Raw genomic sequence first — 112,281 nt, forward strand, 5'->3', positions numbered from 1 at the left:
GAGAGCCGCCGCCTCGATCTTCGCCATGCGTGCCTCACGGGCGAATTCCTCGGTCATGGCTGACATGCCTCGCACCGCCGGAAGTACCGTGACCGCCCCGGCCGCGTCCTCGATGCGGCGCGTCGCCGCCAGCATCACCGCCACGTCGGACAGCGCGGTGGTGTCTACGCCGGCCGGTCTTCGCGCCACCGTCGTCAGCCGCTCCAGGTCCGCGCCTAGCACCCTCTCGTAGGCGGCGGAGACACCGGCAGGTACCGGACGCCGACCGGTCTCGATCAGCGACAAGTAAGCCTTGCTGTAGTAGCTCCGCTCGGCCATCGCGCGCAGCGAGATACCCGCTGCCTCGCGTGCGGCACGCAGGAGCGCACCCGGTTCCATAACTCCAGCCTAAGGGTTCGCCGAGGGCTGTGGACGCCTGTGAACAGCGAAATCGTATGCGGCTCAGCTGTTGTCTCATACTGTCGATCGCAGCCCCGCTGCCGAGCGGACAGTTTCCTCGGCGGCCGGAGCTCAGCAACGACAGGGGACGAGGGGCAGGGGAATGCACGCACTGGGCTGGATTGATCCGACATCGCCGACACCGGAATGGGACCTCGCGCAGGTGCGCCGCTTGGCGCGCCGGTTGGGATACGAGCTGTGCTTGGCCGACCCTGGTTCAGAGCTCGGTCTTGTCGGACAGGCTGAGTCTTCGGGGGTCGAAGTGGTATTGCTACCGTCGTCGGCGCGTGTGGATGCCGTGGTGCTGGACCGCTTGATGGCGATCGCCGACGTCGAATGCGCGACGCCGCGAGCGTCGTTCGGGCGCTGGGCACCGGTGGGTGGGGTGCGCCGGTGAGCGCGGCTCGAGTGGGCCTCATCTACTGTCGGCATGCCGCTCGCGGTCGTCGTCGCATTGATCCTCTGGCCGTCCGACTATGACGACCGGTGACCGTCAGTGGTTGCGTCCTCGGTAGTCGAGGCAGGCGCGGCCGTCGGTGGGTGGGGTAGTGGGGGTCATGGCTTCGGTGTAGGCGCGCAAGCCTTCGGCGAGCTTGCCTGCCATGTTCTCCAGGTGTTCGGGGCGCAGGTGCTTCCCGAAGGCGGCGGCATCGAGCAGTTGTCTGCGTACGGCGTTGATCTGCGAGTAGGCGAACTGGGTGGGCTCGAGGTCCGGCATGCTCCGGCACCCTACCTCGAGTCGAACATGTTTTCGATACATGCGGGGTCTGGGGGCGTCGGACTTTCCGGCCGGGCATAGCGCTCTCGAAATCGGCGGGTTCCGCCTCGCACCGCCCGACTAACGTCCGGCGAGCTGGGCGACGATCGGAGCGAACCTGTCGGCGAAGTCGGCGCCGAAGACGAAGTAGGAGAAGCCGATCTCCTCCCGTCGCCGCTGGATTTCCTCGGCGGCGGCCGCCGGATCGTCCGGAAGTACGGTCACCGAGTCTGCCGCGCGAAGTGCCGCGGGGTCGGTGTCGGGAGGCGCCATGAACGGCGCGACAGTGTCACCGATAACCGGTACGGCGAGAGCGAGCTCAGCCTTCCCGTCGGTGCGGAAGTCGCGTGCCAGCCGCTCGACTTCGCTCCGAGGCTGATCCCCCAGCGGGAAGGTGACCGTGTCGGCGACCTCGGCCGCCAGCGCCCGGGCCTTCGGACCGTAGACGGCCATCGCCACGGGCGTGTGACGGTCGGGTCCGTCGAGATCTCGCAGCCTCGTGACTGTCTCACGTACATGTGCCAGCCGCTCGTTCGGCGGTGGTACGGCGGGCAGTCCCTTGTCGCGCAGCTCGTCCTCGATTCCCGGTCTGCCGGTGCCGATGCCCATCTCGAAGCGGCCGTCGGTCAGCAGCGACAGCGAGTGCGCTTCCCATGCCGTCAGCCAGGCCGGGCGTAGCGGAGAGGCGTACACCCACGTGCCCACGCGCAGGTCGGTCAGGGCCGCGACGGTGGCCAGCATGGGGCCGGGCGCCGGTTGCAGCTGCGGGAAGTCGGGCACCAGCAGCGTCGAGTAGCCGCTGTCGGCGATGCGGCGCACGCGATCTCGCCACGTCGGCAGGTCGGTTCTGAGCGGGGCAACGACCCCGAATCGAAACGGTCTCGTCATGTCCGGACTCCTGTCATTCGGTCTCTCCAGAGGAATCGACGACGGATCCATCCGAAATTCATCGGTGCAGCCGGAATCACGCTCCTGCGAACGCCCTGAACTCGGCATTACCGAGCGGTCGCGAGTGACAGCCGTGTGACCAGGAAGATCTTGCCAGACCAGTTGACGCAAGACGGCGGTACACAGGTGTCCGCTCGGCCGACATTCCCGCTGTGACCAGGGGTAACACCGTGTCAGTGGACGTGTCAGGCCGGTATCAGGCCCGTGTCAGCCATCCTGGCGACAGTTGTCCACATGAACAGCACAGCGATCGCGGCTTCCGGGCTGCGGAAGGCATACGGGGACAGGACGATCCTCGATGGCATCGATTTGGATATCGGTGCAGGGACGATTTTCTCGCTGCTCGGTCCGAATGGGGCGGGTAAGACGACGACGGTGAACGTGCTGACCACGCTGCTGAAGGCCGATGGCGGCACGGCGCGGGTAGCCGGGCACGATATCGCGACCGAGCCCAAAGCGGTGCGCGCGGCGATCGGGGTCACGGGTCAGTTCGCGGCGGTGGACGACCTGCTGACGGGGGAGGAGAACCTCTGGCTGATGGCGGATCTGCATCATCTGCGGGCCGCCGAGGGCAAGCGGGTGGTCGCCGAATTACTGGAACGGTTCGATCTGGTGGAATCGGCGCGAAAGCCGGCGTCGACCTATTCCGGCGGTATGCGCCGGAAATTGGACCTGGCGATGACGCTGGTCACCAAGCCCGCCATCGTTTTCCTGGACGAGCCGACGACCGGATTGGATCCGCGCAGCCGTCGCACCATGTGGGAAATCGTCCGGGAGTTGACGGCCGGCGGTGTCACGATCTTCCTCACCACCCAGTACCTCGAGGAAGCCGATCAGCTGGCCGACCGGATCGCGGTGCTCGACCAGGGCCGCATCGTCGGCGAAGGCACCCCCGAGGAACTCAAGCGCCGCGTGCCCGGCAGCCACATCCGGCTCCGGTTCGCCGACGTCACGGCGCTCGACGCGGCGGCGCGGACCGTGCCCGGCGCCACCCGCGACGACGAGGCCCTGACCTTGCGGATCCCAGGTGACGGCGGCACGAAATCACTGCGGGACCTGCTGGACCGGCTCGCCGAACACTCGATCGACGCCGACGAGGTCTCCGTCCACACCCCCGACCTCGACGACGTTTTCCTTTCCCTGACCGGTCACGCCACCGCGGAGGCTGTCGCACAATGAGCACCATTACCGCACCGCTGGCCGATTCGTCGATCATGTTGCGTCGCAACTTCAAGCACATCGCCCGGAGCCCGGTCACCATATTCAACGCGGCTTTCATGCCGGTCGTGATGATGCTGATCTTCGTGTACGTGTTCGGCAACGCGTTCGATGTCGGCGAACAGTACATCAACTACGCGACACCGGGCATGATCCTGCTGGCCATCAGTTACGGGTTGTCGGGCACCGCGGTATCGGTGAGTTCCGATATGGCGAAGGGCATCATCAACCGTTTCAAGGTCATGGACGTCTCTCGCAGCGCCGTGCTGACCGGCCATGTCGCGGCCACCATTCTGACCAATGTGATAGCCATCGCGGCCGTGCTCGGCGTGGCATTCCTGCTGGGCTTCCGGTCGTCGGCGACCGCACTCCACTGGCTCGGCGCGATCGGCATCATCGCGGCCACATCGTTCGCGGCCTCCTGGCTCACGGTCGCACTGGGCATGGCCGCGAAGACTCCGGAATCCGCGGGCATGACCGTGGTGCCGCTGATCATGCTGCCGTTCGTGAGCAGCGCGATCGTACCCGCCGACCAGATGGGACAGGGTATCCGGCAGTTCGCCCGGTATCAGCCCTTCACGCCGATCATCGAAGCCTTGCGTGGGTTTCTCGGCGGCCATCCTTCCGGCGGCTACACGGCGGCCGCGCTCGCCTGGTGCGCCGGGTTCGCCCTGGTCGGATACCTGTGGTCGCGGGCCACGTTCAACAAGCGCGCGTAGTCGCCACCCATCTCACACACCGAACAATTTTGAGGAGACAGCCATGCCCACGTTCGAGACACCGAAGCCGATCGTCGTCACTGTCGACGTGCTCTCCGGCAACGTCACTGTGATCGCCTCCGACCGTACCGACACCGTCGTCGAGGTCCGGCCGGCCGATGGGTCCAGAAAGGGTGACGTGCGCGCCGCCGAGCAGACCGAGGTCGCTTTCGCCGCAGGCACATTGACCGTGAAGACGCCGAAAGACTGGCGGACCTACACCCCGTTCGGCGGCAACCCGTCGATCGAGGTGACCATCGAGGTACCGAACGGCTCCCGGCTGAAGGGCACGGCCGCTGTGGGCCGATTGCAGGGCACCGGCGAACTCGGCGAGTGCGACCTGGAGATATCCGCAGGCGACATCACCGTCGAGCGCCCGGGCGGTTCGGTGACCGCGAAAACCGCCAAAGGCGATATCCGCATCGGCGAAGCCTCGCGCGGGGTGCTCCGGTTGGAGACATCCATGGGCGAGCTGGAGGTGGGTATCAGCCCGGGCAGCGCGGCGCGGCTGGAAGCAAACGCCCTCTCCGGCGCCGTGCAGAACCTGATGCGACCGGTCGACCGGCCGCAAGGCAAGGAGGACACTGTGGAGGTGTACGCACGTAACTCGTACGGCAACATCATCATTCGGCACGCCACCGCCGCCTAGCTCATCCAGCTCAGCAGGCCGGTCCTCTCCACAGACACCTTCACCCCACGTCAGCGTGGTTGAACACCGCACCCCGGTGCGCGACTCCATGTCGGGTCGTGCACCGGGGTGCGGCCGTTTTCCGCCATGCTCAACACGCGAGCGTCGTCGCGACCAGCTCACTCCAATTCGCCTGCGCACCTTCCCTCGTCGCCTCGGTGAACCCTGCTTCCCCGAGGCGATGCCGTGCTGCCTGCTCGATCCGAGCCACGTCCGGTTGAGAACGATCAGGCAGTCCGCGTACTGCGGCACTCGCCGCGAGCAGCCGCACGGCCTGTTCGTCCTGGCCGTCGCGCAGCGCCAGATCCGCGACACCGACGAGGATTTGGGCGATGAGGGGCGCGTAGCCCGCAGCGGACGCCGCCTCGAAGGCCGCGGCACGTTGTTCGCGGGCTTCGTCGAGACCGTCCGCGAGGTAACCGAGCAGGTCGTGTGTCACCGCCTTGACGTAAACCTGCTCCGCGTCGCTGCCCAGCATGGTCGTCGCGAGGTCGATCTCCCGGCGCGCCTGCGCGGTGTCGCCGTTCCAACGGGCCAGTTGCGCTTTCGCGAAGGCGAGTTCGGCCAGTGCGTTCTGCCAGGCGGACCGGTCGGCGTACCGCTGCCCCTCGGCGATGGCGGCCGCGCTCGCCTCCGCATCACCCAGCAGCCAGTACAGCTGAGCCTGCCTGGCCCGCATCAGGAAAACGTCCTCGATCGCGCCGACCTCGGTGACCACCGCGATCGCCTGGTCGAGGTGTTCGCACGCGGCGGCGAACTCGCCGCGCATGGCGATTCGATTCGCCAGTTCGGTCAGCGCGAACGACATTCCCCAGCGCTCGCCGATGGCCCGGAACTCGGCGAGCGCCGTCTCGAGATAGGTGTCCGCCTCCCGGCCCTCCTGGCCGAGCGCGATCCGCGCCTTGCCCAGTTGGAGCCGCGCCAGCGCCCGCACCCAGGGATCGTCGTCGGCGAGCAGCGGTTCGAACGCGGGCAGCAGCGCGTCGGGCCCCTCCAACATGCGTTCCATCGCGGCGACGAACCCCAGCAATGGGTATCGGCTCTTGCTGCGCCGGCTGAATCGGTATGCCTGGTGGATCCATTCCTCCACTTGGTGCTCGTCGGTCGGCCCGGAGTTCATGAAATGGACGACCAGTCCGTACACCCTGGCGCGGATCTCGTCCTCCACCTCGCCGGGCAGCTCGGCGGCCGCGGTGATCAGCTCCATGCCTTCGGCCTTGTGCCCGCTGAGCCACCAGTACCAGCCCGTGGCCGCTGCGAGCCGCATCGCCTCGGCCGCGTCGCCCGCCGCGAGCGCGCCACGCATCGCGACGGCGATGTTGTCGTGCTCAATTTCCAGCGTGGCGAGCCACTCCAACTGCTCGGCGCGGCGCAGGTGCGGCTCCGCGCTGTCGGCGAGTCCGGTGAAGTACGCGAGATGGGCCCGGCGCACCGCGTCCGATTCCCCCGCCTCCACGAGCCGTTCGAGGGCGTACTGCTTGATCGTGTCGAGCATCCGATAGCGCGGTCCGCCGTCCCCGGCGGTGAGCAGCGATTTCTCGGTCAGCGCGGTCAGCAGCTCGAGCATCTCCCATTGCTCGACCACCACGTTCTTCGTGCCCGCCTGCCCTTCGGGGCCGCCCTCCGTGCCCGCGCAAACCTGCTCGGCCGCTTCCAGGCTCGCGCCGCCGGAGAACACCGCGAGCCTGCGCAGGACCATTCGTTCGGCGTCGGTGAGCAGCTCCCAGCTCCAGTCGACCACCGCGCGCAATGTCCGATGCTGCGGAAGCGCGGTACGGCTGCCGCCGGTCAGCAGGCGGAACCGATCGTCGAGGCGGGTGGCGAGCTGATCGAGGGACATGGTGCGCAGCCTGGCCGCGGCCAGTTCGATCGCCAGCGGTATTCCGTCGAGCGCCCGGCAGACGCGCGCCATGGTCGACAATGCGCGGGCATCGGCCGCGAGATCCTTGCGCACCGCACCGGCCCGGTCGCGCAACAGCGCAACGGCCGGGGAGGACTCGATCTCGTCCGGGCCCGCGTTCTCTGTGGGCAACGCCAGCGGCTCGACCTGCCATATCGCCTCACCCGTGATGCCGAGCGGTTCTCTGCTCGTCGCGAGGATCCGCAGCCGGTGACACTCGCCGAGCAGCCGGTGCGCGAACGCCGCCGCGGACTCGATCACGTGCTCACAGTTGTCCAGGATCAACAGCGTTTCGCGCTCGCGGATCGCGGCGACGAGCCGGTCCATCGGCTCCGCGTTCGGTGCGCCGCCGAGCAGTGCGTCTCGCAGCCCGAGCGCGGCGAGCGCCGACTGCGACACGTCACCACTCGCGCCGACCGACGCCAGCTCCACCAGCCACGCCCCGTCCGGTAGGTCGTCGAGCATGGTCCGCGCGGTTTCCAGGGCCAGCCTGGTCTTGCCGGAACCGCCGGGCCCGGTCAACGTGGTGAGCCGATGGTCGGCGATGAGTTCGCGCACGACGGCGACGTCGGCGTATTTGCCGACGAACTTGGTCAATTCGGCCCGCAGGTTCGTCTTGCGGTCGGTTTCCCGCGCGCCCACTTCGCCGCGCAGCAGCGCGACGTGCAGTGCGGAGAGTTCCGGTGAGGGGTCAACGCCCAACTCGTCGGCGAGTGCCTCCCGGGCCTGCTGGTAGACGACCAGTGCCTCGTTGCCGCGACCCGCGGCGCCGAGCGCGCGCATCAGCGCGGCGACGAGCCGTTCCCGCACCGGGTGCCGAGCCACCAGTTCGGTCAGTTCGGCCACCATTTCCTGACCCCGGCCGAGGCGGATCTCCGCTTCGTACAGATCCTCCATGGAGGCCAGGCGCAGCCCCTCGAGCCGGGTGACCACCGCATCGAAAGCTTCGCTGTCCTGGATACCGATGTCCTGCATCGGCGCACCCCGCCACAGGTCGACGGCCTCGCGCAGCAGCCCGGCCTGTCGCGCGTCCGCACCGCCGCGTGCCTGGTCGAGAAGCTGTTCGAAGCGCACGGCATCGACAGCGCCGGGTTCCACCGTCAGCCGGTAGCCGCCCGCTTGCGCGTCGAGCAACCCGTCCGGCAGCACCCTGCGCAGCCGGGAGACCAGCGCCTGCAAGGCATTCGCGGCGTCGGAGGGCGGCTGTGCACCCCAGATCCAGTCGACCAGCGTTGTTTTGCCGACCACGCGACCGGGTTCGAGCGCGAGGGCGATCAACAGGGCCCGCAACCGAGCACCCGGCACCTCGATCGATCCGCCGTCGTCTAGTCGGATCTCGAGCGGTCCAAGCATCCCGATCTGCACCGGCCCATTCTGCCGTGGACGATCGGCGGTCAGCGGGCCGCCCGTCCCTGGGGTGATAACCGGTCCGATGGTATCGACCGACAACGACCAGGACAGTTCTCCCGACCGTCGAACGCCCTGTCAGCGGACGTGTCAGGTCGGTGTCAGGGCGGTATCAGCCGGACTGGCGACAGTATCCCCTGTGAATAGTTCAGCGATTGCAGGCGGCGGCATGCGCTCCCTGCCCCTCACCCGGGGTTACCAGTGGAACTGAGCGTGGATCGTGAGCGCTGCATCAGCGCAGGCATGTGCGCACTGACTGCCCCCGAAGTGTTCGACCAGGACACCGAGGACGGCCGGGTGGTGCTGCTGAACCGCGCGCCCGCGCCCGGCCAGGGCTCTGCGGTCCGCGAGGCCGCACAGGTGTGCCCGTCCGGCGCGATCACCCTCGTCTCCGGCGACTAGTCCACAGCTCCGGCACAACAACCGCAACAAAGGAAACCTGATGACTCGAGCAGTTCCCATCCCGAACGGCCTCCCCATGGAGCGCGACGCCAGCCCCTTCGACCCGCCCCGCGAAATCACCCGGCTGCGCGAGACCCGCCCGGTCTGCCCCTTGATCTTCCCGGACGGTCACGAGGGCTGGCTCGTCACCGGCTACGACGCGGTCCGCAGGCTCATGGCCGACACCCGGTTCAGCTCGCGCCAGGACATCGGCATTCTCCACGTGCCGTTCCCGACCCCCGGCATGCCCGCCGCTACCGAACCGTCCCCGCAGGTGCCGGGCTTGTTCGTCGCCATGGACCCGCCGGACCACACCCGGCTGCGGCGCAAGCTGACCGGCGCCTTCACCGTCAGACGCATGAAGCAGCTCGAAGAGCGCATCATCGAGATCACCGAACGGCAACTGGACGAGATGGCGCGGCTGACCCCGCCGGTCGACCTGGTCGAGGCGTTCGCGCTGCCGGTGCCCTCGCTGGTGATCTGCGAGCTGCTCGGCGTCCCCTACGCCGATCGGGAGACCTTCCAGGTCAACTCCGCCAAATTCCTGGTCAAGGAACAGCCGCTGGAAGAGAAGATGGCCGCCTACGGTGCGATGACCACGTACCTGGCCGGACTGGTCACCCGCAAACGCGCCGAACCCGGCGAGGACATCCTGTCCGATCTGGCCCGCCACGACGACCTCACCATCGAGGAGCTGACCGGCGTCGCCTTCCTGCTGCTGCTCGCGGGCCACGAGACCACCGCCAACATGCTGGCCCTGGGCACCTTCGCGCTCCTGGAGCACCCCGAACAGCTGGCGCAACTGCGCGCCGACCCGGATCTGGTGCCCGGCGCCGTCGAGGAATTGCTGCGCTACCTGTCCGTCGCCGACATCTTCTACCGCTACGCCACCGACGACATCGAACTCGGCGGCGAGACGATCGGCAAGGGCTCGACGGTCGTCGTCTCGTTGCTGGCCGCCAACCACGACCCCCAGCGCTTCGACAACCCCGACACCCTGGACATCCACCGCACGACCCGCGGGCATTTGTCCTTCGGTCACGGCATCCATCAGTGCCTGGGCCAGCAATTGGCCCGCATCGAGATGCGCGCCGGTTTCGCCGGTCTGCTGCGCCGCTTCCCGACCCTCGAGCTGGCCGTCCCCGCGGGCGAAGTGAAACTCAGGACCGACATGAATATCTACGGCGTCCACGCACTGCCGGTCACCTGGACGGAAACGGCCCGGTAAAACGGAAGAACCTCGGGCGGGGATTCGGTGGATCCCCGCCCCGAGGACCGGTCAAGACAGTCGCGCCTCGAGTCAAGGATTTCTCCTGGACGCGCCGGCGTCGCCACCCGCGGATCCTACTTTGATACTCGCCGGTAACTGTTATAACTCCCAATAGCTCGCAAGTAGCTGACTACTTATTTTCAACGCTGGGGAGCTTCTGACATCGGCATTAGCGCTTAGCCGGTGATTGCGGGCCGAGGACGTATTGACGAATGCGAACCGCCACGGGCAGAATCGGCCGGGTCGGAACAGGGGGTGGAGGAGTTATGCGCGTTAAAACGGATATATATTTCGACGTCGCTGTCGAACCCGCCCAGGTCTTCGATGCCCTCGCGGCCATCGAAATGCTCCCCGAATGGTCGGCGTATTCGGATGCGCGCGTGGCCACCCGCGGCGAATCCGGTCGGCCACAACGGGTTTACGTGACCGCCGATACTCTGCTCGGCAGGTCCGATCTCCAGGTGCTGGAATACGAGTGGACCGATGACCGGGTGTCGTGGCAGGTCGTGGACAGCTGTGTCGGCCTCGGCGGAGGCGGATGGTTCGAAGTGTCCGAGGACCGTGCGGGAGCGCAGGTCTGGTATCACACCGAGTTGCAGTCCTCGCTGCTGTTGCCGGGGCTCCTCCTCAAACGCAGCGTGCGCCGGGAGAGTGAAACCGTCGCGCGCAACTTCATCCAATTCGCGGAGGGATTCGCCGTGCCTCCGCAATCGCGCGCGGTATAGCTGTCACGCAACGAACCGGTCCGGGCTCACCACTGGATGTCCGCGACCGAGTTCAACGGGGCTTCCACTTCCTCCGGCGCCAACTGGAGATCCGCGTCCCGCAGCGCTTGCGGGAAGTGGAAGCCGGCGCGCTGCTCGATCTCGTTCAACGGGACCTGGAAGACGCGGAACTCGTCGAGGTCGAGGGCCTCGAGCTGGTCGAGGCTCTGGCTCAACAGGAAGCCACGGGCCTTCAGTTCACCGTGTTCCTCGAACGCGATGACCTTCCAGAACTCGCGGGGAATCTTGACCTGCCGGAATTCGCGGTCGTCCGCAGTGAAAACCGGGCCGCCGAACGCGCTGACCTTGAGATCGTCGACGGTGGCGTCGGCGAAGACGGCGTCCTCGAGTCGCCCCCACACCCCGTCGCGCATGCTCTGGTTGAAGTCGTCCATCTGCGGGGTGATGTTGGTGTAGAAGAACGAGTCCTTGTTGGCTTTCGCCGCTTCGGGCAGGCTGCCCCACAGCAGATCCGCGCGTCGCGCGAGATGGCCGCGATCGAGCCGGTTGTCGCGGTACAACTCGTTGCCGACCTGCGCGTCCGCGTCGAGTCGCGGATCCTTGACGAAGTCGATCTTCTTGCGCGAGAGCTTCTTGATCGAGGCGCCGTCGATGTTCCAGGCCACCCAGATGGCGAAGCGGCGTGAGCGGCGCATCGCGAGGGAGAAGTGCGTGTAGTGCAGGACGTCGGCGCCGTCGAGGGCGGTCGCCACGTCGGGGCGCAGCTGCGCGTCCACCTCGGGCAGCGGTATCGGCGATGCGAGGAACCGCGGATCGTATCCGGCCACCGCCGCGACTTCCTCCGCGGGCGGCGGGGTCAAGCTGATGCCGAGCTTCTCGAACACCGATCGCGGCAGGCAGGCCAGCGCGTGCTCGTCGGTGTCGGCGCCCGTCTCACCCGCGAAATGCAATCCGGCCAGTACGGTGCTGGTCTGGCCGTCGGCCGATTCGAACAGCCACGCCGACCCGGAGTCGCCGCCGCTGCTGATCTCGCCGTCGGCCGCGGGATGGGCCGGATCCGGTCCGATCTCGAAGCCGCCGATGCTCTTCGGGCCGACCCCGCGGTAATCGATCCGGGCGATCACGTCGACGCGCCGCACGATGCCGTGGGTGACCGCGGTGGTCCGGCCGCTCTTGATCACCTTGTCGCCCAGCTCGGGTTCGCCGAGACGGTCCGGAACGACGTCCAGCCCGGTGATCTCGGCGCTGAACCGCCGGTCCTCGATGGCGGCGACGGCGCAGTCGCCCGCCGTGCCGAGATGAGACCGGACGAGCTTGCCGAGCCGATTGCGGTCGATTCGATTGTCGTCGCGCGGGCCGGGCTGCACGATCACGTCGCCGAGTGCGCCCGCCGCGGTGTGCAGGACGTGCCAATTGCTCAGGACGTACGGCGTCCCGTCGTCTCGGTCGTAGACGACGCAACCGATCGTTCCGGCCGTGGTGGCGGGATGGCCGACGCTGATGCCGGGAACGATCGGATCCTGGCGCGTCTTGCGCTGCGGCGCCACCGCTTCGGTGACCAGCCGGAAGGCGGGCTCGAACTTGCGCTGCAGGACATCGGTGGGCACCTCGAACCCGTCGACGGTGACCGTCTCCGGAATCGTCGACGTGCCGAGCGCTTCGAGCTCCTCCGGCTCGGACACCTTCTCGTTCACCGTGAACTGCACCGCGATCTCGTCGGTCGGTTTTCCGTCGACTTGCTTGTAGCCGACGCCGATCGAGGAGATATTGGGGTCTTCAAGGAAGCTTTCCCCTTTGCTGCGGATGAATGTGCGCAGCGCGGAGAGCAGATCGTCGTTTTCGGCGTGGGACCGGTGGGAAACTGAGTTCTTTTTCGCAGGCATCGGGGACTCCGTGTTCGAGGTGAGCGGGGTGACGACGTCGTCGTCGCACCGGCTGTTGCCATCGTCGGGTCGCGGTGCCCGCAGCACACGAGTAGCGAACTACCCGGAACGCCCGGTCGTAATGCTGGGTAAAAGTTTCTTCGGGTAACCGATACAGCGAAAATCGCTGTCGGCTTTACCGACGTTCGGCCAAAGCTGTCGCCGTGGCGGTCACCAGGGCGATCAATCGGGTTCGATCGATATCGGGAAGCCTTCGGGTCAGTTCTCGCTCCAGATCCGCACGGAACTTCTCGCGCACCGCCGAGCCTTGGTCGGTCGGAACGGCGCGAGTCACGCGGCGGTCGCTGGGATCGGTTTTTCTGGCGAGCAATCCGCGCCGCTCGAGTCGGTCCACCATGCCGGTCACGTTGGTCTTGTCGCAACCGAGCATGGCGGCCAGTTCACCGAAGGACGGTGGCCGGTCGGCACCTAGCAGACACAGCAATTCGGCTTGCTGACTCGTCAGCTCGAAACGCCGCGCGATCAGGCTGTAGAGAGTGCTCATCTCGCGGTGCAACTGCGCGAAGGCGGGCGCCAGTCCCGGGGCGCCGGTCGGCATGTGAAAAGCGGGATCGGGTCGATGCAGCAGATCGTCCAGTCGATCCCGCTCGGCCGCCTCGGCGAACCCGACGACATCGCCGACGTGGTCGCCTTCCTGGCGTCGGACGCGGCCCGCTGGATCACCGGGGCGAGTGTGCCCGCCGGTGGGGGAGCGTTCTGATCCCGCGGCCAGGCGCGCTGGGCGCCGTCGCACGGCGTCTCAGGATTGCCCCGCCGCCCACCGTAGCTGATCCTCCGCTTCACCGGATGGCGTGCCGGCGGGGATTACGAGCAGCGTCGCCTCGGCGCCGTTCGTCCCGATCAGGTGCATGATGCCGGGCGGCTGACCAGTGTCGGGTCCGTGTACTTCGATGCCGTCCTGGCGGTCGATGCGGCGTTGGGTGATGCTGACGGCGTTCCATTCGAAGCTGACCCGTTCGGTGGGACCGAGCCGGGGAGTGAGGGCGCTGATCAGGTCGTGCAGCTCGGCGGTGAGGTTGTCCGTCCACGGCCACCAGCCGCCGTCGACCTGCTCGGGGCCGGCGCTGGATTCGCGCAGGAGCAGCCGCGGGGTGCGGGTGGGAGTTCGGAAGGGTTGCCGCCCCGGCTGGGGCGGGCCGGTGCCGGCGGTCATGTCGAAGTGGTTCGTGATCGGGCGGCGGGTATTGATCTTGGTCATGGTCTGTTCCTCTGGTCAGCCGGTGAGGCTCGCGGATTCGGGTGTGACGGCCGCCATCAGGGCCGTATGGGCGATGTCCTCGTCGGTGTCCGACGGGATGACGCGCAGCACGATCAGGTCGTTGTCGCGGCCGAAGACGTACATCGTGTTCCACAGTTCGAAGGCATAGGAGTCGAGCCGGACGGTGTGACCACCGTGGATGGTGGTCTGCCGGGGCGCGGCCGCCCAGCACGTGGGGTCGTAGACGACGCGCCAGATGGGGCCGAGCCGCACGGTGAGAACTGCGAGCAGATCGGGCAGTTCCGCGGTGAGGTCACCGGAGCGGGGCCACCACGCGCCATCGATGTAATCGCCGCGGTCCGCTTTCGGCTTCAACCTCAGCCGCGGGGTGTAGTCGGGTGGAACGTCGTGCCGCGCGTAGGGCAACCGTTCGGATGTCGTGCTGGTAGCGATGCGGTGGAGTCGCATGTCGTGTCCTCTCGCGGGAGCGTCGCGTCGCCCGGCCGATGATGGCGCGATGGCTTCTGAATGCCGGGCGGTGCGGACGCTGGTCCGACGGCTTCGTAGACGGCCGGCGGTTCGACTCGGGGCGCGTGCCGGGAAGCGGCCGCGTGGGCGGTGGTCGTGATCTCCGGGAGCGGGATCGACGAAAGCGACCGGGCTCGAATGCCGTGTTCCTCCAGTACACGCCGAATATGTCCCAATGTCAACACTGTAGGTCTACACTTCACAGTGGGTTCCAAGCATGTTGGAGGCATCGAGATGGCCGAACCGGTCGATCGCACGGATGTGCGTCCGGTAGATCGCCGTTCCCGGCGTCCGACCGGCCGGGTCACGAGGGCGGTCGTGCTGACCGCGGCGCTCGAGATCATCGATCGCGACGGCGTCGAGGGGTTGTCGATGCGTCGGTTGGCCGAGGCGGTAGGGCGGGATCCGATGGTGATCTATCGGCACGTACCGAACAAGGCGGCCTTGCTCGACGGCGTGGCCGAACTCGTGTTCGCGCAGCTGTCGATCGATGCCACCGATCCGGATTGGGCGGCGCAACTGCGGGCGGTCGCCCAGGATTTCCGCCGGTTGGCGCTGGCGCATCCGCGGGTGGTGCCGTTGCTGGTGACCCGGCCGTTGGCCACGCCGTTGGGGTTGCGTCCGCCTGCGGTGATCCGCCCCCTGGAAGACATCCTTCAGTTGCTCACCCGTGCCGGATTCTCGGGCGCCGACGCGCTGCATGTCTACCGCGCGGTGTTCGGCTTCCTGTACGGGCACGTTCTCAACGAGCTGCAAGAGATCGTGGAACGTCCCGACGAGACCGACGAGGTGCTGCGACTCGGGCTGTACCGCCTCCCGCTGGCGGAGTTCCCACTGCTCCGCCAACTCGCGCCCGTCCTCGCCGCCTACGACGGCGAAGCCGAACTCGAACGCGGCATCGACATCCTGCTCGCCGGGTTGAGCGTCACACTGCTCCAGCCCGGTCGGAAGTGAGTTGTCAACGATGTACATCTACGTTGTAGACCGGAGTCGGTATGAACCGTAGGCTGGTGACAACCGGTTCGCGCATCCGCTGTCGGCCGATCGGACGAGTCCGTCGCCGCGGAATCGGAAGAGGGAACCTTCGATGACCATCAAGAACAAAATCGCGCACCAGGTTCGGTCGGGCCGCTCGCGTCTACGGATGCTGCTGGCCAGGACCGACGAAGACAGCCGTCGCAGGACGGACGTCGGAGGCAGACGTCCCGGCGGCACCATCGCACTGGCCGGGCGCAAGCTGAAGCAGGCGTTCACCCACTGATTCCGAACTCGACCGTCCGGAGATGGCGGCTCTCGTCGCGGCGAAGTGCTCCAGAGACGAGGTACTGACCGATGGCAATCACGCAGGTCGCGGCTTACGCGCATCTGAGCGAGGCGGATATCGAAGCGATGGGGCGGGAGTTCGATGCGATTCGCCGTGACATCCTCGAACGACGCGGCGCCCGGGACGCCGCCTATATCCGCCGGACGATCGCGTTCCAGCGAATACTGGACGCTGCGTCCCGGCTGGTGATCGCCGGCACGCGAACGAAAGCCGGCTGGCTGCTGGGTACGACGGCGCTGGCGGTGGCAAAGAGCATCGAGAATATGGAGATCGGCCACAATGTGGGCCACGGCCAATGGGATTGGATGAACGACCCGGAAATTCATTCCACGACCTGGGAATGGGATATGGCCGGTCTGTCGTCCCAATGGCGCTATGCGCACAACTATCGCCATCACGTGTACACCAATGTGCTCGGCATGGACGACGATATCGGCTTCGGCGTGATGCGGGTGACCCGCGATCAGCGGTGGCGGCCGCGGCTGCTGTTGCAACCGTTGCAGAACCTGTTCCTGGCGATGACGTTCGAATGGGGCATCGCCCTGCACGACTTGGACTCCGAGCGTGCCCGCGCGCCTGGGCCTGCGGAGGAGGCCGACCAGGGCAGGGCACTGATCCGGAAGATAGTGCGGCAGGCGGGCAAGGACTATGTGCTCTTTCCGGCGCTGAGCGGGCGGCGCTGGCGACGCACGCTCGCTGCGAACACCACTGCCAATCTTCTGCGTAACCTCTGGGCATATGTGGTGATCTTCTGTGGTCATTTCCCGGACGGCGCGGAGAAATTCACCGCGGCCGTGGTGGAGCACGAGACGAAGGCCGAGTGGTATCTGCGGCAGATGCTCGGCAGCGCGAACTTCGAGGCCGGACCGGTCCTGGCGTTCATGAGCGGGAATCTGTGCCACCAGATCGAGCACCACCTGTTTCCGGACCTGCCCAGCAACCGGTACGCCGAGATAGCCGTGCGGGTGCGCGGGATATGTGACAAATACGATCTGCCCTATACCACCGGGCCGCTGATCCGGCAGTACCTGCTGACCTTGCGCACCATCCACAAGCTGGCCCTCCCGGACAGCTTGCTGACCGCGACCTCCGACGACGCGCCCGAGACCGCCTCGGAACGCAAGTTCGACGCCCACGCGGCGTCCGGATCCGGCGCGTTTCCCCGGCGCGGCCTGCGCACCGCGCTCCTGCGCACCGGTCGGCTGCGGTCCTGAGCGTCCGAGGCCCGCTGGGAGACGACGCCGCGGCCGAGTGTTCAGATCTCGATGTGCGCGCCCATGATGACGGTGCGTTCGCGCGGCAGGCCGAACTGCTCGGCGGCGTCGGCGGTGATGTAGGAGGTGGCGATGAACAGGTGTTTGCGCCACGCGGCCATCGTCGGCTCGGAGCCGGCGCGCAGCTCGATCTTCGACAGGAAGTAGGACGCCTGGTCCAGCTGCAAGGGCCCCTCGGTGACGGCGGGGTCGAGCAGCGCCAGCGCGCCGGGCACGTCCTGGGGTTCCATGTAGCCAAACCGGGCGCGGACGTGGATGATCCCGTCCTCGGTATAGCCCAGGGAGTCGACGCTGATCCGCTGATCGGCCGGAACGCGGGGCACGGGCTCGGTCTCGATCGACATGATCACGACGTGCGCGTGGCGTACGTGATTGTGTTCGGCGTTGGCCCGCATGGCCAGCGGCGCGGTTCGCTTGCCGCGGTTGAGGAAGACGGCCGTGCCGGGGACCTGGCGTATCGACGGGTCGTCGCCCGCGTGCAGGTGATCGATGAATTCGCGCAGCGACCCTTCCCGTCGTTCGCGTTCGGCGCTGACGATCTCGCGTCCACGCTGCCAGGTGGTCATGACGGTGAACGCGGTCAGCGCGATCAGCAGTGGCAGCCACGCACCGTGCACGAGCTTGGTCAGATTCGCCGCGACGAACAGCAGGTCTACCGACACCAAGGGGACGGCGCCCAAGGCGAGCAGCCACAGCGGGATGTTCCATCTGCGGCGGGCGATGTAGAAGAACAGCAGGGTGGTGATGGTGATCGTGCCGGTCACCGCCATGCCGAACGCGTAGGCCAGCGCCGCCGAACTGCGGAAGGCGAACACCAGGGTGAGTACCGAGACCATCAGCAGCCAGTTGATCCACGGGACGTAGATCTGGCCGACGGTGGCCTCGGAGGTGTGCGCGATCCGCAGCCGGGGCAGGTAGCCGAGCCGGGCGGCTTGGGAGGCCACCGAGTACGCGCCGGTGATCACCGCCTGGGAGGCGATCACCGTCGCCGCGGTGGCCAGCAGCACCAGCGGCAGCCGGCCCCATGCGGGCATGAGCAGGAAGAACGGGCTGCTGACGTGGCGGGAATCGCCGAGGATCAACGCGCCCTGGCCGAAGTAGCTGAGGATGCACGCCGGGAAAACCATGATCAGCCAGGCCCGGGTGATCGAGCGGCGGCCGAAGTGACCCATGTCGGCGAACAGTGCCTCCGCTCCGGTCACCGCGAGGACGATCGCGGCCAAGGCGAAGAAGGCGGTGCCGAAATGACCGAACAGGAAACCCAGCGCGTAGGTCGGTGACAGGGCCCGCAGGATCTGCGGATGAGCGGCGATGCCCGCCACCCCGCACGCGCCGATGGTCAGGAACCACACGATCATCACCGGTCCGAACACCCGGCCCACCGCCGCGGTGCCCCGGCGCTGCACCAGGAACAGCGTCACGATGATCACCGCGGTGATCGGCACGACGAATTCCCGCAGCGACGGCTCCACGACCTCGATTCCCTCGACGGCGGACAGCACCGAGATCGCCGGAGTGATCATGCTGTCGCCGAAGAACAGCGAAGCGCCGAAGATGCCCACCGCCGCCAGCACCGCGGTCTGGCGCCGCCCGCGTTGCGAGCCCCACCGGCGCAGCTGCGTGATCAGCGCCATGATGCCGCCCTCACCGTCGTTGTCGGCGCGCAGGGCCAGCAGGATGTAGGTGACGGTGACGATGATGGTCACCGACCAGAAGATCAGCGAGACCACGCCGTACACGTTGTCCGTGGTGACGGGCACCGGATGCGGGTCGCGCGGGTTGAACACGGTCTGGATGGTGTAGATCGGGCTGGTCCCGATGTCGCCGAACACCACGCCCAGTGCGGCGATCACCACACTCAGCCGCGCGGTGTCGTGCGCGTTCGGCCCGGCGGACGCCGGGGATCGTGCCTCGTCGGATGTGGTCGTGTACTGCTGATCGGTCACGGAGATTCTCCTCGCGCGGGTTCCTCGGCCGCTTCCGGCGCTCGACTCAATACGACACGCGCGTCATGCGGATCTCGGAGATCGACATGCCCCGACGGCGGCGGAACAATCCGCGCAGGGTTCCGGCGTTGAGATAGCCCACCTTGGCGGCCACCGCGTCCACCGTGAGCGCTGTGGTGCGCAGCAGGTGCACGGCCCGTTCGAGGCGGATGTCGTGCACGAACTCCGTGGGGGACATGCCGAGTTCGGCGTGCGTGGCGCGTTGCAGGCTGCGTTCGGTGACACCGATGGCGCGGGCGGCGTGGGCGATCCGGAAATTCTCGCCGAGATGTTCGCGGACCCAGCGTTCGAAGGCGGCGGTGACGGAATCGCCCCTGGCGATGACCTCGGGAACGATGAACTCGCGTTGTGGTCGTCCCGCGCCGACCGCGAGATAGCGCATCGCGCGCTCGGCCAGCGCCGGGCTTCTCGAGGCGATCAGCGACAGCGCCAGGTCCATGTGCGACAGCGCCGCGCCCGCGGTGGTGACGCCTTGGCCGCGGCACAGCGTCCGGCCCTCGTCCAGTTCGACGCGCGGATAACGGCGCCGGAAGCTGGGGCCGAGCCACCAGCTCGTGGTCGCCGCGGAACCGTCCAGCACGCCCGCCTCGGCCAGGAAGAACGTTCCGGTGCAGGCCGCGGCCAGATGAGCGCCCCGATCCCGTGCGGCGACGAGCCGGTCGAGCACGGGGCGGCTGGCCGGTGCGGAGATGAGCTCGATAAGCGCCGCGGCCTCCAGCACGTTCACCGCGGGCACGATCATCAGCTCGAATTCGTCGCCGAGTTCGTCGAGCGGGATCGTCGGCACGGTGTTGCCGTTGCCCGACCGCACCGTGGCGCCGAACGACGCGCTGCGGATCCGCCACGGCTGCGGCGGGTCGGCAAGTTCGGTGCGCACGGCGTTGGCGGTGTTGAAGGTCTCCAGCAAGGCGGCGTATCCGAAATCGGCTACCCCGTCCACCACGAAGACGACGACGTCCATGTCGGAAACGGTACCGAAGATGTCGTTCACGACACTCCGTTCCGCGGAAGTTCTGTCCTACTGTCATCGCGAGACGGCTCGCCGCCGGCGGAGTCGTTCCAGCCCGCAGTACCTCGACGCTTGGGAGTTCGCGTGACCATGATCGATACCACCGGTACGCACCACATCCGGTTGACGGTGACCGATATCGAGCGGTCCCGCGCTTTCTACCGAGATGTGCTCGGCTTCCCGATCGCCGCCGAATCCTCTGGCAGCCCGGATGATCCTGCGGTGCGCGCGGACCCGATGCGCCTGTTCGGCGGGGTGGTGTTCCAGGCCAACGGGATGTTGCTCGGCCTGCGCCCGGTGGCCGCCGCGACGGATCGATTCGATTCCGAGCGTGTGGGATTGGACCACCTCAGCTTCGCCGTCCCCGCGCGGGACGATCTGGTGGCCGCGGCCGCGCGCCTGTCCGAGGCAGGCATCGAACACGGGAAGATCACGGAAATGGCCGATTTCGGCATCGCGATCCTGTCGTTCTCCGATCCCGACGGCATACATCTCGAACTCACTGCGCCACTGTGAGTTTGCATGCGCCCAGCGCGGGCATGCCCGATCCGGAATGAACGCTGTCCCGATGAAGGCTTCGACGACCGGCCGCGGCATCGGTGTGGTCGTGCCGAGGAGGTAGCCGATGCTGGTCCAGCGTGCGCGACCACGAAAGCCGTCCGAGAGTTCGGCGTTGCCGAGCCCCAGCGCACTGCTGTGCGCGCTGGGCGGTCAGCACGTGCAGGGGCCGGTGAGCCGGTGGGCACGCGAGCTGACCGAACTGCACCGGCAGCGGCGTGAGCAGGCGCGGGACCTGGCCGAGCTGGAGCGGCGCCGTGCCGAGTTCGTCGACCGGATCGACACGTGGGCGACGTTGCAGCTGCCGTCCGCCGCGCCGGGTGTGCGGCTGCACGACGTCAGCCTGGGCGTGATGATCGACCGGATGGCCGCCGTGGCGGAAGAGGCGTTCCATCTGCTGATGAACGACGATCCGGGTGGCGAGCGCATGCACGCGGCATGGACCCGGCTGGCGGAATTGGAGATCGCCTACACCGATCTGGTGCGTGCGGTCGGTGACGGACGTCGTCGTCTTCCGCCGAAACGGGTAGGGCCGTTGCCTGCCCCGGGAACCGAATGATCCGGGCGGGAGCGATCGAGCGCCGGACTCGAGGGGCCGGAGTCTGCCACCCCGGGGGGAAAGTGCAGGTCATCCGCATTGTCCACGGGGGTGGGGAGCCGGCGCGGACCGTCGTGACGTGTCGCCGCGGGCGAGGACGCACGCGTTGTGCCGTGGCCGATCGAAGCGAGTGGACGAGAGGGCGTAGGCTGAGCGCTCCGACGGACGGCGCGACTTTCTGGGAGCGGTGCATGAGCAAGGGTGAGGGGACTCCTCCCGCTACTACGCGGACCGGCACGATCAGTGTGCGGGTGCCCGCGGTCTCCGAACAGCTGGCGATGCTGCGTGCCTTGGCCGAGACCGTCATGCTCATGGCCGATTTCGGCATCGATGAGGTGACCGATATCCGGCTGGCCCTCGACGAGGTGGCCAGCGCGCTCGTGCTGGACGCGGTGGACGGGGCGGAGCTCGAGTGCGGGTTCGGCTTCGAGGACGACGCGGTGGAGGTGCGCGTGTCCACCGTCACGGTGTCGGACACCAGCCCGGACGAGTCCGGCTTCGGCTGGCACATCGTCGCGACGCTGACGGATTCGGTCTCGGCCACGCGAGGCGCACACGACTCCGCCGCGGGCGGCTACCCGACTGTCGTCGACTTCCGTTGGGTCCGCGGCGGCTCGAATAATGAGTAGCGAGTCGAATCCGGCCGGTGCCAAGCGCAAATCGCGGGGAGACAGCTACGACAATATCGAGCCGCTCTTCGCCGAACTGGCCGCGCTGGCCCCGGACGATCCGCGCCGGGAGGCCGTGCGCGCCGAGCTGATCGAGCGCTGCCTGCCGCTGGCCGAACACATCGCCCGCAAGTTCAGCGGGCGCGGCGAGAGCTTCGAGGACCTGCTGCAGATCGCCCGGGTGGGCATGCTCGCCGCCGTCGACCGCTTCGATCCGGGACACGGCGCGACCTTCCTGTCGTTCGCGGTGCCGACGATCATGGGCGAAGTGCGCAGGCATTTCCGCGACTACGCCTGGTCGGTGCGAGTGCCGCGACGGCTCAAGGAGATCCAGTCCACGATCGGTCCCACGGTGGAGATCCTGTCGCAGCGGCTGGGCCGGATGCCGCGAGCGCGGGAGATCGCCGAGGAACTGGGCGCCGACCTGAACGAGGTGACCCAGGCGCTCATCGCCCGCAACGCCTACCAGACCTCTTCGATCGATGCCGCCTCCGACACCGACGACTCGGAATCCGGCGGCCCCTCGCTGCTGGACTCACTCGGCGCCGAGGACCCGGACTTCGGCACCGTGGAGAACTACCTGGCGGTGAAGCCGCTGCTGGCCGCGTTGCCGGAGCGCGAGAAGCAGGTGCTGGTGATGCGCTTCTTCGACTCGATGTCCCAGGAGCAGATCGCCCAGCGGATCGGTTGTTCGCAGATGCAGGTCTCGCGGATTCTGTCGAAGACGTTGAAATCGCTGCGCGAGCAGGCTCTGCGGGACTGACGCACGCGCGCGGCGTTCACTCGCCGGTCAGCTCGTCGTGGTACTCGCGCATCGCCTGGACCACGGCGACCAGGACGCGGTGGGCGCCGGCCAGGTCCGCGTCGGGCAGTTCGGCCATCGCGGCGCGGGTCTGCCGCCCGAGCGGGGTGAAGAAGCCGCGTGCCACGTCCATGCCGTGCTCGTCGTAGTGCAGGATGACCCGCCTGCGGTCGGTCGGGTCGGCGGCGCGGCGCAGGTGACCGGAGTCGATCATGCGCTCGACCAGGTAGGTCACCGCCGATGAGGAGATTCCCATCAGCTTGCCGAGCCCGCCCGCGGTGAGCGGCGCGCCCTCGATCTCGGCGGTCGCGACGTGCATCAGCGCGCGAAAGTCGTTGGCGCGCAGTTGGTGTGTTCGCGCGAAGACCTGGCCGATCTGCTCGGAGATCGCGGTGAGGGCGCGGATGTCGGCGGCGATACCGGCTTCCAATCCATCACGGTCCGTCCGGTCCGCGTTCGGTTCAGGGGTCAACGGCGCATCCTTTTCCACACGGGGGTCAGCGTAGTTCAGCCGGTGTCTCGATTGCTTAATATTTCAGTTTCTGAGAGAGTTGCCGGGTGAGCGCTTGGGATCGCTATGCGTCGGTGGTGACCGCCCGGACCTCGTGGGTGCTGCTGGTGGTGCTCGCCGCCGCCTCGGTCGGCCTGATCGGTGCGGTGGGTGAGAACGAGTCCGCCGGGCAGGCTCCGACCGCGCTACCGTCCTCGGCGGAATCGGCACACGTCGAACAGGCGCTGGAGGAGTTCCCGGACGCCGGGACGGCCGCCGCCATCGTCGTCGTCACCCGTGCCGACGACGGCGAGCTGACCGACGACGACCGGAACGCCACCGCCGCGGCGGTTTCCCGCGCGTCGGGACGCCCGCCCGGTCCGGGCGACCTGCTCGCCGCGCCGGACCGGAAGGCGGCGATCGGGCAGGTTCCGGTGAACGCCGACCTGAGCGGATTCGCGCTGACCGACCGCATCGACGAGATCCGTTCCGCCGCGCGGGACGGCTTGCCCGACGGGCTCGTCCTCCAGGTCACCGGTGGTCCGGCCTTCGGCGCCGACATCGCCGACTCGTTCTCCGGCGCCAACGTCACGCTGCTGGCGGTGACCGCGGTGGTCGTCGCGGTGCTGCTGATCGCGACGTATCGCTCACCCGTGCTGTGGCTGGTGCCGCTCGCGGTGGTCGGCGCGGCCGACCGGGTGGCGACCGGCGCGGGAACCGCGCTGGCGCGCCTGACCGACCTGACCTTCGACGGTTCGACCTCCGGTGTGACGAGCGTGCTGGTGTTCGGCGCGGGCACCAACTACGCGCTGTTGCTGGTATCGCGCTATCGCGACGAACTGCACCGGGAATCCGACCACCGCGCGGCGCTGCGGCAGGCGGTGCGGCGCGCCGGACCCGCGGTCCTGGCCAGCAATGTGACGGTGGTCGCCGCGCTGCTCGTGCTGCTGCTCGCCTCGGTGCCGAGCACACGCAGTCTCGGTGTGATGGCCGCGCTCGGATTGCTGGTGGCGGTGGTGTTCGTCCTGCTCGCGCTGCCCGCCGTGCTCGCGTTGTGCGGGCGCAAGGTGTTCTGGCCCTTCGTGCCGCAGGCAGACGACCGCGACACGGCGGAGGAGGGCGTCTGGCACGCCATCGCCGCGCGGGTGGTGCGCAGGCCCGCGCTGGTCGCGGGCAGTGCGATCGTGGTGCTCGCGGTCTGCGCGACCGGATTGCTGTCGACGCAGGTGGGACTCTCGCAGACCGAGCAGTTCCGGGTCCGCGCGGAGTCGGTGGAGGGATTCGACGCCCTCGCGCGGCATTTCCCCTCCGGGGCTTCCGATCCCGCGCTCGTCGTCGCGCGCAGCGACGCGGCGGCGGGGATCGATGAGGCGTTGCGCCGCACTGATGGCGTGGTGCTGACGTCGCAGACGGGAACCTCGCCGACCGGACTGACCCGGTGGTCGGTGGTGATCGACGCGCCACCGTCTTCCGCACGCGCCTTCGACACGATCGAGGCGCTGCGCGCGTCGGTCGCGCGGGTGCCCGGAGCCGACGCGATGGTCGGCGGCACCGACGCTCAGGCGCTGGACGTGCAGACCGCCGCGAGCCGGGACCGCAAGGTGGTCATCCCGCTCATCCTCGTCGTCGTGCTCGTGGTGCTGCTCGCGCTGCTGCGCGCGGTGCCCGCCGCGCTGCTGCTGGTCGCGGTCACCGTGCTGAGCGCGCTGGCCGCGCTGGGGCTGGGCAGCTGGATGAGCGAGCACGTGTTCGGATTCCCGGCGCTGGACATCAGCGTGCCGCTGTTCGCGTTCCTGTTCCTGGTCGCCCTCGGCGTCGACTACACGATCTTCCTGGTGACCAGGGCGCGCGAGGAGACGCCACGGTACGGCACCACGCGCGGCATGGTGCGGGCGGTGTCGGTGACCGGCGCGGTGATCACCAGTGCGGGCATCGTGCTGGCCGCGGTGTTCTGCGTGCTCGGCGTGCTCCCGCTGATCACCCTCACCCAGGTCGGCATCGTGGTGGGCCTGGGCATTCTGCTCGACACCTTCGTCGTGCGCACGGTGGTGATCCCGGCGCTGTTCAGCCTGATCGGGCGCAAGCTCTGGTGGCCGAGCGAGCTACGGCTCGTCGAGGGGGACGACGCCGCCGAATCGGCGCGGCGCGCGGACGGCACAGAGAAAAGCGGATGACCGCTCGTGCGGCCATCCGCTCGGGAAGGCGTATCTCTGTCATCGCTCCGGCCATGCGCGGCGCCGGGGACCACCTCCCGCGGCGCCGTTCGACGGTGGTCAGTGCTTGAAGGCGTCCTTCACCTTCTCGCCTGCGTCCTTCAGGTCCGACTTGACCTTGTCGGTGCGGCCTTCGTCGCGCTTCCCCCGGTCGCCCGTGGCCTCGCCGACCTTCTCTTTGGCCTGACCAGCAACTTTATCGGCCTTGTTCTTCGCCTTGTCGACTGTGCTCATGTCACAACCTCCTTGTGAAGAGACCGGCCGACCATCTTCAGCCGGTCTACTTCGCGATAGCCCGTTATCGAGAAGCCAAACGTCCGGCCTTTCCGCGCAAAGCGGAAGACCCGGTCGGAACCGGGTCTTCGCGAAATTCGGGCGTATCGAAACGACGAGCTCGCGCGGCGAGTGCGCCGGAAAGCGAATTACGAGGCGGGCACCGTGGGCGGCGTGAGAAGCCCCTGGAGCACACCGACACCCGCGCCGACAGCCGCGCCGACGGCGATGGCCGGGGACGCGACGAACCCGTAACCGATGGCGGCGCCGAACGCCATGACGGCCACCGTCCCGGTCGGGAACATCGGCAGGCCCGCGATGGCTCCGCAGACGGCGCCGATGACCGCGCCGATCGAGGCGACCGGCGAGGCCACCATGCTGCCCACCGAGGCGCCCATCGCGGTGGAACCGAGGATGTTGGCGGCGATGGCGTCGGAGCGCGACGGCTCGAAGCCCGCCGAATCCAACGTCTGCGCGATGCCGGCTTCGGGGCCCGCGACCGCGTCGTTGAACATCTTGCCTTGCTCGGGAGTGAGGAAGTCCGGCCTGCCGATCACCACCGAACCGACGCGCAGGGTGCCGGGAGGCGCCTCGATGGGCGCGACCGAGGGTGCCGGGGCGGCGGGGTTGGGCAGGTGCAGCCGCTGCGGGACGATCGGGGCGAGCACGTTCGGATCCGGCATCGGCCGGTTGACGCTCAGGTCGTTGCGGCCCGCCGAAACCGGGGGCGCGGGCGGAACGGCTTCGGGCGGAAGGGCTCCCGGATCCGCGGGATCGGCCGCCGGGGTGATGGCGCCGACGGCGGGCGCCGGAGCGAACGGGAGCTGGACGGAGATCTCCGGCAGCAGCGGATCAGCGGTGGCGGTCGCCGCGCCGACCACGGACAACGGGATGGCGCCCGCGACGACCAGCGTGGCGGCGCGGCGTAAGAAGGGGTGTGCTGAAGTTTCGGGTACTGCTATGCCCATGGACTTACCCACCTCATTCTGAAGAGGACATATACCTACCTTTCTAGTTCGATTCAGAAAGCCATACGGATGCGCGAAAGTTGGATTTCTTTTCCGATAGCGAGGAACCGCGCACGCGCCGAATCGAATCCGTGCGACGGTATCGAATATCGGTGGCGCCGTACGGCAACCGTTGACGTTCGCGATTGCGGTCCGATTACTGACGGAAATCAGGAAAACCGGCGGGGAAACGGGTTCGCGCCCCGCTGCAAGGCTTCCGGTCCGCATCGCGGACAGCCGGAGTGCCCCGGGGGGCGATCGCTCCGGGGCAACGAGACTGCGGCCGGTCCGTGGCGCGCTTGTCCCCTAGTCTGTCGGAATGGCAACTCCGAGTGTGTGGACCGTAACGACCACTACCCCCACTGAAGACGCTGCCCAATCCATCGCTCGCGCCGCGGTGACGGAGAAGCTGGCGGCGGGTGCGTTCATCACCGGCCCGGTCAAGTCGGTGTTCTGGCACCTCGGCGAATCCGGTGAAGGCCAGGAATGGCGCGTCGAGCTGCGAACCTCCGACACCACCCGGGACAAGCTCGCCGCCAGGATCAAGGAACTGCACCCTTGGGACAACCCGGAGCTGACCGGTCAGCCCATCGCATGGTGCCCCGATGAGTACGCGGACTGGGTGGACCGCTCTACAGTGGCATAGCCGCATCTGCCTGTACGGTGGCCGTGTCCCGAATCCGCATCCCGTCGGGGCGCACTGTGCGGAGGAGGGGTCATGTTCGCGCTCGTCGTGAGGTTCGACCTGCAAGACGCCGGGAAGGCGGCCGAGTTCGACAAGTTGGTGGCGGAAACCGTTCGAGCGATAACGGACTTCGAACCCGGGACGCTGGTGTACGCCACGCATACCGTCGAGGGGGAGCCGCTGTCGCGGATCTTCTACGAGGTGTACCGCGATCGCTCGGCCTTCGAGGAGCACGAGCGGCAACCGCACACGCGCCACTTCCTCAGCCGGCGGGAGAACTACGTCGCTTCGTTCCGGGTGGAGTTCCTGTCGCCCGCCGATACGAAGGGCCTGCCCGCGGCGGGCTGACCGGATCACAAGCGCGCGGCAATCCCGCACCATACGGCAAAGCCGTGGACGGTATCGACGCTGCGTGCTTCCGCACGAGCCAGCGCCCGCACCGTCTCGTGCACCATTGGATTCCACCGAGTCTGCGCCGGCGCAATCGCTTTCGCGGTAAGCAGCGCATCCAAGGCGCGTGCGCGGTCCCCATGCAGGAGGTATGCGCGCGCCAGGTCGATGTAGTGATGACCCGCGCGCTCCTTCGGGGTGCCATCGGGGATGACCAGCGACTGCGCCCGGTTGAGTGCTTCGGTGCCGTCCATGCTCTCCACGGCAAGCGCCACTGACCAGATTTCGACGTTTGTCGGCCCGAACGACAGAATGACGTCGCGATCATCACCGAGGCGCAGCGCGGTCTCCCGGGCCTCGGCCAAGTGCTTGTCGGCAAGGTCGCGATTGCCGCAGCGCGACGCGGCGAGCCCGGATTGCAGGTGCAGGCCCCCCCAGGCGATGAGGTCGTCGCGGTGTCCGGCGCTGAGGCGGGGTTCGATGCTGGACCGGCAGCGCTCCAAGAATCCGAGGGCGGCGGTCCAGTCACCGCCGGAGCTGAGTAGCGCCGCGCGGTGAAATTGACTGGTGGCGATCCACAATTCGCTGCCGGATTCGGTGGCCCCCCACGCGAGCCGATCGACGGCCAGTGCGGCGAGGTCCCCATACCCGAGTTTGTGGGCGATGCTGTGCGCGGAGTAGTACAGCTCGCACAACAGGAGGAGCGCATGGTTCCGCTCCCGGCCGCTGCTGCGGTGCACCGCAGCGCGTACCTCGCCGAGCAGCGGTGGCAGAGATCGGCCCAGTTTGTGGAACGAGGACGGGCGGCTCGGCCCGCATGTCCGAAACATGCCCGGCCCGTGCACATGGGTGGGAGCGACGGTTGTGGATGACCGCCACGACATATCCCTCCGGTACCTGATCAACCTCGCTCCGGTGACCGGGATAGACCGGAGACGGTGGCTCGGTGATCGCGATGGATAGGCCGACAACGGTTTTCGCGGACGCACCCACGACAATCCTGGAGACGCCGGTGGCACGGTGTCGCTTCTACCGAAACGTCTGCGGGCTACCGGCGCGCATCGATCCCGAGCTGGGCCGAATCTTCGTACCGGCGGGCAGTGTCGGCGCGATCACCGTGCCTGCGCAATTGGGGGCGATGGTGAAGATACGAATGCAGAAACTCGGTAGCCCTGCCGGACCGATCATTTCGCACCCGCGTTCGAAGCGGTGGACCTTCTTGGTGGCCCCGGATATCCCGCATGACATGCCGCTGTTCTCCGAGTTGTTCCGGCTGAACGCGACCCTCGCACCGATCGGTGCGCAGATCGCGTTGCCGTCACCCGCTGATGGTGTCGGTGATCGGTTCCGGGTATGGGCGCAGGCTCCGAGCGACTCTTACCGGCCGTCCGCGCTGGCGGTGATAGGTGCAATCCGGGATTGCGTGCGGCCCGGATACGGAGGTAGCGCGGGTGGGCGAGCAGCGCGCAACGGAAGACACGACTAGACGATCGACACACGCTTTCGAGAACCCGGACACCGCCGGAACGGGAGGAACCATGACCATTGCTGTCGCGATCCGCGTCACCGTGCTCACCAGCGCGTGGGTGCTCGGCACGGCCACCATCGCCGATGCCGAACCCGTACGCGCCGCGAACGACGAGATCGTGTGCTTCGTCCACGCCATCGAGCCGTGGAAGACCGATCACGGGTCGATGGCCCCGATCAACTACGGGTTCAAGGTGCACTGCACCGGTCCGGCCCGCGATGCGCAGCGTCACCACGAAGCTGTGGCGTTACGATGCTGCCGACGGGAAGTGGTACAAGCACGCCGAACGCATCGACACCAGCACTGACCCCGACGTGCAGGCGTTGTACTCCGCGTCGTGCTCGTCGGCGGGAATTTTCTACGGGTTCCATACCCAGGTGGAGGTGACCGCGATCGCCGGTACGTGGGACGACGGCGGCGACAACAGCGCCACCATTTCCGCGATCTGCTGACACGAAAGGGAAGGGCACCGCCGATGGGCACACTGGACCACCCAGCGGTCAGCGTAGCGCTCGATGCCCTTGCGGCCGTTGACTCGAGCCTCGCCCCGATCAACGTCGTCCTCCGGGAGGAGATCGTCGCAGTCCTTGTAGACGGCGACCGGGGCCGCTATATCGTGTTCGTCCACCCCGACGGTGACCAGTGGAAGACGCGCGGAACGATGTTCGGCGCACCCCGTCCTTCCGGTCCTCGGCACGAACACACCCCGGCCTGGGAGGCGCTGCAACGACTCGGCACCCGGTTCCGGTCGGCCACCGCCGACCGGTTCGGTGATGGCTGGTACGCGGTCATCGGCCGAGCCGCCCACGACGCGGTGTCCCTCTCGGTTACGTCCTCGTTGGAGGAATGCGTCGTGCCGATCGGCGCGGACGGTCTCGCGTTCGCGGTCATCCGCGCGACCGGCAGCGAGACACCGCGGGTTACCGTGACCACTCGCGACGGGCGAGCGATCACGGTCGGGCCGCTGGCAGCCTGACCGGAACTCACCCGACGCCCCGGGGCCGATCACCCCGGGGCGCACCGTGTCAGGAGGCTGCGGCGAATCCGGCGCGCAGGTCGGCGAGGATGTCGTCGATTCCCTCGATGCCGACGGCGAGGCGGACCAGGCCGGGGGTGACGCCCGCGGCCAGCTGCTCTTCGGGTGTGAGTTGTGAGTGGGTGGTGGAGGCGGGGTGGATCACCAGTGAGCGCACGTCACCGATGTTGGCGACGTGGCTGTGCAGCCGCAGTGCCTCGACGAATCGTTTGCCCGCGTCTACGCCGCCGGCCAGTTCGAAGCCGATCACCGCGCCGGTGCCCTTTGGCGCGAGGGCGCGGCCGCGCTCGTACCACGGGGAGGACGGCAGGCCCGCGTAGGACACCGAGGTGACTTCTGAACGGCCGGTGAGGAATTCGGCCACCGCCTGCGCGTTCTGCACGTGCCGTTCGATCCGCAGGCTCAGCGTCTCCAGGCCCTGGCTGATCAGGAACGCGTTGAACGGCGAGACCGCCGCGCCGAGGTCGCGCAGCAGTTGCACGCGCGCCTTGAGCGCGTAGGCGGGCGCGCCCAGCTCGGCGTACACGACACCGTGGTAGCTCGGGTCGGGTTCGGTGAAGCCGGGGAACCGGCCACCGGTCCAGTCGAACTTGCCGCCGTCCACGATCACGCCCGCGATGGCCGCGCCGTGTCCGCCGAGGTACTTCGTGGCCGAATGCACGACGATGTCGGCGCCGTGGGCCAGCGGCTGGATCAGGTACGGCGTGGCGACGGTGTTGTCCACGATCAGCGGGACGCCGTTGTCGTGGGCGACGCCCGCGATCCCCGGGATGTCGAGGATGTGATTCTGCGGGTTGGAGATCGTTTCGCCGTAGAGCGCCTTGGTGTTCGGGCGGATGGCGGCCTTCCACTGCTCGAGGTCGTCGGGATCGTCGACGAAGGAGACCTCGATGCCGAGCTTGGGCAGCGAGTAGTGGAAGAGGTTGTAGGTGCCGCCGTAGAGCCGGGGACTGGAGACGATGTGGTCGCCCGCTCCGGCGATGTTGAGGATCGCGAAGGTCTCCGCGGCCTGCCCGGAGGCCAGCAGCAGGGCGGCGACGCCGCCTTCCAGTGCGGCGATGCGCTGCTCCACCGCGTCCTGGGTGGGGTTCATGATCCGGGTGTAGATGTTGCCGGGCTCGGCCAGACCGAACAGCGCCGCCGCGTGCGCGGTGTCGCGGAAGGTGTATGAGGTCGTCTGGTAGATCGGCAGCGCGCGGGCGTTGGTCGTGCCGTCCGGAATCTGTCCGACGTGGATCTGCTTCGTCTCGAAGCTCCAGTTCTGGGACAGGTCGGGTTCGGTCATCGGGGAGGTCCTCCTTCTGGTGGGTGAGCGATCGGGGTGGGGCGGCGGCTAATCGGTGATCAGGGTGGTGTCGACCGGGGTGCGCCCGGTGGTGAGATCCAGCACAGGGCAGTGCGCGTCGACGGCCTGCCGGAGTTCGGCATAGCGCTGCTCGGTGTCGGGTCCACTGATGCGAACGGTCACCCGCACCGCTTGGAACCCGGCGCGGATGTTGTCATCCAAGCCGAAGAATCCGCGTACGTCGAGATCGCCTTCGGCGCTCACCGACAAATCATCGATCGTGATGCCGAGGCGCTGCGCCCAGAACCGGTAGGTCACTACTTGACACGAGATGAGCGACGCCAGATACACCTCGACCGGATTGGGCGCGGTGTCCGCGCCGCCGAGCGCGGGCGGTTCATCCACGCGCACGGTGTACTTGCCGAGGGTGATCGCGCTGCCCACCGTCCCCTCCGTGGTTCCGGAGGCACGGAACACCACCAGCGCGGTCGCCGCGTCTTCCGCGACGGCCCTGGCCGTCGCGTCGGCGATGTCGTTGAGCGGGGTGCTCACATCAGTTGTCATGTCCACTGACGCTAGGAACCGCGGCGGGCGACGGCGAGAGTTACATTCGGACTGAGTGCAACGATGGCCTTCCCCGCCACGCGGTCAGTCCGCGGTCTCGCTCTCCGGCTCCGGCGGCGGCGCGGTGGCCGCGTCGATCTGCTCGCCGACGTACCGCAGGACGACCGCGGCCATCGCGACCACGGGGACGGCCAGGAACGCGCCGACGATCCCGTACAGCGAGCCGCCCGCGGTGACCGCGAGCAGCACGATGACCGCGTGCAGCTGCATGCTGCGGCTTTGCAGCACCGGTTGCAGCACGTTGCCTTCCAGCTGCTGCACGGCGATGACGATGCCGAGCACGATCAGCGCGGTCACGAAACCGTTGCCCACCAACGCGACCAGCACCGCCAGCGCACCCGCGACGAACGCGCCGACCATCGGGACGAATCCGCCGAGGAAGGTGATCACCGCGAGAACCAGTGCCAGCGGCACACCGAGGATGACCAGCCCGGCGCCGATACACACCGCGTCGACCAGGCTGACCAGCGCCTGTGTGCGGATGAACCCGCCGAGCACGACCCAGATCCGGCCGAGCACCTCCTCCAGGTGCTTGCCGCCGCGGCTGCCGGAAACGCCGTGCAACCAAGGCAGGAAACGCGGTCCGTCCTTGACGAAGAAGAACACCAGCACCAGCACCAGGAACAGGGTGACCAGCACCGACGTCGCGGTGCTCACGCCGCTGAACACGCCGCTGGCGATCTGCTCCGAACTCGACTTGAGCCGGGAGACGATCGCGTCCACGGCCGAATCCAGTTGCTCGTCACGGATTCTCAGTGGCGGGCCTTGTAGCCAGTCGCGCACCTGTTCGACACCGGCGCTCGACTTGTCGGCCAGTTCCGGCGCCTGATCCACGACCGACGGCACGATCAGCGCGATGATGCCGGCCAGCACGCCGATGAAACCGAGCACCGCGATCGAGGCGGCCGCGGCGGGCGGCAGGCCGCGTGCGGTGAGCCAGCGGACGGGCGGCCACAGCACGGTGGCGACGACGATCGCCAGCGCGACCGGCAGGATCACCACCCACAGCCGGGCGACCAGGAATCCGAGCACCCACGCGCCCGCCGCGATGGCGACGATGCACAGCGCCCACTTGGCCAGCCACACCAGGCCCGCACCGATGACGTCGCCGCGATCGCGCGGTGCGGGCTTGTCCGGTCCGTGGCTTTTGCTACGTTCGCTCACCGGCCCAGTCTGGCACGTGAGGACCCGATCGATCAGGGCTCGCGGCCGCCCACCCGAGCCGTACAGCCTGTTTGACCCGGCAGCCCGGGGTCATCACCTGAGCAGATCATCGGAAGGGTGGTTGCCGTGCGGTGTGTGGTGTTCGGTGCGACCGGCTACATCGGCGGCCGCTTGGTGCCCGAGCTGCTGCGCGCTGGGCACACGGTGCGGGTGCTGGCTCGCACACCGGGCAAGCTCGCCGACGCGCCCTGGCGCGATCGCGTCGAGGTGGTGGCCGGTGACGTGACCGCCGCCGCCGACGTGCGCGCCGCACTGGACGGCCAGGACGTGCTGTACTACCTGATCCACTCGCTGACCCGGGCCGACTTCGACACCGTGGACCGGGAGGCCGCCACCCTGGTCGCGGCCGAGGCGGCGGACGCGGGGCTGACCAGGATCGTCTACCTGGGTGGCATCGTGCCGGACGCGCAGCGGTTGTCGCGGCACCTGGCCTCCCGCGCCGAAGTCGGCGAGATCCTGCGGGCGGGCTCGGTGCCCGCCCTGGTGTTGCGGGCCGCGGTGATCATCGGTTCCGGCTCGGCCAGCTTCGAGATGCTGCGCTACCTGACCGAGCGCCTGCCGATGATGGTCACCCCGCGCTGGGTGCGCAACCGGATCCAGCCGATCGCGGTGCGCGACGTGCTGTATTACCTGACCGAGGCGGCGGCGCTGCCCGAAGGCGCCGGCGGCGCGTTCGACATCGGCGGTCCGGACGTGCTGACCTATGTGCAGATGATGCGCGGCTACGCCGAAGTGGCTCAGCTGCCGCGACGACTGATCGTGCCGGTGCCGGTGCTGACGCCGTGGTTGTCGGCGCAGTGGGTGAATCTGGTGACCCCGGTGCCCCGCGCGATCGCCGTTCCGTTGATGGAATCCCTGATCAACGATGTGGTCTGTCACGACCGCGCGATCGCCGACCTCATTCCCGACCCGCCGGAAGGACCGACCGGTTATCGGCGGGCGGTGACGCTGGCGTTGCAGAAGATTCGCGATCTGGACGTGCCGACCAGGTGGTCGGATGCCCGTTCGCCGGGCGCGCCGTCGGATCCACTGCCCACCGACCCGGAGTGGTCGGGCGGTTCGCTCTACCGGGATGTGCGCGAACGGCACACCGACGCCGACCCGGCGACGCTGTGGCGGGTGATCGAGGCGATCGGGGGAGAACACGGCTGGTATTCGTTCCCGCTGGCCTGGTCGCTGCGCGGATGGATAGACCGGCTGGCGGGCGGCGTCGGTCTGGGCCGTGGCCGCCGCGACCCGCACCGGTTGCACGAGGGCGAGGCGCTGGATTGGTGGCGGGTGGAGCGGCTGGAGCGACCGCGGATGCTGCGTTTGCGCGCCGAGATGCGGGTGCCGGGCCGCGCGTGGCTCGAGCTCACGGTCGAACCGGACGGCCCGGGCGCCACCTATCACCAGTGCGCGTTGTTCGAACCGCACGGGCTGGCCGGGCACCTGTACTGGAAATCCATCGCGCCGTTCCACGCGGTCATCTTCGGCGGGATGGCGCGCAACATCACCGGCGCCGCGGAATCCTCCCGCACGTGATGACCCGTTAACCGGGAGCGGGGGAGTCCTCGATCGCCAGCGCCGCGGCGATCACCGGCCAGGAGTTGTGCAGGTCCTGCTGCCAGTAGCCCCAGGAGTGCGTGCCGAAGGGGCGGAAGTCGAAGGTGGCGGGTATGGCCAGTTCGCCCAACCGCTTGCTCAGGTCGTGGGCGCACCGGTTGATGACCGCCTCCAGAAATCCGCCGGTGACGAGCTGGCTGATCAATTTCTCGCCGTTGCCGTCGATGCCCGGCCCGTCGAAGGTGTCGAACGGGCCGGGTATGCCGGTGCCGGTGGAGACGTAGATGGCGGTGCCGCGCAGTTGTTCGGCGTGCAGGTAAGGGTCGTTGGCGGCCCATCGCGGGTCGGTGGGCGGTCCCCACATGTTGAGTGTGTTGCCGCGCCAGCGGGTGACGACGGCGGTGACCATGGCCTGGCCTTGCGGGTCGCTGGTGCGCACACACCCGCTGAAGGAGCCCAAGGCGCGGTAGAGCCCCGGTGCTGCCAGCGCGAGCTGGAATACCGAGGTGGCCGCCATGGAGATTCCGGCGACGGCGTTGGCGCCGTTGCCCGCGAAGGTGGCGTCGATCAGGGGCGGCAGTTCCCTGGTGAGAAATGTCGTCCAGCGTTGCCGGCCGAGCACCGGGTCGTCCACCCGCCAATCCGCGAAATAACTCCCCTCCCCGCCCATGGGCACGACGACGTTCACTTGTTTGTCGCGGAAGAAATCCTCGATATCGGTCTGCTTCGGCCAGTTGCTTCCTCCGGTGCCGCCGCTGGCTCCGTTGAGCAGATACAGCACGGGCGCCGGTCGCGAAATATCCGGCGCGCGGATTACTTTCACCGGGACCGTCGTGCCCATCGCGGCGGAATAGACCCGCACGTCGGTCAGGCGGCCGGTGTCCTGGCCTACTCCGAGCACCCGCGATCCGTCGGAGGGCACCGGCTCGGACGGATCCGTCTGCGCTGTCGCCGCAGGCCAGTTGGGTAATAATGTCGTGGTGGCGAGCGCGAGCGCCACGGCGAACGAAGTGACGATCGCGCCCGGCCTGCTTGTCGTCCGAGCCCGCACGCGAGACCTCCGAATTGGGTTCGTGCACTGTAATGCTGGCGAACGTAGGGCGCGATCACGCTGTCCGGCAAGCGCGGACGCGCATTCTTGGGAAACTCGACGAGGCGCCGGAGCGGGAGTCTGGTGGTGGTCACAAAATTCGGCGGCAGCCATGGTAATCCGATGATTTTTGTCGTTACCTTTCAAGGGGTCGGTCGAGGATTCTCCTCACCCGCACGAATCGAGAACACCTGTGGTCAATTTCGGTTTCATCGACGAATGGCATCCCACGGCGGGAGAGCTCACCAGTTGGCGGGCGGCACCGGAATCGCTCGCCGCGGCGCGCCGCGCCCCGGTGCATCCGGCGCCACCGTCCCATCAGCAGGAGGAGTATCTGCGCACCACGCACCGCAATGCGAACGCGGGCTTGCGCGTTTCGCGAGTGTGCATGATCGCGTTCACGATTCCCGGTGCGCCGGACCACGCCGCGATGACACGCACGGTCGAGGCCTTCCTGCGCAGGCACGACACGTTCTGGAGCTGGTTCGCCATCACCGCGGCGGATCGGGTGCAGCGCCGTGTTCTCGACCCCGGCGACATCCGGATGGTGCCCACCCAGCACGGTGTCTACGCCGACAGCGACGCCATCCGGGCGCACGTCCTCGCCGAGACGCCCGGTCCGCTGGACTGGGACTGCTTCGGTTTCGGAATCATCGAACACGCGGAGTCGTTCACGATGTACGCGGCGGTGGATCACTTGCATACCGATGGCGTGGCACAGGCGCTGTCGTGTGTGGACCTGTTGACGCTCTACGGCAGCGAATTGTCCGGCGGCAGCTCGACTCCCGCACCGGTGACCGGTCACATCGCCTACTGCGAGCGGGAACGCCGCCGCAGCGCCGAGCTGACCGCCGAGTCACCGCAGATCGCGGTCTGGCTGGAATTGTTGCGGCGCAACGGCGGTGACGTTCCCGGCTTCCCGGTGGACCTGTGGGTCGACGCCGACGAGCACGTGCGGGGTGCGCAGGTGACCACCGTCCTGATCGATGAACCGGGTGCGCTGCGTTTCGAGGAGGTCTGCCGGGCACATGACGGCCGGTTCACCGGCGGGCTGTTCGCCGCGGCCGCGCTCGCGGAGGTCGAACTGGCGGGCGGTGACTGGTATTTCGGTCTCACACCGGTGAACACGCGCCGCACCGATGCGGAGGCCGCCTCGGTCGGGTGGTACACGAATCTGATCCCGGTGGCTTTTCCGGTGGGCGCCGGTCAGTCGTTCACACACGTGGTCGCCGCGGCCCAGGCGGCCTACGACCAGGGCAAGGAACTGACCGACGTCTCCCTGCACCGCGCGTTGCAACTCGCGCCGCCCGGACTCGGGATCCGCACCCGGCCCGGGTGGTCCGCCCGCATGCTGTCGTACCTGGATATCCGCAAGATGGCGGGTGTCGAGATGTTCGACAAGATCGACGGCGGTATGTTCGCCAACCGCGGCAGTTCGCGCGAGGTCTACATCTGGGTCAACCGGTTCAACGATGTCACCACGCTCAGTCTGCTGTTCCCCGATACCCCGCAGGCGCACGAGGTGATCGGTCGCTACGTCACCGCCATGCGGACGATCGTCGCCGACGTCGTGGCGAACGGCGACCGCGCGGTGCGGGTCGGCGCCCTTCCATGAGCACGGGGGCGCGCATCGTCACCGGCCCGGTACCTCCCGCACGGCTCGAGCTGGCGCATGGCGCCCGGCGCGGTGCCCGCGGCCGACCGGCCGCCGATGGCCACGCTGACCGCTACCGGTATTCGATGACGCGGCGAACGCCCCGCATCCTTCCGGTGCTGGACTTACGCTGATCCCGGTGGCGATTTCGGAGCGACGACGGCTGGGAGTCTCGGTGGGCGCGGCATTGGTCAAAGGTCAGAACGGGGCATTGGATGTGGCGCGCGTGCTGGTGTCGGTGCGCACCGAGGCCGCGGTCGACGTGTCGGCGCTGCTGGTGACCGAAGCGGGGCGGGTGCGCTCGGACGCGGATTTCGTGTTCTTCAATCAGCCGAGCGCACCGGGCGTGTCGCTGGGGCAGGGAACGCCCGGCGCGCTGTCGGTTTCGCTGAGCGACCTGCCGGTGGACATCGCGCAAGTACGCGCGGTGCTCACTCTCGACGATCCGGCGCAGACCTTCGGCGGGTTCGCGCCTCCGGTCGCCACGGTCGCCGACGCGGCGGGAAACGTGCTCTACGAGTACCGCATCGAGGGCTTGGGCAGCGAATCCGTGGTGATCGCGCTCGAACTGTATCGCCGCCAGGGCGGATGGAAGGTGCGAGCGGTCGGGCAAGGTTATGCGGGCGGATTCGCCGCGCTGGTCACCGATCACGGCGTGAGCGTGGACGACGCCCCGGCGGTAGCGGCCTCGTCCGCGAATCGAGCCGAGCCCGGCCCGGCGGCAGGGCCCACCCCGGCGACGGACGTATTCACCGTCCCCGGCGAGGCGCAGCTCTCCTTCGAGAAGCGGGCGAAGCTGGACCTGCGCAAGCGGGAGGTCGCGAAAGTCCTCATCGACAAGAACGCTTTCGGCATCCGCGCGCGCGTCGTTCTGGTCGTCGACAAGACCGGCAGCATGAACCGCCAGTATCGCGACCAGGTGGTGCATCGCGTCGTGCAGCGGATGATTCCGGTGGCCACCCAGCTCGACGACGACGGCACCCTGGAGGCGTACCTCTACGCCCGCTCCTTCGCCAAGCTGCCCGACATCACGGTCGAGCACGGTGAGGAGTGGGCGCGAACCTATCTGCACCTCACCGGCACCCACGGCGGCATCGACTACGACGCGCTCGGCGCCCGCAACGAGGAGCTGCCGATCATGCGCGACATCATCGACTCGTTGCGCCCCGGCGGTCGCCCCACCCTCGTGCTGTTCTTCACCGACGGCGGCTTCGCCAAGAAGCGCGAGATCGCCGCGCTCATGCGGGAGGCCTCGCTGCTGCCCGCGTTCTGGCAGTTCGTCGGACTCGGGCGCGCCAACTACGGTCTGCTGCGCGCCCTGGACGAATTGTCCGACCGGGCGGTCGACAACGCGGGGTTCTTCGCACTCGACGACATCGATCAGGTCGACGACGCGCAGCTCTACGCCCGCTTGCTCGGCGAGTTCCCCGACTGGCTGCGCGCCGCGCGAAACGCGAACATCCTGCGCTGATCGCGCGTGGGCGTCATCGCCACAACGAGGCCGCGGCTGCCCTGCCCATGGAGCATCGCCCGCCTGTCATAGCGAGAAGCTATGACAGGCGGTGATCGCTCCGCTGCGGCTCAGCCGATGACGGCGTTCATGATGGTGCCGGCGCTGGTGGCGATCACCCCGCCGATCATGGCTCCCGCCACCATCTTCGGCGACTCGAGCCCGCCGCCGGTCCACTTCTCCCAGGCGAAGCGCCCACCGGCGTAGATGATGCCGCAGATGCCCGACAGGAGTACGAACCACGTCAGGTAGCGGACCAGTTGGAGGAACTTGTCGGAGATCGGCGGCGCTTCTGGGGTGGGATTGCCGATCTGCGCCAAGGTGTCGAAAGCGGCGGCCATGATCATCGTCGTTCGCTCATTCTGGATTCGGGACAGGGGCAAGTGAATCGCTGAGAAGATCGTATCCGTTCGCTCGCCCCGATGCAGTCAGGTCGGTGCAGCGCAGGGAAGTTCGTGTTTCCCCCGCCCGCACCCGGGTAGCCGAACCCGTGTCCGGCCGCGGAGGATTCGCACCGTGCGCACACCGCGGCGGGCCGCGTGCCCGTATCCTGGGCGTGGCCGAATTCATCGGTGGTCGAACAGTTTTCGCATAGCGGCTGGTCGACGCAGGGTTGCATTCGAGCGTAGAGGGAGTAGACGGTGAGCATCATTCTGGCGTCGGTCGGCGATTCGTTCACGACGTTGGCGCAGATCGGCAATCCGACCCCGGAGGCTCCGCCCCTGGCGGACAAGCTCTTACAGTTCGTGCGGTATCTGACCTGGTTCGCGCTCGCGTCCGGCATCGTCAGCATCATCTACGCGGGCGGCAGATTCGCCTGGGAGAAGTGGAGCGGCGGCGGGTTGCAGTCGCCGAAGATGATCGCGGGGGCGATGCTCGGCGGGGTGGTCGCCACCAGCGCGGGCACCATCATGAACACCGTTCTGGAGTTCTGACCGCAGGCGGTCGCGGCGATCCGCGCGGGATCGCCGCCCGTGGCACTCGCCGGTGACTCCGCCGAACTCGGCTCCCCCTGCGATTGCCCCGCTGACCTGCGATTTTCGCTGCGGAGGGCGGTTATACTCCGGTGCGGATCTCGCGGTGCCCGATAGGATCGGAGGCGGAGCAGGATCATGGACGACTGGACCGAGGGCGAGCTCACGGTGTCGCGGCGCACGGCGCTGGGCATCGCGGCGACATCGGTGGCCGCGTTCGGATTGGCGGCATGCGGCGAGCCCGAGCACAGGAATCCCGTCCCCCGGGACGCCGCCACGATCGCCAAGGACGCCTACGAATTCGGGTACCCGCTGGTGCTGATGGACGTCACCCGGATGGCGGCGGAGGCGTCCACGCCCGTCAACCGGTTCGAGCACGCGTCGTCGTTGCCCACCCCGGCGCAGCGCGAGGTGGTGCGGCTGGACCGGGACACCTTGCGGTCGACCGCGTGGCTCGATCTGACGAACGAGCCCATGGTGCTGAGCGTCCCCGCGATGGACCGGGGCCGGTTCTGGCTGGCGCAGGTGCTGGACGCCTGGACGAACAATGTGCACAACCCCAGCGGTCGCCGTCCACAGGCGCGATCGGTGTTGCCGCCGTACACCTACGCGGTGACCGGCCCGGGCTGGTCGGGTGACCTGCCCGCCGGGCTGACCCCGTTGCCGATGCCGACGCCGACGGTGTGGCTGATCGTCCGGATCCAGGTCGACGGCGAGAGCGATCTGCCCGCTGTGCGCTCTTTGCAGCAGCGGTTGCGGCTGGCTCCGTTGAGCGCGTGGGTGGCGGGCACCGAGCCGCCTGCCGCGCCACCCAGGGAGGGGATCGCGCAGCCACCACCGGAGTGGGTCGACGAGATGGACCCGAAGGTGTTCTTCGATCGGATGTGCGCGTTGATGGCGGTCGATCCGCCCGCGCCGGCGGACGAGCCCGCCATGCGGCGCTTCGAGACGATCGGCATCCGGCCGGGAGGCGCGGTCGAAGGCCTCTCGGACGTCGAACTCGCCGCCGCGGTGGACACCGCCCAGCAGCAGATCCCGGTCTATCTGGGCGCACGGACGGTCAACGAGAACGGCTGGCTCATCGACCCCGATGTCGGCCGGTTCGGCACCAACTACCTGCTCCGCGCCGCCATCGCGAGGGTGGCTCTGGGCGCCAGTGCGGCGGAGAACGCCTTCTATCCGACGCTGTTCGCCTCGACCGGCAGCGGTGATGGCGGCACCGGCCGATTCCGGCTGCACTTCGCACCGGGTCAGCTACCGCCCGTCGACAACTTCTGGTCGCTGACCGCCTACGACGCCGACAGCTACCTGGTGCCCAACCCCGCGGAGATCTACGCGGTGGGCCATCCGGAGCCGGTGACGCTCAATCCCGACGGGTCCACCGACATCGCGTTGCAGTACACCGATCCCGGCCCTTCCGTTCCCGCCGGGAACTGGCTGCCCATCCCCGAAGCCGGTCAATTCTCACTGACCCTGCGGATGTACGCGCCGAAGGAGGAGGCCATCCACGGCCGTTGGCGTCCGCCGCCGCTGGTGCCGGTGCCCTGACCCGCACCGCCGCACGTTCCCGGCGGCTCGCCGGTGCTCGGCGCGCTGCGGCGCGAGCACCGCTCAGCGCGCTGACCAGCCATTTTCCCGCCGGAGGTGGCTATACTCCGGAACGGACCCGGCTCGGCGACCGATCGGATCGGAGACGGAACAGGATCATGGACGACCGGACCTACCGTGAATCCGCGCTGTCGCGGCGCACCGTGCTGGGGATGGCGGCGTCGGTGGCCGCGCTCGGCGCGGCGTCGTGCGGCGGATCGGACGAGGACGACTCGGCCCACCCGACGGTGACCAGCGAGGCCGGAGCGATCGCCAAGGACGCCTATGTGTTCGGCTTTCCGCTGGTGCTGATGGACGTCGCCCGGATCGCGGCGGGGGCGTCCACGCCCGTCAACCGGTTCGAGCACGAGACCTCGTTGCCGACCCACGCACAGCGGAACGTGGCGCGGCCGGACCCCGACACGCTGCACTCGACCGCGTGGCTCGACGTGACGAACGAGCCGATGGTGCTGAGCGTCCCCGCGATCGAAGGGGGCCGGTTCTGGCTGGCGCAGGTGCTGGACGCCTGGACGAACAACGTGCACAACCCGAGCAGTGTCCGGCCGCAGGCGCGGTCGGCATCGGCGCCGTTCACCTACGTGGTGACCGGCCCGGGCTGGTCGGGTGCCCTGCCCGAAGGTCTCACGCCCTTGCCGATGCCCACGCCGACGGTGTGGCTGATCGTGCGTATCCAGGTCGACGGCGAGAAGGACCTCTCGGTCGTGCACTCGGTGCAGGAGAGGTTGCGGCTGGTTCCGTTGAGTGCGTGGAGGGCGGGCGCCGAGCCGCCCGCGAGCGCGCCCAGCGGGCAACCGGAGACGCGACGCCCGGTCGATCAGGTCATGGAGATGAACGCGCGCGATTTCTTCGATCGGATGTGCGCGGTGCTTGCGGTCGATCCGCCCGCTCCCGAGGACGAGCCCGCCATGCGCCGCTTCGCGACGATCGGCATCCGGCCCGGCGGCGCGGTCGAAGGCATCTCCGACGGTGAACTGACCGCCGCGGCCGACACCGTGAAGCAGCAGCTCCCGGTGACGATGGGCACGAATACGGTCAACGACAACGGCTGGGTCTCCGACCTCGGGGCGGGCCGGTACGGCACCGACTATCTGCTGCGAGCGGTCACCGCGTACGGCGCGCTCGGCATCCCGCTGCCCGAGGACGCGCATTACCTCTTCACGGCGGTCCCCGGCGGCTCCGGTCCGTTCCGGCTGCACTTCGCCTCGGGCGAGCTGCCGCCGGTGGACGCGTTCTGGTCGCTGGTCGTCTACGATGCCGCCGATTACCTGGTGTCCAATCCGGCCGGGATCTACTCGATCGGTCACCATGTGCCCGTGGTGCTCAACCCGGACGGCTCCCTCGACCTCACACTCCAGCACGATGATCCGGGTTCGGGCATCCCCGACGGCAACTGGCTGCCCGTCCCGAAATCGGACCCATTCTCGGTGACCCTGGCGTTGTTCGCACCGAAAGCGGCCGTCTTGCAGCGGCGTTGGCAGCCACCGCCGCTGATCACGCTCTGACGAGCCGGTCTGCGTTCACCCCGGCGAGGCGATGCGGGGCCGGGCGCGCCGAAAAAAGTAAACAGGTTTTACTAAACGCTGTTCACGAACCCTGGTTCTGTGGTTGCATCTCCTTGACCGTGTCCCCTGCATCGTTGTCAGGTCTGCGCCCAGACCGCCGTAGGAGTTAGCCGTGACCGTGACCACGCCCTCGATCCCCACGGGATTCGACTTCACCGACCCCGACCTGCTGGCCACCCGCCTGCCCATCGGAGAGTTCGCCGAACTGCGCCGCACCGCCCCGGTGTGGTGGTGCGCGCAGCCCGATCGGGCCAGCGGGTTCGACGACGGTGGCTACTGGGTCGTCTCCAAGCTCGCGCACATCAAGGAGATCTCGAAGAATCCCGAGGTGTTCTCCTCGCACGAGAACACCGCCATCATCCGGTTCAACGAGGAGACCACGCGCGAGCAGATCGACATGCTCGGCGACATGCTGCTGCTCAACCTCGATCCGCCCAAGCACACCAAGACCCGCCGCATCATCTCCAAGGGCTTCACCCCGCGCGCGGTGGAGAGCCTGCGCGCCGCGCTGACCGAACGCGCCGCGCGGATCGTGCACGAGGCGAAGAAGTCCGGCAGCGGCGACTTCGTCGAACAGGTCGCCTGCGAACTGCCGTTGCAGGCCATCGCCGAGCTGCTCGGCATCCCGCAGGAGGACCGGAAGAAGATCTTCGACTGGTCCAACCAGATGATCTCCTACGACGACCCGGAGTTCGACGGCGATCACCACGCCGCCACCGCCGAGGTGATGGGCTACGCCTGGAACATGGCCGAGCAGCGGCGCGCCTGCCCGGCCGAGGACATCGTCACCCAGCTGGTCAACGCCGACATCGACGGCGAGCACCTCGGCTCGGACGAGTTCGCGTTCTTCGTCATCCTGCTGTCGGTCGCGGGCAACGAGACCACGCGCAATTCGATCACCCACGGCATGAAAGCGTTCGTGGACCACCCCGAGCAGTGGGAGATCTACCGGCAGCAGCGCCCGCGCACCGCCCCCGACGAGATCGTCCGGTGGGCCACACCGGTCACCGCGTTCCAGCGCACCGCGACCCAGGACACCGTGCTCGGCGGCCAGGAGATCGAGAAGGGGCAGCGGCTCGGATTGTTCTACAGCTCGGCCAATTTCGACGAGGAGGCCTTCGCGGATCCGTTCACCTTCGACGTGCTGCGCGATCCCAATCCGCACGTGGGTTTCGGCGGCACCGGCACGCACTACTGCGTCGGCGCGAACCTGGCCAGGCTGCAGATCGATCTGATGTTCAACGCCATCGCCGACGTGATGCCCAACCTGCGGCAGGTCGCCGAGCCGGTGCGGCTGCGGTCGGGCTGGCTGAACGGAATCAAGCGCTGGGAAGTCGAATACGCTTGAATCGATCGGTGCAACAGTCCAGACCACGGGGTCGCGCGCCGGTGGTGACCGACACCGATATCCGGCGGGTGGCCAGCGCGCTGCTGGTCGAACGCGGGCCCGATGCGGTCACCCTGCGCGCCATCGCGCGCGAACTCGGAGTCACCGCGCCCGCGCTGTACCGGTACTACAACTCGCTGGAAGACCTGCTGGAGCGGCTGCGGCTGGACTTCTGCGCCGACCTGGCGGCGGAACTGACCGCCGAGATCGCCACCCTGCCCGACGACGGCGCCGTGCAGTTCTTCGCCATCTGCCGTGGCTTCCGGCGCTGGGCGCTGACGCACACCAGGGAGTTCACCCTGGTGTTCGCCTCGCCCGGCGCCGGGCAGGCCCGCGCGCTGCGCCGCTTCGACGAGCCCTTCGGCCGGGTCTTCCTGGCCGCGGCGGGCAGGCTGCTGGCCACCTACGACATCGTCACGCCGTCCACCGACGTCATTCCGCCGGAGCTGCGCGAGGACCTGGTGCACTTCCAGACCGAGCTGCTGGCCGCGCTGTCGGAGTCGAGCCAGAAATTCCCCGCCGAGAAACTGGATCTCGGGGTGACCTATCTGATGATCCAGATCTGGGCGCGGCTCTACGGGCACGTCACACTCGAGGTCTTCGGGAACTACCCGATCCCGCTGGACAATCCGGAGATCCTGTTCGACGCGATGCTCGCCGATCTGGGCCGCACGGCGGGCTTGCTCACCGAGTGAGACCGGGCTAGATGCGGGCGCCCTTGGCCCGGTTGCACGCGCGGCACAGGATCTGGAGGTTCGCCGCGCTGGTCGCGCCACCGCGGCTGAGCGGAATGATGTGGTCGAACTCCAGGTAGTGCCCGTCGCCGCATTCGACGCATCGACCGCCGTCGCGCTGCCACACCTGCGCCTTCACCTCCTGCGAAATGCTGCGGGTATCACGCTGGCCCGGAGTGAGGACGAGACGTTTGGCCACGCGCAGCGCGCCTTCCAGCGCGGCCGACACGTAGTCCGGATCGTCGACGGCGAACGTCGCGCCGCCGCGCGCCGAGGTGGCCGCGATCACCACCGCGCCTTGCTCCGCTCGCACGGAAACCACCCGTGACCAAGGCATCTCGATACCGGTGTCGGCGCCGACGAAACGCAGCTTCTTGTTGCTGCCGATCAGCCTGCCCTCGGTGAGCTTCGGGCCGCGCGCGAGCTGACGGACGTGCGTCGCGGGCAGGTCCAGATGCACCTTCTCCTCGGGGTCCAGGTGCAGCCCGGGCGTGCGCACCACCGGCAGGTCGCCCGTGCGCAACCGATAGAGGGTGTTGCCGCGATGCATCCGTCTGCGCAGGTCATCGATCAGCGGTCCGCCGAGGCCGAGTTCGGTGACCGCCTGCTCGAACAGTTCCAGTTCCGCGTGCCTGACCTCGCCGTCGGCGAAGGCGAAGGTGACCAGCCGCTCCACATAGCTGAGCGCCGCGTCGCGCAACGCCGCGCGTCCGGCTTCGGCGTCGATCCGCTGATAACGCAACGACGCCCACAGCGCCGCCCACTCGGGGCCACGCGGACCGTGGCCGGTGAGCACCCGCCAGGCCCGGGTGTGCCAATGGACGAGGTATTCCTCGATCTCCTCGGCACACCTCTGGCACGGGGCGAACCCGCCGAAGAACTTGCGGCGCAGCGGGCTTGCGCAGCGAGCGCAGTGGCGGTCGCCGCGCGGAGGGGGCAGATACCGGTCCTCGGTCCATCCTGCGCCGTCCCACCAGCGCATGCGCTGCGGGTTCTCCGGATCCGGGTGCCAGTCCGCGCGTTCGGGGTCCGGGGGCGGTGGGGGAGGTGCGCTTTCGGGGGTGTAGCGGTTGAGATCGACCGGACGAGGAGTGCGTGGGAGGGGAGCGGTGTCGGCGCGGCCGAGCACTTCGGTGCGTGGCCATGCGGGGGTGCCGGGGCGTGGCGCTTCGGGCCCTTCGGATCGCCCAGGTGGGTTCTCGGCTCGGTGGTCGTGCTCGCGGACGCGTTGCACCGGAGCGTGTTCGGCGGCGACGTTCGATGCGTCCGTTCGCTCGGCCGCGGCGGATTCCCCGTTCCTGCGTGACTGGCCGGAGGAGAACGACCCGTGCGGGAGGTGCCGGGACTGGGCGAAGTCGTGGCGATCGGCCGAGCCGAGGCCGGAGTCGGCGGCGGCCTGGAGTCGTTCGCGAGCCGGTGTCGCCGATCGGTGCACCCGGAACGGATTGGTGGGATGGGTGGTGCGGGCGGGCGCCGACGGGTCGTCGACCTGCACGCCGAACTCGCCGACCAACCCGGCCAGCCCGCTGGACCAGCCCTGTCCGATCGCCCGGAACCGCCACTGCCCGTCGCGGCGGTAGAACTCGCCGAACATCAGCGCCGAGACCGCGTCCGCGTCATCGATCTCGAACGCCGCGACCACCCCGTCGACCGAGTGCACGGCGACGGTCAGCTCCCGGATGTCGCCGAAGGTGCTTCCCTCCACCGATCCGGAGACGACGATGCGCTCGACGTCCGCTTCGGTGCGCGGCAGCGAGACGCTCAGCCGCGCGGTGCCCGGCGCGGGTTCCTGATCGAGCGTGACCGCCTGCGAGACGTGCCGCGGCGCGTTGTAGAACACCAGGTCCCGATCCGAGCGGACCGTGCCGTTCGCGTCCAGCAGCAAGGCGTGCGCGTCCACCGCGTGCTCCGATCGCCATGAAACAACCACGGCTAGAAGGGATGTCGGTACCGCTGCGTTCGCGCCCTTGCTGAGTTTCATTGTGCTCGAACTATGCCACGCCCCTCCGACACGCCGAACGCGCGAGGGGAGGTCCTTCGGCGGGGCGTGCGGCACAGTGTTCCCCATGACGAACCCGAAACGCCCGGGTCGTAAGCCGCCGACCCCGAGACTGCCCAGCGGGCGCGTGCCCGGCCCCGCCGACGTCCTCGCCGCCGCCCAGGCGGCGGTCGAAGCGGCGCAGACGGCCGCGGGCCAAGCACTGGAAGCCGCCCAGCTCACCGCGACCTCGGCGTTCGACACGGCAGTCCGGCTGCCGCCCGCGTCCGCGCAGCTGGCCGCCCAACTGCCCGGCCTCATCGAGAGCCTCTCGACCGCGATCGAGCGGCTCAACTCGACCATCGATCGGCTCGACCGCACCCTGGCCCTGGCCGACCCGGCCTTCGCTGCCTACGACCGGCTGCTGCCCCGGCTGGAGGCGATGATCTCGCTCGGTGAGGACGTGTTCGGGCGTCTGGCGAGACTGCCCGGAATCGCTTTGCTCGGCAAGCTGACCGGCCTGAGCGCGGCCGAAGAACAACCCGCTGAGCAGCCCCCCCGGCGAAAGCCGGCGAAGCGGCGCAAATAGTCGAGAAGGACGCTCGCGTTCAGCGGTGCGCGTGGTCGGCGGCCGCGCGCAACGTGGCGGCCGCCTTGAGCAGGACCTCGTGGTACTCGTCGGCGGGGTCGGAGTCGAGCACGATGGCGCCGCCAGCCCCGATCCGCCAGTGTCCGCCGTAGCGCACGGCGGTGCGGATCACGATGTTGAGGTCCGCGGTGCCACCGAGCCCGAGGAAACCGATCGTGCCCGAATAGACCCCGCGCGCTTCGGTTTCCAGCGCATCGATGATCTCCATGGTGCGCAGCTTCGGCGCGCCGGTCATCGAGCCGCCGGGAAAACAGGCGCGCAGGCAATCGACCACGCCGACCTCCGGGCGCAGCCTGCCGCGCACCGTCGAGACCAGTTGGTGCACGGTCGCGTACTGCTCGGTGGCCATCAGCTTCGGGACATACACACTGCCGATCTCGCAGACCCGGCCCAGATCGTTGCGCAGCAGATCGACGATCATGAGATTCTCCGCCCTGGTCTTCGGGCTGTCGGCCAGCTCCCGGCGCAGGCGCTCGTCCTGCTCGGGTGTCGCGCCGCGCGGCGCGGTCCCCTTGATCGGCTTGCTCTCCACGATGCGGCGGCGGTCGACCTTCAAGAAGCGCTCCGGCGACGAGCAGGCGATGTCCAGGTCGTCGAAGCGCAGGTAGGCGGCGTACGGGGCGGGGTTGCACCGGCGCAGCGTGCGGTAGAAATCGAGGCCGTCGGCCGCGGTGGCGGGGATCGTGGCGCTGTCGGTCAAGTTGATCTCGTAGGACTCGCCGGCGTGCAACCGCTCCTGGCAGACCGCGATGTCGGCGAGATAGCGCTCCCGGCCGCGGGTGAGCAGGGGCTCGACGGCGTCATCGTCCGGCGGCACCTCGAGCGGCGGCGGATTCGTCCAGGTCGGGAGGGTGTTCAGGGTTTCGCGGGTGTCGCGCAGCCAGTCGGCGGCGGATCGGGCGGTCTCCACGTCGTCGCTCAGCGCCAGCAGGTGCGTGCGCCCGCCGACGTGGTCGACCACCACCATCCGGTCGGCGAAGATCCACTGGGCGTCCGGGGTCGGCGCGCGGTGAACCGCGTTCCCACCGCAGTCGGCTTTCACCTCGTAACCGAGATAACCGACGTAGCCGCCGACGAAATCGAAGGGCAGGTCGGGCAATTCGAGCCGGCGCGCGCGCAGTTCGGCGGCCAGGAAATCGAGGATGCCGCCCGGGGCGGTGCGCCGATGCCCGTCGGAGGACTCGACGGTCACCTCGCCGTCGCCCACGCGATAGCGCAGCACCTCGGCCAGTGGACCGCTCGCGTCGCCCAGGAAGGAGAACCGGTCGGCTCCGGGCTCCACATGCTCGCTGTCGAGCCAGAACGCCGTCGGGGAGTTGCCGTACAACTGCACGAACGCGCGCTCGGTATCGATCGGCCGTTCGAGCACGGCCCGCTGGAGCCGGTAGGTCCGCGGTACGGAACGCATCGGGCCCGTGCGCCCAGCGGATGACGCGCGATCGAGCTCGACGGCCGCGGCGGGGAACTGCTCGGCCGCGAGCGGCACGGGCGAGGCCGCGTCGGGAGGGGGGAATCGTGCCGGGACCGGCTCCGCCACGCGATCACGCGCCGGGATGATCGACGGGTTCCCCACCGTGGAGGCACGCCTGCTCCGATGCGCGGCGGTGAGCTTGGCGAAGTTGCGCAGCAGCGCCGCGCCGAACTCGCTCGCGATTGATTCCGGATGGAACTGCACGCCCCACTGCGGGCGCGCGCGGTGCCGAACGCCCATCACGACGCCGTCACCGGACAGCGCGGTGATCTCCAGATCGTCCGGCAGCGGTCGCAGCGCGCACAGCGAGTGATAGCGCACCGCGGTGAAGCCCTGCGGAATCCCAGCGAACAGGTCGCGGTCGTCGTGCTGGATGCGATCGAGATACCCGTGCCTGGCGGCGGGCGCCTCGGCGACCACGCCGCCCGCCGCGACCACGATGCCTTGGTGGCCCAGGCACACCCCGAGCAACGGCAGGTCGCTCTCGCCGATCACCGCCGTGGAGATTCCCATGTCGCGTGCCACGCCCGGCCGTCCCGGTCCGGGCGAGACCACGACGTTGTCGAAGCGTCCCAGATCGAGTTCGGCGACCGTGCGCGCCTCGTCGTTGCGCACGACCGCCGGCTCGACGCCGTTCACCTCGCTGATCAGCTGGTACAGGTTGTAGGTGAACGAGTCGTAGTTGTCGATCAACAGCGTGTGCATGGTTCTGGAAACCCTACGCCGCACCGGTCGGAGCTAACTGTTGTCGTCTGCCTTCAGTTCGGGTCGGCGGGTGGTGCACAATGTGGTGCATGTCTGTTGCGCAACCGGTCGATGTGGATCCCGCCGTCGTCGACTTCACCGTCGTCGGAAAGTGGATGGATGAGCAGGGTCTGTCCGGGGGTGCGTTCGAGGATGTGATCGCGCTCGGTGGCGGAACGCAGAACATCATGCTCCGCTTCACGCGCGGCGGCCGCACGTACGTGCTGCGCCGCGGCCCGAAGCACCTGCGCGCCAAGAGCAACGACGTGATCCGGCGCGAGGCCAGGCTGCTCGGCGCGCTGGGCGGCACCGAGGTCCGCGCGCCGAGGGTGATCGCGGCCTGCGCCGACGAGTCGGTGCTCGGCGCGGTCTTCTACCTGATGGAGCCGATCCACGGTTTCAATCCGCAGAACGAACTGCCCGAATTGCACGCGGGCGATCCGGAAGTTCGCAGGCAGATGGGCCTGTCGGCGGTCGAAGCCATCGCGCGGCTCGGTGCGCTGGACTACCAGGCGCTCGGCTTGGCCGACTACGGCAAGCCGGAGGGCTTTCTGGAGCGCCAGGTGCCGCGCTGGCTCGGCGAGCTGGAGTCGTACTCGGCCAACGAGGGCTACCCCGGTCCGGAGATTCCCGGCGTGGCGGCGGTGGGCGAGTGGCTGGACCGCAATCGCCCCGCGCAGTGGACTCCCGGCATCCTGCACGGTGACTGCCATCTGGCGAACATGATGTTCGAGTTCGACGGCCCGCAGGTGGCGGCGATGGTCGACTGGGAGATGTCCACCATCGGCGACCCGCTGCTGGACCTGGGCTGGCAGATCGCCACCCGCCCGGAGCCCGGCACCACCGGCGCCGCGCTGGTCGGCAAGCTCGGCGCGGTCGGCGGTCTGCCGACGGCCGAGGAGATGATCGCGCACTACGGGCAGTTCTCCGATCGCGACCTCAGCGCGATGCCCTGGTACACCGTGCTGGCCTGCTTCAAGCTCGGCATCGTCCTGGAGGGCACGCACGCCCGCGCCTTCGCGGGCAAGGCCCCCAAGCAGGTCGGCGACTTCCTGCACGCGATCACACTGGAACTCTTCGAGCGGGCGCGGCGGCTGATGGAGTGACTGTCGGGATGTGCCCGATAGTTGACCGGATATCGGTGGAAGGCGCTGTCCGGCCGCGCCTAGGTTGAGCGCATGCCGATCGTTCCCGATGTCAAGGACTGGACCTGGGTGCTGAGCCGCCCCTGTCCCGAATGCGGTTTCGACGCCGCCGCGACCGCCTACGAAGCCGTGCCCGCGCTGATCCGGGAGACGGCCGTCCGTTTCGCCGCGGTGCTCGACCGCCCCGGCATGCGCGCGCGGCCGGACGAATCGACTTGGTCGGCGCTGGAGTACGGCGCTCACGTGCGCGACGTGTGCCGCATGTCCGGCACTCGCCTCGGCCTGATGCTGACCGATGACTCCGACGGGGAGCCGCCGCGTTTCCCGAACTGGGATCAGGACGCGGCCGCGGCCACCGACCGCTACAACGAGCAGGAGCCGGCCGTGGTGGCCGGGGAACTGGCCGAGGCCGCCGATCGCGCGGCGCTGGCTTTCGAATCGGTGCCACCCGAACGCCGCGGTCTGCGCGGTGCGCGCAGTGACGGAGCGGAGTTCACGGTGGAGTCGTTCGCCCGGTACATCCTCCATGATCTCCTGCACCATGTGCACGACGTTCGCGGGTGAACGCATCGCCGAACTGTAACGCGTTCGGCGTCAACGTCACGCTTTGCCGACGAATTTTCCGACCGGTACTAGAACGCGTTACATTTTTCTCGTACTGTGGGTGCAGTCACATGAAAGCACGTGCATGCGAGAGGGTCGACAGGAATGAAGACGAAGGGCGCGATCCTGTGGGGGATCGACCAGCCGTGGTCGGTGGAGGAGATCGAGGTCGGTGACCCGGTCGCCGGCGAGGTGCAGATCCGGATGGAAACCGCCGGTATGTGCCACTCCGATCACCACATCGTGACCGGCGCGACCCCGATGCCGTCCTTCCCCGTCATGGGCGGGCACGAGGGCGCGGGCGTGATCACCGAGCTCGGCCCGAACTGCCCGGCCGACCTCCAGGTCGGCGACCATGTGATCCTGTCGTTCATCCCCGCCTGCGGCCGCTGTCCGGCCTGCGTGGCAGGACACATGGCGCTGTGCGACCTGGGCGCAGGCCTGCTGATGGGGCAGGCGATCAGCGACGGCACCTACCGCATCCAGGCCCGCGGCGAGAACGTCATCCCGATGTGCCTGCTGGGCACCTTCGCGCCGTACATGACGGTGCACCACACCTCCGTGGTGAAGATCGATCCGAGCATTCCGTTCGAGGTGGCCTGCCTGGTCGGCTGTGGCGTCCCCACCGGTTTCGGCTCCTCCACCCACGTGGCGCAGGTGGCGCCGGGCGAGACCGTGGTGATCGCGGGCATCGGCGGCGTCGGCATGAGCGCGTTGCAGGGCGCGGTGCTGTCGGGCGCGTCGAAGGTGGTGGCCATCGACCCGAACCCGTGGAAGCGCGAGCAGGCGCAGAAGTTCGGCGCCACGCACACCTACGAGAGCATGGCCGCCGCGATCATGCCGCTGTTGGAGGCCACCGAGGGTCGAATGGCCGAGAAGGTCATCCTGACCATGGGCGAGATGCACGGCGAGTACATCGAGGAGGGCCTGATCCTCACCTCGAAGGCGGGCACCCTGGTGGTCACCTCGATGGGCCGGATGGACGAGAACGACGTCAAGCTCAACAGCTTCCTGCTGTCGATGTTGCAGAAGACGGTGAAGGGCTGCATCTTCGGCGGTGGCAACGCCCGCCAGGACGCGCCGCGCCTGCTGTCGCTGTACAAGGCCGGCCAGCTCAACCTGGACGACATGGTCACCCGCAGCTACTCCCTGGAAGAGATCAACCAGGGCTACCAGGACATGCTGGACGGCAAGAACATTCGCGGGATCATCAAGTACACCGAGGCCGACTGGTAGAGAGCCCTCACCGCCGCTCGGCGAGCGCGGTGACAATCCGTGCGATCAGGTCGTACGGCACCGGTTCGCCGAGCCGGAACCGCAGCGTTCCCTTGCCCGCCCGGTACGGCTCGAGCTCGCGTGCCAACGCGGGATCGCCGTCCGGGATCGGGTAGAGGCTGACGTGCTGCTTCCACCCCGCGAAGTGCACGACGTTGCGGCCGTGCAACCGGAAGGTGGGTATGTCGTAGCTGATCACCTCGGTGGCCTCCGGCAGGGCGTCCTGGATGGTGCGCCGGATCGCGTCGAGGATGCCGCGCGCGTCGTCGGGGAACGCCGCGAGATACGCGTCCACGGTGGCCGGTCGGTCTGCCACGAGCTTCCTCGATTCCACGGTCGGTAGCTGGTCGGCGAGTGCCTCCCGAGTGTAGGCAGCCGGTACGCCGGACAGCGGTTCGCGAGAGGCCCGGCGCGGCGCCGGAGTTCAGATCCGGCAGCGCAGCAGGGCTTCGCGCAGGTTGCGGCTGCGGATGTCGTCGAGGACGGCAAGGCCCAGCCGGTTCATCGTGTAACCGAAGCCAAGGCCGGTGGCCGGGTCGGCGAAGCCGAACGAACCGCCGAGGCCCGTGGTGCCGTAGGCGCGTTTGTCGGAGCCGAAGCGGAAGCTACCGCGCGACTTGCGGAAGCCGAGGTGGTAGCGGCTCTTGGTGTGCAGCACCAAGTCCTCGGCGGGGACGTCGTCGGCGGTGCGGCCGGTGGCGAGCCGGTCCAGCAGCGCGTCGTCGATCGGGAGCGCGCCGGTGCGACCGGCGGCCGCGCCGTAGACCTCGGCCAGCGCGCGGGCGTTGCCCACCCCGTTGGACCCGGGCATTCCACCTCGAGGAACTCGCGCCGGGTCGCCCGCGCCGGAGCCCCGCAGCGCGGGTTGGTCAGCGCCGCGTGCGACAGCCCGCGTCCGGCGTAGATCTCCGCACCGATCCGCAGCGGGATATCGCGCTCGTAGCGCAACACGTCCAGGCCGCGGGTGGCCGACATCGCGGCGACGCGGTCCATGCTCTGCTCGGCGGGCAGACCGATGTGGAAATCGACACCGAGCGGTGCGGCGATGTCCTCGGCGAAGATCCGCCCGAGCGTGCGGTGGTGCGGGTCGACGCGGCGCAGCAACTCGCCCTGGTACAGGCCGAGGGTGATCGCGTGATAACCGTGCCTGGTGCCGGGCCGCCAAGCCGGTTTCTGCGCCGCGAGAATGTGTGCGAGGCCGTCCAGGTCGGCGATCTGGGGCAGCCGCACGATCTCGCTGAGGCCGGACAGCCCGGCCTGGTGGTCGATCAGCTGGCGCACCGTGATCGCCTCCTTGCCGTGGGCGGCGAACTCCGGCCAGTACTTCGCCACCGGCTGCTCGTAGTCGAGCAGACCCTTGGTTACCGCGGTGGCGACGGTGAACGCCGCCATGCCCTTGGTCGAGGAGAACACCGGAACGATCGTGTCCCGCTCCCAGGGCAGCGTGCGCCGGCGATCACGGAAGCCGGCCCACAGGTCGACCACGGGGCGTTCACCGGCGTAGACCGCTACGGCGGCGCCGATTTCGCCGTGGCGCTCGAAGTTGCGGCGGAAGGCGTCGGCGACCGGTTCGAAACCAGATGCGACCTCGCCGTGAACAGTGGGCTTTTCACTCATGGCGAGTCGATGGTAGCTACCCGGTTCTCGTAGGCTCGCAGGGTGCGTTCACTCGAGCAGATTCGGGAATGGCCGGTTCGGCACGCGGCGGCCGCGGTGGTCACCGCCGACGGCGGCGTCGCGAGCGAAGGCGATGTCGAGCGGGTGTTCCCGCTCGCGTCGGTGACCAAGCCGCTGGTCGCCTACGCCGTGCTCGTCGCGGTGGAGGAGGGCGCGGTCGACCTCGACCAGCCCGCCGGACCGCCCGGCGCCACGGTGCGTCATCTGCTGGCGCACGCCTCGGGACTAGCGTTCGACACCACCGACATCCAGGCGTCGCCCGGCTCCCGGCGGATCTACTCCAGCGCGGGTTTCGAAGTGCTCGCCGAATTCCTCACCGCGCAGACCGGGATCGCGTTCGACGAGTACCTGCGCGACGCCGTGTTCGAGCCGCTGGGCATGACCGCTTCGGTCCTGGCCGGTCCGGCCGGGCATGCGGGCCGGTCCAGCGCGGCGGACCTGGCCCGCTTCGCCGCCGAATTGCTGAACCCCCGGTTGATCTCGGCGCAGACGCACGCGGAGGCCACCTCCGTCCAGTTCCCCGGCCTGAACGGCGTGCTGCCCGGCTACGGTTCGCAGCGCCCCAACGACTGGGGACTCGGCTTCGAAATCCGCGACGGCAAGTCTCCGCACTGGACCGGTGGCACGAATTCGCCACAAACCTATGGACATTTCGGCCAATCCGGGACATTTTTATGGGTTGACCCGAAATCGGGGTTGGCGTGTCTCGCCTTGAGCGACGAGAATTTCGGCGACTGGGCGCGGGCGGCCTGGCCACCACTGAGCGACGCCGTGATCGCGGAGGCGACAGCCGGTCGCAACACGGTCGCGAAGTAACACGCGTAACTTCGGGCACTCCAGTACACTCAGGCAACGCCAGTCCGACGAATCGTTGGGGAAGACGGTCCTCGTCGAAGCTGGAGGTATTGGTGGTGCGCGCATCGAGTCAGTTCGCGGACGCGACGGCGGGTGTGGTCTACATCCACTCGTCGCCTGCCGCGCTGTGCCCGCATGTCGAGTGGGCACTCACCTCGGCCCTGGGGGCCCCGGCGAAGCTGCGCTGGACCGCCCAACCGGCCGACGGCCAACTGCGCGCCACCAGTGAGTGGATCGGTCCGGTCGGCACCGCCTCGAAGATCGCCCAATCGTTGCGCTCCTGGCCCGTTCTGCGCTTCGAGGTGACCGAGGACCCCAGCGACGGCGTGGACGGCGAACGCTACAGTTTCGTCCCCGGCCTCGGTCTGTGGCACGGGTCCACGAGCGCCAACGGCGACGTCATGGTCGGCGAGATGCGCCTGCGCGCCATGCTCCAGGCCACCCGCGAACTCGGCAAGTACTCCGCCTACGACTTGGCCGCCGAAATCGACCGCGCCCTCGGCACCGCCTGGGACGAGGACCTCGAAATCTACCGCTACGGAACGGAAACCGGCGCCGAGGTCACTTGGTTGCGCCGGGACGTGGGGTAGGTGTCACCGCTGTAGCCACCGGAATTGGCGTCTGCCCCGGTTTCGCCGACGGGGATAGGGTCGTGACACGGTCGGGGCCGAGCACGAGGAGTCGACCATGAAGCATGCCGGTATGCGCATCATCGCCGCCGCAACGATCGCCCTGACGGCCGCGACCGCCGCACCTGCGACGGCAACCGCCGAACCGGTCGGGTCGGTTGTGGAAGTGCCCCCGGCCGTCGTCGACGCGGTACGAGGCGCGATCGCGAGCGTCCTGTTCTTCGGCATCGTCGGCCTGTGCGTGGTGCGCGTCCTGCCGCCCGACCAGTGCCATTTGTTCTGAGGAGAGCAAAGGCGGCACCGCTACCGGCTGAGGACGAGTGGCTCATTCAGTGCGCTGCGATGCCGACTCGGTCGCACAGAGCTCGAACGTCCTCGCCCATTCCGGACGGCGGTCGCTTCCGTAGCGCGTGCAGCATGTCGCGCGCGTAGCCGTTGTACCGGATCGTCTCGGGTGCCGTGCGTTCGGACTTGTCGAGCATCGCAAAGGCGGCTGCGAATTCGTCACGCTGGTAGTGGGCGCGGGCCACCTCGATGAAATGACGGCTGCGGCGTGGGACGGAAGCTATCCGGTCGGCGTCCAGCGCGTGGGCCGCACGGAGCCCTTCACCCGCTCGTCGCAGTTCGACTCCGAGTGTCGTTGCGTGCGCTTGTATCACCGGGATGGAGAACGATGTCTGGATGTGCCGGTAGGTAGGCCCGAGTCGCTGGGCGATCCGATCGGCCGATTCCCAGTACGCCCACGCTTCGCCGTAGCGGCCGCGACGGGCATGTACATAGGCGATTTCGGCCTGCAGAGCCCCCGCGATCCCGTGCCAGTCGTCCGACGTGCCCTCCCGGTCCAGGTACGGCTCCAGCTGCGCGATAGCCGTGCGGGCCAGAGCGATTCCCTCCTCCCAGCGGCCGGAGTCCCGAAGCGCCTGAACCATCGACCACGCGCCGCTCGCGATCAGGTACGGGTCGTCTGCCTCATACCCCTCGTTCAGAGCGCGATCAGCGACGAGCCAGACGAGTTCCGGAGCAGGCTGGTAGGCCACGAAGAAATCCGCGAGCTGGTACACCCCGGCCAGAACACGCCGGGCCGCCCGGCGATCATCGCCGCGAAGGCGCACGGCGTTCTGCGCGTCCCTGATCAGTCCAGGTAGTAGCGAACCGAGTTGCGTCCGGTGATCGGGGCTCGCGTGTCGCACCTGCCACGCCTGCGCCAGACGCAAAGCCAAGTGCTCGGTGCCCGCCGAGTCGTCCGCAGCCGCCAGGCGATAGTCCGTCAGCGCCGACTGCACATCGGTCAGGGCCGCATGGCGTTCGCCGGCGAATACCGCGACCGGAACCGCATGTCCATCTCCGGTCAACTCGGCCAGATCGTCCAGTTCCAAGGCACGGGCGATCCGAAGCAACATCGGCAGGCGCGGACTCTGCAGTCGACCGTTCTCCACGGCCTTCAACCACTCGGCGGAACGGCCGACCAATCCCGCGAGAACCGGGCGCGACATACCGGCCCGCTCACGGTGCCGCCGAATCCGCGCGCCCACCGGGGCATCATCAGAGCTGTACACGGCTGTCCCCTCTCGCCGCTGGTTCGATGAATCAAGCGTAGCCGGACGATCTCGGCCGCAGAGGGATGAATCCGATGTCCACTGGACAGTATCGGGTACGAACCGTACCCGGCGACACCTCCGTGGCTACCTAGCGTGCTGCGCAGCCCACCGTCAGGTCCGATGCTCTTCATGCGTCCCTGGCGGCTGGTGCCCACCGATAGGTCGATCAGGGGAGTTCAGGGGATGTATGGAGAGAACTGCTGTGGCACAGAGTCTCTGGGGCCGAACGCGCTGGGCTTCATTCGGCGCGAGGTTTCCGGTGCGGACGAGCAACCCGATGAGTGGCTGATCCGCCAACTAGCCGCTGCGCGTGGGTATTTCGTGGTGGAGCTGATCGTCTTCGCTACGGCGGCGCGGACGACGGCTCTGCTGGCGGTCGAGCATATCCGGGTGGCGGATGCGGTCGCGGTGATCGTGCCGGGGCTGGCTCATGTCGAGCCGTTCGCCCGGGCGGTCACCGAACTATGCGACCTGATCACTCCCGAGCAGACGTATCCGCGCGGGTATCGGTGGCCGTCGCTGCTGCCCATCGATCACCCGTACCGGAGGTTGCCGTGACCGGGTGGCAACTGGTGGCGGTCGCGATCGGTGCGTTGCTGCTCACCTCGCTGGTCGGCATGACCTTATGGCTGTGGCCTGTTCGGTTGCCGGAGGGGCGCAGCGTGGACGAGATCACCCGGCGAGTGGAACGAGAGCGCGGAGACATGGACACGCCGGATTGGCCGATGGGTTTCCCGCATGACGCTCCCGATCACGCGATGGGGGTGGGGGAAGCGCAGATGACCATGCAGCGGCACCGTACTTGTCGCGTGGGGGAGTGTCCGCGTAAGACGGCTGCGTGGCGGGTCCTCGTGGAGGCCGGGCGTATCCGGCCGGATGCGGGGCGGCAACGGTGATTGCCGGGCGGCTCAATCTCCTCGGTGGCCGAGCACGGCGAACATGGTGACCGAGAGGTGGTAGTCGCCTTTGGCGATGCCTGCCTCCATGGTGGCGGCCAAGTCGTCGCGTTCCTGCTCGGTGATCACGCCGTCGGCGCGGGCGCGCTCGGTCATCTGGGCGAAGAGAGGGCGGATGGTCTGTGGGTCCCAGATCACCGCTTCCGATCCGATGTCGTCGATCGCGAAACCGGCGGCGGTGAGCAGGCCGCGCAGGCTTCGGCCCGACTTCGGATTCGGGGTGGTCGCGAGCAGCGACGTGGACAGGCGGGCCATCACATCGTCGTCGCCGGGATGCGCGATGGCCGTGTGCCAGTCGCTGTCGATGAGCAGCACGCGCCCGCCCGGCCGCAGGACCCGCGCGATCTCGGCGGTGGCGGCGGCCGGGTCGTCGAGGTGCTGGTAGACGCGCTCGCAGCGCACCGCATCGAAGGAATCGTCCGGGAACGGCAGATGGTAGGCGGTGCCTTCGACGAAACGGGCCCGAGAGTCCGCCGTCTCGGCGCGCCCACGAGCGATCGCGAGCATCGCGGGATTCGGGTCGACGCCGACCGCTTCGCCGCCCGGCCCGACTCGACGGGCCAGTTCGATCACCTCGCTACCTGTTCCGGCGCCGATATCCAGCGCGCGCTCGCCGGGTTGGACGGCCAAAACCTCGTGCGCCCACGCGCGCATACGCCGAATACCCGGCAGCGCCGCCTGGAGATCCAGGATGCCGACAAGCGCCGCCATCGGGTCGTCGGTAGTAGGGCGCGAAGCGTCGGGAATCGCGTTCACGTGGAATGAGGGGATGGAGGGCGCGGGCTCGCTCGGCATATCCCGACAGTAATCCCGGCACCCCGGCAGGTGGCAACACGTCCTTCACGTCGCCCGGCGGCTGCCGTGGCCTCGACCGGGCCGGATAGCTTCCAACGGGCCGAACGAACTCTGCCGACAGCGACTCGACGGGCAGTAGCTGACCTGTCGCGGCAGGTGGCTCCGTTTGTTGCGACCTTTACCGGGTAACACTCGCTCGGCTCACGGTTTCGATGAGCCGCGCTGACTCGTGAGAACGCACTCGCCCACCGTCAGCGAGAGCGATCGTGGCAGGCGCGCAAGATTCCGATAACCATTTCGGCAGCGTTCACGAGCCCGACTACAGAGGAGCGTCAGATGACCGAATCCGGCTCCGCTGATCTCAAGCGGCGGCATCGCGCGATGTGGGCACTGGGCGACTATTCGTCCATCGCCACCGAAGTCATCCCCGGGCTGGGCCGTCGTCTCGTGGAGGTCTGCCGTATCGGCCCGGGTCAACGGGTGCTGGACGTCGCGGCCGGGTCCGGGAACGCCGCGATCCCGGCTGCCGAGGCCGGTGCGAATGTGGTGGCGAGCGACCTCACACCGGAATTGTTCGAGGCGGGTCGGCGCATCGCCGCCGAACGGGGCGTCGACCTCCAGTGGCAGGAAGCCGATGCCGAGGCATTGCCTTTCTCCGATGCCGAGTTCGACGCGGTGATCTCCTGCGTCGGTGTCATGTTCGCGCCGTTCCACCAGGCGGCCGCGGATGAACTGGTGCGTGTGGCCAAACCGGGCGGCACGATCGGGCTGATCAACTGGACGCCCTCCGGATTCATCGGGCAGATGTTCGCCACGATGAAACCGTTCGCTCCGCCGCCCCCGCCCGGCGCGCAGCCGCCCCCGCTGTGGGGCGACGAAGCGCATGTCCGGTCGCTGCTCGGCGATCGCGTCACCGACCTGGAGCTACGCCGGGAGAACGCGGCCATCGACCGTTTCGCCGACGCCGCCGAATTCCGCGACTTCTTCAAGACGTACTACGGACCGACGGTCGCGGTGTACAAGGCCATCGCGGGGCAATCCGACAAGATCGCGCAGTTGGACCGGGCTCTCGCGGAACTCGCGGCCGAGCACGACCTGGGCGACGGGCGGATGGAGTGGGAGTACCTGTTGGTCACCGGACGCCGAGCGGGCTGACTGCGCCACGGGCTATTCGTTCGGCGTCCGCGCCCGGAACGCTGAGGTCTACCCGAGCGTCGGCGCGATGCGCCGACCGCCGGTGTCTGGCGGCCTGGCGAAACCTTTGAGCAGCCGAACCGGCGCGTCCGTCATGCACGGGGGTGGGCCGGGTGATGGCGCGTCGGATCGTATTGTTCGAAATAGGACTCGCCCACGGCGAACATTCCGCGTTGCGGCAGCCAGAAGTCACCGAGTTTGGCCTGCTCGACCAGCGGTCCCGGAGGACCGATATCTATTCCATCGATCCGGGCAGTGCTGTTTTCGACGGTCCACAGCATCCGGGGGTTGGCCCGGAACAATTGACCGTTCGGCGAAGTACCGCTGAGCTGTACCCGCCCCACGCCCAGCGCCGGTCCCGCAGCCCGCGACATCAGCGACAAGACGGCAGGACGTCGCCACAGAGCGGCGGGCATCATGCGGCCGAGACCCGTCATCGCGGCTGTCGCCAGCGATCGTCCCAGCTGGAGATCCCACACGATCTTGTCGTCCACCCGCACGGTGAAGGTGGCGGGGCCGGTCCAATCGACCGAGATGTCTTCGGTTCGCGCGTCTTCGAGTGCTGCTCCGAAATAGCGGGCGCAGCTGGTGGCCGGGGAGACACTGCTGTGGATCACCCATTTGCCGTCGGGGTCACGATGCCACACCGCGTCGTACCCCGCGCCGACCGAGCTCGCAGGGAAGTGCCGCAGCGCCAGGTAGTGACCGCTGGCGAACGGCATGCCCATCACCCCGTAGCCGGAGAATCGCTCCTCATCCGTACCCGAAGGGAGCGCCTTGTCGGTCGCGGCAATCGATCGTGGGCTGTCGGTCATCGCCGACCTCCTCGAGGAGTGGACTCGTGCCGACTATTTTACGACCGCAGCAGGGAGGGCTGGAAAATTTCGACCCGGCCGAGGGGTGTTCCTCACAGCCCCGGTGTGGCCGTTGTCTGTTGTCCATGGCGGGCGGCCCTCTGGTCACGAGCGCCGATATCGACCCAATAACGCCGTGCCGGACCGAGTTGGGTATCCACGATGCGCTCGAGAACGCCGCCTCGGCGCTCGATGGTCTTCGCCGAGGCGATGTTGTCGGCCGCGCAGACGATCAACACGCGATCCATGCCGAGTCTCCGCGCCTCGTCGAGCATCCGGCCCAGAGCCCAGGTGGCCAGCCCGCGCCGCCGCGCGGACGGCCGGATGCCGTAGCCGATGTGACCGGCCCACCGCACGAAGTCGTCGAAGCCATGCCGCAGAGCGATCCCGCCGAGCACTCGGTCACCCTCGACGATCCATCGGTAGGTGCACCGCGCCCGGCCCGTCTCGTCCACCGCCCGACCGGATTCGTGGTCCAGCCGAGCCACCCAGGCCGCGAAACCCGTCGGCGATTTCACCTCGTCGGACGGCCGCAATCCGAAACCGTCCTCATGCGGGCCGGGCCCCCACTCCTCGTGCGCCTCGAGCCAGGCCGTATGCAGACGTGCCGTCGGAGCGATCAACGCGGGCATATCGCGACGATACCGACCCCGCTGCCTGCGATCATGGCAATGAACGCGCCGAACGAGCCGCGAACGCGCGGCGCGCCTGTTCCGCATCGCCGCCTGCCTTTGGAAGTATTCGGTTCGTGTCGGGCTGGGTGGAAGTGCTCCTCGATCGTGGGTCGCTGAACGCCGGCGACGACGCGCTCCCGCACGGCCAACGCTGGATGTTCCCGGCCACGTCCACGATCTCCGACCTGGTGGTCTGGATCGCTTCGCACTATGTGCCGCGGCTGCCCGGCGTTCACCACTGGGAGCTCTTCATCGATTCGGACGACACCCACGCCGGCTGGATATCGGCAGGTACCGAGGGTTGGCCGCACTGGGGGTGCCCGCTCGGCATCCTGTACACCCATACCCACGACGTGGGGCCCGTCGAAGAGTTGCAAGACCGGGTCGCTCTCTACTTTCCGGGACATCGGCAGTTGGGTGGGCTTGCCCGCTCCTCGCGCCTGAAAGTGACCGCCGGGCATACCTATGGAGATCCCGCGAAGCCGATCAGGATCGGCGAAATCCACTACGGCTCGTCCTTCGAGGGCGGCAGCCCCATCAGAGTGGACTGAGACGGCGCCGGGCGCACCCGCCGATCCTGCCGCACGGTGGTCTCGCGAGGCCGGGTGAGCCGAGAAACGCCGTCACATGCCGCGGTGGCGGCCCGGGGCGGCGGGCGCCGGATATCTTGTGCGGCTGTACCGCTTCAAACCGAACCGCACCGGGAGGTCTGCGAGTGGCGAACAGGATTCAGGGCGGGGCGATCGCCGTGGTCGCGGCTGCGGTGGTCACCGGCCCGGCGGCGGCATCGGCGGCCGCCGAGGTGATCGAGTTGACCGCGTTCGAGACGAGTTCCTCGTTTTTTCGACCGGGATGGCGACAAGCGACTCGGACCGGGCGATCAGGTGACTCACATCGACGACCTCCGGCGCGACGACGCCGGGTTCGGCCGCGGCTCGGGGGTTTGTACGGTCGTGTCCATCGCCGAAAACGCTTCGGTGCAGATGCGGTGTGACGGCGCGTTGTCCCTCCCCGAGGGCCGGATCACCACCAAGGGCACGGTGACCGATCCCCGCACGCCCGGCGCGCGCGCCTACGACATCGCGATCACCGGGGGCACCGGCAAGTACACGGCGGCCCGGGGTTACATCCATGTCGAGGTCTTCGCGGCGGACCGAACCCAACTGACCCTCCACCTCACCTGACATCGACCGGATCCCGGCCTCGAATTGTCCGGCTGATCCGTGGGTTGCCCGGCCAGGGGCAGTCGCTGTACTGGGTCGACCGCAGGCCGATGGTCGCTGCGATCAGCTGGTCAACGTCGGCCCGGTCGAGGGCGGTGGTTACGGCCGCGTCTACGAGCTGCTCGCCTACATCCCGCCCGCCGGGTAATCCGACCAACCGACAGAAGCCCGGCCGAAGTCTCGGCCGGGCTTTTCGTGTCCAAGGGGGCTGGGGACATCCACGCGAGAAGTCACGCTATGGCCGAGGGGATCGCCGCCGATCTGGCCCGGCTCAGCGCGGACGCGCCACGTTCTGAGGGAACTGCCCCTCCACGTTGCCGGGTGGGTTGTAGAGAGCGACGACGACAGTGTAGCCGTTCTGCGAGGCGTACCCGATACCGAGTCGGGTGCTGGCCTTCCACACCAACTGCGTGAAATGGCCCGTTGACATGCTGAACCCGGGATTGTTGAAGTCGTAATTCTTGATCTCGTCGTACCACATCTGCGTGCCCATCTGGACAAAGGAGACACCGTCCCAGCTGCCCGCTCCCCCGACAAGGTTCTCCCCGGCGCCGTTCTTGTAGGGGCAGCTGTGATCGATCGTGTTCTTTTGGGCGTAGTACTTCGCGCATTGGTCGGCCAGGTTGTTCAGGTTCTGGGTCAAGGTCATGGCCGGGGAACCGTGCTTGGCCCGGTACTTGTTGTGCAGGGTGAGCCCGGTCTGCGCGTAATCGCTCTGTCCGGCGGCGGGGCCTCCGCCGACGACGAGCGCGGCGAGCATCACCGCGGCAACAACCGATATCAAACGACCAAAGCGCACGACAACCTCCCGAGGCAGAGCAGGACACAACAGAAGCGAACCACGCAAACCCTGGAACCCCCACAGGCCGTGGGTGTTTCGGGATACGGCGAGCTTACCGGGTCGCTGTGGGCGTGATTTCTAGTGGATGTTTCCGGACCCCCGTCTACAGCCGGTCTACAACTCGGCTGTCCATCCCCTAACCGTTCCCCTGGCCCTTCGTCCGCAGGCACGCCTATCCTGGGGCGGCAATCGATCTCAACGGGGGTGCGCATCTGAGGTGGTATTCCGATGTGCTGGGGCGGGTTTTGGCTGGGGAGGCCGGGGTGAGTGGGACCGAATGGGAGATGTTCTGCTCGGAGGTGTTTGCCATCGCCGAGCGTTACGCCATCCAGACCTTTTCGAATCCCGGCGCCCTGGTGCTCTCCAGCGGCTCCTCGTCCACGGAAGCCGAAGCGCGCGGGGTCAATCCACACATCAAACTGGTGGATATGGGCGATGCCGCGGTGCGCATCGAAACGGGCTGGTGCGTCCGCGCCATCGCCGACTACGAAATCCAATTCGAGGACAAGCCGTCCCAGGCGGCCGCGGCGGTCGAGGCGATCATTCTCGGGGGCGCCGAGGAGTATGTGATCACCGATGACGACGACCTGTGGGTGGCGTTCGGGTGGTGTATTCGGGGCAAGGATTCCCTGATGTCGCAACCCCCGCACATCACCTCGGGCCGAAAGGCGGTTCGTCGGCTCCTGCCGTGGCGGTCGGCGTGACCGTGCGGCCAGAAGTTCGACCCAAGCCGACCCAGCTGCCGTCGGTGCAGCGTGCCCAGCCGTGGAGTCGGCCGGGCACGGTGCCCGTCAACGCCTGACCTGCCGTTTATTCGGCACGTCAACCGCTGCCCTTCAAACGCGGCGCTGGGTGAGGGTGGCTTCAACCTCAGCTACCCGCTGTTTCAGCCGCACCGAGCCCAGCGCGGCCGCATCGGCCCGCACGCGGTCCAACGTCCGGCGCGCGGCATCGTCTTGCCCGTTGCGGGCGTACGCCTCGGCCAGCCACGACCGGTACAGCGCCGCCTCTCGCTGTCTGTCGGCGGGGTACCGCTCGATCACGGGCGACAACAGCGTCTCGGCCTCGGCGATGTCGCCGAGTTGCACGGCACAGCGGGCGCGCATCACGTCGATTTCGTCGCGGTCGAGCCAATATGTCCAGTCCGGCTCACAGTCCCCAGGTCGCCGACGGTCGTAGTCGTCGTCCACTGCATCGAGCGCGCGACGCGCGTTGTCGGCGTCCCCGGCCTTCGCTGACGCCCACGCGACGCGCTCACCGAGTAACGCCCGCACGATGGGCGGCGCATCGGTGGCACCGCGCAGCGCCGTGCGGGCGAGCAGGGCGGCGTCGTTCGGGGCGCCGACGTTGGCGAGTTGGTAGCTCAGCGTCGAAAGCAGTTGCCCTGCAAGTGGTCTGTCTCCGGCCTCGGTCGCTGCCGTCACACCGTCCAGGTAAACGCGTTGCGCCTGCCGGTAATGCCCGGCGTCGGCGTAGACCCACCCGCCCAGCTGTGACAGCTCACCGACCACCCGCAACAACCGGCGCCGCGTGTTGGGTGCGTGTGAGCCGTCGCGCACCACGACCCGCGCGGCGTCCAGATCGCACCGCACGACCGGGTGCAATGTCGTCCCGCCCACCACGTCGTCCAGTCGGCGCAGCTTCACCACGCGCCGCTCCATCTCGTCCGCCAAGCCCGACCCGACCCGCCTCCCAGACGCCATGTGCTCAACCGGGGGCGGGTCGCTCAACAGCCACTCATGCGCGATGCGCAACGGATCACCTGGCAGCGGCATCAAAGCCTCGGGGTCGGTGCCCAGCGCCGCCGCGTACGCCTGCCGTATCTCGTCGCTAAGCGGTCGTAGCCCGCGCTCGATTTGGCTCAGGTAGGCGGCGCTCCAGTGTGTTCGCCGGGCGAATTCCCGCAGCCCGACGCCCGCCGCCTCTCGAGCAGCGCGCAGCGCCGGACCCAGTACGGGCGCGTCGTTCATCCTGCACACCTTTCCTGACCGTGGCGACCGATTGCGCATTGCGAACACCTTGCAGACACCCTGCAACCACCGTAAACGCTCCAGCACCCAAAATGCCTGCCTAACGTCCATTTTCACGCCCCGCCGCCGGGTCGACTCGGTCCCCGGCGGCGGGTGCGCACCATCCACCGGAGCAGCAGGGGAGGCATTGTGTTGGACGCGATCGGCTGGATAGATCCGTGTTCGCCGACACCGGAATGGGACGCGGCCCAGGTGCGGCGCCTGGCGCGGCGATTGGGCTACACACTGCACTGGGCCGACACCGGTTCGCTACTGGGACTGGTCGAACAGGTCACGGCCTGCGGTACCGACGTGGTGTTGCTGCCGTCTTCGGCGCACGTCGACGCGGTGACCTTGGATCGGCTCATGGCCGTGGTCGATGTCGAATGCGCCGCGCCCCGTGCATCCTTCGGCCGGTGGGCGGTCGTCGGCGGGGTGCGCCGATGAGCTGGGCTCAGATCGGCCTGGTGTTTGTGATCGCCGTCCCCTTGGCGGTGGTGTTCGTCATGATCTTCTGGCCATCCGACTACGACGACTAACTGCCTGCGGTGGTCGACGTGGATGGCGCGCCGGTCAGCGACGTTGTGGAGGTTTTGATGAAAGCCAATCAGGCCGGACTCGCCGCCGACACGATCGCGCGGTATCTCCTTGCCACCCGCACCGTATAAGCGGAGATTGACACGTCGGGGTGGGTCGGCTGCAACGGAAGGTTCCGCCGAGAGCGCCATAGCTGTTGACTGATGGACAAGGACCCGCCCCACACTTGTATGTGTCTGACCCACGTTTGCCCCACGAAACCGGTGTGGGGCAAATCGAAGGCCGGCCAACAGCCCATCTAAGTGGGCTGATTTGTGGGCGCAGAGGGGATCGAACCCCCGACCGCTGGTGTGTAAAACCAGTGCTCTACCGCTGAGCTATACGCCCGGACCGTTACCGGCGGCTTATGAATCTAGCGCGGCGAGCGCTTTCTCCCAAGCCGCCTGGTCACGGGGCTCCCCGGGGCCGTTCATCTCGGCGAAGCGGATGAAGCCCTCGCGGTCGACGACGAACGTGCCGCGGTTGGGGTAGCCGGACTTCTCGTTGAAGACGCCGTAGGCCTGGGCCACCGCGCCGTGCGGCCAGAAATCCGACAGCAGCGGGAAGGTGTAGCCCTGTTCGGCGGCCCAGATCTTGTGCGTGGGCGGCGGGCCGACCGAGATCGCCACGATCTCGGCGTTGTCGTTCTGGAACTTGGGCAGCTCGTCGCGGACCTTGCACAACTCGCCCTGGCAGATCCCGGTGAAGGCGAGCGGGTAGAAGACGATGAGGACGTTCTTCTTCCCGCGGAAGTCCGACAGGCTGACTTCTTGGTTGTTCTGGTCCTTCAGCGTGAAGTCCGGCGCGACAGTGCCAACCTCGAGCGGCATAGCGAATCCTCCATCGTGTCGGGTCTCCACCGGGCGGGCGTGCGACACCGCCCTGGTGGAAACCATAGCGCGGTGGCTCAGCGCTGCTTCGAGGGCGCCTTGGGCTGTACCAGCCTGCTACCCGTCCATGAGCCGAGGCTGATCGCCGAGGTCTGGGTCAGACCTGCGGTCGGTGCGGATTCGGCGATTTCGCTCGGCTCGACGTGGCCCGGCTGTCCGGTCTTGGGGGTGAGCACCCACACGAAACCCTCGTCGGCGAGGGGGCGATGGCGTCCATCAAGGCGTCGACCAGATCCCCGTCCCCGTCGCGCCACCACAGCAGCACGACGTCGATCACCTCGTCGGAGTCCTCGTCGACGAGTTCGCCGCCGATCGCTTCCTCGACGTCGGCTCTCAGGTCGTCGTCGACGTCCTCGTCCCAGCCCAATTCCTGGACAACCAAGCCGTGTGTAATGCCAAGCTTCTGAGCGTAGTTCTGCGCGTCCGCCGCGGCGACCACGGTGGTGTCCTCCTCAACTCCCGACAATGGATAGTTGCAAGCGAACATGGTTATGGGCTTCAGCGCAAGCCGATCCGGCGAAATAGCTGCCGAATGTCGCGTTGCGAGGGTGTGTCAAGGGCTTTCTCAGCGCTTCGGACACGAGTCGCGGACGGCGTTGCGCGCGTCGTTGACCCGCCTGCTGGCGTCGTTGAGTGCCGCGACGGGGGCGGTGTAGGTCATCTTGCGCGTCTCGGCGGCCAGCGCGCGTGCCGCGTTCACGTACTCGGTCAGCAGGCCGGCCAAGTCCACGGGCAGCGCGTCCCTGGCGGAGTTCACGCCGCTTTCCACCTTGTTGGCGGCGTCCTCCAGGGTCTGCACCGCCGAGTCGCGCTTGGCGTCGTAGTCGGGCGCGTTCGCATCGTGCGCGTCGACGAAGTCGTTGTACTTGCTTACGCCCGCTCCGGTGGTGGTGGGGAACTGACCGCAGTTGTCGGCGATGGCCTTGCCCTGGGCCGCCGCGCGCCGGGAGGATGTCGCCGCCGCCGACGAGGACGCCGCCTCGGTCTTGTACGCCGCCAGATCGCTCGCGTTCGGACCGGCCACGCCGTCCACCCGGTTGGCGCATCCCGCGACGACCACCCCGATAGCGACCGCGCCCGTGGCGCACACCATTCCGAACCCGCGTGGGTTCAGCAGCTTCATCGTCCTCCCGCTCCTCAGGGCTGCCACGCTCTCATGCTCACCTTGCCTGTCGAACGGTACTGGATTTCCGGCTGACATGATGATTTGGGACGCGCCATCGGCAAGGATGGATGGTGCGCCCGAACCTTTCGTAAACGGGCGGTCCGCCAACCAGCGAACCCGCCCGGGGATACCGACGCCATCAGCATGTCCACCCCTGTACGAGGAGCAGATTTGACCGACCTGATCCACTCTTCCGCACCGGCGAAATCCGCCGGAAACAGCTCCGCCCCCGCGCCCGCCGCGAGCGGCGATCCCAACGGGTCGCACGCGCCGCAGCCGGGCGGCCGGGTGCGGGTGATCCGCGAAGGGGTGGCGTCCTACCTACCGGACATCGACCCGGAGGAAACCAGCGAATGGCTCGAGTCGTTCGATGAGATGCTCGACCGGGAGGGCCCCGGCCGGGCGCGTTACCTCATGCTCCGCTTGCTGGAGCGGGCCGGTGAACGTCGTGTCGCCATCCCGTCGTTGACCTCCACCGACTACGTCAACACCATTCCCACCGAGAACGAGCCGTGGTTCCCCGGCGACGAGGAGGTGGAGCGGCGCTTCCGCGCCTGGATCCGCTGGAACGCCGCGATCATGGTGCATCGCGCCCAGCGCCCCGGCATCGGCGTGGGCGGCCACATCTCGACCTACGCGTCCTCGGCGGCGCTCTACGAGGTCGGCTTCAACCACTTCTTCCGCGGCAAGGACCATCCCAGCGGTGGTGACTCGATCTTCATCCAGGGTCACGCCTCGCCGGGCATCTACGCCCGCGCGTTCCTGGAGGGCAGGCTGTCGGCCGATCAGCTCGACGGGTTCCGGCAGGAGTACAGCCACGGCGGTCCCGGCCACGGGCTGCCGTCCTATCCGCACCCGCGGCTGCTCAACAACTTCTGGGAGTTCCCGACGGTGTCCATGGGCCTGGGCCCGATGAACGCCATCTACCAGGCGCGCTTCAATCACTACCTGAACGATCGCGGGATCAAGGACACCTCCGACCAGCACGTATGGGCGTTCCTCGGCGACGGCGAGATGGACGAGCCGGAGTCGCGCGGTCTCGCGCACGTCGCGGCCATGGAGGGTCTGGACAACCTGACCTTCGTCGTCAACTGCAACCTGCAGCGCCTGGACGGGCCGGTGCGCGGCAACGGCAAGATCATCCAGGAGCTGGAGTCGTTCTTCCGCGGCGCGGGCTGGAACGTCATCAAGGTGATCTGGGGCCGCGAGTGGGACGCGCTGCTCGGCGCCGACCGCGACGGGGCGCTGGTGAACCTGATGAACAGCACCCCCGACGGCGACTACCAGACCTACAAGGCCAACGACGGCGCCTACGTGCGCGACCACTTCTTCGGCCGCGACCCGCGCACGAAGGCGCTGGTGCAGGACCTGTCCGACCAGGAGATCTGGAACCTCAAGCGCGGTGGCCACGACTACCGCAAGGTGTACGCGGCCTACGCGGCGGCGATGGCGCACAAGGGCCAGCCGACGGTGATCCTGGCCAAGACCATCAAGGGTTACACCCTCGGCAAGCACTTCGAGGGCCGCAACGCCACGCACCAGATGAAGAAGCTGACCCTGCAGGACCTCAAGGACTTCCGCGACCTGCAGCGAATCCCGATCAGCGATGCCGAGCTGGAGAAGGATCCGTACCTGCCCCCGTACTACCACCCCGGTATGGAGGCTCGCGAGGTCCAGTACATGCTCGACCGGCGCAAGGCGCTCGGCGGGTTCCTGCCCGAGCGGCGCGCCGCGGCCAAGCCGCTGAAGCTGCCCGGTGACGAGGCCTACCGCTCGGTGCGCAAGGGTTCGGGCAAGCAGAACGTCGCCACCACGATGGCCCTGGTGCGGCTGATGAAGGAGCTGCTGCGGGACAAGGAGATCGGCAAGCGGATCGTGCCGATCATCCCCGACGAGGCCAGGACCTTCGGGATGGACTCGTGGTTCCCTTCGTTGAAGATCTACAACCGCAACGGCCAGTTGTACACATCGGTCGACGCGGAATTGATGCTTGCCTACAAAGAGAGCACCGTCGGGCAGATCCTGCACGAGGGCATCAACGAGGCGGGGTCGACGGCCTCGTTCACCGCGGCGGGCACCTCGTACGCCACGCACGGCGAGCCGATGATCCCGCTGTACATCTTCTACTCGATGTTCGGCTTCCAGCGCACCGGCGACGGCCTGTGGGCGGCGGCCGACCAGCTCGCCCGCGGCTTCGTGCTCGGGGCGACCGCCGGGCGCACCACGCTGACCGGTGAGGGCCTCCAGCACAACGACGGGCACTCGCTGCTGCTCGCCTCGACCAACCCGGCCGTGGTGACCTACGACCCGGCGTTCGCGTTCGAGATCGCCCACATCGTGCGCGACGGCCTGCGCCGGATGTACGGCGGTGGCGCGGCGCCGAAGGGTGCCGCGCCGCTGCCCGGCACCCATCCGCACGGCAGCGCGGGCGAGTTCGGCGGCGAGGACATCTTCTACTACATCACCCTCTACAACGAGCCGTACCCGCAGCCTGCCGAGCCGGAAGGCCTCGACGTCGAAGGTCTGCTCAAGGGCGTCTACCTGTACAAGCGCGGAGGCGAGGGCCAGGTGCGCGCCCAGATCCTGGTCTCCGGCGTCACCGTGCCGGACGGCTTGCGCGCGCAGGCGCTGCTCGCGCAGGAGTGGGGCGTGCAGGCGGACGTATGGTCGGTGACCTCCTGGGGCGAACTCCGCAAGGATGCGCTCGACAAGGAGATCGCCGCACTGCGCGATCCGGGCAGCGATCCCGGCCTCCCGTACGTCACCGAGGCGCTCTCGCGCGCCGAGGGCCCGTACGTCGCGGCCACCGACTGGATGCGCGCGGTGCCCGATCAGGTTCGCAAGTGGGTGCCCGGCGACTTCACCACGCTCGGCACGGACGGGTTCGGCTTCTCCGACACCCGCCCGGCCGCGCGACGGGTGTTCAACGTCGACGCGCAGTCCATCGTGGTCGCGGCGCTGGCCGGGCTCGGCCGCACCGGCAAGCTCGACCCGGCCAAGGCCGTGGAAGCGGCGGCGAAGTACGGGATCGCCGACGTGGACGCCGCGCCGAAGGCAGTGGTGAGTTCGGACGAAGACCTCGCGTAGCGGAATATTGGATGGTGGACCGTAAACCGCCGCGGCCGCGACGGATCTCCGAAGGCTCTTCCGAGCACGAGGTGTATCTGCCGACGGGCGCGCTCTCCCCGAACCGGCAGACCCGCGACCCCCTTCCGGACACGCTGCTCAAACGCGTGAAGCAGTTCTCCGGCCGCCTCTCCACCGAGGCGGTGGGGTCGATGCAGGATCGGTTGCCGTTCTTCGCCGATCTGGACGCCGCGCAGCGGGCCGGCGTGCAGATGCTGGTGCAGACCGCGGTGGTGAACTTCCTGGAATGGCTCCAGGACCCGGACAGCGACATCCGGTTCAGCCTGGACGCCTTCCAGGTCATTCCGCAGGATCTCGCGCGGCGGTTGACGCTGCGCCAGACCGTGGACATGGTGCGCGTCGCCATGGAGTTCTTCGAGCAGTGGCTGCCCGCGCTCGCGCGCAACGACCGGCAGCTGGTCGCCTTGACCGAGGCGGTGCTGCGGTACGGGCGCGAGCTCGGGTTCGCCGCCGCCTCGGTGTACGCCAGCGCCGCCGAGTCGCGCGGCGCGTGGGACACCCGGCTGGAGGCGCTCGTCGTCGACGCCGTGGTGCGCGGTGACACCGGTCCGGACATGCTCTCCCGGGCCGCCACGCTGAACTGGGACGCCACCGCACCGGCGACGGTGCTGGTGGGCACCCCGCCCGGCGAGCAGGGCGTGTCGTCGGTGGGGGCGGTGCATTCCATCGCGGCGCGGCACGGGCGGGCCGCGCTCGCGGTGGTGCAGGGCGCGCGGCTGGTGATGGTCGTCTCCGGGCACCTGGGGGAGACCTCGCATGTCTCCCCGTTCCTGGCCGATCTGCTCGCCGAGGTGTTCTCCGACGGCCCGGTGGTGATCGGACCGACCACCCGCACGTTGGGTGCGGCGCACGCCAGTGCGGTGGAAGCGCTGGCCGGGATGGAGGCCGTGGTGGGCTGGCGCGGGGCTCCTCGTCCGGTGCACGCGGCGGAATTGCTGCCGGAACGCGCTTTGTTGGGTGATCGAGCTGCGATCGACGCGCTGAACGAGTACCTTGTCCTACCGTTGGCCGCGGCGGGGTCGTCGCTGGCGGACACTCTCGACGCCTATCTGGATTGCGGCGGTGCGGTCGAGACGTGTGCGCGTCAGCTGTACGTCCATCCAAATACGGTCCGGTATCGCCTCAAGCGCATCGGCGAGATCACGGGCCGTGATCCGCTGAATCCGAGAGACGCGTATGTGCTCCGGATCGCCGCCACAGTAGGTCGTTTGACACGAACCCGTAACGAATCATCGTCTCCTGCCCCAGAGGTAACTCCGGTCGCGTTCAGCCCCGAGGGCTTGTAACGCATCCGCGGAATCGGTCGATTCGGACAGCCCACGTGGTCTTTTGTGGAACCCCCACAAAAGCGCTTCCGAACCTTCATCCGCGTCGACATCTCGTGCGGCCCGCCTCACAGTGTTTTCTTAGAGACGTGATCGCGTTGTTCGCCCCTGGACAGGGCTCTCAGACACCCGGCATGCTCGCGCCTTGGCTCGACCTCCCCGGCGCGGCTGAGCGCCTGACACTATGGTCCAAGGCCTCCGGCCTGGACTTGGTCCGTCTCGGTACCACCGCGACGGCCGAAGAGATCACCGACACGGCCGTTACCCAGCCGCTGGTGGTCGCCGCGGCGCTGCTCGCGTTCACGGAGATCTCGCCCGACGAGCTGCCCGCCACTACCATCGTGGCCGGGCACTCGGTCGGTGAACTCGCCGCCGCCGCGGTCGCCGGAGTCATCTCCGCCGACGACGCGGTCCGGCTGGCCGCCATCCGCGGAGCGGAGATGGCCAAGGCGTGCGCACTGGAGCCGACCGGGATGTCCGCGGTGCTCGGCGGCGACGAAGCCGCCGTGCTGGAACGGCTCACCGAACTCGACCTCGTCCCGGCCAACCGCAACGCGGTGGGTCAGATCGTGGCCGCGGGTCGGTTGGACGCTCTCGCCGAGCTCGCCGCGAACCCCCCGGAGAAGGCCAGGGTTCGCGCGCTGCCCGTCGCGGGCGCGTTCCACACGGCGTTCATGGCCTCGGCGCAGGATGCTGTGACCGATGCCATAACGAAGATCACGCCGAACGAGCCGATCAGGACCTTGCTCTCGAATTTCGACGGCAAGCCTGTCGCCTCCGGACGTGACGCGATAGATAAGCTCGCCGCGCAGGTCACTCGGCCAGTTCGCTGGGACCTGTGCACCGAGACCGTCCGGCAAGCCGGCGTCTCGGCAGTAGCGGAGCTGCCGCCGGCGGGCACCCTCGTCGGCATCGCGAAACGGGAGCTGAAGGGCACGCCCACGCTGGCCCTGAAGACCCCGCAAGACCTCCCCGCGTTGGCTGAGCTGACCGTATCCGGCTAGCTTTCCTCCGCGACCATGCATTCAGATGCGAGGTCGTGACCGAGAGGCGGTAACCATTTCCGCGCTCGATCCGAAAAAAACCAGTAGAGCCCTACAAAGTATCAAGAAGGGAGCCACGAAGTGGCCGCTCTGACCCAGGAACAAATCGTCGAGGAACTCGGCAAGATCATCGAAGAGGTGACCGGCATCGAGCCCTCCGAGGTGACGGTCGAGAAGTCCTTCGTCGATGACCTGGACATCGACTCGCTGTCCATGGTCGAGATCGCGGTGCAGACCGAGGACAAGTACGGCGTCAAGATCCCCGACGAGGATCTCGCCAGCCTGAAGACGGTCGGCGACGCCGTCGCCTACATCCAGAAGCTCGAGGCCGAGAACGCTGACGCGGCGGCCGAGCTCAAGGCCAAGTTCGACGCCGAGTAGGGCCGAAACAGTGACCACTCCTTCCACCTTGAACGGGAATTTCCCCAACGTCGTCGTAACCAGCCTTGCGGCGACCACGTCGATCGCGGGTGACGTCGATGCGACGTGGAAGGGACTCCTCAACGGCGAGAGCGGCATCGACGTTCTCGAGGATTCCTTCGTCGAGGAATACGATCTTCCGGTCCGCATCGGCGGCCACCTGAAGGTCCGGCCCGACACCCTGCTGTCTCGTGTCGAATGCCGGCGCATGGCCTATGTCGAGCAGCTCGCGACCGTGCTCGGTCGCGAGGTCTGGCGGAACGCGGGCAGCCCGGAAGTCGACCCGGAGCGGCTGGGTGTGGCCATCGGCACCGGATTGGGAGGCGGCGACGCCCTCATCGATTCGGTGGACAAGCTGAAGAACGGCGGCTATCGCAAGATCTCGCCGTTGGCTGTGCAGATGGTCATGCCGAACGGCCCTTCGGCCGTTGTCGGTCTCGAATTGAAGGCCAGGGCAGGAGTGGTCACTCCGGTCTCGGCATGCTCGTCCGGCTCCGAGGCCATCGCCAACGCCTGGCGCATGATCGTCATGGGTGACGCGGACATCGTCGTCACCGGTGGCGTCGAAGGCTTCATCGACGCGGTGCCGATCGCGGCGTTCACCATGATGCGCGCCATGAGTACCCGCAACGACGATCCGAAGGGCGCGTCGCGTCCCTTCGACAAGGATCGCGACGGCTTCGTCTTCGGCGAGGCGGGCGCGCTGATGGTCATCGAGACCGAAGAGCACGCGAAGGCCCGTGGCGCGACCATCCACGCGCGCCTGCTCGGCGCGGGCATCACCTCCGACGGCTTCCACCTCGTCGCCCCCGATCCCACGGGTGACGGCGCCGCGCGGGCGATGACCAGGGCGATGCAGTCCGCGGGTTTGACCAAGAAGGACATCACGCACATCAACGCGCACGCGACCGCGACGCCGATCGGCGACACCGCCGAGGCGAACGCGATCACCAAGGCCGTGGGTAGCCACGCCTCGGTGTACGCGCCCAAGTCGGCGCTCGGCCACTCGATCGGCGCCGTCGGCGCGCTCGAGTCGGTGCTGACGGTGATGAGTATCCGCGACGGCATCGTTCCGCCGACGCTGAACCTGGAGAACCAGGATCCGGAGATCGACCTCGATGTGGTGAGGGGCGAAGCCCGTCGTCAGGAGATCGAGTACGCGATCAACAACTCCTTCGGATTCGGTGGGCACAATGTGGCGCTCGCCTTCGGTCGGGCATAGCCGCGCGATCGACTGCACAACGATCCCGGCGGGGTCGGCCAGCTGAACTGGCCCGGCCCCGCCGTGGTTCGACATACGCAGCCGCAGCAGCGGCACACTCATCGAGGTGAGGAGACCACGCGATGACAATCATCGCTCCCGCGTTGCATCAAGAGACTGCGACCGACCCGCGTGATCCGCTCGGTCGACTCCAGCGCTTCTTCGATCCCGGCACCATTCTTCCGCTCCACCCGCGCGACAAGTCCGGCGTGCTCGCCGCCATCGGCGAGGTGGACGGCGTCCGCACCGTGGCCTACTGCTCCGACGCGACCGTCATGGGCGGCGCGATGGGCGTGGAGGGTTGCAAGCACATCGTCGACGCCATCGACACCGCCATCGACTCCGGTGTCCCCGTAGTCGGTCTGTGGCACTCCGGCGGCGCTCGCCTGGCCGAGGGCGTCGAGGCGCTGCACGCGGTCGGCCTGGTCTTCGAGGCCATGGTCCGCGCGTCCGGCCTGGTTCCGCAGATCTCCGTGGTGCTCGGCTTCGCCGCCGGTGGCGCCGCCTACGGTCCGGCGCTGACCGACATCGTGATCATGGCTCCGGAAGGCCGCGTCTTCGTGACCGGCCCGGACGTGGTGCGCAGCGTGACCGGCGAGCAGGTGGACATGGCCACCCTGGGCGGCCCGGAGACGCACGGCAAGAAGTCCGGCGTCACCCACATCGTGGCCGACGACGAGTCCGACGCGCTGCACCGCGCGCGCCGCCTGGTGTCGATGTTCGCCGAGCAGGGCGAGTTCGACCTGGTCGCGGCCGAGCACGGCGACGTGGACCTGAAGGCGATGCTGCCGGAATCGGCCAAGCGCGCCTACGACGTGAAGCCGATCATCCACGAGCTGCTCGACAACGTCGACGGCGAGTCGTCGTTCGAGGAGTTGCAGGGGCTGTACGCCCGCAGCATCGTCACCGGCATCGGTCGTCTCGGCGGACGCACCGTCGGCGTGCTGGCGAACAACCCGATCCGCCTCGGCGGCTGCCTGAACTCCGAAAGCGCGGAGAAGGCGGCGCGTTTCGTGCGGCTGTGCGACGCGTTCGGCATCCCGCTGATCGTGGTCACCGACGTTCCGGGTTACCTGCCCGGTGTCGGCCAGGAATGGGAAGGCGTCGTGCGGCGCGGGGCGAAGCTGCTGCACGCGTTCGCCGAGGCGCGCGTTCCGCGGGTCACCCTGGTCACCCGCAAGATCTACGGCGGCGCCTACATCGCGATGAACGCCCGTTCGCTCGGCGCGACGGCGGTCTACGCGTGGCCCGGTTCCGAGGTGGCCGTCATGGGCGCCAAGGCCGCGGTCGGCATCCTGCACAAGAAGGCCCTGGCGGCCGCGCCGGAGGAGGAGCGCGAAGCGCTGCACGAGCGGCTCACCGCCGAACACGAGCGCATCGCGGGCGGCGTGGAGCGCGCCATCGCGATCGGTGTGGTCGACCAGGTCATCGACCCGGCGAAGACCCGCAGCGTCATCGCCGCGGCTCTCGCGGCGGCCCCGGCCCGCGCCAGCCACCACAAGAACATCCCGCTCTGATCCACCCACCGAAGCGGGCCCCGGCACTCCCGGGGCCCGCTTCGCGTTTCCCGGCCGCGCGTAATGGGCCGGCGAACCAGCGGTGGCGTGTGCCGATTCGGTGGCTTGGTGGGGGTATGTGTGCGGGCAGGCGGAGGTCGTGAAGTTTCACGGGGCGAGGGTGGCTCGGTGGTCGGTAGCATCGGGAGGTGCGCTACGAAGAACTGGCCGACGTGCCGTGCTCGATCACGCGCCCGCTCGTGATCTTCGGTGATCGCTGGACTCTGCTGATCCTCAAGTCCTGCTTCTCCGGTATCCGGCGGTTCAACGCTTTCCAGAGCGCACTGGGGATCTCGCGCAGCAGGCTGCAGGATCGGCTGGACCGGTTGATCGACAACGGCATCCTCGTCAAACAGAAGGCCGCCGTGGGCGCGCACGAGGAATACCGCCTCACCCCCAAAGGCCACGACATCTACCCGATTCTGCTGGCCATCCGCGATTGGGGCGATACCCACATGGCGCCCGAAGGGCCTCCGGTGCGCTACGCCCATCGCGATTGCGCGGGAGAGGCGCACGTCAAGCTCGAATGCGATTCGTGTGGAACCGAACTCACCGCACGGGAGGTCACCCCGGAACCGGGACCCGGTTTGCTGGGCGTCACCGGTAGCGAGGCCGCCGCGGGTCACGCGCGCTAGCGAAAGCGCGGTGACCGACGGCGGGCGCAGCTGCATACTCCGTCGGCGCGACCTCGCCGGGTGAGGCCGCGTACGGCGGCATCAGTCGGCGAACCAGGTGGCGACTTCGCCGGGCTCGGCCCGGGTGGTGCGGAAGCCGTTGACGGGATGGTCGAGGTCGGGGTAGCCGAACGAGATTCCGGCGACGACCTTGCGCTGCTCCGGGATACCGAAGTACTCCCGGATGAAGGGGGAGTAGGTGGCCAGCGCGGCCTGCGGCGCCGCGCCGAGGCCGAGGCTCTGGGCGCCCAAGAGGAAACTGCCGATGTAGAGACCGCAGTCCACCGCTCCGTATATGCCCAGATCGGCTTCGCTGGTCACGATCGCCACATGCGGCGCGTCGAAGAGTTCGAAATTCCGCACGGCCTGGCGCATGGTCTTCTCGTGATCGCCTTTGGCGATGCCGACGCTTTCGTAGAGTTGCTTTCCGCATTCCCGCCTGCGGTCCCGGTACGCCCCGGTGTATTGCGCCGGGAACTCGAAATCCGGTGCGGGCGTGGCGGTCGCGATGTGCTCGACGAGTTCCTTCCGGAAACGGTCCGTGCCGGCCCCCTCCGTCACCACGACCTGCCAGGGTTGGGTGTTGCACCACGACGGCGTCCGCTGGGCCAGCCGCAACAGGGCATGGATGGTGTCGCGCTCGACCGGCTGCGGATGGAATTGCCTGCAGGTCCACCGTTCGTCGAGCACCCGGCTCAGCGCCGTGAAGTCCTCTGTCGCCACTGTCATTCCCCCACCTCCTTTATCAGTCTTAATTCGAGACCAGACGCTAGCATCGAACACTCCGCCGCGAAAGCCGGGCGGTCACCCGGGACGGGCGAGTCGGCCGCGACGCGCGCGGTCCCGCGATCGCGTTGTCCGAGTTACGGCGATCGGCACGGCGCGACGAGGCAGAATCCCGATATGGCGTCCGAAGCTCCCGCCGCGCGGGACCGCAAACGGCACGGCAGGCATTACACGCCCCCTGTGCTGGCCCGGTTCCTGGCGCAACGGCTGCTACGCCATGTCGAGTTCTCGGACGCGGGCGTCCTGCGGGTGCTCGATCCGGCCTGCGGCGACGGCGAATTGCTGTTCGCCGTGCACCACGAGGTCGCGACCCGATTTCCCGGCCTCCGCCTGGTGCTGGTCGGCTACGACCTGGATGCCCGAGCACTCGCGGTCGCCCGCGAGCGCGCACGGGCGGCGGGGATCGCCGCGCAATGGCGCAGGGCCGACTTCCTCGCGGTGGAGGCCCAGCTCGCGGACGGCTCGTTCGACGCGGTGATCACCAACCCGCCGTATGTGCGCACCCAGCAGCTGGGCGGATCGACGGCGCAGTTGCTGAGCAAGCGGTTCGGCCTGCGCGGGCGGATCGACCTCACTCATCCGTTCGTCGCGACGCTGCCGCGGCTGCTGGCCGCGGGAGGCGTGCTCGGCCTGTTGTGCGCCAACCGGTTCCTGACCACCAAGGCAGGCGCGAACATCCGGCGGCTGCTGGTGACCGACCTGGTTCCGGTCGAGCTGTACGACCTGGGGGACACCAAACTGTTCACCGCCGCCGTGCTCCCCGCGATCGCCATCGCGCGCCGCGCCGCGCACGGCGACAGCTGCCGCTACGTCTCCGCCTACGAGGCCACCGGCGAAACACCCGGTGCGAAGACGCTGTTCGAGGCGCTGATCGACCCGGGCGGCTCGATCGTCGAGTACAACGGCCGGACCTTCGTCATCGAGGTCGGTGAGCTGGCGACCGAGCCCCGGGAGTCGACGTCCCCGGACACCGCCGGAGCCGATCGCGGACGCGACGGTGTCTCGACCGGCGCGGAGACGGGCGACGGGCCATCGGAGTTCGCGGCGGAACGAAGGAACCGCCGGGGTGTGGCGCGGGAACCGGAGGTCGCGTGGCGGATGTCGCACGACGGGATCGATTCCTGGCTGGCGCGGATAGCGGAGACCACTTGGCGCAGTTTCGGCGATGTGGCGCGCATCCGAGTCGGCATCAAGACGACCGCCGACCGCGTGTTCATCTCCGACCGCTGGGATCAGGCCGAGCCGTGTCCGGAGTCCGAATTGCTGCTCGACCTGATCACCCACCACGATCTCGCGCCGTGGCGGACCACCCGCGCCCGCGAGGTTCGCGTGCTGTATCCCTACGACCTGGCCAGTGCACGCCGCACGCCGATCGATCTCGACGAATATCCCGCAGCGGCCGCGTATCTGCGGTCCCATCGGGAGACGCTGGCCGGTCGCCGCTACGTCACCGAGAGCGGTCGCGCCTGGTACGAGATCTGGGTCCCGCAGCGGCCGCACCTATGGCGCGAGCCGAAGCTGGTCTTCCCCGACATCAGCGACCGGCCGCGTTTCGCGCTGGACGGCTCGGGCGCGGTGGTCAACGGCGACTGTTACTGGATCTCGCTGCCCGATCTGGCCGATCTGCCCGCCGAGGCGACGCGCTTGGCGTATCTGCTGATGGGGGTGGCCAATTCGGCGCTCGGGTTGCGGTTCTACGACGTGGTCTGCGGCAATCGGCTGTACTCGGGCAGGCGTCGGTGGATCACCCAGTACGTGTCGCGGCTGCCGGTGCCCGACCCGGCGGCCACCCGGTCGGCGGGTGTGATCGATCTGGTCCGTGAGTTCGTGGAGGGCCGGGTGCCGGATCTCGCGGCGCAGGCAGAGCTGGACGAGCGGGTGGCCGCCGCGTTCGGCGTCGGACTACGCGCTGACCTGGACGCCGACCATCGGCAGCAGGGTGCGGCGGGCGAATTCGCGCGCCGCGCCGCGATCGCTGACCGGGATCAGGCCGTCGGGGGTGAGAGCGAGCGACAGCGCCAGCCGGGCCATGATCTCGGCCACCAGCTCGGCGTCGAAGTCGTGCGTGCCACCGGCATCCCGTAGCTCGCGCAGCTTCTCGGCCAGGTAGTCGCGGCCGACGGCGAGGATCGGTCCCGCCTCGGTGGTGAGCCGGGGCAGGATCAGGTCGGGCTCGGTCCGCAGCAGCCTGCGCAGCAGTTCGTTGCCCGCGATGGCGCCGATGAACGCCACGAAGATCTCCACCAGCTGATCGTCGTTGCCCGAGACGGTGCGCACCTGCTTCTCGATCGAGGCGACGAAGCGCTGCGCCTCCCGCACGCTGACCGCCTCGACCAGATCGTTCTTGGACTCGTAGCGCCGGTACAGCGTGGCCGGGCTGATCCCCGCGCGGCGGGCGATCTCGCCCATGCTGGTCCGCTTGATGCCGAAATCCAGGAACGCCGAGAGCGCGCTTTCCAGGAGCTTCTCGCCGTCGGCGACCGGTTTCTCGAGGATGCGTTGCAGCATGGGCGAGATGGTTGGCATCGGATCTCCAGTGGGTTCGGCGCGGCGGCCGGGCCGTGGCCGGTGGGCGCGGCGTCGCGACGGTGCGGACGGGAACGTCCATTATTTCACCGAGTGAGCGAAGCGTGAGCGGGCATCGCCGGACGGGGCGGTCGCGCCGAGTAGGTCGCGTGTCCATGTGCGACTGGCTAGCCTGTGGTCGGCGTCCGGCCCGGACCCTCGGCCGGCGCGGAAAGGGGTTGAGCCATGGGGTATTTCGCGGATCGAGTCGTGGCGATCACCGGCGCGGGCTCCGGTATCGGCCGGGAATTGGCGGTGGCATTGGCCGGTGCGGGGGCATGGCTGGCGCTGTCGGACAAGTCGGCGGAGGCTGTTGCCGAGACGGGGGCGTTGTGCGCGGCCACCGGACGGGAGCCGGAGGTGAGCACGGTGGACGTCACCGACCGCGCGGCCGTGCTCGCGTACGCGGAGCGGACCGTCGCGCGCTTCGGCCGGGTGGAGGCGCTGTTCAACAACGCGGGCATCCTGCACGTCGGCAGCGTGCTCGAGTCGCCGTTCAGCGACTTCGAACAAGTGATGGCCGTCGACTTCTGGGGTGTGGTCAACGGGACCAAGGCCTTCCTGCCGCATCTGCTGGCCGCCGATCGCGCGCATGTCGTCAACATGTCCTCGGCCTTCGGGTTGGTGGCCGTGGCGCGGCACGCGCCGTACAACGCGGCGAAGTTCGCCGTGCGCGGTTTCACCGACTCGCTGCGCCAGGACATGCGGGCGGCGGGCGGTTCGGTGCGGGTTACCGGGGTGTACCCCGGTGGCGTGCTCACCGGGATCGCCCGGTCGGCGAGCGTCGCGCCGGGGATCGACGCGCAGGAGGTGGTGCGCCGATTCGAAGGGCACGTGGCGCGGACCAGTCCCGCCGCAGCGGCGCGGACGATCCTGCGTGGCACCGCGCGGGGCGAGGCCAAGATTCTGGTCGGACTGGACGCCATCGCTGTGGACCTGGTCACAAGAATCGCCGGGTCGTACCACGAGAAGGTGCTGGACATGGTATTCCGTTCCTGATCGCGGTCAGGATGGGGATTGACGAAATGACAACCAGCCGAACATGTTTCACTCTACGGGGTAAGCCGGACGGGTCGCGCGGCGGTAGGGCGCGGGGATCCGAGTGGTGACGAAATGGGTTCTCGTCGAATGTTTCTCGGGTTCTCCGGGACGAGTGATCGCGGTGGGGTCCGCGCCGAAGTCGTTCGTGCCGCTGACCAACATCGTGCGCAATCCGCTGTCGCTGGCCGACGCGGCGACGGCACTCGGGCGGGCATGCGCGACCGGTGTGCCGGTGGCGGAAATCTCCGCCGACGGGCGGCGCACGGTGCTGGCCGAGCCGCTGCTCATCGCGCCGCGGCGGGCGCATGCCGTCCGGCTGTGGGTGGGCCCGCGGCGGGAGCCGGTCACGGCCGCCGACCCGATGGGGGCGTGGCACTTCGATCTCACGACCAACCGCTCGGTGCGCAGTACCGACCTGCTGGATCTGTACGGCGTCGCGCCGGAGAACCGTGCAGCCGAGGTGGCCATCGCGGGCGCGTTCACCCGGTTGGTGACCAACCGCGACGAGAGCGAAGCGCTGGCCAAGATCGTCAACTCCGCGCCGGGCACCGAGCACCAGGCGGTATGGACCGTCCGGCGCGACGACGAGACGCTGCGCGCCGCGCATTTCGCCTGCCGGATCGTCGCCGAGCCCGATGACCGCGGCGAGTGTCACGTGCTGCTGCGCGGCGTGACCCAGGACATCGGCGCGGCCACCGCGGTTTCCGCGGCGCCGCCGCCCGCGATCCTGGAGTACACGCTGCTGGAAGCCGCCACCGAACCCGGCGAGTACCGCGCGATCGTCAATCTGCGCTCGTTGCGGCTGATCCGGTGGATCGGCGCGCCCATGCCGGACATCGCCTGGGAGGACCGGCCGGGGCAGCCGAGGCCGCAGATCCATCCGGACGATCTGACGACCGCGAAGACCATGTCACGGGACCTGGCGCGGTATCGCACCGAGGGAACGGTGCGTCTGCGCAGGCTCGACGGTGGTTGGCAACCGGTACGGATACGGGCCGCGTTGATGGCACTGGATCAGCACACCACGGCCGGACTGGCCACGGTCACCGCGGAATCGTGAACCGCGGTGACCGTGGTAACGGAGTCATCGGCACGGCAGGTCCAGCTCGGCCATCTCCTTCTCGATCGCGTTCGCGGCGAAATCCACACCGCGGGAACGCAATTCATGAACCCGGCGCTGGAGTGCCTCGACTCCGCCGGGTTGGGCCGCGATGTCGGCGACGCTGATCCGGCCCTTGGGCCCGTGCACACCCGACTGCACGTACGACACCGTGATACCTCCTGCCTCACGCTCGCCCACCCACCGACCCGGGTGGGTTCACCACTGCGCTACAAGTCGCACGACAACCGTGTCGACAGGAGAGCCCGGGTCGCCGGGCACGCTGGCTGAATGCTATCAGCGATCTTGACTGGACACTTGATCAATGTGTCCTGTTTCACACCTGATTTCCCGTGCGATGTTGAGCTGTATTTGCTAGGTAGACAGTCGCATTCAGGCGAATGCGATCTTGCTCCTCGGCGCCGAGCTCCCGGCGCACCTTGCCGGGCACTCCCGCCACGAGGGAACCGGGCGGAATCCGCGCCCCTTCCGGGATCAGCGCGTTGGCCGCGATCAGGCTGCCGGGCCCGACGACGGCGCCGTTGAGGATGGTTGCGCCCATGCCGACCAGCACGTCGTCGCCGATGGTGCAGCCGTGCAGGATCGCGTTGTGGCCCACCGAGACCCCCGCGCCGACGGTGAGCGGGAAGCCGGGGTCGGCGTGCAGCACGCAGCCGTCCTGGATATTGCTGCGCGCGCCGACCTCGATCGTCTCCAGGTCGCCGCGCAGCACCGCGCTGTACCAGACGCTCACCTCGGCGCCGAGCCGCACACGGCCGATCACGGTGGCGTTCGGCGCGATCCACGCGCTCTCCTCGATCTCCGGCGCATGCTCGCCCAGCTGAATCCGCATGGTCACGAACTTAGTGCAACCGCTCGGCTCTGCCCTTGGAAGCTGGTGCGGTGAGCGGCGGGGCTGGTGCCGAGGATGCGGTGGAAGTGGTGGCGCAGACTCACTGCCGTGCCGAAGCCGGTGTCGACGGCGATGCGTTCCACGGTATCGGTGGTGGACTCGAGCAGCAGCCGCGCCCGGTCGGTGCGCTGGAGCAGCAGCCACTGCTGCGGGCTGGTGCCGGTGCGGTCGCGGAAGCGGCGGGTGAAGGTGCGCCGCGACATGAGCGCGACGCGGGCCCAGCTGTCCAGGTCGACCGGATCGCCGAGATGGGTTCGCGCCCAGATCATGGCGCGCTCGATCGGATCGTCGTCGGCGGCGTCGGGGACCGCGACCGGGATGTACTGCGCCTGGGAGCCGCTGCGGTGCGGAGCGGTGACCAGCGCTCTGGCCAGTTCGGTGGCCGCTTTGCTGCCGAGATCACCGCGCACCAGGTGCAGGCAGCAGTCCAGCGCCGCGGCCACGCCCGCTGAGGTGACGACATCGCCCAGATCCGACCACAGCGTGTCGGCGCGGACCCGGACGGCCGGAAACGCCCGGGCCAGTTCGGCGGCGGAGGCCCAGTGCGTGGTCACTTCCCGTCCGTCGGCCAGTCCGCTGGCGGCCACCGCCCACGAGCCGAGGCACAACCCGACGATCCTGGCGCCGCCCGCGTGGGCGGTGCGCAGGGCGGCGCTCAGTTCGCCGGACAGCGGTTCGCCTGCTCGCCAGCTCGGGATGACGATGGTGTCGGCGCGCGTCAGCGTGTCGAGGCCGTGCTGGACACGGATGTCGAATCCGGCCGGGGTGGCCAGGCTTCCGGGCCGCTCGGCGCACACGTCCACCCGATAGGGCGGGGGTCCTTCGATGCCGACCCGGCCGAAGACGAGGCTGGGCACCGACAGGTGAAACGGGCTGATTCCGTCGAACGCCAAGACGGCCACCGTACGCATGGCCCGATCTTAACGATAAGCGGCTCACGGGCCACTGGTTACCGGTACGTGGGCAGGACAAGATCAACGGCATGAGCGACACGATCGAACGCACCGGGGTAGAAGTCCTGCACATCGGCGGGCCGACACTGCGGTTCCGCTACGCGGGCCGCACCTGGCTGACCGACCCCACCTTCGACGAGCCGGGCGACTACCCGGGCGTCGTCACCTTGCACAAACTCACCGGCCCGGCGGTGTCGGCCGAGGAGGTGGGTCCCGTGGACGTGGTGCTGCTCTCGCACGACGAACACGCCGACAATCTGGACGACTCCGGCCGGAAACTACTGACCACGGTGCCGGTCGTGCTGTCCACGCCCGGCGCCGCGACCCGGATCGATGGGGTGCGCGGGCTGGAGAACTGGGAGACCGTGACGGTGCACGGCGTCCAGGTGACCGGCGTGCCCGCCCTGCACGGTCCCGAGGGGTGCGAGCCGTTCAGCGGGATCGTCACCGGCTTCGTACTGCGCGCCGAGGGCGAGCCGACCGTATACGTCTCCGGTGACAACGCCTCCGTCGACGTGGTGCGCGAGATCGTCGAGCGGATCGGCCGCATCGACATCGCCGTACTCAACATCGGCGCCGCCAACATCGGCCGTTTCGGCGACGCCGACGTCACCTTGAACGCGCGCACCGCGCTGCGGGCGGCCGAGGTACTCGGCGACGCGGTGATCGTGCCGGTGCATGCCGAAGGCTGGGCGCACTTCAGCGAGAACCTCGACTACCTGGGCCACGTCTTCCGTTACGGCGGCCGCGCCGAGCAGTTGCGGATACCGCCGCTGGGTCGCGCCGCGATCGTGTGAGCAGTCCGGTACGCGCTCAGCTGGGCAACGTGCCGAGAAACTCGCCCGCCGCGCGGGCGCCGGGTGGTCGCCGTGCGCGTTCGGCGCGTCGGTCGTGGCGCGGGCCCGGTGGCGGGGCGACGATGACGGTATGAGGATCGGAGTACCACGGGAGGTCAAGGACCAAGAGTTCCGGGTAGCCCTGACTCCGGCGGGCGCCGGGGAACTGACCGGGCACGGACACGAGGTGCTGGTACAGGCCGGCGCGGGCGTCGGATCGGGATTTCCCGATGCCGGATACGCCGCGGTGGGGGCCCGCCTGGTTCCGGACGCCGACCAGGTGTGGCGGGAAGCCGAGCTGGTGCTGAAGGTGAAGGAACCGATCGCGCCGGAGTATCCGCGGATGCGCCGCGGGCAGGTGCTGTTCACCTTTCTGCACCTGGCCGCGTCGCGCGAGTGCACCGACGCCGTGCTGCGTTCGGGCGTCACCGCGATCGCCTACGAGATGGTCCGCGCCGCCGACGGCTCGCTGCCGCTGCTGGCTCCGATGAGCGAGATCGCGGGCAAGCTCGGCGCCCAGGTGGGCGCGTATCACCTGATGGCCCCGCTCGGCGGTGCGGGGCTGCTGCCCGGCGGCGTCCCCGGCGTGCGCCCCGCGGAAGTCGTCGTGCTCGGCGGCGGCGTGGCGGGATCGAACGCGGCCGCAGTCGCCATGGGCATGGGCGCGCGCGTCAGCGTGCTGGATACCAACCTGCACCGGTTGCGCGAACTCGACGCCCGCTTCGACGGGCGGATCACCACCGTCGCGTCGAACGCCACGGAGATCCGGCGGGCGGTGCTGTCGGCCGATCTGGTGATCGGCGCGGTGCTGGTCCCCGGCGCGCGTGCGCCGGAACTCGTCTCCGACGACCTCGTCGCCGGGATGCGCCCCGGCGCGGTGCTGGTGGACATCTCGATCGACCAGGGTGGCTGCTTCGCCTCCGCGCACCCGACGACGCACGCGGATCCCACCTTCCGGGTGGCGGATTCGCTGTTCTACTGCGTCGCCAACATGCCGGGCGCGGTGCCGCACACCTCCACGATCGCGCTCACCAACGCGACCCTGCCCTACGTACGGGCGATCGCCGACCTCGGCTGGCAGGAGGCATGCGCCACCCACCCCGATCTGGCCCACGGGCTCACCGCGGACGCCGGGCGGCTGCTGTCGGCGGAAGTCGCCGCCGCGCACGGGTATTCGCGACCGCTCGGCGTCGCGGGCTGACTACTCCTGCCCGGCGAGGCCCTCGCCCAGGTACCAGTCCGGCTCGCCGCTGGTAGGTAGGTCACGCAGCTTGTCCGGGTTGCGGACCACGTCGATCGACACGATGCGACCGTCGTCGACCGTGAAGGCGAAGACGCCCGTGTGGGTGCCGTCGAAGACCACCAGCCCGGGCCGGCCGTTGACCAGCACCGCGCGGCCCCAGGCGCCCGTCGCGGACGGCGCGTGGTACCAGCCGAGCAGCAGCTTGGCCACGATCTCGGCGCCGTGCACGGGCTGCCGGATCGCGGGCACCTTGCCGCCACCGTCGGCGGTGAGGCTGACGTTCGCGTCGAGCACACCGAGCAGAGCGCTCAGATCGCCGGACCGCCAGGCCAGGGCGAAGGCCGACACCACCTTCTGCTGCTCGTCCGGAGAGGCCGGGAAGCGCGGCGTGCCCTGCTCGACGTGCTTGCGAGCCCGGGAGGCGAGCTGGCGGACGGCGGCCGGGGTGCGGCCGACCACCTCGGCGACCTCCGGGCCGGTCATGCCGAACACGTCCTGGAGTACGAACGCGGTGCGCTCGGCGGGCGACAGGGACTCGAGCACGACCAGCAGCGCGGTGGTGACCCGCTCGTCCTGGGTGATCCGGTCGGCGGGATCCTCCCAGCTGGTCACCTCCGGCTCCGGCAGCCATTCGCCGACGTACTGTTCGCGGCGCACGCGGGCGGAGCCGAGGTGGTCGAGGGCGAGCCGGCCGGTCACGGTGGACAGCCACGCGCGCAGGTTGTCGATCTCGCCCGCGGCGCCCGCCTCGTACTGGCGCTGCAACCGCAGCCACGCCTCCTGCACGACGTCGTCGGCGTCGCTGAGACTGCCCAGCGTGCTGTAGGCGAGCCTGCGCAGATACCCGCGGTGCTCCTCGAACTGCCGGGCCAGCTCGGCTTGGTCGAGGGGCTCACGCTGTTCGGAAGTCACTTGGTCGCCTGTTCGTCGTTCGGCCCCTGCCGGGGCGAGTCTATGGTGCGTCACCACATCGACGACGTAGGGGAACAGAGTGTGACATCGCTTCGAGAGGCGAGCCGTCTGCGCGGGGCCGGTCACCCGACCGATAGCCTCACCGGGTGCAGAAGGGGACCTCCACCGCGATCGGGTTGCTGCTCGGATTTGCGCTCGACCGGGCGTTCGGCGATCCGCGGCGGTGGCATCCGGTGGCCGGATTCGGCTCGGCGGTGGCGGCTCTGGAATCGGTGACCTATGCCGACCGGCGCGCGGCGGGGCTGGTGCACGAGGCGCTGGCCGTCGGCACGGTGGTCGGGCTCGGCATGGCCGTGCGGCGCGGTGGGGTGGCGTCGACCGCGATCGCGACCTGGACCGTCCTGGGTGGACGCAGCCTGGCCCGGGCCGGGCACGCGATGGCCGATCGACTGGAGGGTGGCGACCTCGAGGGGGCTCGCGCGCTGCTGCCCTCGCTGTGCGGCCGCGATCCGCAGGCGCTCGACGCGGACGGGCTCGCCCGCGCGGCCCTGGAGTCCATCGCCGAGAACACCTCCGACGCGGCCGTGGCCCCGGTGGTCTGGGGCGCGGTCGCGGGCGTCCCGGGTCTGCTCGGGTACCGCGCGATCAACACGCTCGACGCGATGATCGGCTATCGCAACCAGCGCTACCGGCGCTTCGGCTGGGCCGCCGCGCGCGTCGACGACGCGGCCAATCTGATCCCGGCGCGGGTCACCGGTGTGCTCACCGCCGCGCTCGCCCCCTTGATCGGCGGGCGGCCCGCTGCCGCCCTGGCTGCATGGCGGCGTGACGCGGCCGGGCATCCGAGCCCCAACGCGGGAGTCGTGGAAGCGTCGATGGCCGGGGCGCTCGGCGTCCGGCTGGGCGGCCGTACCGAGTACCCGCACGGTGTGGAGCTGCGCCCGGTGCTCGGCGACGGCCCGGCTCCCACCGTGCACGACCTGCGCCGCGCCGTTCGCCTTTCCGAGGCCGTGCAACTCACCGCCACTCTGCTCGCCGCCGCCGTCGCCGCGACCAGGCGCTGAGTGATTCATCGCGGGGAACCGCTGGGATCTGCTCGGGCCACATCAGGCCTGATACGAACACGGACGGCGTCGTGCCGAATGGCCGCCGGCCGGGATCAACCGCGGCCGCGGCCGTAGCGGTCGGCCAGACGGGCTTCCGTAGTCGGCGCGGCCGGAGCGGGCGAGGGAATCGACCCGGACCGGGCCGGCTCGGTGGGCGACGCCGGGCGGGGTGGCTCGGCGTAGGCCTTCTCTTTCCTTCTTTCCCGGATCTCGGCGTAGACGAAGTAGCCGAGGCCGAGGGGAGCCATGATGCCGAAGGCCAGCCATTGCAGGCCGTAGGACAGATACGGGCCCGCGTCGAGTTGGGGAAGCGGGGTGGGGGTGAACGCGCCCGGTTGGTTCTCGCCCAGCTGGAGGTAACCGCCGCGCTCGCCGCCGGTGGGCACGGGGGTGAGGGACTGCTGGAGGACCGTCGATTCCTGCGTGGTGTCGATGGAGTACACCTGGCGATAGCCGTCCTGGACGCTCGGATCCTTACCCGGCGTGACGCCCTCGGACATCCGGACCCTGGCCTCGATGCGCTGCGGCCCGGCGGGCGGTGCGGGGATCTGCGGCGGGCGCGTCCCGTCGACAGCCGAAACCAGCCCGCGGTCGACGAGCAGCAGGGGGCCGTCGGCCAGACGGAACGTCGCGAGCACCGCGTACCCCGGAGCGCCGTCGAGGTGGCGCAGCCGCACCAGCACCGTCGAGTCGGGCACGTAACTGCCGGTGGCGGTGACCCGCCGCCATTCGGTGGGCGCGCCGTTCCCGGTGTCGGAGAGCACGGTGGTGACGTCCACGGGATCGGCTCGCACCGAGTCGGCGATCAGCTGGTTGCGGTGCGAAGTGGCCGTGTTCTTGCCGAGTTGCCACGGCGCGAGCACGGTGAAGCACAGATAGGCGAACGCGGCGACCAGCACGGCCAGGATCAGCCAGCTGGGGCGCAACAGGAACGCGAGCCTGCGCATCAGCGTCGCTCGTCGGGAACGGGTCGCAGGTCGGGCGGTTCGGCGGCCAGTTCGGCGCGCACCCAGTCGAGCAGGCCGGGGACGGCGGCCTCGATCTGGGCGCGCACGAGTTCGAAGTCCGCCGCGTCGCCGTAGTAGGGGTCGGCCACGTCGTGGTCGTCGGCGTCGGGGTCGAAGGCGCGCAGCAACCGCAGCCGCTCGGCCGGGATGCCGAGGCGGACCAGGTCACGCTGATGGGAGCGGTCCAGGGCGACCACCAGGTCGGCGTCGCTGTGCTCGGCGCCGAACACGGCGGCGACGTGCCCGGTCGGGTATCCGTATTTGCGCAGGGTGGCGCTGGTGCGGGGGTCCGCGTCGGCGCCCACGTGCCAGGAACCGGTGCCCGCGCTGCTCACCCGGACCCGGTTGGCCAACCCGGCCCGGTACAGGTGCGAGGCGAAGATCTTCTCCGCCATCGGAGAGCGGCAGATGTTGCCGGTACAGACGAACGAGACGTGCAGCTGACCCACGCCTGCCATTCTGGCCGGTTCTGCTCCGGGACCGCCACGTAGGGTGTGCTCTCGTGGCCGAGGACACCGTCGATCGCGCGAAACTGCGTCACCACGGCGACGTGGACGCGCGTGCGGGCATGCTCGATTTCGCGGTCAACGTCCAAGGCCTCGCGCCACCGGAGTGGCTGCGGCGGCGTCTGGCCGAGCGGTTGTCCGATCTGGGCCGCTATCCGAGCGCCGAGGACGCCGACGCCGCCCGTCGCGCGGTCGCGGCCCGGCACGGCCGCGGTCCCGGCGAGGTGTTGCTGCTGGCAGGCGCGGCGGAAGGGTTCGCGCTGCTGCCCCGCCTGGCGCCGCGCTCGGCCGCGGTGCTGCACCCGTCGTTCACCGAGCCGGAACTCGCGTTGCGGGAGGCGGGCGTCCCGGTCACCAGGGTGGTACTGGAAGCGCCCTACCGGCTGGATCCCGCCGCGGTGCCCGCCGACGCCGACCTGGTGGTGCTCGGCAACCCGACCAACCCGACCTCGGTGCTGCATCCCGCCGCCACCATCCGCGCCCTGCGCAGGCCGGGCCGCGTCATCGTGGTCGACGAAGCCTTCGCCGACGCGGTGGCGGGCGAGCCGCAATCCCTCGCCGCCGACTCCGCACCCGACCTGCTCGTGCTGCGCAGCCTCACCAAGACGTGGGCGCTGGCGGGGCTGCGCTGCGGCTATTTCCTCGGCGCACCGGAAGTGCTCGCGCGCCTCGACCACGGGCGGGCGCACTGGCCGCTGGGCACTTTGCAGCTGGAGGCGATCACCGCCACCGCGAGCCCGTCCGCCGTGGCCGAGTCCGAGCGCTGCGCGCGGGCGCTGGCCGCGCACCGTGCGGCGATGATCGAGCGTCTGAGCGGTCTCGGCATCGCCGTCCACACTCCGGCCGAGGGCCCGTTCCTGTTACTGCGTGTCGGAGACGGTGAACTGCTGCGCAAACACTTGGCGGAAGAAGGGATCGCGGTCCGGCGCGCGGACACCTTTCCCGGTCTCGGCCCCGATCATCTGCGCGTCGCGGTTCGCGGTGCGGCGGAGGTCGATCGGCTGGTCGCGGCGATCCGGTCGGCGGATGCCGGGTGAGCGCACGGCTCCGGCCGCGCAGTGCAGGGGAGCCGGAGAGCGGTCGAAGGACCCCGGCCCGCCCGGAAAGAACCCAGTGAAGCAGTGCAGGACGGAAGCGAAGGAAGGTGGACGATGACCACGCTCGCGGATCTCATCGGGGTGCTCGACGCGGCGTACCCGCCCGCGCTGGCCGAGCCGTGGGACTCGGTCGGCCTGGTCTGCGGTGACCCGGCCGAGGAACTGACCCGGGTGCTGTTCGCGGTCGACGCCACCGCGGCGGTCGTCGACGAGGCGATCGACTGGCGCGCGCAGGCCCTGGTGGTGCACCATCCGCTGCTGCTGCGCGGCGTCGACACCGTCGCGGCGAGCACGCCGAAAGGCGCGCTGCTGCACCGGCTGATCCGCTCCGGTTGCGCGCTGTTCACCGCGCACACCAACGCCGACTCCGCCGACCCCGGCGTGTCCGACGCGCTCGCCGCGGTGCTCGGCCTCACGGTGACCGGCCCGCTGGACGCGAAACCCGAATCCGCCGTGGACCACTGGGTGATCCAGGTGCCACGCACGCACACCGACGCGGTGCTCGCCGCGCTTTTCGCCGCCGGAGCGGGCAGGCGGGAACACGCTTGCGACTGTGCGCTGCGGGTGCCCGCGACAGAGCAGTTCAGGCCGACTCCGGAGCAAGGCTCCCTGACCGAACTCCAGCACGTCGAGGAGGACCGGGTGGAGGTGACGGCACCGCCCGCGGCGCGTTCGGCCGTGCTCGCCGCGCTGCGCACCGCCCACCCGAGCGCGGACCCGGCCTATCACATCAGTGAACGCGCCCAGCTGCCGTCGTCGCTCGGCATCGGCCGCGTCGGCACCCTGCCGGAACCGGAATCGTTGCGCGCCTTCACCGAACGCGTAGGCCGCGCTCTCCCGCCCACCGCGTGGGGTGTTCGCGCCGCGGGTGATCCTGACCGCACCGTCTACACCGTGGCGGTGTGCGGGGGAGCGGGTGACTCCTACCTGGGCAGGGCCGCGCGGCTCGGCGTCGATGTCTACCTCACCTCCGACCTGCGCCACCATCCGGTCGACGAGCACCTGCGCAAGGGCGGTCCCGCCGTGGTCGACGCCGCGCACTGGGCGACCGAATTCCCTTGGTGCGCGCAGGCCGAGACGGTGGTGCGAACCGCCCTGCCCGGCCTGGAGACCAGGGTGTCCACGCTGCGCACCGACCCGTGGACGGTGCGCGCGCCGGGCTGAGCGCCGCACCTGCGCGTCCGAAGTCGTTGTCGCGGCGACGAACCGGCAACGGCGTGTCGGGGCGTATCCGCGCCGTGCCGGAAAAGGTTGGGCGGTTCGGGTGAATCGAGTAGTTCGTGCGGGGTACAACTACCGCATGAACTTCCCGGTTGATTTCGGGCTCGTGCAGATCGGGCTGATCCTGCTGCTGGTCGCCGGTGTGGCGCTGATCGTCTCCGGCCTGATCGCCGCGCGCCGGGTCGGGATGCGGCCGCTGCTCGCGCGCGGAACCGGCGGGCTCGCGCTGCTGCTGGTCGCGGCGGTGCTGCTGTGGATCGCGACCCTGCTGCAGACGTACCTCGGCCTGACCGGGGAGATCAAGGCGGCCCACGTGGTGGCCAAGCCGGTGGCGGGGCAGGAACACCAGCTCGACGTCGATCTCGTCCTGTACGGCGACGACGACCACTCCGAGCAGCGCGAGACCTACCGCGTCGAGGGCGACATGTGGGTGCTGCAAGCGGGCATCGTCGAGCTGGAGCCGTGGGTCAACGCCCTCGGCTTCCACTCCGGCTACCGGATCAGCCGCTTGTACGGACAGCGCCTCGACGGCGTCGCGACCCAGCAGAACCAGATCTTCCTCAACGACGGCGACAAGGACTTCTTCGCCGACATGCGCGAGGGCCGCTGGTGGACCCAGCCGTTCGTGCGATCGGCCTACGGCAACGCGGTGATCGCGGTGCCCGGCGAGTACGACGTCTACATCTCCCGCGACGCCATCAAAACCCGCACCGTCGGCGGCTGACGCGGGTCCGCCGGTCCGGCGGGGTACGGTTGAACACCAGTCCCGTCCACCCCGTCCAGGAGTTTGCCCGCGTTGAATGTCGAACCCCCGCTCCAGGCCGAGTTGCTGCGGCTCGCCGCCGTCGACGCCGAGCTGACCCGGATCGCGCACCGCCGCACCGTGCTGCCCGAGCAGCAGGAGGTGGCGCGACTGGAAGCCGAGCGCAACGCGCACTCCGACGCCGCGGTGGCCGTGCAGATCGCGCTGGACGATCTCGACCGCGACATCCGCAAGCTGGAGGGCGAGGTCGAGGCGGTGCGCAAGCGCGAGGAGCGCGACAAGGCCATGCTCGCGGCGGGAACGGTGAACGCCAAACAGCTTTCGGAGATCCAGCACGAGCTGGGCAGCCTGGAGCGCCGCCGCTCGGTGCTGGAGGACGAGCTGCTCGAGGTGATGGAGCGGCGCGAAGCCTCCGCCGCCGACTACGAGCACGCCGGCGCGCGGTTGAGCAAGACCGAGGAGGAACTCGCCGTCGCCCTGCGTCAGCGCGACGAGGCGCTCGCGGATCTGGACGTGGCGCAGACGCGCTGCGAGACCGATCGCGCGGGCTCGGTGGCGAAGCTGCCCGGCGAACTGCTCGCTATCTACGATCGGCAGCGCGAACAGCACGGTGCGGGCGCCGCGCTGCTGCAGGCTCGCCGCTGTGGCGCGTGCCGCATCGAACTCGATCGCGGCGAGATCGCGCGGATCGCCAAGACCGCACCCGACGTGGTCGTGCGCTGCCCGGAGTGCGGTGCGATCCTGGTCCGGACCAAGGAATCGGGGTTGTGAGCTCGCCGCGATCGGTTGTCCGGGCACAGCGATGAGCTTGCCCGAGGTGATCGTCGAAGCCGACGGCGGATCGCGGGGCAATCCCGGTCCGGCCGGATACGGTGCGGTGGTCTATGACGCCGACCACGTCCGGGTGCTCGCCGAGCGCCGGGAGTTCCTCGGCATCGCCACCAACAACGTCGCCGAATATCGCGGACTGATCGCCGGATTGGAGGCGGCCGCGGAGCTGGGCGCCGAGTCGGTGCTGGTGCGCATGGATTCCAAGCTGGTCGTCGAGCAGATGTCCGGTCGCTGGAAGATCAAGCACGCGGCCTTGATCCCGCTCGCCGATCGAGCCCGCAGGATCGCCGCCGGATTGGGCCGGGTGACCTACAGCTGGATTCCGCGCGCGCAGAACTCGCACGCCGACCGGCTGGCGAACGAGGCCATGGACGAGGGCACCGGCGTCGCGGAGGCCACCGCGCGGGCCGCCGACGCGCGGGAGGCCGCGGACCCGGCCCTCGCGGTCACCGAGCGCGATCTGCCGAGCCGGACCGATGAAGTCAGGGACGCGAAGGCCGAGCAGTCCGAATCCGCGCAGCACGGGCCGGGATGGACTGGTGTCACCGGTCGTCCCACCCGGTTGCTGCTGCTTCGCCACGGTCAAACCGAGTTGTCGGTGCAGCGCCGGTATTCCGGGCGCGGCAATCCGCCGCTCACCGCCTTGGGCCGCGAGCAGGCCGCGCGGGCCGCGAAAATGCTCGCCGCCAAAGGCGGTATCGCCGCGGTGATCAGTTCTCCGCTCGGCCGGGCCAGGGAGACCGCGGAGGCGGCCGCCGCCGCGCTCGGGGTCCCGGTCGAGGTCCACGACGGGTTGATCGAGACCGACTTCGGCGAGTGGGAGGGGCTGACCTTCGCGGAGGCCGCGCAGCGCGACCCCGGCCTGCACGCCCGCTGGATCGGTGATCCCACCGTCGCGGCGCCCGGCGGGGAGAGCTTCGAGGAGGTTCTGGAGCGGGTGCAGGCCGCGCTGCGCGATCTGCTCGGACGCTATCCCGGCGCCAATGTGGTTGTGGTCAGCCACGTGACCCCGATCAAGACATTGCTTCGGCTGGCCCTCGATGCCGGCCCGGCGTTGCTGTACCGGTTGCATCTGGATCTGGCGTCGCTATCGATAGCGGAGTTCTATCTCGACGGCGGGTCTTCGGTGCGTCTGGTGAACGATACGTCCTACCTCTGAGGCCGCCGCCGCGCCCGAATCGAGGGCGAATGTGGTGCGCGGAGGGCGAATTATGCCCCATTGCAACACATTTGCGTTTCACAATCGCGGGATGCGGTGAATCTCACTTCAACTCTGCCTTGCGCGGCGAGTAGCGGTAGGCTTCCGGTCGGTCAGGCACAGGTGTCCAGCTGCCTGGTCGGGGTCGCCGCAGTGGCCTCGATCAGTGCTGCTCGGTGGGACGGTTTCGCGCGTGCAGTGTTGCTCGCGCCGCGTCGCGGTAGGAAGCCCCTGTGCCGTCGAGTGGTTCGATGAGAGTGCAGGTTCGATGAGCAGTCCGATCAAGGTTGTCGTTCTCGGGGCGGGGATCGGAGGACTCACCACCGCGGTTGCTCTGCGGCAGGCGGGTTTCGGCGTCGAACTCTATGAAGCGGGTCCTGAGCTGCGGGCGCAGGGCTTCGGACTTTCGGTGCAGGCCAACGGAATCAACGCACTGCGCACCCTCGGCCTCGGGCTCGACGAGCAACTGCTCGAACGCGGCGGCCGGGTGGAGACCTTCCGCTTCTGCAACCCCGACGGCAGCCCGATCCGGGTGCTCCCCGTGCACCGGCTCGATGCCCAGCTCGGCGCTCCCGCGGTCGCACTGCACCGTACCGACCTGCACGACGTGCTGCTGCGCGAGATCGGTGACACACCGACGTTCGTCGGGGCGCAAGCCACCCGCTTCGTCGACGACGGCGAGCACGTGCGCGTCGAGTTCGCCGACGGCCGGGTCGCCGAGGGCGATCTGCTCGTCGGCGCCGACGGCATCCACTCGGTGGCGCGAGCCCAATTGCACGGCCGCGCCGCGCCGCGTCCCGGCAATTTCGTGTGCTGGCTGGCCTGCATCCCCTTCGAGCATCCCAACGTCGCCCGCGGCCTCTCGGCGCATTTCTGGGGCACCGGAATGCGTTTCGGCATCCACGACATCGGCCACGGCCGGGTGTACTGGTGGGGCACCAAGACGTTGCCCGCCGACGAGGCCGCGAACTGGCAGGGCGGTAAGGAAGAGCTGCTGCGCCTCTACGCCGACTGGGCGCCGGAGGTGCGCGCCTGCATCGAGCAGACCGACGAGGCGGCGATCCTGGCCGTGCCCGCGCAGGACCGTCCGCCACTGGCCCAGTGGGGCCGCGGCCGAGTGACGCTGCTCGGCGACGCGGCGCACCCGATGCTGCCCAGCCTCGGCCAGGGCGCCAACGCCGCCATCGAGGACGCGGTGGTGCTGGCCGGTGTGCTGCGCAACTCGCTGGATCCGGTCGCGGGACTGCGTCGTTACGAGAAACTGCGCGCCGACCGCACCGCCATGTTCGTCAACGGCTCGGCTTCGCTGGCCAAGATCGAGCAGACCACCGACCCGCGCCTGGTGCGGGTGCGCGACACCTACTTCCGGCACGCGCCCACCGAATTCTTCCTGCGCGAACTCGGCAAGCCGATGTCCTTCCCGGCGCCGGACGGGCCGACCGCGCGGCTGCCGCGCCCGCTCTCGCCGGTCGAGCGCTGGCACTGGATCGCCGATCAGCTGGCGCCGCTGCACATCCTGTCGCGCGTGCGGATCCGGGGGCACGTCGAGGTCGAGCAGATCCGCGCGGGCCTGGACGAGGTGCAGCGCCGACATCCGCTCTTGCGGGTCGCCGTCGCCGCCGAACCCGACGGCACCGCACCGCGTTTCGTGCCGGTGCAGGCGCCGATTCCGCTGCGGGTGATCGAATCCGAGGACAGCACGAACTGGCTGGCCGAGGCCGACGAGGTGGAACTGCGCGAGCCGTTCGACTGGCGCACCGGCCCGCTGGCCAGGGCGGTGCTGATCAAGGAGACCGATGGCACCAACGAGCTGATCGTCACGCTGCACTACGCCATCGCCGACGGCGAGAGCGCGCTGTCGGTGGCGAAGCAGGTGCTCCAAGTCGCCGCCGGGGAAGCGGCCGACTTCTCGCCCGCCCCGGTGCGGCCGGGCCCGGAGGAGCTGTTCCCGCCGCGCTTCCAGGGCGCGGGCGGTGCGCTGCGCACCGCGGGTTCGTTCCTGCGCGACCAGAAATCGCAGCTGCGCAAGCCGCACAGGCTGGAGCCCACCACGCTGGCGCCACCCGCACAGCGGCGCAGCCGGGTGGTGCACCGCAGCCTCGACGCCGACCGGCTCGACGCGCTCACCGCGGGCTGTGATCGCCACGGCGTCGGCCTGCAGGCCGCCCTCTCCGCCGCGCTGCTGATCGCGGCGGCCAGGGAGGCGGGCACCGAGAAGGCCACCTGGTACACCGTCGGCAGCTCGGTCAACTTCCGCGACCATCTCGACGGCGCCGCGGGGGACACCGAGGTCGGCACCTATCAGGGCATGATCGCCACCCCGGCGAAGTACGCGCCGTGGGCGTCGCTGTGGGAGATCGCCGCGGAGATCGAGCGGGAGTACGGCGCGCGGATGGATCGGCGCGACCATCTGTCCGCGTTGAACCTGCTGAAGGTGGCCGCGCCGAAGTCGGTGTCGGCCAGTGCGTCCACGGTGAAACTCATGGACACCCGCGGCCCGGGTCATCTCTGTATGACCTACCTGGGCGACTACCCCTTCCCGGACAAGATCGGCTCCTGGCAGCTGGAGGGCGCGCAGTTCGTCTCCGGCATGTCCGTCAGCGGTTTCATCATGGCCACCGCCAACGCGACGCACAACGAGCTGTCCCTCAATATCGGCTACGTCGAGCCCGCCGTATCGCGCGACCGGGCCGACCGTCTCGCCGACGAAAGCGTGCGCGCGCTGCTGTCGGCCTGCTGACCGGCCGCGCATACACCGCGATAACAACAGCAGAGTCGCGGCATCGGCAGAGCCGATGCCGTGATTCGCGATATCGATAACTTGATAAGCGTGGTAGCAGCTTTGCGTGACAGTGATCAGGGTGGGCTTGGGTAGATCTGCGCACGGGCGGTGCCGCGACTTTCGCGATAGGAGTGACTGTGCCATTCGAACCGAGTGCTACTTCCGAAAGACCTCCCGAAGCCTGGCCGGTCAGCGCGTATCAGCGCGATGTGTTGTCGGTCTCCTACCGATATGCCCCGGCGCCGGTCACCCGAAACGCATACTGCGCGTTCATGGACGAGCCTTTCGATATGGCCCGGTTGCGCGCGGTGGTCCGCAGGGCGCTGCTCGGTGACGCCGCGCTGCGCCTGAGGTTCGAGTTCTCCGAAGGCCGCTTCTGGCAGTGGGTCAGTGACGAGCTACCCGAAGTCGAGCTGGTCGATCTCAGCTGGGCGTCCGATCCCGCCGCGGCGCGGCGCGACTGGGTGAACCGGGCGAACGTGACACCCTCCCCGCCGCGCCGGCCGTTCCGGATCGCCGCGCTGGTCGACGGGCCCGACCATTTCCATCTCTACGTGGCGATGCACCACGCGATGATCGACGGCTGGGGCGTGAACGCACTGTGGAGCGCCCTGGTGGACAACTACAGCCGCAAAGACCTGTCGCTCGAACAGCTCGCCGAGCCGGATCCGGTCACCGAGCAGACCGATCGCGGCGCGGCCACCTATCGCAAGATCGCCGCCGAGCACGAGGAGTATCTGTCCTCGGCGCAATGGGTGGCGGATCGGGACGCGCTGGTGCGCCGCTTCGAGGGCGTGGTCCCCGCGCTCTTCTCCGGCCGTGCGAGCACCCCCGACGTCAACCGGGGACGCCGGCGCGTAGTGGTGGAACCCGCGTTCCTCGACCGCATTCGGGCCACCGGCTTCTCCGTCTTCGCGTTCACCGTTTCCGCGCTGGCCGCCTACCTGACCACCATTCACCGGTCCGAGGAGGTGGTGATCGGGGTCCCGATGCTCAACCGGCACAGCGCCGAGACCTTCCGCACCGCCGGGCACCGGACGAACGTGGTGCCCCTGCGCATCCGGGTCGACCCGGACCAGCCGCTGTCGGCGGTCGCCATCGAGGTGGCCGCGCAGATCCGGGAACTGAAGCGCTACGAGCGTTTTCCGTACGGTGACCTGGCGCGTGCGCTCAGCAGCGACCCGACGGCGCCGCCGCTGTTCGACGTGGCGTACTCCTACATCAAGATGCCGCCGTCGGATCACCTGGACAAGATCCTCGCCACCCTCGACATCGTCAATCCCGGCACGGTGCTCGAAGCGCTGAACATCCTCGGTGTCGAGCACGCCCGCGACGGCTCGCTCAACCTCCAGCTCTACTACGACAAGGACGTCTTCGACGAGAACTTCCCGTTCGAGTCGGTCGTGCGCGGCATCGGCGCGCTGCTGGTGGCGGCGCTGGACCGGCCCGGGGTGCCGATCTCGGCCTTGCCGCTGATGCCCGCGCGGGAGCAGGCCGCCATCGCCGCGTTCGAAGCGGGCCCGCGCGAGGAGTTCCCGTACACCACCATCGACCGGCTGGTCGCCGACGTGGCCGCCCGGCATCCCGAGCGGATCGCGATCGAACCGATAGCGGGCTCGGGGGAACAGCCGCTGCGCTACGCCGAATTGGCCGCGCTCGCCGATGGATTCGCCGCCAGATTGCACGCGCTGGGCGCGACCGGCAACGAGTGCGTCGCCGTCGTGCTGCCCCGCTCGACCGAGCTGCTCGTCGCGATCTTCGGCGTGTTGCGGGCCGGTTGCGCGTACGTGCCGCTCGACCCGGACTTCCCGGCCGCCCGCATCGGCACCGTGCTCGCCGACTGCGGGGCGCGCTTCGTGGTGGCGGGGCCGCGGCATCGAGCGGTCTTCGACGAGCTGGGCGTCACCAGTATCGCGGTGGCCGACACCGTCCCGGCGCGCGGCGTCGAAAGCGTCTCGCACCCGGCCGATCTCGGGTACCTCATCTACACGTCGGGCTCCACGGGCGTGCCCAAGGGCGTGATGATCGAGCATCGGTCGGTGGTCAACCGCCTGACCTGGATGCAGCGGCGCTACCCGCTGCACGCCGCGGACGTGATCCTGCAGAAGACGCCGGCCACCTTCGACGTGTCGGTGTGGGAATTGTTCTGGTGGGCGATCACCGGCGCCCGGGTCGCCTTGCTGGAACCCGGCGGGGAGCGCGATCCGCGCCGCATCGCCGACGCGATCAGCGCGCACGACGTGACGGTGCTGCATTTCGTGCCCTCCATGCTGGCCGCGTTCGTCGACGAGCTGGCCGCCGACCCGGCGACGGTCGCGCGGATCGGCAGCGTGCGAAGGGTGTTCTGCAGCGGCGAGGCGTTACCGCCCGCGCTGGTTCGCCGGTTCCACGCCGTCTTCGCCGCGGCCGGGGCCACAGCGCCGCAGCTGGTGAATCTCTACGGCCCGACCGAGGCCACCGTCGACGTCTCCTATTTCGACTGCCCGGCCGACGAGTCGCCGGACGTGGTGCCGATCGGCCGTCCCATCGCCAACATCGACCTGCTCGTGCTCGACCACATCGGCCGCCGGGTGCCCGTCGGGGTGCCGGGGGAGCTGAACATCGCGGGTGTGGGCGTGGCCCGCGGTTATCGCGGCAGGCCCGAGCTGACCGCGGCGGCGTTCGTCGACGACCGCGGGGTGCCGGGCCGCCGCCGCTACCGCACCGGCGACCTGGCGCGCTGGCTGCCCGACGGCAACCTCGAGTACCTGGGCCGCTTCGACGACCAGGTGAAGATCCGCGGCAACCGGATCACCCTGGGCGAGGTGCAGAACGCCGTGCTCGGCTGCGCCGGGGTGCGCGCGGCGGCCGTGGTGGACGAGGTCTCAGAGGCGCACGGTGTGCAACTGGTCGGCTATTTCGTCGGCTCCGACGTCTCCGGCGAGGAGATCGCCGAGCGACTCGCGGCCCGGCTGCCCCGCTACATGGTGCCGTCCCGGTTGATCCGTGTGGAGCGGATACCGTTGACCCGCAACGGAAAGCTGGACCGGCGCGCACTCGCCGAGCAACTCGTCCTCGGCCACGGCGCCGAGCGGGCGGCAGGCGGCGCGCCGCGCACCGCGGTGGAGACCCGGCTCGCGCAGGTCTGGCGCACCGTGCTGGGCGTCGAGTCGATCGGCGTGCACGACAACTTCTTCACCCACGGCGGCGATTCCATCCTCGCGCTGGCCGTGCGCACCGCCGCCGAACGCGCCGGGCTCTACTTCGACGTGGACGCCTTCTACCAGGCGCCGACCATCGCCGAGCTGGCCAGGGTCGTGCGCGACGACCGCCACGATGAGCGCGGGCGCATCGCGGCCCCCTTGCAAACGGTGCCGCTGATCGACCGCGCCGCGCTGCACCAGGCCGAGGACGCGTTCCCGGCAACGGCCCTGCAACTGGGCATGCTGTATCACAGCATCGAGCGCGCCGACTCGGTGACCTACAAGGACGTGTTCCGCTATCGGCTCGAAATCCCTTGGGATTCAACGGAATTCCAGGACGCGGTGGACCGGCTGGTGCGGCGGCAACCCGCGCTGCGCTCGTCGTTCGAGCTGAGCAGGTATTCGGTCCCGCTGCAGATCGTGCACGTCGCACCGCACTACGAGCTGGAGATCGTCGACCTCGCCGACATGGGCGAGGCGGACGGCGAAGACCTGATCGAGATCTATCTCCAGGAGCGCGCCCACGCGCAGTACGACATCGCGCTCGCTCCGCTGTTCGCCATCCGGGTCTTCGTCCGCCCCGGCCCGCAGGAGCCGGTCGGCACGGTGGACCTGGTACTGAGTTTCCACCACGCCATCCTGGACGGCTGGAGTGTGGCGACGTCGGTGCTGGAACTGCTGCTGGACTACCTCAACCACCTCGGCATGACCCAGACCCAGGTGGAGGCCACTGCCCATCCGGCCACCGTGCTCGCCGAGTACGCGCAGGCCGAGCAGGGCGCGGCGCACGACGCCGCCGCCCGCGAGTACTGGTCGACCGCCCTGGCCGGGGCGGAACCCACCGCGCTCACCGCGCTCGGGGTGCACCAGCCCGTGGTCGCGGGCGTGCCGCAAGCACGGGCGCTGGTGCCGCGCAGGCTGGCCGAACGGGTCTCCGCCTTCGCCGCGCGCCACCAGGTGCCGGAGAAGGCGGTCTATCTGGCCGCGCACTGCCTGGCGCTGCGGGCGCTCACCGGCCGCACGGACGTCACCACCGGCGTGGTGAGCCACGGTCGCCCGGACCGCGCGGGCGCCGAACGCGTGGCGGGTCTGTTCCTCAACACGCTGCCGATCCGGCTGGACAGCACCGCGACCACGTGGCGCGCCGCGGTGGAGCAGCTCGCGCGACGCGAACGTGAGGCCTATCCGTTCCGTCGCTACCCGCTGCGATCGATCCTCGCCGACGGCGGGCCGGTCTTCGAGACGGCGTTCAACTTCGTCAACTATCACGTCTTCCAGCCCATGCTGGTGCTGGACGGCGTGCGCCTGCTGGACTTCGACGCCCGCGAGGAGACCAACTTCCAGCTGCTGGTGACCGCGGCGACCGACCCGCGCGACGGCCGGATGTGGTTGCGGGTCGACGGTGATCACACGCTGACCGCCGAACAGTGCGAGACCGTGGCGCTCACCCAGCTGCGCATGCTGGCGGGCATCGTCGCCGACCCCGACGCGGTGATCGACCGAGGCGCCGGCCCCGCGACCGCCCGCGACGTGGGCACGCTGGTGGCCGAGGCGGCGGCGCTCCATCCCGCCCGCGTCGCCCTGGCCGGCGACGACGAATCGGTCAGCTATGACGAGATGATCGAAAGCTCCGATCGGGTGGCCCGGCGCCTGGCCGCACTCGGTGTGGCACCGGGCGACCGGGTCGGCATCCTGATGGGGCGTCGTCCGCAACTGGTGTTGCTCGTGCTCGCCCTGACCAGGATCGGGGCCGCGTGCGTACCGCTGGATGTCAGTTACCCGCGGGCCAGGCTGAACCTGATGATCGACCGCGCCCGCCCGCACCGGGTGATCGCCGATGGCGCCTACCGCGACATCGTCGACGACGCCGCCTTGGTCCTGGACAGCGCCGCGCTCTTCGACGACTCCGCGCCCGAGCCGGAAGTGGAACTGCCCGACCATATTTCGCCCGACGCGGTGGCCTACGTGCTGTTCACCTCCGGGTCGACCGGTGAGCCCAAGGGCGTCGCGATGCCGCATCGCGGCCTGACCTCCCTGGTGGACTGGCAGAATCGCGCGGCCACCGGCACCGGCCTGCTGAGCACACTCCAGTTGGCGCCGTTGAGTTTCGATGTGTCGTTTCAGGAGATCTTCACCACCCTCGCGGCCGGATCCACCCTGCGGGTGAGTTCGGCCGATCTGCGATCGAACGTCGAGCAATTGCTGAACACCGTCGTGGAGGAGGGCATCGAACGGCTGTTCCTGCCGTACGTGGCCTTGCAGGCGTTCGCCGAGGCCGCCGTGGGGCACCGGATGTTCCCGACCGAACTGAAGGTGCTGATCTCCTCCGGCGAACAGTTGCGCATCACCGACGAGATCCGCGCGCTGTGCAAAGTGGTTCCGGGCCTGGTGCTGGAGAACCAGTACGGTCCCACCGAATCCCACGTCGCGACCAAGTTCACGCTCACCGGTCCGGCCGACGAGTTCCCCGCGCTGCCGCCCATCGGCCGCGCCGTCGACGGTGACACCGTGGAACTGCTCGACAGCGCGCTGCGGCCGGTGCCGGACGGCGTGATCGGCGAGATCTATCTCGGCGGCCGCAGCATCGCCCGCGGCTACGAGGGCAGGCCCGCGCTCACCGCACAGCGGTTCGTCGCCACGCACGCGGGCGGAATCCGGTACCGCACCGGCGACCTCGGTGTCCGGCTGTTCTCGGGCGACATCGTCTGCCTGGGCCGCAGCGACAGCCAGGTCAAGATCCGCGGGTTCCGGGTGGAGCCCGCCGAAGTCGAGCTGTGCATCCTGAGCCTGGCGGAGAAGTTCCCCGGCATCACCGAGGCCGCCGTGGTGGCCCGCGGTTTCGGCGGTATCGACGGCTCGCTGATCGCGTTCCTGGTCGGCGCGGCCGAGCAGACCGACCTCGCCGCACTGCGGCACGACCTGCGCTCGATGCTGCCCGCGCACATGGTGCCCTCGCGGTTCGCCTGGCTCGACGAACTGCCTCGCACGCCGAGCGGCAAGCGCGACGACGCGACGCTGCGCGCCTACGGTGCGGACGCCGCGGAGTCGGTATCGGCGCGGCGAGAGCCCGCCGACGACTACGAGCGGTCGGCGGTCGAACTACTGGCCGAGTACGCGGGCCTGCGCTCGATCGGCGTGGACGACGACTTCTTCGCGGCGGGTGGCACGTCGATCGGGGCGATGCGCGTGGTGATGGCGCTGTCGCGCCGATGGGGGGTCGAGGTGCCGCTGGACGCGTTCATCGGCGCGCCCACCGCCGCCGGGCTCGCCACGCTGGTGCGCGCGGGCGACGTGCAGCGCACGTTCGACCCGCTGGTGCCGATCAGCGTGGGCGGGGTCAAGCCGCCGCTGTTCCTGGTGCACCCGATCGGCGGCAACGTGCTGTGCTACCTGGCTCTCGCGCGGCACCTGGATCCGGACCGCCCGGTGTACGGGCTGCAGGCGGCGGGCGCGGATGCGGGCAGCGCGCCGGAGAAGTCCATTCCCGCGATGGCGGAGTCGTACCTGGAGGCGGTGCGGCGAGTGCATCCGACCGGCACCTATCACTTGGCGGGCTGGTCGTTCGGCGGCTATGTCGCCTTGGAGATGGCCCGCAGGCTCCCCGAGGACGAGGTGTCCAGTGTGACGCTGCTGGACACGATGGCGCTGCGCGCGCGTACGCGAACACCGATCCCGGAGGAGAAACTCATCCGGTGGTTCTTCCTGGAACTACTGTGGTACGCGCGCGGAAGCCAGTCGGCGCTGGTCGATTTCGAGCCCGACGTGCACAATTCCGAGGATTTGTTCGCGGCGATGCTGGCGGAGTCGGTGCGCTCGGGCATCCTGCCCGCCGACAGCTCCCCACAGGCGATCCGGCGGCTCTACGAGGTGTTCTTCGCCAACTACTCATCGATGCTGGATTACAAACTCGAGCCGTACGACCGCGACATCACGCTGCTGCGCGCGACCGAGGGACTGCCCCCGGGCGTCGACCTGGCGCACAAGACGGTCGGCAGCATGTTCGACAGCGCCGACAACGGGTGGAAACAGTACGCGGCGCGCCGGTTCACGGTGATCGACGTTCCTGGCGATCACCTGAACATGATGTCCGAGCCGAACATCGGCGAGCTCGGCCTGCGGCTGGACGAGGTGCTCTCGGCCGCCGACCCCGATCTGGACCGTGAGTGGGACGAATCCATGCTGGATGCCTGAGGTCAGCTCACGCCTTCGCCGCGGCCGCCCCGCGCAGCACGGCCGCGGTGAAATCATCCAAGGGATAGAACAATTCGATGGCCAGCTCCGACAGCGTCACATCGGCGGGTGCGCCGAAGGTGGCCATCGTGCTGAACATCGACAGTTCACCGGCCGGAGTGCGGATCCGGATCGGCACCTCGAACGGGCCGGGCGGTGCGCCTGCCTCCGCTTCCGGCCCGTCGATTCCGGCCGGCTCGGGATAGGCCGCCACCTCGTCGTGAAGCGCGGCCAGTTCCGCGTCGCCGCTCGCGCTGACCTGCCTGCCGAGCCGCTCCAGGAAAAGGGCACGGACCTGGGCGAGGTTGGCCAACCGGCCCGTGAGCCCGTCGGGGTGCAGCACCAGCCGGTAGACGTTGAGCCGCGGCGCCCGCACGTGTTCGGGAACGCCGTCCATCAGCACGCTCATCGCCGCGTTGCCCGTCACCACATTCCACAGCCGATCGATGACCACCGCCGGGTACGGTTCGTGCGCCGTCAGCATGGTGTTCAGCGCGGTGCGGACCGACGCGAGGTGGGCGTCGTCGAAACCGCTCTCCGGGTAAGCGGGGGCGAAACCGGCTGCCACCAGCAGCGTGTTGCGTTCGCGCAGCGGCACCTCCAGCGCGTCGCACAGCCGCAGCACCATCGCCCGGCTGGGCGCGGCCCGGCCGGTCTCCAGGTACGACAGGTGACGTGCCGAACTGTCCGCGGCCAGCGCCAGATCGAGTTGGCTCAGCCTGCGCCGTTGCCGCCATTCACGGAGCAGGATGCCCGCTCTCGATGGTGCCCGCACCGCTGTCATTCGACCAGCTAAGCATTCGATCGTGCGGTACGGCCATGACCTCCGAGGTCATTGCGACGCCGACCTCCGGACAGCAGGGTTGGCGGCGGGAGCCGATAGGCCCGCCGGATCGATGAACGGAGTGCGATATGAGACCTGCCACCCTGGCCCGCCGCGAGGGGAGCGCCCCGCGTTCCTGCGAACCGCGCTGCGCGTGGACGGCTGGAGCACCGGGATCTTCGGTGGGGTGCTGCTGGCCGGAGCAGGAGTGCTGCGCGACCCGCTCGGGCTGGCGGTCGGCTGGAGCATCGCGTTCGGAGTGGTCATGGTCGGCGGCGCGCTCGCACTGCTGACGCTCGCACGACGTCCCGTGGTGTCCGCGCGCCACGCGCAGGCGGTCGTCGCGGTCAACGCGTTGTCGGCGGTGGGGATGATCGGACTGGCGGGTGCGAATGTCCTCGCGCTGACCGGTCCGGGCGTAGCTTTCCTGCTCGTCGGCGCGGCAGCGGTCGCGATCTTCGCCGGACTGGAAGCCGCCGGGCTGCGCAGGCTCGGGTGAGCGGGCAGTCTGCGTCCTCGACGGCTCATCGGAATTCCGTTGTGCCCGACTCCGCCCACGGGGTAGAGACATGCGGATGGACGTCTCTATGCCCGAGATCCGATTGCTCGTGCCCGATGACTGGGCGGTATTCCGGCGTATCAGGCTCGCGACGCTGACCGACGCGCCGCAGTTCTTCGGTAGCACCCTCGCCGAGGCCCAGGCCCGGACCGAGAGCGACTGGCGGCGCGCGCTGTCGGATCGAGCGCAGTTCCTGGCCCGGTGGGACGGCACCGAAGTGGGGACCGTCGCGGGCATGCCCGACCCGGAACGCGGCGGGGTGCACCTGATCTCGATGTGGGTGGCGCCGTCGGCGCGGGGGACCGGGGTGTCCGACCGGCTGGTGCGCGCGGTGCTCGACTGGGCGGTCGAGGGCGGGCACGACGTCGTCCACTTGGAGTTCGCCGAGCACAATGCCTTCGCCGAGCGGCTGTATCTGCGCAACGGCTTCGTGCGGACCGGGGGCAGCGGGCCGGTCGCCCCGGGCGATCCGCGCCGGGAATTCGAGATGGCCTGGCGGCCGCCCACGCCCGGTTTGCCCGCCCACCCGCAGGGTATCCGGGCCGCGACGGCATCCGAGACATCCGTCCCGCACCGCGACGCCGAGCACAGGAGGCAGCCATGACCGATCGCAATTCCGCGGACAAGGGGACCGACGACGTGCGGGGCGCCGGTGGTGTGCCTGCCGAAACCGGGCAGCCGTCCAAGGGCGCGGCGGTGCGCGGCGGAGCCTCCGGAGCGGACCGGGATGCGGAGCCGGGCGCCGCACAGCGTCCCGCGAACACGTCCGGCGAGTCACGCGGTGACGTTGCGGAGGTGCGGAAGGCCGAGTCGGATACGCGTAGCGCGGCTGCCGGGGCGGGAGGCGAGACCGAGTCGGTGAGTTCGGCCCAGGTTTCGGAGAACGCGTCTGCGGAGGCGGGCGGCGCTGCTGGTTCGGCGGAGAAGTCGGAGACGGCGGCCTCGGCACGGATCTCGAAGGATGCGGCTGCGCAGGCGGTTGGTGCCGCCGACGTGGCGGGAGAGCCGGAGACGGTGACTTCGCGGTTGTCGGAGGGCCGGTCAGCGGAGGCCGGTGGCGCCGGTGCGGGCGGAAGGACAGAGTCGGCGAGTTCGGCTCAGGTCTCGGAGGGCGCGTCCGCGCAGGCGGGTGGTACCGCCGGCGCGGGAGGGAAGACGGAGTCGGTGAGTTCGGCTCAGGTCTCGGAGGATGTGCCCGCGACGGCAGGCGCTGCCGACGCTACGGGGAAACCGGAGACGGTGGCCTCGGCGCAGGCACCGGAAGGCGCGGGCGCGACAGGGAACGCGGATCCGGAAGCCGTGCGGCATTCGGCCGCGGAGGGCAGCCCGAAGGAAACACCGATATACGAGTCGGTTCGCCGCGCCGCCGAACGCGCCGAGCAGGTCCAGGCGGACGCCGCCACCGCCGCCGAACGCGGCGCCGCGGGAATCCCCGGACCGGTGAGCGGCCCCGGCCGTACGCTTCTGGAAATGCTTCGCGACAAGCCCATCCTCGCCGCGATCCCGGCGTCCACCCTCGCGTTCATCCTCTGGCGCGCGTTCCACCGGCGCTGACCCGGTTCACACGCGCCGTCTATAGACCTGCCGGGATCCACCCTCCGGCCCTGGAGCGGCCTCCTCCGCGGGGTGGAAACCCAACTTCTCGTAGAACGCGCGCGCACCGCCGACGACCCCACCGGGGTGATCGGGCCCGAAGGTGACCACTTCCAGCGTCCCCGGGGCGGGCACGTACCGGCGAACCGCGTCCGCGATGAGCGCCCGGCCGATGCCGTGCCCGCGAGCCTGTTCCGCGACGACCAGCCAGCGCACCCGGTAGACCGGCGGGTTCGACCCGAACAGGATGCCGCCGAGCACCTCCGCCCCCGCGGACCGAGCGACGAGCGCCGTCCCGCGCCCGATGTGCCGCAGCACGGTGGCACGAAACTCGGCATCCTCGGCGGACGCCCCGAACCAGTGCTCGACCTGCCCCGCCAGTTCGAGAAAACCGGCGAGGTCGTCCTCTCGCGCAAGCCTGACAATCATCCGCGCCATCGTGACAGCATCGGTCGGCCGCGTCGACTCGAAGCGACCTCAGCTTGCGGTGGCTCGCAGAGCGGTGTCCAGTTTGGCGAGGAAACGCGCGAAGTGGGGATCGGTGTCGGAGAGGTCGAAACCGGCTACGTCCCACCAATGTTCACCGTCGAACTCACGCGGGTCGAGGGCGTGGCCGCGGGCGCGGTCGCCGCGGATCACGTACCAGAGGCTGACGTCTTCGTGCGCGTCGGAGCCGACGGTGGTGGTGACGGTGAGGAACAGCGGGTCGGGCCCGACGACGTCGAACCGTGCCTCGACGCCGATCTCCTCGGCCGCTTCCCGCCGCGCCGCGTCGAGCGGATGCTCGCCGGGATCGACGTGCCCTCCGGTCGGCAGCCAGAGCCCGGCGAGGCGATGCCTGCCGAGCAGCACGGCCCGCGCCACCGGATCGACCAGCACGGCATAGGCGACCAGGTGTCGCGGCGGCGTGGCCGGTTTGGCCCGCCGGAAGATGTCGTCGGTCGACGCGAGCCAATCCAGCGTCGTGTCGACGTGCTGCCGCTCGAGCTCGTCGAGCGGCGTGATCCGCTGCACGACATCGGCGACCACGGCGGTGGCGGAGTGCATGGCAGGGACTGTAGCGCCGGGCACCGACAGCTTCAGCCGTCCAGTACCACGGGTTTGAGCCGGGTGGTGTACGTCGCGGCGCGGTCGAGCGCGTCGGCGGCCGCGGCGAGTTCGAGCAGCGCTTCCTCGAACACCTCGCGCGCGCCCGCGACACAATAGCCGGGGGTGGTGAGCGCGCCGACCCCGTCGGTATCGATCAGCAGCCCGGAATCCGGCAGCGCGCCGTAATCATCGGCCAACGCGGCGAGGTCACGCCGCAACTCGCGTACCCGGTGCAGCAAGCGGCCGCGCCGTTCCTCCAGGATCAATGGATCGATCATCGGTGCCTCGTTCCGATCGACGCGTGTTCACCCGCAATCTACCGAGCGCGGCTGTTCTCGTGCGGCCCGGCGCACGGCCGGGCCGCGGGCGATTCACGGTCGCAGTACCGACACCAGGAATTCGGTCTGGTCGTACACGGTCTTCTCGAAGACCTCGTCGAAATAGATATCGAAATGTCCTGCGGGATATCGCTTCACCACCGCGTGCTTGGTTCGTTCGGCGGCGCGCAGCGCCGATTTCACCGGCGCGACGGAGTCGTCGTCGCACAGGGCGTACAGCACCGGCATCTTCAGCGCCTTCGCGCGTCGCCCCGGCGCGTCGAACAGTGCGGAGAATGCGACGCGCGCGGCCACTTTCGGCTCGTAGGTCTCGCTCTCGTCGGTCAGCCTGCGGAAGCCGTCCGGCACGTCGGGCGCGCTCATCAGCGCCGCGGCCCGCTTGCGCCCGGCGAGCCGGATGCGGACCGGCTTACGCTGGATCGGCCCGAGCAGCAGGTCGACGGCCGCGATGGTGGAGACCTTGATCAGGCTGATCGGCCCCTTCGCCAGCGCCGAGGACAGTCCGCTGGTGAACGGCACCTGCGCGACCACGGCAGCGATGTAGGCGTCGTCCGGCGCGACCGAGAGCACGTGCCCGCCGCCGAACGACGTGCCCCACAGCGCGATCCGGGTCGCGTCGATGCCGCGCAGCGTGCGCGCGTACGCGATGGCGGCGTGCCAGTCTTCGCGTTGCCGCGCGATGCTCAGCAACTGGCGCGGCGTGCCCTGACTGGCGCCGAAATGCCGATAGTCGAATACCAGGACCGCCATCCCCGCCGCTGCGAAACGCCGCGCGTACCGATCCAGTCCCATTTCCCGATTGGCCCCCAGGCCGTGTCCCATCACCACTAGCGGGCGGGGTTTGGGTGCGCCGTCCGGGCGATATAGCCACGCCGCGCACTGTTCGCTTCCGGATGGGAAGCCGACCTCGACACGTTCCATGGCCACCAACCGTACCCAGTATCCTGGGACGGCGGACGAGTTGGTCGGGCGGCCGCGGCGCTGGGAACGGGCACGGTCGTGCCGCCGCCCGGCGCCGAGGAAAGTCCGGACTCCACAGAGCAGGGCGGTTGCTAACGGCAACCCGGGGTGACCCGCGGGAAAGTGCCACAGAAAACAGACCGC

General features: G+C 68.9%; 109 protein-coding genes, 1 tRNA gene, 1 other RNA gene and 3 pseudogenes (2 of these 114 cut by a window edge). 67 read left to right on the forward strand and 47 right to left on the reverse strand.

The window, feature by feature from the left end; translation table 11 throughout:
• Positions 1–378, reverse strand: partial view of a helix-turn-helix domain-containing protein gene (locus ON29_RS08820; RefSeq protein ID WP_040865687.1) — the start only. Its footprint begins 549 nt before the window's first position; only the first 378 of its 927 coding nucleotides appear in the window; it begins with the start codon at positions 376–378; its stop codon lies beyond the left edge, outside the window.
• Positions 379–541: 163 nt separating this feature from the next.
• Between ON29_RS08820 and ON29_RS08825 the strand changes: the two genes are divergently transcribed.
• Complete coding sequence (locus ON29_RS08825) at positions 542–835, forward strand: hypothetical protein (protein ID WP_040865688.1); 294 nt, start codon at positions 542–544, stop codon at positions 833–835.
• 96 nt (positions 836–931) lie between these two features.
• Here the strand turns inward: ON29_RS08825 and ON29_RS08830 are convergent, their stop codons facing one another.
• Both ON29_RS08830 and ON29_RS08835 read right to left on the reverse strand, forming a co-directional pair.
• The gene (locus tag ON29_RS08830) at positions 932–1,156 is read right to left on the reverse strand and encodes a DUF6374 family protein (protein WP_040865689.1); all 225 of its coding nucleotides are present in this window, start codon (positions 1,154–1,156) and stop codon (positions 932–934) included.
• Between the two features lie 120 nt (positions 1,157–1,276).
• On the reverse strand, positions 1,277–2,083 hold the full coding sequence (locus ON29_RS08835) for an LLM class flavin-dependent oxidoreductase (protein ID WP_040865690.1): 807 nt from the start codon (positions 2,081–2,083) through the stop codon (positions 1,277–1,279).
• A 294-nt stretch (positions 2,084–2,377) separates the two neighbouring features.
• Here ON29_RS08835 and ON29_RS08840 point away from each other — a divergent pair, with 294 nt between their 5' ends.
• Genes ON29_RS08840 through ON29_RS08850 form a run of 3 tightly spaced genes read left to right on the forward strand, consistent with a single transcriptional unit; the run spans position 2,378 to position 4,768 of the window.
• The gene (locus tag ON29_RS08840) at positions 2,378–3,322 is read left to right on the forward strand and encodes a daunorubicin resistance protein DrrA family ABC transporter ATP-binding protein (RefSeq protein ID WP_040865691.1); all 945 of its coding nucleotides are present in this window, start codon (positions 2,378–2,380) and stop codon (positions 3,320–3,322) included.
• Entirely contained in the window at positions 3,319–4,080 is a 762-nt protein-coding gene (locus tag ON29_RS08845) for an ABC transporter permease (protein ID WP_040865692.1), read from the forward strand. The genes ON29_RS08840 and ON29_RS08845 overlap by 4 nt, the downstream gene beginning before the upstream one ends.
• A gap of 43 nt (positions 4,081–4,123) precedes the next feature.
• Complete coding sequence (locus ON29_RS08850) at positions 4,124–4,768, forward strand: DUF4097 family beta strand repeat-containing protein (protein ID WP_040865693.1); 645 nt, start codon at positions 4,124–4,126, stop codon at positions 4,766–4,768.
• A gap of 130 nt (positions 4,769–4,898) precedes the next feature.
• Here the strand turns inward: ON29_RS08850 and ON29_RS08855 are convergent, their stop codons facing one another.
• Positions 4,899–8,072: an ATP-binding protein gene (locus ON29_RS08855; protein ID WP_040865812.1), complete on the reverse strand. Its 3,174-nt coding sequence runs from the start codon at positions 8,070–8,072 to the stop codon at positions 4,899–4,901.
• 243 nt (positions 8,073–8,315) lie between these two features.
• Between ON29_RS08855 and ON29_RS08860 the strand changes: the two genes are divergently transcribed.
• The 3 genes from ON29_RS08860 to ON29_RS08870 all read left to right on the forward strand — a co-directional run bounded on the left by ON29_RS08860 (position 8,316) and on the right by ON29_RS08870 (position 10,550).
• Positions 8,316–8,516 (forward strand): ferredoxin, encoded by a 201-nt coding sequence (locus tag ON29_RS08860; protein WP_040865694.1) that lies wholly within the window; start codon positions 8,316–8,318, stop codon positions 8,514–8,516.
• 40 nt (positions 8,517–8,556) lie between these two features.
• Positions 8,557–9,783 carry a cytochrome P450 gene (locus ON29_RS08865; protein WP_040865695.1) on the forward strand — a complete coding sequence of 409 codons (1,227 nt, stop codon included), beginning with the start codon at positions 8,557–8,559 and terminating at the stop codon, positions 9,781–9,783.
• Positions 9,784–10,091: 308 nt separating this feature from the next.
• Positions 10,092–10,550 carry an SRPBCC family protein gene (locus tag ON29_RS08870; RefSeq protein WP_040865696.1) on the forward strand — a complete coding sequence of 153 codons (459 nt, stop codon included), beginning with the start codon at positions 10,092–10,094 and terminating at the stop codon, positions 10,548–10,550.
• A gap of 26 nt (positions 10,551–10,576) precedes the next feature.
• Here ON29_RS08870 and ON29_RS08875 read toward each other — a convergent pair whose 3' ends face one another.
• Both ON29_RS08875 and ON29_RS08880 read right to left on the reverse strand, forming a co-directional pair.
• Positions 10,577–12,433 carry a DNA/RNA non-specific endonuclease gene (locus ON29_RS08875; protein ID WP_040865813.1) on the reverse strand — a complete coding sequence of 619 codons (1,857 nt, stop codon included), beginning with the start codon at positions 12,431–12,433 and terminating at the stop codon, positions 10,577–10,579.
• A gap of 175 nt (positions 12,434–12,608) precedes the next feature.
• Positions 12,609–13,031 (reverse strand): MarR family winged helix-turn-helix transcriptional regulator, encoded by a 423-nt coding sequence (locus tag ON29_RS08880; RefSeq protein ID WP_040865697.1) that lies wholly within the window; start codon positions 13,029–13,031, stop codon positions 12,609–12,611.
• 21 nt (positions 13,032–13,052) lie between these two features.
• Here ON29_RS08880 and ON29_RS34555 point away from each other — a divergent pair, with 21 nt between their 5' ends.
• Positions 13,053–13,193, forward strand: a complete 141-nt coding sequence (locus tag ON29_RS34555; RefSeq protein WP_083863329.1) for an SDR family oxidoreductase — start codon at positions 13,053–13,055, stop codon at positions 13,191–13,193.
• 39 nt (positions 13,194–13,232) lie between these two features.
• On the opposite strand, the gene ON29_RS08885 is transcribed toward ON29_RS34555, so the two are convergent.
• Positions 13,233–13,646, reverse strand: coding sequence for a DUF5994 family protein (locus ON29_RS08885; protein ID WP_040865814.1), 414 nt, complete (start codon positions 13,644–13,646; stop codon positions 13,233–13,235).
• A gap of 60 nt (positions 13,647–13,706) precedes the next feature.
• On the reverse strand, positions 13,707–14,159 hold the full coding sequence (locus tag ON29_RS08890) for a DUF5994 family protein (protein WP_063825263.1): 453 nt from the start codon (positions 14,157–14,159) through the stop codon (positions 13,707–13,709).
• A gap of 294 nt (positions 14,160–14,453) precedes the next feature.
• On the opposite strand from ON29_RS08890, the gene ON29_RS08895 reads away from it, so the two are divergent.
• The 3 genes from ON29_RS08895 (at position 14,454) to ON29_RS08900 (ending at position 16,757) form a co-directional block, all read left to right on the forward strand.
• The gene (locus ON29_RS08895; protein ID WP_051175010.1) at positions 14,454–15,173 is read left to right on the forward strand and encodes a TetR/AcrR family transcriptional regulator C-terminal domain-containing protein; all 720 of its coding nucleotides are present in this window, start codon (positions 14,454–14,456) and stop codon (positions 15,171–15,173) included.
• A gap of 133 nt (positions 15,174–15,306) precedes the next feature.
• Positions 15,307–15,480 carry a hypothetical protein gene (locus ON29_RS35695; protein ID WP_157172706.1) on the forward strand — a complete coding sequence of 58 codons (174 nt, stop codon included), beginning with the start codon at positions 15,307–15,309 and terminating at the stop codon, positions 15,478–15,480.
• Between the two features lie 71 nt (positions 15,481–15,551).
• Positions 15,552–16,757 (forward strand): fatty acid desaturase family protein, encoded by a 1,206-nt coding sequence (locus ON29_RS08900; protein ID WP_040865698.1) that lies wholly within the window; start codon positions 15,552–15,554, stop codon positions 16,755–16,757.
• A gap of 41 nt (positions 16,758–16,798) precedes the next feature.
• On the opposite strand, the gene ON29_RS08905 is transcribed toward ON29_RS08900, so the two are convergent.
• Together ON29_RS08905 and ON29_RS08910 are read right to left on the reverse strand one after the other, a co-directional pair.
• The gene (locus tag ON29_RS08905) at positions 16,799–18,673 is read right to left on the reverse strand and encodes a potassium transporter Kup (RefSeq protein WP_444543620.1); all 1,875 of its coding nucleotides are present in this window, start codon (positions 18,671–18,673) and stop codon (positions 16,799–16,801) included.
• Positions 18,674–18,809: 136 nt separating this feature from the next.
• Complete coding sequence (locus tag ON29_RS08910) at positions 18,810–19,814, reverse strand: GlxA family transcriptional regulator (protein WP_245548873.1); 1,005 nt, start codon at positions 19,812–19,814, stop codon at positions 18,810–18,812.
• Between the two features lie 108 nt (positions 19,815–19,922).
• On the opposite strand from ON29_RS08910, the gene ON29_RS08915 reads away from it, so the two are divergent.
• From ON29_RS08915 to ON29_RS08930, 4 genes are all read left to right on the forward strand, one after another.
• Positions 19,923–20,348 (forward strand): VOC family protein, encoded by a 426-nt coding sequence (locus ON29_RS08915; RefSeq protein ID WP_040865818.1) that lies wholly within the window; start codon positions 19,923–19,925, stop codon positions 20,346–20,348.
• Positions 20,349–20,457: 109 nt separating this feature from the next.
• Positions 20,458–20,949 carry a DUF4254 domain-containing protein gene (locus ON29_RS08920; RefSeq protein WP_051175011.1) on the forward strand — a complete coding sequence of 164 codons (492 nt, stop codon included), beginning with the start codon at positions 20,458–20,460 and terminating at the stop codon, positions 20,947–20,949.
• A gap of 230 nt (positions 20,950–21,179) precedes the next feature.
• Positions 21,180–21,617, forward strand: a complete 438-nt coding sequence (locus ON29_RS08925; RefSeq protein ID WP_040865700.1) for an ATP-binding protein — start codon at positions 21,180–21,182, stop codon at positions 21,615–21,617.
• Positions 21,610–22,419 (forward strand): RNA polymerase sigma factor SigF, encoded by an 810-nt coding sequence (locus tag ON29_RS08930; protein WP_040865701.1) that lies wholly within the window; start codon positions 21,610–21,612, stop codon positions 22,417–22,419. The genes ON29_RS08925 and ON29_RS08930 overlap by 8 nt, the downstream gene beginning before the upstream one ends.
• 16 nt (positions 22,420–22,435) lie before the next feature.
• Here the strand turns inward: ON29_RS08930 and ON29_RS08935 are convergent, their stop codons facing one another.
• Positions 22,436–22,930 carry a MarR family winged helix-turn-helix transcriptional regulator gene (locus ON29_RS08935; RefSeq protein WP_040865820.1) on the reverse strand — a complete coding sequence of 165 codons (495 nt, stop codon included), beginning with the start codon at positions 22,928–22,930 and terminating at the stop codon, positions 22,436–22,438.
• A gap of 86 nt (positions 22,931–23,016) precedes the next feature.
• Here ON29_RS08935 and ON29_RS08940 point away from each other — a divergent pair, with 86 nt between their 5' ends.
• Complete coding sequence (locus tag ON29_RS08940) at positions 23,017–25,122, forward strand: MMPL family transporter (protein WP_063825265.1); 2,106 nt, start codon at positions 23,017–23,019, stop codon at positions 25,120–25,122.
• Between the two features lie 99 nt (positions 25,123–25,221).
• Here the strand turns inward: ON29_RS08940 and ON29_RS08945 are convergent, their stop codons facing one another.
• Positions 25,222–25,395, reverse strand: coding sequence for a CsbD family protein (locus ON29_RS08945; RefSeq protein WP_040865702.1), 174 nt, complete (start codon positions 25,393–25,395; stop codon positions 25,222–25,224).
• A gap of 188 nt (positions 25,396–25,583) precedes the next feature.
• Positions 25,584–26,402: a hypothetical protein gene (locus ON29_RS08950; RefSeq protein WP_157172707.1), complete on the reverse strand. Its 819-nt coding sequence runs from the start codon at positions 26,400–26,402 to the stop codon at positions 25,584–25,586.
• A 358-nt stretch (positions 26,403–26,760) separates the two neighbouring features.
• On the opposite strand from ON29_RS08950, the gene cutA reads away from it, so the two are divergent.
• Together cutA and ON29_RS08960 are read left to right on the forward strand one after the other, a co-directional pair.
• A complete protein-coding gene (cutA, locus tag ON29_RS08955; RefSeq protein WP_040865703.1) occupies positions 26,761–27,087 on the forward strand; it encodes a divalent-cation tolerance protein CutA in 327 nt (108 codons plus the stop codon).
• A 72-nt stretch (positions 27,088–27,159) separates the two neighbouring features.
• A complete protein-coding gene (locus ON29_RS08960; RefSeq protein ID WP_040865704.1) occupies positions 27,160–27,474 on the forward strand; it encodes a putative quinol monooxygenase in 315 nt (104 codons plus the stop codon).
• Between the two features lie 5 nt (positions 27,475–27,479).
• Here ON29_RS08960 and ON29_RS08965 read toward each other — a convergent pair whose 3' ends face one another.
• Positions 27,480–28,256 (reverse strand): hypothetical protein, encoded by a 777-nt coding sequence (locus ON29_RS08965; RefSeq protein ID WP_051175014.1) that lies wholly within the window; start codon positions 28,254–28,256, stop codon positions 27,480–27,482.
• 711 nt (positions 28,257–28,967) lie between these two features.
• Here ON29_RS08965 and ON29_RS08975 point away from each other — a divergent pair.
• The 3 genes from ON29_RS08975 to ON29_RS08980 are packed head-to-tail and all read left to right on the forward strand — an operon-like array spanning position 28,968 to position 30,020.
• Positions 28,968–29,351: a hypothetical protein gene (locus ON29_RS08975; protein ID WP_157172708.1), complete on the forward strand. Its 384-nt coding sequence runs from the start codon at positions 28,968–28,970 to the stop codon at positions 29,349–29,351.
• A 7-nt stretch (positions 29,352–29,358) separates the two neighbouring features.
• Entirely contained in the window at positions 29,359–29,496 is a 138-nt protein-coding gene (locus tag ON29_RS35700; protein WP_157172709.1) for a hypothetical protein, read from the forward strand.
• Between the two features lie 23 nt (positions 29,497–29,519).
• Positions 29,520–30,020, forward strand: a complete 501-nt coding sequence (locus ON29_RS08980) for a hypothetical protein (RefSeq protein WP_040865706.1) — start codon at positions 29,520–29,522, stop codon at positions 30,018–30,020.
• A gap of 49 nt (positions 30,021–30,069) precedes the next feature.
• Here the strand turns inward: ON29_RS08980 and ON29_RS08985 are convergent, their stop codons facing one another.
• From ON29_RS08985 to ON29_RS08995, 3 genes are all read right to left on the reverse strand, one after another.
• Positions 30,070–31,365, reverse strand: coding sequence for a bifunctional o-acetylhomoserine/o-acetylserine sulfhydrylase (locus ON29_RS08985; RefSeq protein ID WP_040865707.1), 1,296 nt, complete (start codon positions 31,363–31,365; stop codon positions 30,070–30,072).
• A gap of 48 nt (positions 31,366–31,413) precedes the next feature.
• Positions 31,414–31,929 carry an OsmC family protein gene (locus ON29_RS08990; protein WP_040865825.1) on the reverse strand — a complete coding sequence of 172 codons (516 nt, stop codon included), beginning with the start codon at positions 31,927–31,929 and terminating at the stop codon, positions 31,414–31,416.
• A gap of 84 nt (positions 31,930–32,013) precedes the next feature.
• Positions 32,014–33,153 (reverse strand): AI-2E family transporter, encoded by a 1,140-nt coding sequence (locus tag ON29_RS08995; RefSeq protein WP_051175015.1) that lies wholly within the window; start codon positions 33,151–33,153, stop codon positions 32,014–32,016.
• 117 nt (positions 33,154–33,270) lie between these two features.
• Between ON29_RS08995 and ON29_RS09000 the strand changes: the two genes are divergently transcribed.
• The gene (locus ON29_RS09000; RefSeq protein ID WP_245548874.1) at positions 33,271–34,737 is read left to right on the forward strand and encodes an SDR family oxidoreductase; all 1,467 of its coding nucleotides are present in this window, start codon (positions 33,271–33,273) and stop codon (positions 34,735–34,737) included.
• Between the two features lie 7 nt (positions 34,738–34,744).
• Here the strand turns inward: ON29_RS09000 and ON29_RS09005 are convergent, their stop codons facing one another.
• The gene (locus ON29_RS09005; protein WP_040865709.1) at positions 34,745–35,809 is read right to left on the reverse strand and encodes an alpha/beta hydrolase; all 1,065 of its coding nucleotides are present in this window, start codon (positions 35,807–35,809) and stop codon (positions 34,745–34,747) included.
• A gap of 232 nt (positions 35,810–36,041) precedes the next feature.
• Here ON29_RS09005 and ON29_RS09010 point away from each other — a divergent pair, with 232 nt between their 5' ends.
• Both ON29_RS09010 and ON29_RS09015 read left to right on the forward strand, forming a co-directional pair.
• The gene (locus ON29_RS09010; protein ID WP_040865710.1) at positions 36,042–37,463 is read left to right on the forward strand and encodes a condensation domain-containing protein; all 1,422 of its coding nucleotides are present in this window, start codon (positions 36,042–36,044) and stop codon (positions 37,461–37,463) included.
• Between the two features lie 178 nt (positions 37,464–37,641).
• Positions 37,642–38,973, forward strand: coding sequence for a vWA domain-containing protein (locus tag ON29_RS09015; protein ID WP_245548875.1), 1,332 nt, complete (start codon positions 37,642–37,644; stop codon positions 38,971–38,973).
• A gap of 110 nt (positions 38,974–39,083) precedes the next feature.
• Here the strand turns inward: ON29_RS09015 and ON29_RS09020 are convergent, their stop codons facing one another.
• Positions 39,084–39,359, reverse strand: a complete 276-nt coding sequence (locus ON29_RS09020) for a hypothetical protein (protein WP_040865712.1) — start codon at positions 39,357–39,359, stop codon at positions 39,084–39,086.
• A gap of 294 nt (positions 39,360–39,653) precedes the next feature.
• Between ON29_RS09020 and ON29_RS09025 the strand changes: the two genes are divergently transcribed.
• The 5 genes from ON29_RS09025 (at position 39,654) to ON29_RS09045 (ending at position 45,238) form a co-directional block, all read left to right on the forward strand.
• Positions 39,654–39,947 carry a hypothetical protein gene (locus ON29_RS09025; RefSeq protein WP_040865713.1) on the forward strand — a complete coding sequence of 98 codons (294 nt, stop codon included), beginning with the start codon at positions 39,654–39,656 and terminating at the stop codon, positions 39,945–39,947.
• 177 nt (positions 39,948–40,124) lie between these two features.
• On the forward strand, positions 40,125–41,534 hold the full coding sequence (locus ON29_RS09030) for a DUF1254 domain-containing protein (protein ID WP_040865714.1): 1,410 nt from the start codon (positions 40,125–40,127) through the stop codon (positions 41,532–41,534).
• Between the two features lie 158 nt (positions 41,535–41,692).
• A complete protein-coding gene (locus ON29_RS09035; RefSeq protein WP_040865827.1) occupies positions 41,693–43,096 on the forward strand; it encodes a DUF1254 domain-containing protein in 1,404 nt (467 codons plus the stop codon).
• Between the two features lie 178 nt (positions 43,097–43,274).
• Complete coding sequence (locus ON29_RS09040) at positions 43,275–44,504, forward strand: cytochrome P450 (RefSeq protein ID WP_040865828.1); 1,230 nt, start codon at positions 43,275–43,277, stop codon at positions 44,502–44,504.
• An 8-nt stretch (positions 44,505–44,512) separates the two neighbouring features.
• Positions 44,513–45,238: a TetR/AcrR family transcriptional regulator gene (locus tag ON29_RS09045; RefSeq protein ID WP_040865715.1), complete on the forward strand. Its 726-nt coding sequence runs from the start codon at positions 44,513–44,515 to the stop codon at positions 45,236–45,238.
• A gap of 7 nt (positions 45,239–45,245) precedes the next feature.
• On the opposite strand, the gene ON29_RS09050 is transcribed toward ON29_RS09045, so the two are convergent.
• Positions 45,246–47,345, reverse strand: a complete 2,100-nt coding sequence (locus ON29_RS09050; protein WP_373283856.1) for a TerD family protein — start codon at positions 47,343–47,345, stop codon at positions 45,246–45,248.
• Here ON29_RS09050 and ON29_RS09055 point away from each other — a divergent pair.
• On the forward strand, positions 47,344–47,844 hold the full coding sequence (locus ON29_RS09055; RefSeq protein WP_174371798.1) for a hypothetical protein: 501 nt from the start codon (positions 47,344–47,346) through the stop codon (positions 47,842–47,844). The two genes, ON29_RS09050 and ON29_RS09055, sit on opposite strands and share 2 nt — an antisense overlap.
• Before the next feature lie 19 nt (positions 47,845–47,863).
• Here ON29_RS09055 and pabB read toward each other — a convergent pair whose 3' ends face one another.
• Positions 47,864–50,080 (reverse strand): aminodeoxychorismate synthase component I, encoded by a 2,217-nt coding sequence (pabB, locus tag ON29_RS09060; RefSeq protein WP_040865717.1) that lies wholly within the window; start codon positions 50,078–50,080, stop codon positions 47,864–47,866.
• 89 nt (positions 50,081–50,169) lie between these two features.
• Between pabB and ON29_RS09065 the strand changes: the two genes are divergently transcribed.
• The 3 genes from ON29_RS09065 (at position 50,170) to ON29_RS09075 (ending at position 53,103) form a co-directional block, all read left to right on the forward strand.
• Positions 50,170–51,225: a phosphotransferase family protein gene (locus tag ON29_RS09065; protein WP_040865718.1), complete on the forward strand. Its 1,056-nt coding sequence runs from the start codon at positions 50,170–50,172 to the stop codon at positions 51,223–51,225.
• 72 nt (positions 51,226–51,297) lie between these two features.
• Positions 51,298–51,828, forward strand: coding sequence for a DinB family protein (locus ON29_RS09070; protein WP_040865719.1), 531 nt, complete (start codon positions 51,298–51,300; stop codon positions 51,826–51,828).
• A 144-nt stretch (positions 51,829–51,972) separates the two neighbouring features.
• Positions 51,973–53,103, forward strand: coding sequence for an NDMA-dependent alcohol dehydrogenase (locus ON29_RS09075; RefSeq protein WP_040865720.1), 1,131 nt, complete (start codon positions 51,973–51,975; stop codon positions 53,101–53,103).
• Positions 53,104–53,110: 7 nt separating this feature from the next.
• Here ON29_RS09075 and ON29_RS09080 read toward each other — a convergent pair whose 3' ends face one another.
• The 3 genes and pseudogenes from ON29_RS09080 to ON29_RS36925 all read right to left on the reverse strand — a co-directional run.
• Positions 53,111–53,458 carry an iron chaperone gene (locus ON29_RS09080; RefSeq protein ID WP_040865830.1) on the reverse strand — a complete coding sequence of 116 codons (348 nt, stop codon included), beginning with the start codon at positions 53,456–53,458 and terminating at the stop codon, positions 53,111–53,113.
• A 108-nt stretch (positions 53,459–53,566) separates the two neighbouring features.
• A complete protein-coding gene (locus tag ON29_RS36920; protein ID WP_245548882.1) occupies positions 53,567–54,001 on the reverse strand; it encodes a serine hydrolase in 435 nt (144 codons plus the stop codon).
• A gap of 161 nt (positions 54,002–54,162) precedes the next feature.
• A pseudogene (locus ON29_RS36925) lies at positions 54,163–54,759 on the reverse strand (serine hydrolase domain-containing protein); the annotation flags it as partial.
• Positions 54,760–54,801: 42 nt separating this feature from the next.
• Between ON29_RS36925 and ON29_RS09090 the strand changes: the two are divergent.
• The 3 genes from ON29_RS09090 (at position 54,802) to ON29_RS09100 (ending at position 56,586) form a co-directional block, all read left to right on the forward strand.
• A complete protein-coding gene (locus ON29_RS09090; RefSeq protein WP_040865721.1) occupies positions 54,802–55,635 on the forward strand; it encodes a serine hydrolase domain-containing protein in 834 nt (277 codons plus the stop codon).
• Between the two features lie 95 nt (positions 55,636–55,730).
• On the forward strand, positions 55,731–56,264 hold the full coding sequence (locus ON29_RS09095; RefSeq protein ID WP_040865831.1) for a DUF3145 domain-containing protein: 534 nt from the start codon (positions 55,731–55,733) through the stop codon (positions 56,262–56,264).
• A 112-nt stretch (positions 56,265–56,376) separates the two neighbouring features.
• Entirely contained in the window at positions 56,377–56,586 is a 210-nt protein-coding gene (locus ON29_RS09100; protein ID WP_040865722.1) for a hypothetical protein, read from the forward strand.
• 46 nt (positions 56,587–56,632) lie between these two features.
• On the opposite strand, the gene ON29_RS09105 is transcribed toward ON29_RS09100, so the two are convergent.
• The gene (locus ON29_RS09105) at positions 56,633–57,835 is read right to left on the reverse strand and encodes a helix-turn-helix domain-containing protein (RefSeq protein ID WP_245548876.1); all 1,203 of its coding nucleotides are present in this window, start codon (positions 57,833–57,835) and stop codon (positions 56,633–56,635) included.
• A 159-nt stretch (positions 57,836–57,994) separates the two neighbouring features.
• Here ON29_RS09105 and ON29_RS36365 point away from each other — a divergent pair, with 159 nt between their 5' ends.
• A complete protein-coding gene (locus tag ON29_RS36365; protein ID WP_169332565.1) occupies positions 57,995–58,459 on the forward strand; it encodes a hypothetical protein in 465 nt (154 codons plus the stop codon).
• Complete coding sequence (locus ON29_RS09115) at positions 58,456–58,797, forward strand: hypothetical protein (protein ID WP_040865725.1); 342 nt, start codon at positions 58,456–58,458, stop codon at positions 58,795–58,797. Before ON29_RS36365 ends, ON29_RS09115 begins: the two co-directional genes overlap by 4 nt.
• Before the next feature lie 12 nt (positions 58,798–58,809).
• Here ON29_RS09115 and ON29_RS09120 read toward each other — a convergent pair whose 3' ends face one another.
• Positions 58,810–59,652, reverse strand: coding sequence for a methyltransferase domain-containing protein (locus ON29_RS09120; protein WP_083863320.1), 843 nt, complete (start codon positions 59,650–59,652; stop codon positions 58,810–58,812).
• A 336-nt stretch (positions 59,653–59,988) separates the two neighbouring features.
• Between ON29_RS09120 and ON29_RS09125 the strand changes: the two genes are divergently transcribed.
• Positions 59,989–60,807 carry a class I SAM-dependent methyltransferase gene (locus ON29_RS09125; protein WP_040865726.1) on the forward strand — a complete coding sequence of 273 codons (819 nt, stop codon included), beginning with the start codon at positions 59,989–59,991 and terminating at the stop codon, positions 60,805–60,807.
• A 131-nt stretch (positions 60,808–60,938) separates the two neighbouring features.
• Here ON29_RS09125 and ON29_RS09130 read toward each other — a convergent pair whose 3' ends face one another.
• Together ON29_RS09130 and ON29_RS09135 are read right to left on the reverse strand one after the other, a co-directional pair.
• Complete coding sequence (locus ON29_RS09130; RefSeq protein WP_040865727.1) at positions 60,939–61,661, reverse strand: hypothetical protein; 723 nt, start codon at positions 61,659–61,661, stop codon at positions 60,939–60,941.
• Between the two features lie 92 nt (positions 61,662–61,753).
• Positions 61,754–62,332, reverse strand: coding sequence for a GNAT family N-acetyltransferase (locus tag ON29_RS09135; RefSeq protein WP_051175017.1), 579 nt, complete (start codon positions 62,330–62,332; stop codon positions 61,754–61,756).
• Positions 62,333–62,448: 116 nt separating this feature from the next.
• Here ON29_RS09135 and ON29_RS09140 point away from each other — a divergent pair, with 116 nt between their 5' ends.
• Entirely contained in the window at positions 62,449–62,925 is a 477-nt protein-coding gene (locus ON29_RS09140; RefSeq protein WP_040865728.1) for a hypothetical protein, read from the forward strand.
• Positions 62,926–63,258: 333 nt separating this feature from the next.
• Positions 63,259–63,558, forward strand: coding sequence for an allene oxide cyclase barrel-like domain-containing protein (locus ON29_RS09145; protein ID WP_051175018.1), 300 nt, complete (start codon positions 63,259–63,261; stop codon positions 63,556–63,558).
• A 310-nt stretch (positions 63,559–63,868) separates the two neighbouring features.
• On the opposite strand, the gene ON29_RS09150 is transcribed toward ON29_RS09145, so the two are convergent.
• Entirely contained in the window at positions 63,869–64,396 is a 528-nt protein-coding gene (locus ON29_RS09150) for a CAP family protein (protein ID WP_157172712.1), read from the reverse strand.
• A 272-nt stretch (positions 64,397–64,668) separates the two neighbouring features.
• Here ON29_RS09150 and ON29_RS36930 point away from each other — a divergent pair, with 272 nt between their 5' ends.
• Positions 64,669–65,142, forward strand: a complete 474-nt coding sequence (locus ON29_RS36930; RefSeq protein WP_245548877.1) for a hypothetical protein — start codon at positions 64,669–64,671, stop codon at positions 65,140–65,142.
• A gap of 132 nt (positions 65,143–65,274) precedes the next feature.
• Here ON29_RS36930 and ON29_RS09160 read toward each other — a convergent pair whose 3' ends face one another.
• Positions 65,275–66,408: an NsdA family TPR-like regulatory protein gene (locus ON29_RS09160; RefSeq protein ID WP_040865730.1), complete on the reverse strand. Its 1,134-nt coding sequence runs from the start codon at positions 66,406–66,408 to the stop codon at positions 65,275–65,277.
• A gap of 189 nt (positions 66,409–66,597) precedes the next feature.
• On the opposite strand from ON29_RS09160, the gene ON29_RS09165 reads away from it, so the two are divergent.
• Positions 66,598–66,894, forward strand: a complete 297-nt coding sequence (locus ON29_RS09165) for a hypothetical protein (RefSeq protein WP_245548878.1) — start codon at positions 66,598–66,600, stop codon at positions 66,892–66,894.
• A 405-nt stretch (positions 66,895–67,299) separates the two neighbouring features.
• On the opposite strand, the gene ON29_RS09170 is transcribed toward ON29_RS09165, so the two are convergent.
• From ON29_RS09170 to ON29_RS09185, 4 genes and pseudogenes are all read right to left on the reverse strand, one after another.
• A tRNA-Val gene (locus ON29_RS09170) sits at positions 67,300–67,371 on the reverse strand.
• Positions 67,372–67,388: 17 nt separating this feature from the next.
• Positions 67,389–67,853, reverse strand: a complete 465-nt coding sequence (locus ON29_RS09175; RefSeq protein WP_040865836.1) for a peroxiredoxin — start codon at positions 67,851–67,853, stop codon at positions 67,389–67,391.
• A gap of 77 nt (positions 67,854–67,930) precedes the next feature.
• Positions 67,931–68,352: pseudogene (locus ON29_RS09180) on the reverse strand (DUF3052 domain-containing protein).
• A 126-nt stretch (positions 68,353–68,478) separates the two neighbouring features.
• Positions 68,479–69,036, reverse strand: coding sequence for an Rv2240c family protein (locus tag ON29_RS09185; RefSeq protein ID WP_040865732.1), 558 nt, complete (start codon positions 69,034–69,036; stop codon positions 68,479–68,481).
• Positions 69,037–69,366: 330 nt separating this feature from the next.
• On the opposite strand from ON29_RS09185, the gene aceE reads away from it, so the two are divergent.
• From aceE to ON29_RS09220, 7 genes are all read left to right on the forward strand, one after another.
• Positions 69,367–72,165 carry a pyruvate dehydrogenase (acetyl-transferring), homodimeric type gene (aceE, locus tag ON29_RS09190; RefSeq protein WP_217999125.1) on the forward strand — a complete coding sequence of 933 codons (2,799 nt, stop codon included), beginning with the start codon at positions 69,367–69,369 and terminating at the stop codon, positions 72,163–72,165.
• An 11-nt stretch (positions 72,166–72,176) separates the two neighbouring features.
• Positions 72,177–73,511: a PucR family transcriptional regulator gene (locus ON29_RS09195; protein WP_051175020.1), complete on the forward strand. Its 1,335-nt coding sequence runs from the start codon at positions 72,177–72,179 to the stop codon at positions 73,509–73,511.
• A gap of 128 nt (positions 73,512–73,639) precedes the next feature.
• Positions 73,640–74,554, forward strand: coding sequence for an ACP S-malonyltransferase (locus ON29_RS09200; RefSeq protein WP_040865734.1), 915 nt, complete (start codon positions 73,640–73,642; stop codon positions 74,552–74,554).
• Between the two features lie 120 nt (positions 74,555–74,674).
• Entirely contained in the window at positions 74,675–74,974 is a 300-nt protein-coding gene (gene acpM / locus ON29_RS09205; RefSeq protein ID WP_040865735.1) for a meromycolate extension acyl carrier protein AcpM, read from the forward strand.
• A gap of 10 nt (positions 74,975–74,984) precedes the next feature.
• Entirely contained in the window at positions 74,985–76,235 is a 1,251-nt protein-coding gene (locus ON29_RS09210) for a KasA/KasB family beta-ketoacyl-ACP synthase (RefSeq protein ID WP_040865736.1), read from the forward strand.
• Positions 76,236–76,357: 122 nt separating this feature from the next.
• Positions 76,358–77,791 (forward strand): acyl-CoA carboxylase subunit beta, encoded by a 1,434-nt coding sequence (locus ON29_RS09215; RefSeq protein ID WP_040865737.1) that lies wholly within the window; start codon positions 76,358–76,360, stop codon positions 77,789–77,791.
• 188 nt (positions 77,792–77,979) lie between these two features.
• A complete protein-coding gene (locus ON29_RS09220) occupies positions 77,980–78,465 on the forward strand; it encodes a winged helix-turn-helix transcriptional regulator (RefSeq protein WP_040865738.1) in 486 nt (161 codons plus the stop codon).
• Between the two features lie 81 nt (positions 78,466–78,546).
• Here the strand turns inward: ON29_RS09220 and ON29_RS09225 are convergent, their stop codons facing one another.
• The gene (locus ON29_RS09225; protein ID WP_040865739.1) at positions 78,547–79,233 is read right to left on the reverse strand and encodes a nitroreductase; all 687 of its coding nucleotides are present in this window, start codon (positions 79,231–79,233) and stop codon (positions 78,547–78,549) included.
• A gap of 174 nt (positions 79,234–79,407) precedes the next feature.
• Here ON29_RS09225 and ON29_RS37635 point away from each other — a divergent pair.
• Positions 79,408–80,022: pseudogene (locus ON29_RS37635) on the forward strand (Eco57I restriction-modification methylase domain-containing protein); the annotation flags it as partial.
• A gap of 1,170 nt (positions 80,023–81,192) precedes the next feature.
• Here the strand turns inward: ON29_RS37635 and ON29_RS34560 are convergent.
• Positions 81,193–81,816, reverse strand: a complete 624-nt coding sequence (locus ON29_RS34560; protein WP_083863321.1) for a TetR/AcrR family transcriptional regulator — start codon at positions 81,814–81,816, stop codon at positions 81,193–81,195.
• A gap of 225 nt (positions 81,817–82,041) precedes the next feature.
• Here ON29_RS34560 and ON29_RS09245 point away from each other — a divergent pair, with 225 nt between their 5' ends.
• Positions 82,042–82,854: an SDR family NAD(P)-dependent oxidoreductase gene (locus ON29_RS09245; RefSeq protein ID WP_040865741.1), complete on the forward strand. Its 813-nt coding sequence runs from the start codon at positions 82,042–82,044 to the stop codon at positions 82,852–82,854.
• 106 nt (positions 82,855–82,960) lie between these two features.
• Entirely contained in the window at positions 82,961–83,956 is a 996-nt protein-coding gene (locus ON29_RS09250) for a GAF domain-containing protein (protein WP_281032520.1), read from the forward strand.
• Positions 83,957–83,980: 24 nt separating this feature from the next.
• On the opposite strand, the gene ON29_RS09255 is transcribed toward ON29_RS09250, so the two are convergent.
• The 3 genes from ON29_RS09255 to ON29_RS09265 all read right to left on the reverse strand — a co-directional run bounded on the left by ON29_RS09255 (position 83,981) and on the right by ON29_RS09265 (position 85,819).
• A complete protein-coding gene (locus ON29_RS09255; RefSeq protein WP_040865840.1) occupies positions 83,981–84,166 on the reverse strand; it encodes a hypothetical protein in 186 nt (61 codons plus the stop codon).
• Positions 84,167–84,332: 166 nt separating this feature from the next.
• The gene (locus ON29_RS09260; protein ID WP_040865743.1) at positions 84,333–84,848 is read right to left on the reverse strand and encodes a gamma carbonic anhydrase family protein; all 516 of its coding nucleotides are present in this window, start codon (positions 84,846–84,848) and stop codon (positions 84,333–84,335) included.
• Positions 84,849–84,850: 2 nt separating this feature from the next.
• Positions 84,851–85,819 carry a GlxA family transcriptional regulator gene (locus tag ON29_RS09265; RefSeq protein ID WP_040865744.1) on the reverse strand — a complete coding sequence of 323 codons (969 nt, stop codon included), beginning with the start codon at positions 85,817–85,819 and terminating at the stop codon, positions 84,851–84,853.
• Between the two features lie 71 nt (positions 85,820–85,890).
• On the opposite strand from ON29_RS09265, the gene ON29_RS09270 reads away from it, so the two are divergent.
• A complete protein-coding gene (locus tag ON29_RS09270) occupies positions 85,891–86,658 on the forward strand; it encodes an MBL fold metallo-hydrolase (RefSeq protein WP_040865745.1) in 768 nt (255 codons plus the stop codon).
• A 130-nt stretch (positions 86,659–86,788) separates the two neighbouring features.
• On the forward strand, positions 86,789–87,898 hold the full coding sequence (gene ald, locus ON29_RS09275) for an alanine dehydrogenase (protein ID WP_040865841.1): 1,110 nt from the start codon (positions 86,789–86,791) through the stop codon (positions 87,896–87,898).
• Here ald and sigJ read toward each other — a convergent pair whose 3' ends face one another.
• Entirely contained in the window at positions 87,899–88,852 is a 954-nt protein-coding gene (gene sigJ, locus ON29_RS09280; protein ID WP_040865746.1) for an RNA polymerase sigma factor SigJ, read from the reverse strand.
• Between the two features lie 146 nt (positions 88,853–88,998).
• On the opposite strand from sigJ, the gene ON29_RS09285 reads away from it, so the two are divergent.
• Positions 88,999–89,916, forward strand: a complete 918-nt coding sequence (locus ON29_RS09285; protein ID WP_040865747.1) for a cobalamin biosynthesis protein — start codon at positions 88,999–89,001, stop codon at positions 89,914–89,916.
• A 95-nt stretch (positions 89,917–90,011) separates the two neighbouring features.
• Here the strand turns inward: ON29_RS09285 and ON29_RS09290 are convergent, their stop codons facing one another.
• Positions 90,012–90,905, reverse strand: a complete 894-nt coding sequence (locus ON29_RS09290) for an SURF1 family cytochrome oxidase biogenesis protein (protein WP_040865748.1) — start codon at positions 90,903–90,905, stop codon at positions 90,012–90,014.
• Positions 90,905–91,423 carry a low molecular weight protein-tyrosine-phosphatase gene (locus tag ON29_RS09295; protein WP_051175021.1) on the reverse strand — a complete coding sequence of 173 codons (519 nt, stop codon included), beginning with the start codon at positions 91,421–91,423 and terminating at the stop codon, positions 90,905–90,907. The genes ON29_RS09290 and ON29_RS09295 overlap by 1 nt, the downstream gene beginning before the upstream one ends.
• A gap of 44 nt (positions 91,424–91,467) precedes the next feature.
• Between ON29_RS09295 and cobC the strand changes: the two genes are divergently transcribed.
• The 7 genes from cobC (at position 91,468) to ON29_RS09330 (ending at position 106,736) form a co-directional block, all read left to right on the forward strand.
• Positions 91,468–92,508: an Rv2231c family histidinol phosphate aminotransferase CobC gene (cobC, locus tag ON29_RS09300; RefSeq protein ID WP_040865749.1), complete on the forward strand. Its 1,041-nt coding sequence runs from the start codon at positions 91,468–91,470 to the stop codon at positions 92,506–92,508.
• A 114-nt stretch (positions 92,509–92,622) separates the two neighbouring features.
• Positions 92,623–93,732 (forward strand): Nif3-like dinuclear metal center hexameric protein, encoded by a 1,110-nt coding sequence (locus tag ON29_RS09305; protein ID WP_040865750.1) that lies wholly within the window; start codon positions 92,623–92,625, stop codon positions 93,730–93,732.
• A 136-nt stretch (positions 93,733–93,868) separates the two neighbouring features.
• Positions 93,869–94,513, forward strand: a complete 645-nt coding sequence (locus ON29_RS09310; protein WP_040865751.1) for a hypothetical protein — start codon at positions 93,869–93,871, stop codon at positions 94,511–94,513.
• A 72-nt stretch (positions 94,514–94,585) separates the two neighbouring features.
• Positions 94,586–95,323: a zinc ribbon domain-containing protein gene (locus ON29_RS09315; protein WP_040865843.1), complete on the forward strand. Its 738-nt coding sequence runs from the start codon at positions 94,586–94,588 to the stop codon at positions 95,321–95,323.
• Positions 95,324–95,354: 31 nt separating this feature from the next.
• Complete coding sequence (locus tag ON29_RS09320; protein WP_040865752.1) at positions 95,355–96,542, forward strand: bifunctional RNase H/acid phosphatase; 1,188 nt, start codon at positions 95,355–95,357, stop codon at positions 96,540–96,542.
• Positions 96,543–96,849: 307 nt separating this feature from the next.
• Positions 96,850–99,321, forward strand: a complete 2,472-nt coding sequence (locus ON29_RS09325) for an FAD-dependent monooxygenase (RefSeq protein WP_040865753.1) — start codon at positions 96,850–96,852, stop codon at positions 99,319–99,321.
• A gap of 179 nt (positions 99,322–99,500) precedes the next feature.
• Positions 99,501–106,736, forward strand: coding sequence for a non-ribosomal peptide synthetase (locus tag ON29_RS09330; RefSeq protein WP_063825270.1), 7,236 nt, complete (start codon positions 99,501–99,503; stop codon positions 106,734–106,736).
• Positions 106,737–106,743: 7 nt separating this feature from the next.
• On the opposite strand, the gene ON29_RS09335 is transcribed toward ON29_RS09330, so the two are convergent.
• The gene (locus tag ON29_RS09335) at positions 106,744–107,559 is read right to left on the reverse strand and encodes a helix-turn-helix domain-containing protein (protein WP_040865754.1); all 816 of its coding nucleotides are present in this window, start codon (positions 107,557–107,559) and stop codon (positions 106,744–106,746) included.
• Positions 107,560–107,671: 112 nt separating this feature from the next.
• On the opposite strand from ON29_RS09335, the gene ON29_RS09340 reads away from it, so the two are divergent.
• The 3 genes from ON29_RS09340 to ON29_RS09350 all read left to right on the forward strand — a co-directional run bounded on the left by ON29_RS09340 (position 107,672) and on the right by ON29_RS09350 (position 109,711).
• Entirely contained in the window at positions 107,672–108,097 is a 426-nt protein-coding gene (locus ON29_RS09340) for a hypothetical protein (protein ID WP_051175023.1), read from the forward strand.
• Positions 108,098–108,185: 88 nt separating this feature from the next.
• Complete coding sequence (locus ON29_RS09345; protein ID WP_217999113.1) at positions 108,186–108,761, forward strand: GNAT family N-acetyltransferase; 576 nt, start codon at positions 108,186–108,188, stop codon at positions 108,759–108,761.
• The gene (locus ON29_RS09350; RefSeq protein ID WP_040865755.1) at positions 108,758–109,711 is read left to right on the forward strand and encodes a hypothetical protein; all 954 of its coding nucleotides are present in this window, start codon (positions 108,758–108,760) and stop codon (positions 109,709–109,711) included. Before ON29_RS09345 ends, ON29_RS09350 begins: the two co-directional genes overlap by 4 nt.
• 6 nt (positions 109,712–109,717) lie before the next feature.
• Here ON29_RS09350 and ON29_RS09355 read toward each other — a convergent pair whose 3' ends face one another.
• From ON29_RS09355 to ON29_RS09370, 4 genes are all read right to left on the reverse strand, one after another.
• Positions 109,718–110,179, reverse strand: a complete 462-nt coding sequence (locus ON29_RS09355) for a GNAT family N-acetyltransferase (RefSeq protein WP_040865847.1) — start codon at positions 110,177–110,179, stop codon at positions 109,718–109,720.
• A 48-nt stretch (positions 110,180–110,227) separates the two neighbouring features.
• A complete protein-coding gene (locus tag ON29_RS09360) occupies positions 110,228–110,797 on the reverse strand; it encodes an NUDIX hydrolase (protein WP_040865756.1) in 570 nt (189 codons plus the stop codon).
• Positions 110,798–110,829: 32 nt separating this feature from the next.
• Positions 110,830–111,117: a hypothetical protein gene (locus ON29_RS09365; protein ID WP_040865757.1), complete on the reverse strand. Its 288-nt coding sequence runs from the start codon at positions 111,115–111,117 to the stop codon at positions 110,830–110,832.
• A 93-nt stretch (positions 111,118–111,210) separates the two neighbouring features.
• Complete coding sequence (locus ON29_RS09370) at positions 111,211–112,098, reverse strand: alpha/beta hydrolase (RefSeq protein ID WP_040865758.1); 888 nt, start codon at positions 112,096–112,098, stop codon at positions 111,211–111,213.
• Between the two features lie 36 nt (positions 112,099–112,134).
• On the opposite strand from ON29_RS09370, the gene rnpB reads away from it, so the two are divergent.
• Positions 112,135–112,281: RNase P RNA component class A (gene rnpB / locus ON29_RS33750), an RNA gene on the forward strand; it runs 269 nt beyond the window's last position.

This window comes from Nocardia exalbida NBRC 100660 (genome assembly GCF_000308575.1).
In the GTDB taxonomy this organism is placed as follows: Bacteria; Actinomycetota; Actinomycetes; order Mycobacteriales; family Mycobacteriaceae; genus Nocardia; species Nocardia exalbida.

What these genes read in the sequence shown, in the direction of transcription:
- ON29_RS08990 (WP_040865825.1), bottom strand. Translation starts at nt 31,929, where the DNA reads ATGACAACTGATGTGAGCACCCCGCTCAACGACATCGCCGACGCGACG.
- ON29_RS08880 (WP_040865697.1), bottom strand. Translation starts at nt 13,031, where the DNA reads ATGCCGACCGGCGCCCCGGGACTGGCGCCCGCCTTCGCGCAGTTGCAC.
- ON29_RS34560 (WP_083863321.1), bottom strand. Translation starts at nt 81,816, where the DNA reads ATGCCAACCATCTCGCCCATGCTGCAACGCATCCTCGAGAAACCGGTC.
- ON29_RS08945 (WP_040865702.1), bottom strand. Translation starts at nt 25,395, where the DNA reads ATGAGCACAGTCGACAAGGCGAAGAACAAGGCCGATAAAGTTGCTGGT.
- ON29_RS08845 (WP_040865692.1), top strand. Translation starts at nt 3,319, where the DNA reads ATGAGCACCATTACCGCACCGCTGGCCGATTCGTCGATCATGTTGCGT.
- ON29_RS09160 (WP_040865730.1), bottom strand. Translation starts at nt 66,408, where the DNA reads ATGAACGACGCGCCCGTACTGGGTCCGGCGCTGCGCGCTGCTCGAGAG.
- ON29_RS08885 (WP_040865814.1), bottom strand. Translation starts at nt 13,646, where the DNA reads ATGACCGCCGGCACCGGCCCGCCCCAGCCGGGGCGGCAACCCTTCCGA.
- ON29_RS09070 (WP_040865719.1), top strand. Translation starts at nt 51,298, where the DNA reads ATGCCGATCGTTCCCGATGTCAAGGACTGGACCTGGGTGCTGAGCCGC.
- ON29_RS08985 (WP_040865707.1), bottom strand. Translation starts at nt 31,365, where the DNA reads ATGACCGAACCCGACCTGTCCCAGAACTGGAGCTTCGAGACGAAGCAG.
- ON29_RS09290 (WP_040865748.1), bottom strand. Translation starts at nt 90,905, where the DNA reads ATGCGCAGGCTCGCGTTCCTGTTGCGCCCCAGCTGGCTGATCCTGGCC.
- ON29_RS34555 (WP_083863329.1), top strand. Translation starts at nt 13,053, where the DNA reads ATGCAGCAGATCGTCCAGTCGATCCCGCTCGGCCGCCTCGGCGAACCC.
- ON29_RS08870 (WP_040865696.1), top strand. Translation starts at nt 10,092, where the DNA reads ATGCGCGTTAAAACGGATATATATTTCGACGTCGCTGTCGAACCCGCC.
- ON29_RS09320 (WP_040865752.1), top strand. Translation starts at nt 95,355, where the DNA reads ATGAGCTTGCCCGAGGTGATCGTCGAAGCCGACGGCGGATCGCGGGGC.
- ON29_RS09360 (WP_040865756.1), bottom strand. Translation starts at nt 110,797, where the DNA reads ATGCACTCCGCCACCGCCGTGGTCGCCGATGTCGTGCAGCGGATCACG.
- ON29_RS09055 (WP_174371798.1), top strand. Translation starts at nt 47,344, where the DNA reads ATGACGAACCCGAAACGCCCGGGTCGTAAGCCGCCGACCCCGAGACTG.
- ON29_RS09185 (WP_040865732.1), bottom strand. Translation starts at nt 69,036, where the DNA reads ATGAAGCTGCTGAACCCACGCGGGTTCGGAATGGTGTGCGCCACGGGC.
- pabB (WP_040865717.1), bottom strand. Translation starts at nt 50,080, where the DNA reads ATGCACACGCTGTTGATCGACAACTACGACTCGTTCACCTACAACCTG.
- ON29_RS09175 (WP_040865836.1), bottom strand. Translation starts at nt 67,853, where the DNA reads ATGCCGCTCGAGGTTGGCACTGTCGCGCCGGACTTCACGCTGAAGGAC.
- ON29_RS09270 (WP_040865745.1), top strand. Translation starts at nt 85,891, where the DNA reads ATGAGCGACACGATCGAACGCACCGGGGTAGAAGTCCTGCACATCGGC.
- ON29_RS09355 (WP_040865847.1), bottom strand. Translation starts at nt 110,179, where the DNA reads ATGATTGTCAGGCTTGCGCGAGAGGACGACCTCGCCGGTTTTCTCGAA.
- ON29_RS09035 (WP_040865827.1), top strand. Translation starts at nt 41,693, where the DNA reads ATGGACGACCGGACCTACCGTGAATCCGCGCTGTCGCGGCGCACCGTG.
- ON29_RS08835 (WP_040865690.1), bottom strand. Translation starts at nt 2,083, where the DNA reads ATGACGAGACCGTTTCGATTCGGGGTCGTTGCCCCGCTCAGAACCGAC.
- ON29_RS09030 (WP_040865714.1), top strand. Translation starts at nt 40,125, where the DNA reads ATGGACGACTGGACCGAGGGCGAGCTCACGGTGTCGCGGCGCACGGCG.
- ON29_RS08850 (WP_040865693.1), top strand. Translation starts at nt 4,124, where the DNA reads ATGCCCACGTTCGAGACACCGAAGCCGATCGTCGTCACTGTCGACGTG.
- ON29_RS08980 (WP_040865706.1), top strand. Translation starts at nt 29,520, where the DNA reads ATGGGCACACTGGACCACCCAGCGGTCAGCGTAGCGCTCGATGCCCTT.
- ON29_RS08895 (WP_051175010.1), top strand. Translation starts at nt 14,454, where the DNA reads ATGGCCGAACCGGTCGATCGCACGGATGTGCGTCCGGTAGATCGCCGT.
- ON29_RS09370 (WP_040865758.1), bottom strand. Translation starts at nt 112,098, where the DNA reads ATGGAACGTGTCGAGGTCGGCTTCCCATCCGGAAGCGAACAGTGCGCG.
- ON29_RS09065 (WP_040865718.1), top strand. Translation starts at nt 50,170, where the DNA reads ATGTCTGTTGCGCAACCGGTCGATGTGGATCCCGCCGTCGTCGACTTC.
- ON29_RS08825 (WP_040865688.1), top strand. Translation starts at nt 542, where the DNA reads ATGCACGCACTGGGCTGGATTGATCCGACATCGCCGACACCGGAATGG.
- ON29_RS09120 (WP_083863320.1), bottom strand. Translation starts at nt 59,652, where the DNA reads ATGCCGAGCGAGCCCGCGCCCTCCATCCCCTCATTCCACGTGAACGCG.
- ON29_RS09340 (WP_051175023.1), top strand. Translation starts at nt 107,672, where the DNA reads ATGAACGGAGTGCGATATGAGACCTGCCACCCTGGCCCGCCGCGAGGG.
- ON29_RS08840 (WP_040865691.1), top strand. Translation starts at nt 2,378, where the DNA reads ATGAACAGCACAGCGATCGCGGCTTCCGGGCTGCGGAAGGCATACGGG.
- ON29_RS09350 (WP_040865755.1), top strand. Translation starts at nt 108,758, where the DNA reads ATGACCGATCGCAATTCCGCGGACAAGGGGACCGACGACGTGCGGGGC.
- ON29_RS09225 (WP_040865739.1), bottom strand. Translation starts at nt 79,233, where the DNA reads ATGACAGTGGCGACAGAGGACTTCACGGCGCTGAGCCGGGTGCTCGAC.
- ON29_RS08875 (WP_040865813.1), bottom strand. Translation starts at nt 12,433, where the DNA reads ATGCCTGCGAAAAAGAACTCAGTTTCCCACCGGTCCCACGCCGAAAAC.
- ON29_RS09020 (WP_040865712.1), bottom strand. Translation starts at nt 39,359, where the DNA reads ATGATCATGGCCGCCGCTTTCGACACCTTGGCGCAGATCGGCAATCCC.
- ON29_RS08920 (WP_051175011.1), top strand. Translation starts at nt 20,458, where the DNA reads ATGCTGGTCCAGCGTGCGCGACCACGAAAGCCGTCCGAGAGTTCGGCG.
- ON29_RS09215 (WP_040865737.1), top strand. Translation starts at nt 76,358, where the DNA reads ATGACAATCATCGCTCCCGCGTTGCATCAAGAGACTGCGACCGACCCG.
- ON29_RS09295 (WP_051175021.1), bottom strand. Translation starts at nt 91,423, where the DNA reads ATGGCAGGCGTGGGTCAGCTGCACGTCTCGTTCGTCTGTACCGGCAAC.
- ON29_RS09130 (WP_040865727.1), bottom strand. Translation starts at nt 61,661, where the DNA reads ATGACCGACAGCCCACGATCGATTGCCGCGACCGACAAGGCGCTCCCT.
- ON29_RS09265 (WP_040865744.1), bottom strand. Translation starts at nt 85,819, where the DNA reads ATGCGTACGGTGGCCGTCTTGGCGTTCGACGGAATCAGCCCGTTTCAC.
- ON29_RS08950 (WP_157172707.1), bottom strand. Translation starts at nt 26,402, where the DNA reads ATGGGCATAGCAGTACCCGAAACTTCAGCACACCCCTTCTTACGCCGC.
- ON29_RS09325 (WP_040865753.1), top strand. Translation starts at nt 96,850, where the DNA reads ATGAGCAGTCCGATCAAGGTTGTCGTTCTCGGGGCGGGGATCGGAGGA.
- ON29_RS08890 (WP_063825263.1), bottom strand. Translation starts at nt 14,159, where the DNA reads ATGCGACTCCACCGCATCGCTACCAGCACGACATCCGAACGGTTGCCC.
- ON29_RS08830 (WP_040865689.1), bottom strand. Translation starts at nt 1,156, where the DNA reads ATGCCGGACCTCGAGCCCACCCAGTTCGCCTACTCGCAGATCAACGCC.
- ON29_RS09100 (WP_040865722.1), top strand. Translation starts at nt 56,377, where the DNA reads ATGCGCATCATCGCCGCCGCAACGATCGCCCTGACGGCCGCGACCGCC.
- ON29_RS09050 (WP_373283856.1), bottom strand. Translation starts at nt 47,345, where the DNA reads ATGGGGAACACTGTGCCGCACGCCCCGCCGAAGGACCTCCCCTCGCGC.
- ald (WP_040865841.1), top strand. Translation starts at nt 86,789, where the DNA reads ATGAGGATCGGAGTACCACGGGAGGTCAAGGACCAAGAGTTCCGGGTA.
- ON29_RS09195 (WP_051175020.1), top strand. Translation starts at nt 72,177, where the DNA reads ATGGTGGACCGTAAACCGCCGCGGCCGCGACGGATCTCCGAAGGCTCT.
- ON29_RS08930 (WP_040865701.1), top strand. Translation starts at nt 21,610, where the DNA reads ATGAGTAGCGAGTCGAATCCGGCCGGTGCCAAGCGCAAATCGCGGGGA.
- ON29_RS08865 (WP_040865695.1), top strand. Translation starts at nt 8,557, where the DNA reads ATGACTCGAGCAGTTCCCATCCCGAACGGCCTCCCCATGGAGCGCGAC.
- cutA (WP_040865703.1), top strand. Translation starts at nt 26,761, where the DNA reads ATGGCAACTCCGAGTGTGTGGACCGTAACGACCACTACCCCCACTGAA.
- ON29_RS09125 (WP_040865726.1), top strand. Translation starts at nt 59,989, where the DNA reads ATGACCGAATCCGGCTCCGCTGATCTCAAGCGGCGGCATCGCGCGATG.
- ON29_RS09260 (WP_040865743.1), bottom strand. Translation starts at nt 84,848, where the DNA reads ATGCGGATTCAGCTGGGCGAGCATGCGCCGGAGATCGAGGAGAGCGCG.
- ON29_RS09335 (WP_040865754.1), bottom strand. Translation starts at nt 107,559, where the DNA reads ATGACAGCGGTGCGGGCACCATCGAGAGCGGGCATCCTGCTCCGTGAA.
- ON29_RS08960 (WP_040865704.1), top strand. Translation starts at nt 27,160, where the DNA reads ATGTTCGCGCTCGTCGTGAGGTTCGACCTGCAAGACGCCGGGAAGGCG.
- ON29_RS08900 (WP_040865698.1), top strand. Translation starts at nt 15,552, where the DNA reads ATGGCAATCACGCAGGTCGCGGCTTACGCGCATCTGAGCGAGGCGGAT.
- ON29_RS09310 (WP_040865751.1), top strand. Translation starts at nt 93,869, where the DNA reads ATGAACTTCCCGGTTGATTTCGGGCTCGTGCAGATCGGGCTGATCCTG.
- ON29_RS09245 (WP_040865741.1), top strand. Translation starts at nt 82,042, where the DNA reads ATGGGGTATTTCGCGGATCGAGTCGTGGCGATCACCGGCGCGGGCTCC.
- ON29_RS08915 (WP_040865818.1), top strand. Translation starts at nt 19,923, where the DNA reads ATGATCGATACCACCGGTACGCACCACATCCGGTTGACGGTGACCGAT.
- ON29_RS09135 (WP_051175017.1), bottom strand. Translation starts at nt 62,332, where the DNA reads ATGCCCGCGTTGATCGCTCCGACGGCACGTCTGCATACGGCCTGGCTC.
- ON29_RS09075 (WP_040865720.1), top strand. Translation starts at nt 51,973, where the DNA reads ATGAAGACGAAGGGCGCGATCCTGTGGGGGATCGACCAGCCGTGGTCG.
- ON29_RS09365 (WP_040865757.1), bottom strand. Translation starts at nt 111,117, where the DNA reads ATGATCGATCCATTGATCCTGGAGGAACGGCGCGGCCGCTTGCTGCAC.
- ON29_RS35695 (WP_157172706.1), top strand. Translation starts at nt 15,307, where the DNA reads ATGACCATCAAGAACAAAATCGCGCACCAGGTTCGGTCGGGCCGCTCG.
- ON29_RS09305 (WP_040865750.1), top strand. Translation starts at nt 92,623, where the DNA reads ATGACCACGCTCGCGGATCTCATCGGGGTGCTCGACGCGGCGTACCCG.
- ON29_RS09345 (WP_217999113.1), top strand. Translation starts at nt 108,186, where the DNA reads ATGCCCGAGATCCGATTGCTCGTGCCCGATGACTGGGCGGTATTCCGG.
- ON29_RS08925 (WP_040865700.1), top strand. Translation starts at nt 21,180, where the DNA reads ATGAGCAAGGGTGAGGGGACTCCTCCCGCTACTACGCGGACCGGCACG.